Origin of the sequence: Bacillus sp. EAC (assembly GCF_002156875.1) — a bacterium.
In the GTDB taxonomy this organism is placed as follows: domain Bacteria; phylum Bacillota; class Bacilli; order Bacillales; family Bacillaceae_G; genus Gottfriedia.
In genome coordinates this window covers 1-105,148 of the sequence record NZ_NCSY01000011.1, presented here as the reverse complement: position 1 = coordinate 105,148, position 105,148 = coordinate 1, and the positions used below count along the sequence as shown (strand labels likewise).

Annotated in this window: 108 protein-coding genes, 2 other RNA genes, 1 pseudogene and 1 riboswitch; of the genes and pseudogenes, 94 read left to right on the top strand and 17 right to left on the bottom strand. The window is 32.1% G+C overall.

The annotated features are described in order from the left end of the window. Positions 1-389: 389 nt before the first annotated feature. The 10 genes from B7R65_RS21400 to B7R65_RS17725 all read left to right on the top strand — a co-directional run bounded on the left by B7R65_RS21400 (position 390) and on the right by B7R65_RS17725 (position 11,045). Positions 390-545 (top strand): hypothetical protein, encoded by a 156-nt coding sequence (locus B7R65_RS21400; RefSeq protein ID WP_179194912.1) that lies wholly within the window; start codon positions 390-392, stop codon positions 543-545. A 381-nt stretch (positions 546-926) separates the two neighbouring features. Further along, positions 927-2,186 (top strand): S-layer homology domain-containing protein, encoded by a 1,260-nt coding sequence (locus B7R65_RS17765; RefSeq protein ID WP_088044181.1) that lies wholly within the window; start codon positions 927-929, stop codon positions 2,184-2,186. A 42-nt stretch (positions 2,187-2,228) separates the two neighbouring features. After that, positions 2,229-3,869, top strand: a complete 1,641-nt coding sequence (locus B7R65_RS17760) for an ABC transporter substrate-binding protein (protein WP_088044180.1) — start codon at positions 2,229-2,231, stop codon at positions 3,867-3,869. Positions 3,870-3,964: 95 nt separating this feature from the next. Beyond that, complete coding sequence (locus B7R65_RS17755; protein WP_088044179.1) at positions 3,965-4,936, top strand: ABC transporter permease; 972 nt, start codon at positions 3,965-3,967, stop codon at positions 4,934-4,936. Between the two features lie 16 nt (positions 4,937-4,952). Beyond that, entirely contained in the window at positions 4,953-5,867 is a 915-nt protein-coding gene (gene opp4C / locus B7R65_RS17750; RefSeq protein ID WP_088044178.1) for an oligopeptide ABC transporter permease, read from the top strand. A gap of 12 nt (positions 5,868-5,879) precedes the next feature. Continuing rightward, positions 5,880-6,878: an ABC transporter ATP-binding protein gene (locus B7R65_RS17745; RefSeq protein ID WP_088044177.1), complete on the top strand. Its 999-nt coding sequence runs from the start codon at positions 5,880-5,882 to the stop codon at positions 6,876-6,878. Between the two features lie 95 nt (positions 6,879-6,973). After that, positions 6,974-7,915 carry an ABC transporter ATP-binding protein gene (locus B7R65_RS17740; RefSeq protein WP_179194913.1) on the top strand — a complete coding sequence of 314 codons (942 nt, stop codon included), beginning with the start codon at positions 6,974-6,976 and terminating at the stop codon, positions 7,913-7,915. Positions 7,916-8,003: 88 nt separating this feature from the next. Next, positions 8,004-8,714: a response regulator transcription factor gene (locus tag B7R65_RS17735; RefSeq protein ID WP_088044175.1), complete on the top strand. Its 711-nt coding sequence runs from the start codon at positions 8,004-8,006 to the stop codon at positions 8,712-8,714. Positions 8,715-9,124: 410 nt separating this feature from the next. Continuing rightward, positions 9,125-10,036: a phosphotransferase gene (locus B7R65_RS17730; RefSeq protein WP_179194911.1), complete on the top strand. Its 912-nt coding sequence runs from the start codon at positions 9,125-9,127 to the stop codon at positions 10,034-10,036. A gap of 75 nt (positions 10,037-10,111) precedes the next feature. Beyond that, positions 10,112-10,247, top strand: a riboswitch (FMN riboswitch). 225 nt (positions 10,248-10,472) lie between these two features. Then, positions 10,473-11,045, top strand: a complete 573-nt coding sequence (locus tag B7R65_RS17725; RefSeq protein WP_088044173.1) for an ECF transporter S component — start codon at positions 10,473-10,475, stop codon at positions 11,043-11,045. Between the two features lie 100 nt (positions 11,046-11,145). Here B7R65_RS17725 and B7R65_RS17720 read toward each other — a convergent pair whose 3' ends face one another. After that, a complete protein-coding gene (locus B7R65_RS17720) occupies positions 11,146-11,394 on the bottom strand; it encodes a ferredoxin (RefSeq protein ID WP_087999383.1) in 249 nt (82 codons plus the stop codon). 321 nt (positions 11,395-11,715) lie between these two features. Between B7R65_RS17720 and B7R65_RS17715 the strand changes: the two genes are divergently transcribed. From B7R65_RS17715 to rpsA, 15 genes and pseudogenes are all read left to right on the top strand, one after another. Further along, positions 11,716-12,783: a YpbB family protein gene (locus tag B7R65_RS17715; RefSeq protein WP_088044172.1), complete on the top strand. Its 1,068-nt coding sequence runs from the start codon at positions 11,716-11,718 to the stop codon at positions 12,781-12,783. Further along, on the top strand, positions 12,774-14,294 hold the full coding sequence (locus tag B7R65_RS17710) for a RecQ family ATP-dependent DNA helicase (protein ID WP_088044171.1): 1,521 nt from the start codon (positions 12,774-12,776) through the stop codon (positions 14,292-14,294). The genes B7R65_RS17715 and B7R65_RS17710 overlap by 10 nt, the downstream gene beginning before the upstream one ends. A 9-nt stretch (positions 14,295-14,303) precedes the next feature. Next, positions 14,304-14,888: a CPBP family intramembrane glutamic endopeptidase gene (locus B7R65_RS17705; protein WP_088044170.1), complete on the top strand. Its 585-nt coding sequence runs from the start codon at positions 14,304-14,306 to the stop codon at positions 14,886-14,888. Then, positions 14,885-15,505 carry a LysM peptidoglycan-binding domain-containing protein gene (locus B7R65_RS17700; RefSeq protein WP_088044169.1) on the top strand — a complete coding sequence of 207 codons (621 nt, stop codon included), beginning with the start codon at positions 14,885-14,887 and terminating at the stop codon, positions 15,503-15,505. The genes B7R65_RS17705 and B7R65_RS17700 overlap by 4 nt, the downstream gene beginning before the upstream one ends. Positions 15,506-15,920: 415 nt before the next feature. Next, positions 15,921-16,535, top strand: coding sequence for a metallophosphoesterase family protein (locus tag B7R65_RS17695; protein WP_088044168.1), 615 nt, complete (start codon positions 15,921-15,923; stop codon positions 16,533-16,535). A gap of 38 nt (positions 16,536-16,573) precedes the next feature. Beyond that, the gene (locus B7R65_RS17690) at positions 16,574-17,482 is read left to right on the top strand and encodes a MerR family transcriptional regulator (RefSeq protein WP_088044167.1); all 909 of its coding nucleotides are present in this window, start codon (positions 16,574-16,576) and stop codon (positions 17,480-17,482) included. Between the two features lie 76 nt (positions 17,483-17,558). Then, entirely contained in the window at positions 17,559-18,167 is a 609-nt protein-coding gene (locus B7R65_RS17685; protein WP_088044166.1) for a genetic competence negative regulator, read from the top strand. A 240-nt stretch (positions 18,168-18,407) separates the two neighbouring features. After that, positions 18,408-19,688 (top strand): Glu/Leu/Phe/Val family dehydrogenase, encoded by a 1,281-nt coding sequence (locus B7R65_RS17680; protein WP_088044165.1) that lies wholly within the window; start codon positions 18,408-18,410, stop codon positions 19,686-19,688. Positions 19,689-19,827: 139 nt separating this feature from the next. After that, the gene (locus B7R65_RS17675) at positions 19,828-20,811 is read left to right on the top strand and encodes a YpdA family putative bacillithiol disulfide reductase (RefSeq protein WP_088044164.1); all 984 of its coding nucleotides are present in this window, start codon (positions 19,828-19,830) and stop codon (positions 20,809-20,811) included. A 111-nt stretch (positions 20,812-20,922) separates the two neighbouring features. Beyond that, entirely contained in the window at positions 20,923-21,891 is a 969-nt protein-coding gene (locus B7R65_RS17670) for an asparaginase (RefSeq protein WP_088044163.1), read from the top strand. Positions 21,892-21,943: 52 nt separating this feature from the next. Next, entirely contained in the window at positions 21,944-22,084 is a 141-nt protein-coding gene (locus B7R65_RS21550) for a hypothetical protein (RefSeq protein ID WP_218780448.1), read from the top strand. A gap of 196 nt (positions 22,085-22,280) precedes the next feature. Further along, the gene (locus B7R65_RS17665; RefSeq protein ID WP_088044162.1) at positions 22,281-22,943 is read left to right on the top strand and encodes a flagellar brake protein; all 663 of its coding nucleotides are present in this window, start codon (positions 22,281-22,283) and stop codon (positions 22,941-22,943) included. A 70-nt stretch (positions 22,944-23,013) separates the two neighbouring features. After that, positions 23,014-23,199 carry a DUF5359 family protein gene (locus tag B7R65_RS17660; protein WP_088044161.1) on the top strand — a complete coding sequence of 62 codons (186 nt, stop codon included), beginning with the start codon at positions 23,014-23,016 and terminating at the stop codon, positions 23,197-23,199. 137 nt (positions 23,200-23,336) lie between these two features. Then, positions 23,337-24,017: a (d)CMP kinase gene (gene cmk / locus B7R65_RS17655; protein ID WP_088044160.1), complete on the top strand. Its 681-nt coding sequence runs from the start codon at positions 23,337-23,339 to the stop codon at positions 24,015-24,017. A gap of 97 nt (positions 24,018-24,114) precedes the next feature. Next, a pseudogene (rpsA, locus tag B7R65_RS17650) lies at positions 24,115-25,248 on the top strand (30S ribosomal protein S1); the annotation flags it as partial. A 114-nt stretch (positions 25,249-25,362) separates the two neighbouring features. Here rpsA and B7R65_RS17645 read toward each other — a convergent pair. Further along, a complete protein-coding gene (locus tag B7R65_RS17645) occupies positions 25,363-25,500 on the bottom strand; it encodes a YpzI family protein (RefSeq protein WP_088044158.1) in 138 nt (45 codons plus the stop codon). 127 nt (positions 25,501-25,627) lie between these two features. Here B7R65_RS17645 and B7R65_RS17640 point away from each other — a divergent pair, with 127 nt between their 5' ends. The 26 genes from B7R65_RS17640 (at position 25,628) to B7R65_RS17515 (ending at position 48,584) form a co-directional block, all read left to right on the top strand. After that, entirely contained in the window at positions 25,628-26,212 is a 585-nt protein-coding gene (locus B7R65_RS17640) for a YphA family membrane protein (protein WP_088044157.1), read from the top strand. Positions 26,213-26,333: 121 nt separating this feature from the next. Beyond that, positions 26,334-27,644 (top strand): ribosome biogenesis GTPase Der, encoded by a 1,311-nt coding sequence (gene der / locus B7R65_RS17635; RefSeq protein ID WP_088044156.1) that lies wholly within the window; start codon positions 26,334-26,336, stop codon positions 27,642-27,644. 50 nt (positions 27,645-27,694) lie between these two features. Next, a complete protein-coding gene (locus B7R65_RS17630) occupies positions 27,695-28,732 on the top strand; it encodes an NAD(P)H-dependent glycerol-3-phosphate dehydrogenase (protein ID WP_088044155.1) in 1,038 nt (345 codons plus the stop codon). Between the two features lie 122 nt (positions 28,733-28,854). Beyond that, positions 28,855-29,118 carry a stage VI sporulation protein F gene (locus tag B7R65_RS17625; protein WP_088044154.1) on the top strand — a complete coding sequence of 88 codons (264 nt, stop codon included), beginning with the start codon at positions 28,855-28,857 and terminating at the stop codon, positions 29,116-29,118. Between the two features lie 305 nt (positions 29,119-29,423). Continuing rightward, the gene (locus tag B7R65_RS17620) at positions 29,424-29,621 is read left to right on the top strand and encodes a DUF2768 domain-containing protein (protein ID WP_088044153.1); all 198 of its coding nucleotides are present in this window, start codon (positions 29,424-29,426) and stop codon (positions 29,619-29,621) included. Between the two features lie 20 nt (positions 29,622-29,641). Beyond that, positions 29,642-30,358 (top strand): hypothetical protein, encoded by a 717-nt coding sequence (locus tag B7R65_RS17615; RefSeq protein WP_088044152.1) that lies wholly within the window; start codon positions 29,642-29,644, stop codon positions 30,356-30,358. A 197-nt stretch (positions 30,359-30,555) separates the two neighbouring features. Further along, positions 30,556-32,034, top strand: coding sequence for a stage IV sporulation protein A (gene spoIVA, locus B7R65_RS17610; RefSeq protein ID WP_088044151.1), 1,479 nt, complete (start codon positions 30,556-30,558; stop codon positions 32,032-32,034). Positions 32,035-32,575: 541 nt separating this feature from the next. Further along, positions 32,576-32,848 carry an HU family DNA-binding protein gene (locus B7R65_RS17605; protein ID WP_056466694.1) on the top strand — a complete coding sequence of 91 codons (273 nt, stop codon included), beginning with the start codon at positions 32,576-32,578 and terminating at the stop codon, positions 32,846-32,848. Positions 32,849-32,986: 138 nt separating this feature from the next. Next, positions 32,987-33,559, top strand: a complete 573-nt coding sequence (gene folE, locus B7R65_RS17600) for a GTP cyclohydrolase I FolE (protein ID WP_088044150.1) — start codon at positions 32,987-32,989, stop codon at positions 33,557-33,559. 154 nt (positions 33,560-33,713) lie between these two features. After that, complete coding sequence (locus B7R65_RS17595; RefSeq protein WP_179194910.1) at positions 33,714-34,391, top strand: heptaprenyl diphosphate synthase component 1; 678 nt, start codon at positions 33,714-33,716, stop codon at positions 34,389-34,391. A gap of 34 nt (positions 34,392-34,425) precedes the next feature. Beyond that, on the top strand, positions 34,426-35,136 hold the full coding sequence (locus B7R65_RS17590; protein WP_088044148.1) for a demethylmenaquinone methyltransferase: 711 nt from the start codon (positions 34,426-34,428) through the stop codon (positions 35,134-35,136). 43 nt (positions 35,137-35,179) lie between these two features. After that, on the top strand, positions 35,180-36,142 hold the full coding sequence (hepT, locus tag B7R65_RS17585) for a heptaprenyl diphosphate synthase component II (RefSeq protein WP_088044147.1): 963 nt from the start codon (positions 35,180-35,182) through the stop codon (positions 36,140-36,142). Between the two features lie 240 nt (positions 36,143-36,382). Beyond that, the gene (ndk, locus tag B7R65_RS17580) at positions 36,383-36,829 is read left to right on the top strand and encodes a nucleoside-diphosphate kinase (protein WP_088044146.1); all 447 of its coding nucleotides are present in this window, start codon (positions 36,383-36,385) and stop codon (positions 36,827-36,829) included. 84 nt (positions 36,830-36,913) lie between these two features. Further along, a complete protein-coding gene (locus B7R65_RS17575) occupies positions 36,914-37,687 on the top strand; it encodes a CheR family methyltransferase (protein WP_088044145.1) in 774 nt (257 codons plus the stop codon). A 98-nt stretch (positions 37,688-37,785) separates the two neighbouring features. Continuing rightward, positions 37,786-38,955 carry a chorismate synthase gene (gene aroC, locus B7R65_RS17570; protein ID WP_088044144.1) on the top strand — a complete coding sequence of 390 codons (1,170 nt, stop codon included), beginning with the start codon at positions 37,786-37,788 and terminating at the stop codon, positions 38,953-38,955. Then, a complete protein-coding gene (gene aroB / locus B7R65_RS17565; protein WP_088044143.1) occupies positions 38,955-40,040 on the top strand; it encodes a 3-dehydroquinate synthase in 1,086 nt (361 codons plus the stop codon). The genes aroC and aroB overlap by 1 nt, the downstream gene beginning before the upstream one ends. 187 nt (positions 40,041-40,227) lie before the next feature. Continuing rightward, complete coding sequence (aroA, locus tag B7R65_RS17560) at positions 40,228-41,514, top strand: 3-phosphoshikimate 1-carboxyvinyltransferase (protein ID WP_088044142.1); 1,287 nt, start codon at positions 40,228-40,230, stop codon at positions 41,512-41,514. Positions 41,515-41,535: 21 nt separating this feature from the next. Beyond that, on the top strand, positions 41,536-42,795 hold the full coding sequence (locus tag B7R65_RS17555; RefSeq protein ID WP_088044141.1) for a tetratricopeptide repeat protein: 1,260 nt from the start codon (positions 41,536-41,538) through the stop codon (positions 42,793-42,795). Positions 42,796-42,849: 54 nt separating this feature from the next. Next, positions 42,850-43,386: a ReoY family proteolytic degradation factor gene (locus B7R65_RS17550; protein ID WP_088044140.1), complete on the top strand. Its 537-nt coding sequence runs from the start codon at positions 42,850-42,852 to the stop codon at positions 43,384-43,386. 280 nt (positions 43,387-43,666) lie between these two features. Continuing rightward, positions 43,667-44,116, top strand: a complete 450-nt coding sequence (locus B7R65_RS17545) for a DUF2487 family protein (protein WP_088044139.1) — start codon at positions 43,667-43,669, stop codon at positions 44,114-44,116. A 142-nt stretch (positions 44,117-44,258) separates the two neighbouring features. Beyond that, on the top strand, positions 44,259-44,759 hold the full coding sequence (locus tag B7R65_RS17540; protein WP_088044138.1) for a QcrA and Rieske domain-containing protein: 501 nt from the start codon (positions 44,259-44,261) through the stop codon (positions 44,757-44,759). A 2-nt stretch (positions 44,760-44,761) separates the two neighbouring features. After that, positions 44,762-45,436, top strand: coding sequence for a menaquinol-cytochrome c reductase cytochrome b subunit (gene qcrB, locus B7R65_RS17535; RefSeq protein WP_056466653.1), 675 nt, complete (start codon positions 44,762-44,764; stop codon positions 45,434-45,436). 62 nt (positions 45,437-45,498) lie between these two features. Further along, on the top strand, positions 45,499-46,275 hold the full coding sequence (locus B7R65_RS17530) for a menaquinol-cytochrome c reductase cytochrome b/c subunit (RefSeq protein ID WP_088044137.1): 777 nt from the start codon (positions 45,499-45,501) through the stop codon (positions 46,273-46,275). Positions 46,276-46,428: 153 nt separating this feature from the next. Next, positions 46,429-47,001, top strand: coding sequence for a DUF1405 domain-containing protein (locus B7R65_RS17525; protein ID WP_088044136.1), 573 nt, complete (start codon positions 46,429-46,431; stop codon positions 46,999-47,001). Between the two features lie 64 nt (positions 47,002-47,065). Beyond that, the gene (locus B7R65_RS17520; protein WP_088044135.1) at positions 47,066-47,848 is read left to right on the top strand and encodes a sporulation protein YpjB; all 783 of its coding nucleotides are present in this window, start codon (positions 47,066-47,068) and stop codon (positions 47,846-47,848) included. 58 nt (positions 47,849-47,906) lie between these two features. Beyond that, entirely contained in the window at positions 47,907-48,584 is a 678-nt protein-coding gene (locus tag B7R65_RS17515; protein ID WP_088044134.1) for a zinc metallopeptidase, read from the top strand. A 59-nt stretch (positions 48,585-48,643) separates the two neighbouring features. On the opposite strand, the gene B7R65_RS17510 is transcribed toward B7R65_RS17515, so the two are convergent. Beyond that, the gene (locus tag B7R65_RS17510; RefSeq protein ID WP_088044133.1) at positions 48,644-49,516 is read right to left on the bottom strand and encodes a YitT family protein; all 873 of its coding nucleotides are present in this window, start codon (positions 49,514-49,516) and stop codon (positions 48,644-48,646) included. Between the two features lie 137 nt (positions 49,517-49,653). Between B7R65_RS17510 and B7R65_RS17505 the strand changes: the two genes are divergently transcribed. From B7R65_RS17505 to B7R65_RS17420, 18 genes are all read left to right on the top strand, one after another. Then, positions 49,654-49,983: a nucleotide pyrophosphohydrolase gene (locus B7R65_RS17505; protein WP_088044132.1), complete on the top strand. Its 330-nt coding sequence runs from the start codon at positions 49,654-49,656 to the stop codon at positions 49,981-49,983. A 1-nt stretch (position 49,984) separates the two neighbouring features. After that, complete coding sequence (dapB, locus tag B7R65_RS17500; RefSeq protein ID WP_088044131.1) at positions 49,985-50,788, top strand: 4-hydroxy-tetrahydrodipicolinate reductase; 804 nt, start codon at positions 49,985-49,987, stop codon at positions 50,786-50,788. A 10-nt stretch (positions 50,789-50,798) separates the two neighbouring features. Beyond that, positions 50,799-51,164, top strand: coding sequence for a methylglyoxal synthase (mgsA, locus tag B7R65_RS17495; protein ID WP_088044130.1), 366 nt, complete (start codon positions 50,799-50,801; stop codon positions 51,162-51,164). Positions 51,165-51,185: 21 nt separating this feature from the next. Further along, positions 51,186-51,887 carry a bacillithiol biosynthesis deacetylase BshB1 gene (bshB1, locus tag B7R65_RS17490; protein ID WP_142288276.1) on the top strand — a complete coding sequence of 234 codons (702 nt, stop codon included), beginning with the start codon at positions 51,186-51,188 and terminating at the stop codon, positions 51,885-51,887. 38 nt (positions 51,888-51,925) lie between these two features. Beyond that, complete coding sequence (bshA, locus tag B7R65_RS17485; RefSeq protein WP_088044129.1) at positions 51,926-53,059, top strand: N-acetyl-alpha-D-glucosaminyl L-malate synthase BshA; 1,134 nt, start codon at positions 51,926-51,928, stop codon at positions 53,057-53,059. Beyond that, positions 53,059-54,252, top strand: a complete 1,194-nt coding sequence (locus tag B7R65_RS17480) for a CCA tRNA nucleotidyltransferase (protein ID WP_088044128.1) — start codon at positions 53,059-53,061, stop codon at positions 54,250-54,252. The genes bshA and B7R65_RS17480 overlap by 1 nt, the downstream gene beginning before the upstream one ends. Continuing rightward, positions 54,237-55,220, top strand: coding sequence for a biotin--[acetyl-CoA-carboxylase] ligase (locus B7R65_RS17475; RefSeq protein WP_088044127.1), 984 nt, complete (start codon positions 54,237-54,239; stop codon positions 55,218-55,220). The genes B7R65_RS17480 and B7R65_RS17475 overlap by 16 nt, the downstream gene beginning before the upstream one ends. Positions 55,221-55,589: 369 nt before the next feature. Continuing rightward, positions 55,590-56,432 (top strand): 3-methyl-2-oxobutanoate hydroxymethyltransferase, encoded by an 843-nt coding sequence (panB, locus tag B7R65_RS17470; protein ID WP_088044126.1) that lies wholly within the window; start codon positions 55,590-55,592, stop codon positions 56,430-56,432. After that, entirely contained in the window at positions 56,429-57,274 is an 846-nt protein-coding gene (gene panC / locus B7R65_RS17465) for a pantoate--beta-alanine ligase (RefSeq protein WP_088044125.1), read from the top strand. The genes panB and panC overlap by 4 nt, the downstream gene beginning before the upstream one ends. Positions 57,275-57,295: 21 nt before the next feature. Continuing rightward, on the top strand, positions 57,296-57,679 hold the full coding sequence (gene panD, locus B7R65_RS17460; protein WP_088044124.1) for an aspartate 1-decarboxylase: 384 nt from the start codon (positions 57,296-57,298) through the stop codon (positions 57,677-57,679). Between the two features lie 88 nt (positions 57,680-57,767). Next, entirely contained in the window at positions 57,768-60,551 is a 2,784-nt protein-coding gene (dinG, locus tag B7R65_RS17455) for an ATP-dependent DNA helicase DinG (RefSeq protein WP_088044123.1), read from the top strand. A 105-nt stretch (positions 60,552-60,656) separates the two neighbouring features. After that, the gene (locus tag B7R65_RS17450; protein WP_088044122.1) at positions 60,657-60,827 is read left to right on the top strand and encodes a YpmA family protein; all 171 of its coding nucleotides are present in this window, start codon (positions 60,657-60,659) and stop codon (positions 60,825-60,827) included. 11 nt (positions 60,828-60,838) lie between these two features. After that, a complete protein-coding gene (locus B7R65_RS17445; RefSeq protein ID WP_088044121.1) occupies positions 60,839-61,303 on the top strand; it encodes a cell wall elongation regulator TseB-like domain-containing protein in 465 nt (154 codons plus the stop codon). An 11-nt stretch (positions 61,304-61,314) separates the two neighbouring features. Then, the gene (locus B7R65_RS17440) at positions 61,315-62,502 is read left to right on the top strand and encodes a pyridoxal phosphate-dependent aminotransferase (protein WP_088044120.1); all 1,188 of its coding nucleotides are present in this window, start codon (positions 61,315-61,317) and stop codon (positions 62,500-62,502) included. Positions 62,503-62,690: 188 nt separating this feature from the next. Beyond that, a complete protein-coding gene (gene asnS, locus B7R65_RS17435; protein WP_088044119.1) occupies positions 62,691-63,983 on the top strand; it encodes an asparagine--tRNA ligase in 1,293 nt (430 codons plus the stop codon). 155 nt (positions 63,984-64,138) lie between these two features. Beyond that, on the top strand, positions 64,139-64,852 hold the full coding sequence (locus B7R65_RS17430; RefSeq protein WP_142288275.1) for a DnaD domain-containing protein: 714 nt from the start codon (positions 64,139-64,141) through the stop codon (positions 64,850-64,852). Between the two features lie 44 nt (positions 64,853-64,896). Next, a complete protein-coding gene (nth, locus tag B7R65_RS17425) occupies positions 64,897-65,547 on the top strand; it encodes an endonuclease III (protein ID WP_088044117.1) in 651 nt (216 codons plus the stop codon). Between the two features lies 1 nt (position 65,548). Continuing rightward, entirely contained in the window at positions 65,549-66,049 is a 501-nt protein-coding gene (locus tag B7R65_RS17420) for a YpoC family protein (RefSeq protein ID WP_088044116.1), read from the top strand. Positions 66,050-66,061: 12 nt separating this feature from the next. Here the strand turns inward: B7R65_RS17420 and B7R65_RS17415 are convergent, their stop codons facing one another. Both B7R65_RS17415 and recU read right to left on the bottom strand, forming a co-directional pair. After that, positions 66,062-68,677 carry a transglycosylase domain-containing protein gene (locus B7R65_RS17415; protein WP_088044115.1) on the bottom strand — a complete coding sequence of 872 codons (2,616 nt, stop codon included), beginning with the start codon at positions 68,675-68,677 and terminating at the stop codon, positions 66,062-66,064. Between the two features lie 43 nt (positions 68,678-68,720). Then, positions 68,721-69,323, bottom strand: a complete 603-nt coding sequence (gene recU / locus B7R65_RS17410) for a Holliday junction resolvase RecU (protein ID WP_088044114.1) — start codon at positions 69,321-69,323, stop codon at positions 68,721-68,723. 95 nt (positions 69,324-69,418) lie between these two features. On the opposite strand from recU, the gene B7R65_RS17405 reads away from it, so the two are divergent. Next, positions 69,419-70,426 (top strand): DUF2515 family protein, encoded by a 1,008-nt coding sequence (locus B7R65_RS17405; protein ID WP_088044113.1) that lies wholly within the window; start codon positions 69,419-69,421, stop codon positions 70,424-70,426. A gap of 467 nt (positions 70,427-70,893) precedes the next feature. Beyond that, complete coding sequence (locus tag B7R65_RS17400; RefSeq protein ID WP_088044112.1) at positions 70,894-71,145, top strand: hypothetical protein; 252 nt, start codon at positions 70,894-70,896, stop codon at positions 71,143-71,145. Positions 71,146-71,227: 82 nt separating this feature from the next. Here the strand turns inward: B7R65_RS17400 and yppF are convergent, their stop codons facing one another. After that, the gene (yppF, locus tag B7R65_RS17395; protein WP_088044111.1) at positions 71,228-71,407 is read right to left on the bottom strand and encodes a YppF family protein; all 180 of its coding nucleotides are present in this window, start codon (positions 71,405-71,407) and stop codon (positions 71,228-71,230) included. A 201-nt stretch (positions 71,408-71,608) separates the two neighbouring features. On the opposite strand from yppF, the gene B7R65_RS21930 reads away from it, so the two are divergent. After that, complete coding sequence (locus B7R65_RS21930) at positions 71,609-72,445, top strand: YppG family protein (protein ID WP_306298487.1); 837 nt, start codon at positions 71,609-71,611, stop codon at positions 72,443-72,445. 46 nt (positions 72,446-72,491) lie between these two features. On the opposite strand, the gene B7R65_RS17385 is transcribed toward B7R65_RS21930, so the two are convergent. Further along, entirely contained in the window at positions 72,492-73,220 is a 729-nt protein-coding gene (locus B7R65_RS17385) for a GntR family transcriptional regulator (protein ID WP_088044110.1), read from the bottom strand. A gap of 720 nt (positions 73,221-73,940) precedes the next feature. Here B7R65_RS17385 and B7R65_RS17380 point away from each other — a divergent pair. From B7R65_RS17380 to B7R65_RS17365, 4 genes are all read left to right on the top strand, one after another. Next, complete coding sequence (locus B7R65_RS17380; protein ID WP_088044109.1) at positions 73,941-74,510, top strand: SLOG family protein; 570 nt, start codon at positions 73,941-73,943, stop codon at positions 74,508-74,510. A 76-nt stretch (positions 74,511-74,586) separates the two neighbouring features. Then, positions 74,587-74,886: a cell division regulator GpsB gene (gpsB, locus tag B7R65_RS17375; RefSeq protein ID WP_088044108.1), complete on the top strand. Its 300-nt coding sequence runs from the start codon at positions 74,587-74,589 to the stop codon at positions 74,884-74,886. 78 nt (positions 74,887-74,964) lie between these two features. Continuing rightward, an RNA gene (rnpB, locus tag B7R65_RS17370) (RNase P RNA component class B) lies at positions 74,965-75,345 on the top strand. Between the two features lie 156 nt (positions 75,346-75,501). Further along, entirely contained in the window at positions 75,502-76,656 is a 1,155-nt protein-coding gene (locus tag B7R65_RS17365; protein ID WP_088044107.1) for a THUMP domain-containing class I SAM-dependent RNA methyltransferase, read from the top strand. A 50-nt stretch (positions 76,657-76,706) separates the two neighbouring features. Here the strand turns inward: B7R65_RS17365 and B7R65_RS17360 are convergent, their stop codons facing one another. Then, positions 76,707-76,925 carry a hypothetical protein gene (locus tag B7R65_RS17360; protein WP_088044106.1) on the bottom strand — a complete coding sequence of 73 codons (219 nt, stop codon included), beginning with the start codon at positions 76,923-76,925 and terminating at the stop codon, positions 76,707-76,709. Positions 76,926-77,098: 173 nt separating this feature from the next. On the opposite strand from B7R65_RS17360, the gene B7R65_RS17355 reads away from it, so the two are divergent. Next, the gene (locus tag B7R65_RS17355) at positions 77,099-78,037 is read left to right on the top strand and encodes a Gfo/Idh/MocA family protein (protein WP_088044105.1); all 939 of its coding nucleotides are present in this window, start codon (positions 77,099-77,101) and stop codon (positions 78,035-78,037) included. Positions 78,038-78,234: 197 nt separating this feature from the next. Beyond that, the gene (locus B7R65_RS17350) at positions 78,235-80,181 is read left to right on the top strand and encodes an ATP-dependent DNA helicase (protein ID WP_088044104.1); all 1,947 of its coding nucleotides are present in this window, start codon (positions 78,235-78,237) and stop codon (positions 80,179-80,181) included. A gap of 41 nt (positions 80,182-80,222) precedes the next feature. On the opposite strand, the gene B7R65_RS17345 is transcribed toward B7R65_RS17350, so the two are convergent. Continuing rightward, a complete protein-coding gene (locus B7R65_RS17345) occupies positions 80,223-80,843 on the bottom strand; it encodes an NAD(P)-dependent oxidoreductase (protein ID WP_088044103.1) in 621 nt (206 codons plus the stop codon). Positions 80,844-81,194: 351 nt separating this feature from the next. Here B7R65_RS17345 and B7R65_RS17340 point away from each other — a divergent pair, with 351 nt between their 5' ends. Beyond that, the gene (locus B7R65_RS17340) at positions 81,195-82,709 is read left to right on the top strand and encodes a carboxypeptidase M32 (protein ID WP_088044102.1); all 1,515 of its coding nucleotides are present in this window, start codon (positions 81,195-81,197) and stop codon (positions 82,707-82,709) included. A 528-nt stretch (positions 82,710-83,237) separates the two neighbouring features. Continuing rightward, complete coding sequence (locus B7R65_RS17335) at positions 83,238-84,047, top strand: alpha/beta hydrolase family protein (protein ID WP_179194909.1); 810 nt, start codon at positions 83,238-83,240, stop codon at positions 84,045-84,047. A gap of 289 nt (positions 84,048-84,336) precedes the next feature. Here the strand turns inward: B7R65_RS17335 and B7R65_RS17330 are convergent, their stop codons facing one another. From B7R65_RS17330 to B7R65_RS17320, 3 genes are all read right to left on the bottom strand, one after another. After that, entirely contained in the window at positions 84,337-84,864 is a 528-nt protein-coding gene (locus tag B7R65_RS17330; RefSeq protein ID WP_088044100.1) for an SRPBCC family protein, read from the bottom strand. A gap of 43 nt (positions 84,865-84,907) precedes the next feature. Then, positions 84,908-85,402: an SRPBCC family protein gene (locus tag B7R65_RS17325; RefSeq protein ID WP_256941383.1), complete on the bottom strand. Its 495-nt coding sequence runs from the start codon at positions 85,400-85,402 to the stop codon at positions 84,908-84,910. 89 nt (positions 85,403-85,491) lie between these two features. Beyond that, positions 85,492-85,803 (bottom strand): ArsR/SmtB family transcription factor, encoded by a 312-nt coding sequence (locus B7R65_RS17320; RefSeq protein ID WP_088044098.1) that lies wholly within the window; start codon positions 85,801-85,803, stop codon positions 85,492-85,494. A 928-nt stretch (positions 85,804-86,731) separates the two neighbouring features. Between B7R65_RS17320 and B7R65_RS17315 the strand changes: the two genes are divergently transcribed. From B7R65_RS17315 to ssrS, 6 genes are all read left to right on the top strand, one after another. Then, the gene (locus B7R65_RS17315; protein ID WP_088044097.1) at positions 86,732-88,258 is read left to right on the top strand and encodes a carboxypeptidase M32; all 1,527 of its coding nucleotides are present in this window, start codon (positions 86,732-86,734) and stop codon (positions 88,256-88,258) included. A gap of 317 nt (positions 88,259-88,575) precedes the next feature. Next, complete coding sequence (locus B7R65_RS17310) at positions 88,576-89,667, top strand: type III polyketide synthase (RefSeq protein WP_088044096.1); 1,092 nt, start codon at positions 88,576-88,578, stop codon at positions 89,665-89,667. Continuing rightward, on the top strand, positions 89,667-90,170 hold the full coding sequence (locus B7R65_RS17305) for an isoprenylcysteine carboxyl methyltransferase family protein (protein ID WP_088044095.1): 504 nt from the start codon (positions 89,667-89,669) through the stop codon (positions 90,168-90,170). The genes B7R65_RS17310 and B7R65_RS17305 overlap by 1 nt, the downstream gene beginning before the upstream one ends. A gap of 286 nt (positions 90,171-90,456) precedes the next feature. Further along, positions 90,457-94,053, top strand: a complete 3,597-nt coding sequence (locus B7R65_RS17300) for a dynamin family protein (protein WP_088044094.1) — start codon at positions 90,457-90,459, stop codon at positions 94,051-94,053. Between the two features lie 15 nt (positions 94,054-94,068). Beyond that, the gene (locus tag B7R65_RS17295; protein ID WP_256941382.1) at positions 94,069-94,902 is read left to right on the top strand and encodes a sulfurtransferase; all 834 of its coding nucleotides are present in this window, start codon (positions 94,069-94,071) and stop codon (positions 94,900-94,902) included. Between the two features lie 59 nt (positions 94,903-94,961). Further along, a non-coding RNA gene (gene ssrS / locus B7R65_RS17290) (6S RNA) lies at positions 94,962-95,143 on the top strand. A gap of 6 nt (positions 95,144-95,149) precedes the next feature. On the opposite strand, the gene B7R65_RS17285 is transcribed toward ssrS, so the two are convergent. Together B7R65_RS17285 and B7R65_RS17280 are read right to left on the bottom strand one after the other, a co-directional pair. Continuing rightward, positions 95,150-96,085: a DMT family transporter gene (locus B7R65_RS17285; protein ID WP_088044093.1), complete on the bottom strand. Its 936-nt coding sequence runs from the start codon at positions 96,083-96,085 to the stop codon at positions 95,150-95,152. Positions 96,086-96,100: 15 nt separating this feature from the next. Continuing rightward, positions 96,101-96,481, bottom strand: coding sequence for a reverse transcriptase-like protein (locus B7R65_RS17280; protein WP_088044092.1), 381 nt, complete (start codon positions 96,479-96,481; stop codon positions 96,101-96,103). A 182-nt stretch (positions 96,482-96,663) separates the two neighbouring features. Here B7R65_RS17280 and B7R65_RS17275 point away from each other — a divergent pair, with 182 nt between their 5' ends. Next, entirely contained in the window at positions 96,664-97,320 is a 657-nt protein-coding gene (locus tag B7R65_RS17275) for a reverse transcriptase-like protein (RefSeq protein ID WP_088044091.1), read from the top strand. A gap of 16 nt (positions 97,321-97,336) precedes the next feature. Next, complete coding sequence (locus tag B7R65_RS17270) at positions 97,337-97,513, top strand: zinc-finger domain-containing protein (RefSeq protein ID WP_088044090.1); 177 nt, start codon at positions 97,337-97,339, stop codon at positions 97,511-97,513. Between the two features lie 59 nt (positions 97,514-97,572). Here B7R65_RS17270 and B7R65_RS17265 read toward each other — a convergent pair whose 3' ends face one another. Continuing rightward, positions 97,573-97,818, bottom strand: a complete 246-nt coding sequence (locus tag B7R65_RS17265; protein WP_088044089.1) for a DUF2564 family protein — start codon at positions 97,816-97,818, stop codon at positions 97,573-97,575. A gap of 125 nt (positions 97,819-97,943) precedes the next feature. Further along, positions 97,944-98,141: a cold-shock protein CspD gene (gene cspD / locus B7R65_RS17260; protein ID WP_088044088.1), complete on the bottom strand. Its 198-nt coding sequence runs from the start codon at positions 98,139-98,141 to the stop codon at positions 97,944-97,946. A 616-nt stretch (positions 98,142-98,757) separates the two neighbouring features. Here cspD and B7R65_RS17255 point away from each other — a divergent pair. The 4 genes from B7R65_RS17255 (at position 98,758) to B7R65_RS17240 (ending at position 102,378) form a co-directional block, all read left to right on the top strand. Then, a complete protein-coding gene (locus tag B7R65_RS17255; RefSeq protein ID WP_088044087.1) occupies positions 98,758-98,982 on the top strand; it encodes a hypothetical protein in 225 nt (74 codons plus the stop codon). A 197-nt stretch (positions 98,983-99,179) separates the two neighbouring features. After that, the gene (locus tag B7R65_RS17250; RefSeq protein ID WP_088044086.1) at positions 99,180-101,354 is read left to right on the top strand and encodes a DNA topoisomerase III; all 2,175 of its coding nucleotides are present in this window, start codon (positions 99,180-99,182) and stop codon (positions 101,352-101,354) included. A 107-nt stretch (positions 101,355-101,461) separates the two neighbouring features. Further along, on the top strand, positions 101,462-101,842 hold the full coding sequence (locus B7R65_RS17245; protein WP_088044085.1) for a hypothetical protein: 381 nt from the start codon (positions 101,462-101,464) through the stop codon (positions 101,840-101,842). A gap of 167 nt (positions 101,843-102,009) precedes the next feature. After that, complete coding sequence (locus B7R65_RS17240) at positions 102,010-102,378, top strand: DUF3979 family protein (RefSeq protein ID WP_088044084.1); 369 nt, start codon at positions 102,010-102,012, stop codon at positions 102,376-102,378. Here B7R65_RS17240 and B7R65_RS17235 read toward each other — a convergent pair. After that, positions 102,375-103,424: a YkvI family membrane protein gene (locus B7R65_RS17235; protein ID WP_088044083.1), complete on the bottom strand. Its 1,050-nt coding sequence runs from the start codon at positions 103,422-103,424 to the stop codon at positions 102,375-102,377. The two genes, B7R65_RS17240 and B7R65_RS17235, sit on opposite strands and share 4 nt — an antisense overlap. Positions 103,425-103,613: 189 nt before the next feature. Here B7R65_RS17235 and B7R65_RS17230 point away from each other — a divergent pair, with 189 nt between their 5' ends. Continuing rightward, positions 103,614-104,897, top strand: coding sequence for an MDR family MFS transporter (locus B7R65_RS17230; protein WP_088044082.1), 1,284 nt, complete (start codon positions 103,614-103,616; stop codon positions 104,895-104,897). Between the two features lie 67 nt (positions 104,898-104,964). Next, a partial coding sequence (locus tag B7R65_RS17225) for a helix-turn-helix domain-containing protein (RefSeq protein WP_142288274.1) occupies positions 104,965-105,148 on the top strand: 184 nt, incomplete at its 3' end.

The window sequence follows — 105,148 nt, the reverse complement described above, 5'->3', positions numbered from 1 at the left end:
TAGTTCCAGCACCTAGCTCCTCGAGGTCATAAGCCAAAGCACAGCAAAGGTTAAAAACCAACTTTTACCGTTCTTTGTCTTACGCTTGTCGGAGCTGACACAGGTGCTTCCACTTTTGGATTTGTCTAGTTCCAGCACCTAGCTCCTCGAGGTCATAAGCCAAAGCACAGCAAAGGTTAAAAACCAACCTTTACCGTTCTTTGTCTTACGCTTGTCGGAGCTGACACAGGTGCTTCCACTTTTGGATTTGTCTAGTTCCAGCACCTAGCTCCTCGAGGTCATAAGCCAAAGCACAGCAAAGGTTAAAAACCAACCTTTACCGTTCTTTGTCTTACGCTTGTCGGAGCTGACACAGGTGCTTCCACTTTTCTATAATTAGGAGGATTTTTATGATTGATTTTCTTAGAAGATGTTTGTTAGTTGTTATTTTTGTTTTGACGATTGGTTTATTGTTTGTTGGTGGAAATAAGGAGAAATTAGAGGATGTTTTGGCAGATAAAAATGTAAAAGAGATTAAATTGATCTCAAATATGAATAATAATTAAGATTTTTTTAAATGTATACCTCTCCTTTTTATAAAAAATTGTTAGATTTTAGTAAATAAGAATTTTCATAATTACTGACTTTTGTTATATTTTCGTAAAATAATTTCATGACTTTATTCCCATATATTTCGAAAAAAATCGAAAAAATAGTTAAAATTTAGCAAAAAAACCGTTGTTTTTACAATATTTTGAATTTTGTTAAAAATATGTTAGCTTTTTGTCAGTTTCATTAAGCGTTTTTTGTGTTATAAATTTGTTAGAAATATTTGTATTTTCTAATATTTCTTTCTATTCTACGCAAGGGGGTATGTAAACTACTAATATTCAAAGCAGAAATTTCATTATGATAGCAAGCTTTTAGAGAATGGGGAGGTATTTAGAATGAAGGATTTACGCAAACTGGTTGTTTCAGGCGTAGTAGCTTCTACACTTTTGTTAGGTAGTGTGTCTACATATGCAGCATCATTTGATGATGTTACAGGCTCGGATAGTGAGATGGCGATTACTAAATTAGTATCCTTAGGTTATTTTGTAAACAAAGGCTCTGAGTTTCATCCTGAAAGTGGATTGAAAAGAGGAGAATTTGCTGACTTAGCAGGTAAATTAGTGTATCTAGGTAAATCATCTGCAAAAGTTAAAGATTCAAAGAATGCCAATGCTGGGAAACTAGTTAAAAAAGGTTACTTTAAATTAACTAAAAAAGGTGAATTTTTACCAAAGAAAAATGTAACATATGCTGAATTTGCAAAAGTTTTAGCTAGTGGATTAGGTTTTAAAACTAGCTGGTCAAACCGTCCTGTTGATTTCTTATTCTTCTTAGAACGTAAAGGTGTACTATCAATTGATACAAATCTTGATGCTGTGGTAACTAGAGAAGCTGCTGCTGTTGCAGTAGACAAGTTCTTAGCAGCAAAAGATGTATATACAGATTTAAATGGAGTAGTCGTATCTTCAAGTCCAACATCATTAACAGTTAAAAGTGATAGTGGTGTGAAAACATATAAATTATCATCTAACGCTTCATTATTCTTAGATGATCAAGCAACTGATACTGATGCGATCGGCTTAGGAACTTCAGTTGATGTTATTTTTGATAAAACTGGAAAAGTAGCTTTTGTTGATGGTGTTGGTTTAGATTCTTATGAAGGTGCTTTAGGATACAAAAACGGTAAAATTACTGTTGGTACAACTACAACATTAGATATTGACCTTAACTTTGTATTAAGTAACTTACCTACTAATCCAAGTCAAGACTTCACATTTAATGAATTTAATGGATACCAAAGTAATGGTGTTAGTTATTTCGGATCAGTTTATACAAATATCGTTACTGACCAAGTAACAACATTAAATGCATACATCACTAAAGTTACAGACAAAGCGTTTACAGTTTCATCTACAGGTACATATGTAGTTGATTTCTCTGAAAATGCACTTGCAAACTTATCGTTCACGGCTGATGATGCAGTCGTTGTTAATCTAACTAAAGATGGAAAAACGGCTGTTTCTTCAACTTCAGATTTAGTTAAAGCACAAACTGACGGATATAAATTAACTGGTTCACTTGAATTTTCTCAAGAAGGCAAAATTACAGTCGTAACTGTAACAGCAGAAAAACCAGCAGCTCCAGCAGGTAACTAAATACTATTCTAAACATTAGTCGGAAAGAGGAGGAATTAAGATATGAAGAACGTTAAAGGTAAATTCTTATCAACAGCTCTTGCTGCATCAGTTGTATTAGCTGGATTACCAGCATTACACTCAAATGCTGCGAGCTCAGTTCGTAAAGGATTCGATTCGAAAAAAGTTGGTGGTAAAGTAGTCATCTCAACATTTGCGGATGCAGTAAGTTTAACACCACTTAACTCATCAGATTCAGCTTCAATCGATATTGCAAGCATGATTTTCGATGGTTTACTTACATTAAATAAAAACGGTTCTGTTGCACCAGCACTTGCAACTAGCTGGAAAAAAAGCGGTTTAACATATACATTTACGATACGTAAAGGTGTTAAATGGCATGATGGTAAGCCATTTACTTCAGCAGATGTTAAATTCTCATATGATATGTTTATGAATCCAAAAGCAGAAAACCATTACGCTTCTTTATTTGATGCAGTTAAATCAACTAAAGCTGTTAATGCGTATACATTCCAAATCACGCTTAAAGAAAAGGACGTATTATTCTTAGAAAACACGGTTGCAGCTGCACCAATTATGCCTAAACACCAATTCCCTAAAGGTGTAGATGATTATAATAACAATAATAAAATTCATCGTCATCCAATTGGGACAGGCCCATTCAAGTTTAAAGAGTGGAAGTCAAACGAACGTATCGTTGTATCTGCTAACAAAACTTACTTTGATGGTCGTCCATATTTAAATGAGGTAATTACGAAAGTATTACCTGATGCAAACGTTGAGGCTCTTAACTTAATTAAAGGTGATGTTGACTACGTTGAATCACTTACACCTAAATTATTAGCTCAAGTTAAGAAAGATAAAGATACAAAAACAAAATCATATGACCAAGGTCGTTTTGATTTTATCGGATTCAATGAAGCAGTAAAGCCTTGGAATAACGAAAAATTCCGTGAAGCATTAGCTTACGGCTTAGATCGTAAATCAATTGTTTCTAAAATCCAATTAGGCCGTGCTTACCAAGGAAGCGGTCCAATGCATCCAAAAATTCCACAAAACAATGATAGCGTAAAAGCGTTGCCATACGATACAAAAAAAGCTGCTTCATTGTTAAAAGAAATTGGTTATGAAAAACGTGGCGATACTTTATATGATAAAGATGGAAAAGCTGTTAAATTAGAATTTGCTTACAATAATGGTAATAAAACACGTGAAGCAATCGCTTTATTAGCTCAACAAAACTGGGCTAAGTTGGGTATCAAAGTTACTCCACGTGCGTATGAATGGTCTATTTTCTTAGACAAGTATGCTGCTGGGGAATTAGATTGCTTTGCATTAGGATGGTCTGGTTACGATGCAAACGTTGACCACTATCAATTCTTCCATTCTTCTGGTATTCCGACAAAAGCAAATCCTGGATTATCTAACCGTAACCGTGTTGACGATCCAAAGATTGATAAACTTTTAGAACAATACAAACAAGAAGAAAACCGTGAGAAACGTATCAAAATTTACCAAGAATTACACAAATACATGGCAGATCACGAAATCTTAATTTGGACTTACCATCCAAAATTAACAATGGGTTATGATGAAGATCTAGGTGGAATTGAGCCATCAATTTCAAATGATAAATTCAGCATTATCGATTGGTACTGGAAAGACGCTAAAAAACGTAAGTAATAATTTAATCTAGTAAATAGATGGCCGTAAGCGTCTACTGTCGCTTTCGGCTATCTTTCTAGTAAACAAGGATGTTATTTAATAGGGGGGTAAATATGTTTCAATATATTGTTAGACGAACTCTTCAATCAATACCTTTATTGTTTATCATTACGATAATTTCTTTTGCCCTAATGACGTTAGCACCAGGTGATCCAACGGCAATGTATGAAAATCCAGAAGCTACGAATGCAAATTCAAGTGCTCAAAAAGAGCTTATACAGGAGAAATTAGGTATTAATCAACCAATCTATGTTCAATATTATAAATGGTTAAAATTATTAGTAACAGAAGGAGATCTTGGCTATTCGTTTGAAGATGGACAACCTGTTACAAAAAAAATTGTTGATAAAATTCCTGCTACACTTACTTTAATGAGTACAGCGATTGTACTTTCAATTTTAATTGCTATTCCAATCGGCGTTTACTCGGCTGTAAAACAATATTCAAAGCTCGATTACTTTTTCACTTCCTATGCATTTTTCGGTATATCGGTCCCTCAATTTTTTATCGCAATCGTTGTAATTTTAATTTTCTCAATAAAATTAGGATGGTTTCCGGTTTCTGGAATGCGAGATGTATATGAACATTTTGATTTAAAAGATCGCTTACATCACTTAGTTCTGCCAGCACTAACATTAGCATTTGGTTTAATTGCAACAAAATCTCGTTTTATGCGATCAAGTATGTTAGAGGTTATTAAACAAGATTATGTTCGTACTGCAAGAGCGAAAGGTTTATCGGAAAGAAAAGTAATTTTTAAACATGCTTTACGTAATGCATTGATTCCAATTATTACGATTGTAGCTTTACAATTACCAAATTTATTTGGTGGAGCATTGTTTATCGAGCAATTATTTGCATGGCCAGGTATGGGAAGACTTTCGATTAACGCCATCTTTATTCGTGATTATCAAGTAATTATGGGTACAACTTTAGTTGCAGCAGTATTAGTAGTAATTGCTAATTTAATCGCTGACATTTTGTACGCAATAGTTGATCCACGAATTACATTTGGTAAGAAATAGAGAGGAGTAGCAAACGATGAGTTTACCAAATCCAACAATACAACCAACAACAAATAATCAGAATATTGAAAAAGAATTAAAAATTGAAAGTAGAGCAGCTGTCATTTGGAAGCGTTATAAAAAAAATAAATTAGCGGTAATCGGCTTAATTGTTTTTGTATTAATTATTTTAATCGCAATTTTTGCACCACTTCTATCTCCACATAAACCGGAAGTTTTTGATATTTTGGATTCGAGCCTGAAACCAAGTAAAAAATATCCATTTGGAACAGATGCAATGGGCGGAGATGTAATGACTCGTGCATTTTATGGGGCTAGAATATCTTTATCAGTAGCAATTTTGGCAATGATTTGTACAGTATCAATAGGTGTTATTTATGGAGCAGTTGCAGGATTCTTTGGGGGATTAATAGATAATACGATGATGCGTATAATTGATGCAATTCAATCAATCCCAACTTTCTTCTTATTACTAATTGTTGCTTCATTAGTTGTACCTTCACTTTGGTCAACCGTTTTTGTCTTAAGTATTGTAGGTTGGACAAGCATGGCAAGGATCGTACGTGGTGAAATTTTATCATTAAAAAGACGAGATTATATTGAAGCTGCTAGAGCGACTGGAGAAACGAATAGCAGTATTATCTTCTATCATATTTTACCAAATGCAGTTGCACCAATTATTGTAATTGCTACATTAGATATTGCTGCAAATATTTTGGCAGAAGCAAATTTAAGTTTCCTTGGATTAGGGATACAACAGCCAAAACCGAGCTGGGGTAATATGTTGACTGGGGCACAGGATTTAACTTCAATTATTGACCAATCTTGGACGATTATTCCACCAGCATTCTTTATCATTGTAACTGTTTTATGTGTAAACTTTATCGGTGATGGATTACGTGATGCACTTGATCCACGCATGAAGCAATAGGAGGATTACATGATGTCGACTACAACAAAAACCGAATCAATCGTATCAGTTGAGAACTTAAAAACGTATTTTTACACAGAAGATGGTGTAGTACCAGCAATTGATGGAGTTAGCTTTGATATAAAAAAAGGTGAAACTTTAGCAATTGTAGGAGAATCGGGAAGTGGTAAAAGTGTTACATCATTATCGATCATGGGACTAATACCATCACCTCCAGGAAGAATTGAAAATGGCGATATTAAATTTCATAATGAAAGTTTGTTAACAAAGACTGAAAAAGAAATGCGTGCAATAAGAGGAAATCAAATTTCAATGATTTTCCAAGAACCGATGACTTCACTTAACCCAGTTTATAAAATCGGTGATCAAATAATTGAATCAATCATTTTACATCAAAAGTTATCAAAAAATGAAGCGAAAAAGGAAGTTATTCGCTTATTAAATCTAGTAGGAATACCTGAACCAGAGCGTAGATTAACTCAATATCCACATGAATTGAGTGGTGGTATGAGACAACGTGTAATGATAGCGATTGCATTAGCATGTAATCCAGAGGTTTTAATTGCTGATGAGCCAACGACTGCTTTAGATGTAACAATTCAAAACCAAATATTGGCATTAATGAAAAAGTTGAAACGTGAAACGAATATGTCGATTATGTTAATAACACATGATTTAGGCGTTGTTGCAGAAATGGCTGATCGTGTAGTTGTAATGTATTCAGGGCAGGTAGTCGAACAAGGTGATGTTTTTACAATTTTCGAAAACCCGAAACATCCTTATACTGAAGGATTACTAAGGTCAATGCCTACTGCAGAAAAACGTAGTGGAAAGTTATATGCAATCGAAGGGGTTGTACCAAATCCTTTGAATCTACCAAAAGGTTGTCGATTTGCACCTAGATGTGAATATGCTACAACTCTATGCAAAAATGAGATGCCGAAGATTCAACCACTAAGTGAAGATGAAGTCGTACGTTGTTGGAAATACACGGATCGTTGGGAGGCGTAATAATGGTGAATAGTTTCTTAGAAAAAACTGAAGAAATTAGCAAGAAAAATATAGAAACAGATCAAGAGATACTATTAAAAGTTGATGACATTAAAATGCACTTCCCAATTAAAGGTGGATTTCTTGGTAAAGTACAAGGACATGTTAAAGCAGTTGATGGTGTTTCATTTGACATTCATAAAGGTGAAACGTTTGGTCTTGTTGGTGAAAGTGGATGCGGTAAATCAACAACTGGACGAGTTTTATTGAGGTTACTTGAAGCGACAAGTGGGTCAGTTGAATTCGATGGTACTGATTTGTTTTCATTATCAAATCAAGAGTTGAGAGAAAAGCGACGTGATATGCAGTTAATTTTCCAAGATCCATTTTCTTCTTTAAACCCAAGGCTCAGTGTTGGAGAAACTATCGCACGAGTACTTAAAATTCATGGGATGAATGATGCAGCGGCTCGTGAGAAAAGAGTGAAAGAATTATTAGAATTAGTTGGACTGAACTCATTCTATATGAGACGATATCCTCATGAATTTAGTGGTGGACAAAGACAAAGAATTGGGATTGCCAGAGCATTAGCTTTAAATCCTAAATTAATCGTTTTAGATGAACCTGTTTCAGCTCTTGATGTTTCAATCCAATCGCAGGTTGTCAATTTATTAGAAGAATTACAAGAGAATTTTGGATTAACATATTTATTTGTATCACACGGATTAAATATTGTTCGTCATATTAGTAACCGTGTCGGTGTAATGTATTTAGGGAAAATGGTTGAATTGGCTGATGCAGATACGCTTTTTGAAAATCCAAAACATCCTTATACACAAGCGTTGATTTCTGCAAATCCTATTCCAAATCCAAGATTACGAGATACAGAAAAAATTATTCTTGAAGGTGACGTTCCAAGTCCAATTAACCCACCTAGTGGTTGCCGTTTCCATACAAGATGTCCGTACGTACAACCAAAATGCAAAGAAGTTGAACCAATTTTTACACCTACCGGAAATAATGGTCAGTATGTAGCTTGTCATTATCCGTTGAATTAAGTTAATATTAGATTAAAATAAAGCGCATAGAAAGTTATTATTTATGAAGAAGTAAGTATGGCTTTCGAATTTGACGGAGGAGTTCGAAGTGGAAAAAAGAATGTTAGTTATTCATGAAAATCATGAAATAAGCATAGAAATTATGAATTATTTCCAAGAACTGTTTACGATTCAATGTTTTTCAAGTGGTCTTCAAGGGTTAGTCAAGGCAATTGATTGGAAACCTAATATTATCATTCTTAGTTCTTCATTACAAAATGTAGATAGTGTTGAACTTTGTAGACAATTAAGAGAAAGTTTGAATACAATCCTTTTTATTTATTCATCGGATTTAACAGATCATCAAAAGATGAATTATTACTCCTCTGGCGCTGATGATATTGTTGAATTTCCAATGAATTTGGATATTCTTAATTGTAAATTACAAGTCCATCTGAAACATCATATAATCAATGAGTTTAAAGAAGAAGATAAAATTCGATTTGGAAACTTGGTCATGAATAAACTTACATACAAAATTCATTATGAAGATCGTGAACTTAGTTTTACGAGGAAAGAATTCGCAATATTGTGGCTGCTTGTTAGTAGACAGGAGATTGTTGTTACTCGTTCTGAATTAGTAAAGGTTGTTTGGAGTTATGAACATGTTGACGATGATCGAATGGTAGATACGCATTTAAATAGATTAAGAAAGAAACTAAAGCAATATGAGATGAATTTAAGCATTAAAACTGTATGGGGAATAGGATATAAGCTTCAGCATGAAAATGTTAAGCAAACACTCCAGTTTACAAATTAAGTTTGTTCATACTCAGTTCACAATAGAACTTTTCATTCATTAACCATTTACCTTAGTTTTTCGGGAATAATGGTATGATAAATGGAAAGTTCTATTTTATTTTTGATTTTTTTTAAAGGCTTTGTTAATGTCTATTGTTAATAGTTTAATAATGGAATCCTATAATGGATTGTATTTGTAAGGGTGACGTAGGAAGACAACTGAAAAATATAAGTAGATGATTGGAGAGTAAGTTGCTCGACTACTGAAGGGTTGCTGGACAGTTGAGACTCATACAAGGCGTGATTGCGCTAAAGGAGACTCATCACACGCCCAAAGAGAATTGCTCCTACTCTTTTGTGGAAATCAGCAATCATTTCTATTAGGGCCTTTAAATAGAATCAGAGCGTATAGTTAAAAGGGGAATGTTTATGTCGAATATTTGGGATCCAACAGTCGTTTTAGACAAAGAAACTGCAATCCGAATCTTACAAGATCAATTTCCGGAATTAGAAATTAAACGGATTGAAAAAATTGGCGAAGGTTTTGATAACACAGTTTTTAAACTTAATAATGAAATACTTTTAAGATTTCCTAGAAGAGAGGTCGCTGTTTCAATTTTAAAAATCGAACAAAAATTGCTCCCTTTAATTAAGAATCATATTGGGATTAAAACTACGGTACCATTCATCCATGGGAAACCTTCAGAATTATTTCCTTGGCCATTTTTAGGATATAATTTTATTTATGGCTCACCTCCTAATCGTTTAACGAAAGAAGATCGAATAAAAATGATACGGCCATTAGCTGAGTTCTTGAAAAAATTACATGCAATTCCAATTGAAAACCTTTCAGAACTGGATTTACCATCTGATGAACTTAAAAGATTAGATATTACTTATAGAAAGCCATTATTAATTAAGTATGTTAATCAAGCAATTCAATTAAAACTAATTCCATTTGAAAAACAAATGAATCAATATATCGAAAAATTAACTGAAATTAAATTAAGTAAACCATTCGTATTAGTCCATGGAGATTTACATTTTCGAAATATGATTGTTGATCAAAATAATCGTCTTGAAGGTATTATTGACTGGGGAGACGCTCATATAGGGCAACGGGAAGTCGATTTATCGATTGTATATAGCTTGATTCCAACTGATTCAAGAACAGCATTTTTTGAAATATATGGAAATGTTTCAGATGAATCAAAACAACTGGCAAAATTCAAATCGATTTATACAACTATATTGCTTTTATTATTTGCAAATGATCAAAAAGAATCCGAATTAGTTAAGTTTTGTCAGGAAAGCTTATTGAATGCATTACAGGATGAATGATTGAGAATTATTATTAGCTTTTATATTTACAAACTGTATTTAATTTAGTAACATTAAATTGTAATTTAATATTCGATCTATCTTCGGGGCGGGGTGAAATTCCCCACCGGCGGTAATTAAGTTTAACTTATGAGCCCGCGAGCCTGTTTTATGGGCAGGATCTAGTGCGATTCTAGAGCCGACAGTATAGTCTGGATGGGAGAAGATGGAGGTTCGCAAGTTCAAAAAACTTACCTTTTTGAACGCTTTTTTGGCGTGCTGAAATTTCTCCCCTATAAGAATTTATAGGGGATTTTTATTTCTTGAACTATTTGCAATTTAAATTTAGTATTCCTTATTAACTATATTAAAGTAGAAATAGAATGCAAATAGCTCCTGCTATTTAAGCGAACCTTTCATTTTTCTTGATAAGATCGGGAAAAAGGAGAGAGGTAAAATGCAACAACGTAACAAAGTAAATAAAATGGTGGTAGTAGCAATGCTTAGTAGTATTTCATATCTACTAATGATGCTAGATTTTCCAATTCCTACATTGTTCCCAGTATGGCTTCAAATTGATTTTAGTGAAGTTCCAGCTTTAATTGGAGCAATCGTATTCGGACCGTTGGCTGGAGTTAGCGTTGAGCTAATTAAAAACATACTTCATTATATAATTAATGGAAGTATGACAGGTGTACCAATTGGAGAATTTGCTAACTTTAGTGCAGGGATATTATATATTTTACCTGCATCGTATTTCTTCCGAAAATATCGTACAGTAAAAGGATTAACAATTGGCTTGATAGTAGGAACAATTGTTATGACTGGAATTTTAAGCTTATTAAATTATTTTGTCTTATTACCTGCTTATGCACATTTCATGAATTTTAGCCTACCGAATAAAGTGATTGTGACTTCGATAATGCCATTTAATGCTGTGAAGGGATTACTAATTATGATTTTATTCTTAGTACTTTTCCCGAAATTAAAGGTTTGGTTAAATCAAAGAATGAATGTTCATAACGCATAAATAGATAAAGTGTCTACTAAAAATAGTAGACACTTTTTTGTTTTAATAAATGAATTAATAGGAAATAAAAAAGCGACGAATAAATCGTCGCATTTTTTAACTATTCGAATTTTAAAGCGTCGCCATCAAATGATTCGTCAGCAACTTTGATCGAATCAGTTGGGCATCCTTCAAATGCATCCATCATGTCGTCAAGTAAAACGTCTGGAATTTCAACAATACCTTGATTATCATCTAAAGTAACGTATGCAATCCCTTCATCATCATAGTCATAGATATCTGGTGCAGCAGCGCCACATGCGCCACAAGCGATACAAGTGTCTTTATCAACGATTGTATATTTTGCCATTGTATTGACCTCCCAAATTATTCCCTGTTTTTATTACAGATACTTTTTTTGTAATGTACCTGTAAACATTTTAAAACGGTTTCCAAAACTTTTCAATATAATTGTAGCAGGTTTTGTAAAAATAGAGAACTTAAGTCCTAGTAGTATAAATAAATAATCAATTTTATCATAATAAAATGGTTCGAATATTGATACATATGATAAGCTATAAGAAATAAAACAGATACAAGATGAAAATCTAAAATTCTATCAATTCAAATATACTTACTTAAAAAATATATTACAGTATTTTAACATTATGTTTTGCTCGAGAGGTTTAGGATGAATAAATTATCAATTCTAGAAGAAATCGTTTTATATTTAATTAATCGATACAATGGAGAGCGGACCATCCAAGGATTAACCTATTTATTAAAAGGAAAACAAAGTGCACAAATCATTCAAGATAGTCATTTTTATCATGTAACCTCTTTTTTTGGTTTATTCCATTTTCTTACTCAACAGAATATGCAAGACTTAGTAAATGGTTTATTTGAAAAAGGACTTTTACAGCAACTTGAAACAAATGTTTATATTGTAAGCGAAAAAGGACAATTTTATTTAAAAAATCAAACTTTACAGTTTCAAAATTATACATACTTAAATGGATTAAAGTTTTTTGCAATCCAAAAAACATTTTGGAAAAGATTTTCGTTATTTTTTCAATCGATTGCTAATTTAAATAATCATAATAAGTATTTTAAAGCTGTTCAACAAGAACCTGAAATTCAAGATTGGGTAAAGAAAGAGCTATTAAACTTTGTTGGCACAAAAGAATCTTTGATAAATGATTATTATCAAGAAATACATAAGATGCTGAAGGGATTAAATAATGATGATGCTTCACTATTTGTAATGCGATTATCTGGTGCGAATTCATATGGAATGACATTAGAGCAAATAGCAGCTGAAATTTCACTTAGTGAAGAAGCTGTCTATCTTCAATCAATTAACGTAATGCATCACTTATTATTTATTTTATCTGAACAAAAAACAGATTATCCATTACTAAGTCGCTTTATGCAAGGTGCTAACAATGTAAATATAACAACTACATCGATCGAGACGAAACGGCTATTTCTTCAGGGGAAAACAATAGAACAAATAGCCTCAATTCGTAATCTTAAAATAAGTACAATTGAAGACCATATTGTTGAGTGTGTTTTAAGTGATGAAAAGTTTCCTATCGACCAATTCATTAATGAAGATCAATATAAAATGACTAAAGAAATGATTTTAGAATTAAACACAAGAAAATTAAAAACAATCAAAGAAGCTTTATTTAATAAAGTAACATATTTTCAAATACGTATTACTCTAGCAAGAATGGGTGATCTCAAGTGGAACTAGATAAGATATTAAAAGAAAAATTTGGTTATAACTCGTTCAGAAAAAATCAGAAAGAAATTATAAATGATCTATTGAATCAGAAAGATGTTTTGGCATTGTTGCCGACAGGGGGAGGTAAATCACTCTTATACCAATTAGCTGGGCTTTTACTACCAGGAATAGTTGTGATCGTATCACCTCTTTTGTCATTAATGGAGGATCAAGTTGAACAATTAAGAGCGTTTGGTGAAAAACGGGTAATTGCTCTTAATAGTTTTAGAAGCTTTGAGCAAAAAAGACATCTATTAAATAATTTAATTAATTATAAATTTTTATTTGTTTCTCCTGAAATGTTACAGAATCAAATTTTACTTCAAAAGCTTAGAGAAGTTAAACTCTCACTTTTTGTAGTTGATGAAGCACACTGTATATCACAATGGGGACATGATTTTAGGCCGGAATATAGAAGTCTTGGGCAGGTTAAACAGCAATTAGGGAATCCAACCGTTTTAGCATTAACAGCAACTGCTACTGAAAGCGTAAGGAATGAAATCATTGAAACATTAAAACTTAAACACGTTCAAAAAATAATTCAATCTGTTAATAGAGAAAACATTGCAATTCATATTGAACATGTTGAGTCGGAAACTGCTAAAATGAATCTATTAATTGAAAGATTGGACGGATTAAACGGACCAGGTATCATATATTGTGGAACGAGATCTACTTGCGAAAAAATTTCACGTATCGTAAGAGAAAAGTTGAATTGCCGTGTAGCTTACTACCATGGTGGAATGGAGCATGAGCAAAGAATACTAATTCAACAACAATTCATCCAAGATCAAATCGATTTAATCGTATGTACGAGTGCATTTGGGATGGGAATAAATAAACCAAATGTTAGATTTGTTATACATTATCAGTATCCATCGAATATCGAAAACTATCTTCAGGAAATAGGTAGAGCAGGTAGAGATGGGGAAAAAAGTGTGGCCATTTTATTATTTACGGAGAAAGATCATGAATTGCCTCATAAATTAATTGAAGATGAAATACTTTCTACGACTCAAGTGAACACTTTTGTGATGTATTTACAAAAAATAAACGAACAGTCAATCCAACTAACTGATAATACCATATCTACATGGAAAGCTACTTTTCAATTAAGCGATATACAGTGGCAGACACTATTAATTGAGATGATTCGTTTTTCAATTATTTTAGATAATTTTTTGTATCCCGTTAAAATGAATAGAGCGTTTGTGAAACATATGCAAGAAATGATTATTGAAAGAAAAGAATCTAAGTACATAAAACTTAAATCAATGAATGATTTTCTTGCTTCAACTACTTGTTATCGTGAAAAATACCTTTCTGTATTTGACGAAAAATTGACAAATCGTCCTCAAAATTGTTGCAATATTTGTGGTTTTTCCTTCGACCTTTATGATTCGAAAGAAGCTAAAAAACACGCTAAAACTTCTCATTCATATTCTTGGGAGGAAGATTTACGAAATAAAATGTGTCTGTGAGGTACGATAATGGAGAATGAATTGAACCGTCAAAATTTACCGATAAGTCAATTGAAAAAGAGTGTCTATGGTACGCAATTGATCATATTACTAATTGCGATTCTATGTATTGGATTCTTTTTAGGTTTCTCGCAGTTAAAAAATGAATTACTTGCATTTAATCATTTGAAGACATATATTTGGGGTTTGGTTGGAGGGATGACATTAGTCGTATTTAATATTTTATTAAACTATACCGTCCCAGAACGATTTTTAGATGATGGTGGATTTAATAAGAAGTTTTTTACATCATTAACAATATTCGAAATGACAATCCTCTGTGTTCTAATAGCTTTGTCAGAAGAATTATTTTTTAGAGGTTTTATTCAAACAAAATTCGGTATTGTTATCGCATCAATTATTTTTGCAGTAGTACATTTTCGATATGTGAAAAAACCGATATTATTAATAATTGTATTATTAGAGAGCTTTTTTCTCGGTTATTTATTTATGAAAACAAACAATTTAGTAGTTGTTTTTATAACGCATTTTATTTTAGATTATGTTTTAGGATTGTATATGAAATTAAGTCTAGAAAGTGAAGAAGAAAAATGAGTAGAAAACATCAAGAAAAGAAAACAAGAGGATTAAGTAGAAAAAGTAAAAATAAAGTCAATAGTAATCATACCAGCGCAGAATCGATTGATTTGTTAAATCTTCCACCGAGAAGTAAGTCAATTCAAATTAAAGAAGATAAAAGAAGACCTTGGTGGAAATTAAAATACCCACTATTAACAGTATTGGTATTCCTTTTTATTCTGTTACCAATAGGGTTAGTATCATTAGTTCACTATAAATACGGTGAGATTTTTACAAACAAGGCTAGTATTTTCTTGCCTTCAAATAAATTCGAAAAAGTTAAAGTTGCTTCGACAAAGGATACAGATGGTCAAAAAGATGATCTAGTAACTCAAAAACCTATTGAAAACAACCAACAGGATAATAATCAAAATACAAGTAAAAATCCAACTCAAATTTCAGATGAATCTTTTGGAATTAAAGAGATAAAGCATACTGTGAAAAACGGAGAAACACTTTTTTCGATTTCTATGAAATATTTTGGTAATCGAAATGGCGAGGAAATCATTCAAGAAGCAAATGGTTTGGAAAATATTGAAGTTGTTCCTGGTCAGGTTTTAACAATTCCGTTAGGAGAAAATTTAAATAAGTAAGTAATTGAATACATAAGAGTGGTTATTTTGATTTTTGATCGTATTTTTACTTTTTCAATTGAAATTGAAGAATTGAATTCAGTCTATTAAATCTAAATATTACGCTTGAATAATTTGAAAAAACTTATGTCCATCTTAAAATTCTGGATATAAGTTTTTTTATATTTCATATATTTTTCAATTCTTAATAGATTTTGTATAATAAATTGAAAAGTGGAAAGCGTTTGTTCGATAATTAGAGTCATAAAAATTCGATGTTTTGTCGTAATGAATAAATGGTATACTTCACATGTGATAGAGTAAGGTTTGTGTACAGGGGGGAAATAATATTTTATTTTTACTAATTTCTATAATTTTAGTTTTCTTTTTTAGTTATATAAAAATTAGAAAAACAAAGCTAGGATTCAAATATAGATTGATTGATTATGGACATGAAGATATAACTTTAGAAAAAATACAATTTATTTGGATAGCGGATATTGGTGACCTTCGTTTTACTAAAGAAGAAATTGAGAAAGTTTGTACTGATAATACAATTATTATTTTAAGTGGTTACTCAAAAAAGAAAGCAAAAAAATATAATGAAGATAATATTAAGATCCTTACATCGTTAGCTCCAGTCTATTTCGTATGGGGACCACAGGATTATAAAGGTAATTATAGAGATTTAAATGCTCTTTTATTAGATTGTAAAGTTACCATATTGGAAAATACAAATGCAAAATTTGAAACTGAAAATGGAACGAAATTTTCATTAATAGGTTTAGATGATGTAGATTCAATCCGATACAACTTAGAATATGCTTTAGAAGATTTAGAAGATCAACACTTAAATATATTAATTAGTTTCAAGGAAGTACGTGAGAGTCTGTCGACTAAATATGAAAATATTCAAGTTTATCTGTTTGGAAATAGCCAAGTTAGTAGTAAACGGAATGATCGAACGATCTATTTGGAACTGAACAGCAAATCAGGATTTTTGAAACGAAGCTTTATTTCTGTTATAAATTTTAATGTTAAGCAGAAATAAAGTTTTTAGTTTGTGTCGACATACAGGGGGAAGAAGAATTGGCCCAAATAGGAAAATATAATATTAAAGCTATATCTAATATAGTTGGAATTCTACCGGGAACATTACGAGCTTGGGAAAGAAGATACAATATCATTAGTCCAGTCAGAAATGATGCTGGACATCGATTATATACTGAAGAACATGTGTATATTTTAAAATGGCTTGTTCAGAAAGTGAATGAAGGGTTTACGATTGGACAAGCAATTAACTTATATGAAGCAAAAGAGCATAAAACTTCAAAAGATGAAGTGCTTACAGAAAATTTCCAATCAGATCATCTTGTAAATAAAATTGTTTCTTCATTATTATCTTTTGAAGAAGGCGATGCACATAACTACGTGAACGAGGCATTTAGTATATTCTCCATTGATAAAGTGTTATTTAAGATTCTAGCGAAAGTAATCATTTTAATTGGTGATAAATGGCGGAATGGTGAAATAACAAGTGCTCATGAACATTTCGCTTCTTCTTTTTTAAGAACAAGACTTGGAATGATTTATCAAAATTTACCTAATAATAAACATTTGCCTAAACTGATTGCAGTATGTGGTCCTGAAGAAAAACATGAACTTGCATTATTGATTTTTACAATTTATTTAAGAAGAATTGGTTTTCAGGTGATCTATTTAGGTGCCTCAATTGATTCAGATGATGTTGAACAAGTTATAAATGAAGTAAATCCAGCTGGTTTTATTTTGTCATGTACACTAAAAGAGCACTTAAAGAAAACAATTGATTTTGCTATTAAAATAAAAAAATTGGAGCCAAACGTGATTATTGGTATTGGTGGACATGCAGTTTCAAATTGTGAAACTCCGATTATGGATTCAATCCAAGAGTTATACGTAGGAGACCAACAAGCCAACTGGGACGAGTGGTTAAAGCAAAATTTTAATTATAAATGAATTTATTCTTTAGAATCACCAATTTTATAAAAAAACATAAACTGTAATATGGTAAATGCAGCAAGGAGGCTAGTTCATGAGGTTGGAACGGTTGAACTACAATAAAATTAAAGTTTTTCTTACAACTGATGATTTATCAGAGCGTGGGTTAACGAAAGAAGATTTATGGTATAACGCGCCAAAAGTTCAACAGCTTTTTCAAGATATGATGCATGAGGCTAGCGTCGAACTAGGTTTCGAAGTAGATGGAAAAGTATCAGTCGAAGTCTTTTCTTTACAAGCTCAAGGTATGGTCGTTATCGTGACAAAATCAGATGAAATTGAGGAAGAAGAAGAAGAATTTCAAGATGATTTTATCTCTATGGAAGTAATCCTTGATGAAAATGAACATATATTGTACGAGTTTTCTACTTTAGATGATTTGATCCTGCTTGCAGAAAAAATGATCTCCTGTCATGTTACTGGTGGAAGACTATTTTCATTTGAAAATACCTTCTATTTAAAATTTGAAGAACATGAACTTGGCAAACTTGACCGAGAAACATTTTACGCAATTTTGGCTGAGTATGGAAACCCCTCTACTAGAACAATCTATCGTATTATTGAATATGGCAAAGAACTTATTTCAGAAAAAGCGATCGGACAACTGCATTTTTATTTCGTAGAAAAAAAGGCCTCTCATTAAGTTTTGATCGAGAGGTTTTTTTTTAATTGTTAATTTTTTAATATTTATTCTATAAATCCATAAACTATCCTTTTCAAATAAAGTAAAGAGGAGTATAATGACCTTAGAAAACGCTTACAATTTCTTGTTAATATATTTTGTTTTCTATGTGTTTATAACTTTCAAAACGGGATGGAAAGTTGTATACTAATTTCAGAATGAATGAAATTTTTCATAGTTCAAATTTCTAGGGGGTTTACAATGGTTGCCGAGAAATCTACAGAGAAAAATAGCAACACTGAAGAACAATTAGATGTACTAGCGCCTACACAAGTAGTCATTAAAGAAGCGTTAGAAAAACTTGGATATTCAAATGAAATGTACGAATTATTAAAAGAACCAGTTCGTATGATGACAGTAAAAATTCCGGTTCGCATGGATGATGGACAAGTGAAAATTTTCACTGGTTACAGAGCTCAACATAATGATGCAGTTGGACCAACAAAAGGTGGTATTCGTTTCCATCCTAATGTGACAGAAAACGAAGTTAAAGCACTTTCAATTTGGATGAGCTTAAAATGTGGAATCGTTGATTTACCATATGGTGGAGGTAAAGGTGGAATCATTTGTGATCCACGTGATATGTCTTTCCGTGAATTAGAAAGACTTAGCCGAGGATATGTTCGTGCAATAAGTCAAATTGTTGGACCGACAAAAGATATTCCAGCTCCAGATGTATTTACCAATTCTCAAATTATGGCTTGGATGATGGATGAATATTCTCGTATCGATGAATTTAACTCACCAGGTTTTATTACAGGTAAACCATTAGTACTTGGTGGTTCTCACGGTCGTGAAACTGCAACTGCTAAAGGTGTTACAATTGTTATTCGTGAAGCAGCAAAACGTAGAGGTATTGACCTTGTTGGCGCACGTGTTGTAATCCAAGGATTTGGTAATGCAGGTAGCTTCTTAGCTAAATTTATGCATGATGCTGGTGCGAAGGTTATAGGTATCTCAGATGCATACGGTGCACTACACGATCCAAACGGATTAGATATTGAATATCTTCTAGATCGTCGAGATAGCTTTGGAACAATTACAAAATTGTTTAATAATACAATTTCAAATAAAGAATTATTAGAATTAGATTGCGATATTTTAGTTCCAGCTGCAATCGAAAACCAAATTACAAAAGATAATGCACATAATATAAAAGCAAGTATCGTAGTTGAAGCAGCGAATGGTCCGACTACACTTGAAGCAACTAAGATTTTAACAGAGCGCGATATTCTATTAGTTCCAGACGTATTAGCAAGTGCTGGTGGCGTTACAGTTTCTTATTTTGAATGGGTTCAAAATAATCAAGGTTACTACTGGACTGAAGAAGAAGTTGAAGATCGATTAGAAAAAGTTATGGTTCGTTCATTCAACAATATTTACGAAACAAGTGTGAATCGTAAAGTAAATATGCGTTTAGCAGCTTATATGGTTGGTGCGCGTAAAATGGCTGAGGCTAGCCGATTCAGAGGCTGGGTATAATCAATATTAATTCATAAAACAAGATGGATTTATTCTGTCTTGTTTTTTTATTTGCTTATAATTAGACAAAATAGATAATATACGTAAAATAGATAGAGTAAATACTTAACTTAGACTGAGTTTATTGGAGAGATTACAGATGGAAAAAATAGATGTACTAATTATTGGTGGAGGACCTTGTGGTATTGCAGCATATTTGTCTTTGAAACGCCAAGGTATTTCAGGATTAATTATTGAAAAGGGTAATATTGTTCATACCCTCAGTCGATTTCCAACACATCAAACCTTTTTTAGCACAAGTGAAAAACTAGAAGTTGATAATATTCCTTTTATTATTGAAGGAAGAAAGCCGAAAAAACATCAAGCACTTGCCTATTATCGTGACGTTGTAAGACGAAATAAAATAAATATACACTCTTTTGAAGAAGTAAAAAGTGTCAAAAAGAATCAATACTTTGAGGTAGAATCGATTACGATAAATGGTGAAATTAAACATTATGAAGCAAAAGCAGTAATCGTAGCTACTGGTTATTATGATCAGCCAAACTTTTTATCAATACCAGGTGAAAATCTTGAAAAGGTTTCACACTACTTTTTTGAAGGGCATAAGCATTTCAATCAAAAGGTTGTCATAATTGGTGGGAAAAACTCAAGTGTCGATGCAGCCCTTGAATTAGAAAAATGTGGTGCAGATGTGACGGTACTCTATAGAGGAAGTTCATATTCTCCAAGTATTAAACCATGGGTACTTCCGGAGTTTGAAGCACTTGTTCGATCCGAAACGATTAAAATGGCATTTAACGCTAATATTTTAGAAATAAAGGAAAAGTCTGTTGTATATGAGCAGCAAGGCAAAATGTTTGAAATAGAGAATGATTATGTCTTTGCAATGACTGGTTATCATCCAGACCACTCGTTAATCAAAAGTATGGGTGTAGGTGTAGATGATGAAACTGGTCGTCCAAAATTCAATCCAGAGACAATGGAGACAAATGTTGAAGGAATTTATATTGCAGGTGTAATTGCAGCAGGTAACAATGCAAATGAAATTTTTATTGAAAATGGACGATTTCACGGTGATTTAATTGCAAATCATTTATCAACTAAATATAATACAAACTAAACGTAGTTCTTCTACGTTTTTTTATTTCTCATTAGCGTTATTTGAAGCTAATTCTGTTTACGATAATAATTTTTAAATGATATAATTCTATGTGTGAAACGGGGTGCTGAAATGAAGAAAGTAGTTTTAATAACAACTGGTGGTACAATAGCAAGTAAACCGAATGCTCAATCAGGAAAATTAGATTCAGGAGCATTATCAGGACAAGAAATAGCAGAAATGCTTAACTTACCTAACGACATAAATATAATTGTTGATTCACTTTTCCAAGTACCAAGCATGCATATCAGCTTCAATCATTGGATTCAATTAAAAGAAAAGATTGAAGAATATTTTAATGATGAGACAGTAGATGGGGTCGTTGTTACTCACGGAACAGATACTTTAGAAGAAACTGCATACTTTTTAGATTTAACAATTGATGATGAAAGACCTGTTGTCATTACAGGATCTCAAAGATCTCCTGGCGAATTGGGTACTGATGCTTTTATCAATTTAAGACATGCGATTTACACAGCTTCTGATGAATTAACAAAAAATGTAGGAACTGTTGTCGTATTTAATGAACGTATATTTGCTGCAAAATATGTTAAAAAAGAACATGCATCAAATACACAAGGATTTAACGTATTTGGATTTGGATATTTAGGGATCATTGATAACGATAAAGTACATATCTATCAGAAACCAGTATTAAAAGATAAATATAGAATTACAAAAGAAATACCTCAAGTAGATATTATAAAGTGCTATATTGAAGCAAAAGGCTATTTAGTTAAAGCTGCAGTTGAAAATGGTGCAAAAGGAATCGTACTTGAAGGTGTCGGAAGAGGACAAGTATCACCATTTATGACTGAAGAAATTGAAAATGCAGTAAAAGATGGGATAAATGTTGTTATTACGACTAGTTCAGAGGAGGGAGAAGTTTACCCTACCTATGACTATTTCGGAAGTGCATATGATTTAGTTAATAAAGGTGTTATTTTAGGTAAAGATTATGACAGTAAAAAAGCAAGAATTAAACTCTCTGTCATGCTTGCCTCAGACAATGAGAATATTCATGATGGTTTTTCAAAATAAATAAATTGTGTTATTTAAAAGAAACGTGATTACTTGCACGTTTCTTTTTTTTATGACCGAAGAGAAGTATTTTGATGAAGAACGATCTATTGAATTATTGAGTGATTTTGATGGTTTGGAAATTAATATGACTCAACAATATAACTATTTTATTTATAATCACCTTGCGGGTTCTTCTTTTATGTATGAATAATAGTTAAATAGACCTCAGACGTTACGGTTGTATAGTAAAAATGACATTAATTTAAAAATTAAAAGATTAAAAAATTACGAAAATTCTACATATACTTACACAATATCATCCTATATACTAGAACTATACCCAATGATAATTAGACTATAAATTATGATTTGTTAATAAAATGTGAAGTGCCGTTTGGGAGGATACAATGTTAAACGTTGGAGATGTTCTAATTTTAGAAGATATTGAAGCAAAAGAATTAAAAAGATATAAATCAAAAATCGTCGAAATAAAAGATGAAGAGTTATATATTGATTATCCATTTGATGAATCTACAGGAAAAGCTTCATTTTTATTAAATAATCAAAAACTTAAAGCTTACATAGTCACAAAAGAAAATAATGTTTTTACGTTTTATACGACAATTGTTGGTCGAAAAAAAATTGAAATTCCTGTAATGATCATGTCATTTCCAGGAAATGATTCGTTGGAAAAAACTCAACGAAGAAGATTTGTTCGAGTTCCAAGTCAAGTAGACGTGGCAGTTCATCCGTTATTTGATGATTTTACTCCTTTTACATCTGTAAGTTTGGATATAAGTGCAGGAGGAATAGCAATTCTAGCTCCAATTGATAAAGAATTTAATGTTGGGAAAACAATTGTATTATGGTTGGTATTGCCTTTTGAAGGTGAATTAAATCGATATGTTAATGCAAAAGCCCATATTATTCGTGTGGATGAAAAAGTAGCGGATGGTAAGCAAAGGGTATCATTTGAATTTGATGGTTTAACACCAATTCAAAGACAAACATTAATTCAGTTTTCATTTGATCAACAATTGAAGCATAGAAGAAAAGGTATTAAAAATTAAAAAAAAACTAAATTTTGTATAAAATAAGCACAATCTTATCATAATGGTAATTAAAAAGGTTTGATTAATTATGAAAAGAATCGAACGAATACTTTTAAAATTAATTATCATTCAATTAATTTGTTTAGTTATAAGTCAATATCTTTTGTCATTTCCTAATTTGTCCGTTTATTTAACAAAAATTGAATTATACGAAGGTGTGACTCAAAAAGCAAAGGATGTCACAAGAGAAGTATTTAAAGATATTGGTAAATAAGATGAATTCAACTTATTCATATGGTAAGATTAAATAAAGCAGGATTTCCTGCTTTATTTTATTTGAAATATAACTTTTGGACATGATAAGACAGAGTTGCTATTCTAAGTAGCACTTTTTTTATGTAAGGAGGACATATGAGTAAAAAAATCAGTATTGCAATAGATGGCCCTGCTGCAGCGGGCAAAAGTACAGTAGCTAAAATCGTAGCAAAAAAATTAGGTTATCTATACATAGACACAGGTGCAATGTATCGTGCTTTGACTTATGAAGCGATTAAAAACGATATTGACGTAAATAATGAGTTTGATTTAAATGAATTGCTTTCTAACATTACCATTAAACTTATTCCTGAAGAAGGCATTCAAAAGGTATTAATAAATGAAATAGATGTAACAGAAGCAATTAGAACCCCAGAAGTAACCAGAAATGTTTCATTCGTAGCAAAACATAGTTTAATCCGCCAAAAAATGGTTGATTTACAAAGAGAATATGCTGTGAATGGTGGAGTGGTGATGGACGGGCGCGATATCGGTACGCATGTATTAGTCAATGCAGAAGTGAAGATATTCATGATTGCTTCCGTAGACGAGCGTGCTCAACGTCGACATATCGAAAACATTAATAAAGGTTTTGAAAGTAATTTAAATGATCTGAAAAAAGAAATAGCAACAAGAGATCAGATTGATTCAGAAAGAGAAGTCTCTCCTTTAAAACAAGCGGATGATGCAATTTCATTAGATTCTACCTCAAAAGGCATTGATGATGTTGTAGAAGAAATTTTGTCGATTGTAAACGAAAAAACAAATATTATTTAAAAGAATTATTTTGCACATTCCTTGACTTTTCTACCTATTTATTAGATGGTAAAAGAGGACAATACATATAAAGGTCTAATCATTTTCAAAACTTAAGGAGGAATATGATATGGTTGAAAAAGTAATGCCAGAAGTTGGGGAAATTATCTCTTGTGTAGTAGAACAAATTGAAGATAAGCAAGCAATTGTAGGTTTTGGTGGTAAAACGGATGGTATTCTTCCTATTAAAGAAATTTCAAATGTACATATTGAAAATGTAAATGAAGTACTTGAAGTTGGACAAGAAGTAGAATTAAAAGTAATTAAAGTTGAAGAAGATACAGTTGTATTTTCAAAGCGTGCAGTTGATGCAGTAAAAGCTTGGGACACTTTAGAGAAAAAGTTAGCAAATAAAGAAGTATTTGAAGTAATCATTACAGAACAAGTCAACGGTGGACTAATTGCAGATGTGGGTGTACGTGGATTTATTCCAGCTTCACTTGTATCAAAGAAATTTGTTGAAGATTTATCTGCATTTAAGGGTCAATCGTTAGAAGTTGTTGTTGAAGAAGTTGATCGAGAAAAAAATCGTGTGATTTTATCACATAAAGCAGTCGAACAATTGAATGAAGCTGAAAACAGACGTCAAGCTTATTCTTCAATCCAAGTTGGTCAAATCGTAGAGGGTAAAGTAGAACGATTAACTAATTTTGGAGCTTTTGTTAATATCGGTGGAGTTGATGGGTTAGTCCATGTTTCTCAAATGTCACATAATCGTGTTTCAAAGCCTGAAGAAGTAGTATCTGTAGGTGAAACAGTTAAAGTACAAGTATTGTCAATTGATACTGATACAAACAGAATTGCATTATCTATGAAAGCTACTCAACCAGGTCCTTGGGATAAATTAGACGCAAAATTAACAAACGGTGCAGTTGTTGAAGGTAAAGTTAAGCGATTAACAAATTTTGGAGCATTTGTTGAAGTCCAAGAAGGAATTGAAGGGTTAGTTCATGTTTCTCATATTGCAGATAAGCATATTAAAAACCCAAATGAAGTTTTATCAGTAGGTCAAGAAGTTAAAGTAAAAGTTCTTGAAGTTAATACAGCTGAAAAACGCTTATCTTTAAGTATTAAAGAAGCTCAAGAAGCTGAATTACAAGAAGATATATCTAAATATATCCAACCAAATGATTCTCAAGGATTCCAGTTAAGTGAACTTCTTGGTGACAAATTAAATAAATTTAAAAAATAAAAAAAAACCTTCAGCGATTATGCTGAAGGTTTTTTTTATGCCAAAAACGGATGAAGAGTTTTCAAGCCAATCATCAATCCGAATTTATTGATGACTAAATGGATTTTCACATTTTTAGTTGTGCCTGTTTTGTTCCCTAGCTTCTTCGGGTGTGTCTAGTCTTGTAGCACCTGAATAATGGATGCTTTGGTCGCGATCTGATTCAACTCGTCTTGATTGTTTCAATTTTTTTTCTTGTCGATCTTTACCCACAGGATTCACCTCCAAACAATTCACTTTTATAGGTTCGTTTTTATTTGAACTTCTTATTCACTTTCTTTTTATTTGATTATTTTAAGAGTAAATTGTCACATACTAGGAGAAGTAGGAGGTGTTTTGTTTGCATGGATTATTATTTATTTTATCAAGTTGGACATGTGTGTTTATTTGTCATTTAAATAAAGAAAAATTAAATCAATTGACAATACCAATCTTACTTGTTTTGATAAGTGGTTCTTATTTAACGTTTAATATCGATGCGATCAATGTTAATATTTCTTTTATCATTTTATTCGTTCTTATTAGTTATTTTTTAAGTTTATTAAACAAAAGTGTTCAAATTATACTTTTTATTAAAGGATTAATCATCGGTATGGTGTATAGTAGTATGAGTATTATTGTCATATATGATCCCGCAAGCTTTTTTATTAACATATTTTTGTCAACTTCACTTCTTGCGATCGTTCTTGCACTGTTTTTAAGTAAAAATTTCGAAGAACAAATTAAATTAATATTAATTGGTCTAATCCAAGGAGAAATTTTTAATTTTTTTACATTTAGATCGATTAAAGTTGATTATGTCATTGGAGATATCAATTGGTTAGCTATTTTATTTGCAACGATATTATTATTAATTTTAGTAAAATCTTTATCATTACGATTTGCAAAAAGGTTTGTGAAAGGTAGGAAATTAATAAACAATTAATGAGTGTTGGTCTTTTTCCACATTTTTTGTTAAAATAGATAAGTTATTTAAATAAATTATTTAAACCAAGTATATATAAGAAATTATTGGTACATAGGTATGCAAGGAAGGATGAAATTAAATGTCTAAACCGACAGTTGCAATAGTTGGACGTCCAAATGTAGGGAAATCAACTATTTTTAATAGAATAGTGGGAGAAAGGATATCAATTGTAGAAGATATCCCTGGAGTTACACGAGATCGAATTTATAGTTCTGCAGAATGGTTAAATCAAGAGTTTAGCTTAATTGATACAGGTGGTATTGATATTGGAGATGAACCATTTTTAGAACAAATCCGTCAACAAGCTGAAATAGCGATCGACGAGGCTGATGTAATTATCTTCCTAACAAACGGTCGTGAAGGTGTAACAGCAGCAGACGAGGAAGTTGCGAAAATTTTATATAAAACTAAAAAACCAATTGTTTTAGCTGTCAATAAAGTAGATAATCCTGAAATGAGAAGTGATATCTATGACTTTTATGCTTTAGGATTTGGAGAAGTTTATCCAATTTCTGGTTCTCATGGTTTGGGCCTAGGGGATTTACTTGATGAGGTAATTAATCATTTTCCAGAAAATAAAGATGATAACTATGATGAAGATACAATTAAATTTAGTTTAATTGGTCGTCCAAACGTAGGTAAATCTTCTTTAGTTAATGCATTATTAGGACAAGAACGCGTAATTGTAAGTAATGTAGCAGGTACAACTAGAGATGCAGTCGATACTCCTTATACTAAGGATGGACAAGACTATGTAATTATTGATACGGCAGGTATGAGGAAAAAAGGTAAAGTTTATGAAAGTACAGAAAAATATAGTGTACTACGAGCTTTACGCGCAATTGAAAGATCAGATGTTGTTTTAGTTGTTTTAGATGGTGAAGAAGGTATTATTGAACAAGATAAAAAGATTGCTGGTTATGCACATGAGGCCGGAAGATCTGTTGTTATTGTCGTTAATAAATGGGATGCAGTTGAAAAAGATGAGAAAACAATGAAAGAGTTTGAAGAAAATATTCGTGCTCATTTCCAATTTTTAGACTATGCACCGATTGTTTTCCTTTCAGCTAAAACAAGAAAGAGAACTCAGACATTATTACCAATGATTAATAAAGCATGCGAAAGTCATAGCTTACGTGTTCCAACAAATGTATTAAATGATGTAATTATGGATGCTATTGCAATGAATCCAACACCAACTCATAATGGACAACGTTTAAGAGTGTATTATGCAACACAAGTGGCAATTAAGCCACCTACGTTTGTTGTGTTTATAAATGATCCTGAATTACTTCACTTTAGTTACGAGCGCTTCTTAGAAAACCGTATTCGAGATGCATTTGATTTCGAGGGATCTCCGATAAGAATAATTGGACGTGCGCGTTCTTAATTCCACTTTAATCGTAATGTAGCGGAATTTTTATGAAAGTGAGTGTTAATATGAAAAAAATTGCTGTTCTAGGTGCAGGTAGCTGGGGTACCGCATTAGCTATGGTTCTATCAGATAATGGGCATTCAGTTATGTTATGGGGAAATAATTCTAATCAAATTAATGAAATTAATGAGCTTCATATTAATAAAAAATATTTACCTGAAATAGAATTACCTCATTCATTAAAAGCAACAGATAATTTAAGCGATGCAGTAAAAGATGCCCAATACATTTTACTGGTCGTGCCAACAAAAGCGATACGAGAAGTTTGTCAAAAAGTAAATAATGTTTTAACAAACGAAGTAACAATGATTCATGCAAGTAAAGGGATAGAACCTGGAACTTCTAAGCGAGTTTCTGAAATGATTACTGAAGAAATGGAATCGAAATTTTTAAGATCAGTCGTTGTTTTATCTGGTCCTAGTCACGCAGAAGAAGTTGCATTAAGACATCCAACAACTTTAACTTCAGCGTCTTCTAATATGGAAGAAGCAAGAGAAGTTCAGGATTTGTTCTCAAATGCTACTTTCCGTGTTTACACGAATGAAGATGTAATTGGTGTTGAAATCGGTGGTGCGTTAAAAAATATCATTGCATTAGCTGCTGGAATTACAGATGGTCTTGGATATGGTGATAATGCGAAAGCTGCATTAATGACTCGAGGATTGGCTGAAATTATTCGCTTAGGAAAAGCAATGGGTGCAAATCCACAAACTTTTGCTGGTTTAACAGGTATGGGTGATTTAATTGTTACTTGTACGAGTGTTCACAGTCGAAATTGGAGAGCTGGAAATCTTTTAGGAAAAGGCCAGTCTTTAGAGGAAGTTTTAAATAATATGGGGATGGTTGTTGAGGGCGTACGTACAACTAAAGCTGCTTATGAATTGGCAAAACAAGCTAAGATTGAAATGCCAATCGTGAATGAGTTATATGCAGTATTATTTGAGGATAAGAATCCAAAAGCTGCTGTAGATGCCTTAATGTCTCGTGATAAGAGACATGAAGGTGAAAGCACTTCAAATTTTATTAGTGACCTTACTGAATAAATTTGAAAAGCATTAAAAACTAAGTTTTTAATGCTTTTTCTTATATTGATTGTTTTAGGCGTTTCACCATTTCTTTCTTTTTGCATAGCATAAGATGTATAGCAAAGAAGGAGGTTTGAATAGTGACAAACAATCAAAATGGTTTCTTTGATAAAATTGAAAAGAAAGCAAATGTAAGTAAAACAGATATCTTTAAAGTTGCTGATTCAGTAAAAGATGCAAATTTCAAAGATGAGGCAACAGTTCGTAAACTTGTGCGTCAAATTGCAACAATGACTGGTCGTCAAGTTTCAAAAGAGAAAGAAGATAAGATTGTTCAAGCAATCGTCACTAATAATATGCCATTAGACTTTCAATCATTATCAAATATGTTTAAACAAAAATAATTGGGCTCATTCTTCTGCGATGTATTTAGTGCATAATGAAAATTTATGCATAATATAGAATGACTTTTACCGGTTGTAAACTGGTTGGGTTTAGTCAAAATTAGCGAAGCAAGTGCCCCAATTTGCTTCAAAGAAGGAAGAAGTAGACAGTTGCTTTTTCTTTCTTTTTTAATCAAAAAATAGACAAGTTTCAGTAAGATTTATAGAATGAAGAATGATTGAATTTAAAAACTTAAGAATTTATTTCAAATCATCATACTATTTTGGTACTATAGTAATGTTAGAAAGTACATAGGGGGATAATTATGAGCACGGCACACATAAATGAACTAATTTCATTCGCAGGAATCGGCTTAATGCTGTTATCTTTATTTTTAATTTATCTAAGTAGAAATACAATTAAAATTAAATTTTTAAAAATGGTGACAGCATTTATAGCCTATATGTCTTTAATCATTTCGGGTATTTTAATTACATATATCGTTTTAAGCTGGCCTAGCTAATTACACTTAAGGGGATTAACATGAAGAAGCTATCATTTATTATTTTAATGTGTACATTGATTAGTATCTTAAGCGGATGTTTGTATCCACAAGACCAATTGGCACAAAATCAAACGCCTTATGAAGATCAAATTCAATCAGTACAAACAGCAGTAAATAAGTTTAAAAAAGAAAATTCGGGAATTTTACCAATCAAAACGAAAGATATGTCTACTCCTATCTATTTAAAATATCCGATTGATTTTACAAGATTAATCCCTGGTTATTTAAGTGATGCACCGGGTAACTCTTTTGAAAATGGAGGCATTTATCAATACGTTTTAGTAGATGCCGAAACGAATCCAACTGTGAAATTAATTGATCTAAGAATTGCCGAAAAATTGAGAGATGTTGGATTAAGAGTCCAAGTATATCGAGAAAAACACACTTATCCACCAATTAAGAAAACCTTAAGTAAAGGTGTTTTTCTATTAAACTACAAAAAGATTGGATTTAAAGAAGAGCCTTTTGTCATTAGTCCTTATAGTCAAAAAAACTTACCAATCATTATGGGAAACGATGGAGATTTTTATGTTGATTACTCAATGGACTTATTTGAGAAAATCGATGAAGCAAAGAAATTTAAAACAGGTCAAGATATTCGTTCAATATTAGAAAAAGATTCGCCATTTGTGCCTGCATATTCACTTCCATACACGGTAAAAGACGGACAACCAGTGTTTTTAGAACAAAATTAAATAAATAAAATCATAATCCTTTGATAGAAGAATACATTTTATCGAAGGATTTTTTTATATTTATCCTTAAAAAAATGTTAAGAATTATAAAAAATCTTGTCATAACCTTCTAGGACAACATCATAGAATTATATTGTCATAGGCATACTACTTCAAGTCAATTATTCCCATGTATTGATAAATCGGGAGGGGAACACATGGAAAAGATAGATATTTTTAAGGACATTGCCGAGCGCACAGGAGGAGATATTTACTTAGGTGTAGTAGGTGCTGTTCGTACTGGTAAATCAACATTTATTAAACGTTTTATGGAAGCAGTAGTTATTCCTAATATTCAAAATGAAGCTGATCGAGCAAGAGCACACGATGAATTACCTCAAAGTGCTGCTGGAAAAACAATCATGACAACAGAACCGAAATTCGTACCTAATCAAGGTGTGAAAATTCATGTAGCTGACGGCTTAGATGTAAATATACGGTTAGTAGATTGTGTAGGATACAGCGTACCAGGAGCAAAGGGTTACGAGGATGAAAATGGTCCAAGAATGATTAGTACTCCTTGGTATGAAGAGCCTATTCCATTTAACGAAGCTGCAGAAATCGGAACTAGAAAAGTAATCCAAGAGCATTCAACAATTGGTGTTGTCGTAACAACAGATGGTTCAATTGGAGAAATTGCAAGATACGATTATATTGAAGCAGAAGAAAGAGTTGTTCAAGAGTTAAAAGAAGTTGGAAAACCTTTTATAATGGTTATTAACTCATCACAACCTTATCATCCGAATACAGAGGCGCTAAGACAGGAACTTTGCCAAAAATATGATATACCTGTAATAGCACTTAGCGTAGAAGCGATGCGCGAAGGTGATGTATTAAATGTATTGCGTGAAGCACTTTACGAGTTTCCAGTATTAGAAGTAAACGTTAATTTACCTAGTTGGGTGTTAGTGTTGAAAGAAAATCACTGGTTACGCCAAAGTTACCAAGAAGCGATCCAAGAGACTGTTAAAGATATTAAACGTCTAAGAGATGTAGATTATGTCGTTGGACAGTTTAGTGATTACGAATTTATCCAACATGCTCAACTTGCTGGAATCGATATGGGGCAAGGGGTTGCTGAAATCGATTTATCTGCACCAGATGAGCTATATGATCAAGTACTAAAAGAAGTTGTAGGTGTTGAAATTCGCGGTAAAGATCATTTATTAGAGTTGATGCAAGACTTTGCACATGCAAAACTGGAATATGATCAAGTCGCAGATGCATTAAAAATGGTAAAGCAAACTGGCTATGGGATTGCAGCTCCTTCTTTACTAGATATGAGTTTAGATGAGCCAGAAATAATTAGACACGGTTCAAGATTTGGAGTCAAATTAAAGGCTGTAGCTCCTTCAATTCATATGATTAAAGTAGATGTCGAATCTACGTTTGAACCAATTATCGGTACAGAAAAACAAAGTGAAGAGCTTGTTAAGTACTTAATGCAAGACTTCGAGGATAATCCATTATCGATTTGGAACTCAGATATCTTTGGCCGTTCCTTAAGTTCAATTGTTCGAGAAGGAATACAAGCTAAGTTATCACTAATGCCAGAAAACGCTAGATATAAGTTGAAAGAAACGTTAGAACGCATAATTAATGAAGGAAGTGGCGGCTTAATTGCGATCATCCTTTAAGGAATAACGAGTCAGATGGGAGTCAATCCATCTGATTTTTTTTGTTTAACCTATAATTTCTATACTTTGTTAAAGTTTACTGTTGATAGTTAATAGAATTAAGTTGCGAGATAAAATCCATGAAACTCCAAATTGAAATAGAAGCAAAAAAAAGACCTGAGTGAAGTAAGATTGATGAGGTTCAGCTTCGTCAAGGGGATAGACGTGGTACTTAAAGATTGCCAACAATCATGTTGTGAAAGTCTTAAAATTGAAAAATGGATTTTAATGTAAAATAGACCATTTGTAAAGTGTATTTATGCATTATTTTAAGAAAAAATTATAATCTTTACTTTGTTAAATCTACTTTTCAGAAAAATTACTATTTTTTTCGAGTAATTCCAACATTTTCTTATAAAACATATTGAAATATGCAGTAGAATCGTATAATATAAGGCATGACAAAGAAATAAATTGGAATTTGTTGTATAAATTTTCGATTTTTGGTCACTAATGAAATTAAGAATCAATTTATAATAAATTTTGGGAGGAGGTGAAAGACATGAACAAAACAGACTTAATCAATGCAGTTGCTGAAGCTGGTGAATTAACAAAAAAACAAGCTACTTTAGCAGTTGATGCTGTATTCGAATCAATTCTTGGTGCGTTACAAAACGGGGATAAAGTACAATTAATCGGCTTTGGTAACTTTGAAGTTCGTGAGCGTGCAGCTCGTAAAGGACGTAATCCACAAACTGGCGAGGAAATCGAAATCGCTGCAAGTAAAGTTCCAGCTTTCAAACCTGGTAAAGCGCTTAAGGATGCTGTAAAATAATTACATAATTTAAGCGAAATAGAAGGATGCTTATAAATGCATCCTTCTTTTTTTTGCTTCATAAAAAAGAATTATGTTAAAATAAATAAATCTGATAGAAATGATATTAGAATTTTTTTATGCATGGGGGATCAGTTTATGAAGGAAGTAAATTTAGAAAAAATTGAACAAGCAGTTCGTCAAATTCTTGAGGCAATCGGTGATGATCCAAATCGTGAAGGAATATTCGAAACACCAAAGCGAGTAGCGAAAATGTATGCTGAGGTTTTCTCAGGTATGTATCAAGATGAAAAAGAACATTTACATAAAGTTTTCGGTGAAGACCATGAAGAATTAGTACTAGTAAAAGACATTCCGTTCCATTCAATGTGTGAACATCATTTATTACCTTTTTACGGAGTGGCGCATGTAGCATATATTCCTAGAAATGGAAAAGTAACTGGTTTAAGTAAATTAGCTCGTACAGTTGAAACAGTGGCAAAACGACCTCAATTACAAGAGCGAATCACTTCTTCTGTTGTTGATGCGATAATGGAAGTTTTAGAGCCACATGGTGCTATGGTAGTAGTAGAAGCAGAGCATATGTGTATGTCAATGCGCGGAGTTCGAAAACCTGGTTCAAAAACAGTTACTACAGCGGTACGTGGTTCATTAAAGGAAGATGTCCAAGGTAGAAATGAAATTCTTTCTATGATTCATTCTAAAAATTAATCTCTACTAAAAAAGCAGGATTACCTGCTTTTTTTTGAAAATTATTCATTATAAAATAATACAAGTTGACGATGTAATAATAATCAACTTATACCATCTAAAATACTTATGGTATAATGAAACAAGCTAGTAATTAATGGAATGGATGGAAATAATGAGTAGCACTAATGAGTTGAAAAATATAGTAATTGCACAAATCTTAGAAAAGATTAAGCATCCGTATTTAAATAAACATTTGACAACACCTATTATTGATGATGTGAAAGTGTCTCTTCTCATTCAATTAATGGATGAAAATGAGTTTAGTCATGATAAAATTGTTCATTACTGTAATGCTTTGATGATTCATCAAATTGCACTAGATACCCATGAAAAGGTTTCAAATTATGAAAGCACTTCAATTGATCGAGAAAAGAAACAGTTAACAGTGTTAGAGGGAGACTTTTATAGCGGCCTTTATTATGAAGCTCTTTCAAGAACTGGTGAAATTAGTTTAATTAAAGAACTTTCATATGCAGTAAAAGAAATGAATGAACAAAAAATTAATCTAGTTCATCATCAATTTAATACTTTTGAAGAATTATTAAAATGTATTACAATTATTGAATCTACAATACTTGTACATTTTGCCAAATATATTGGTTCATCTCAATCGATCAGTGTGATTGAAAATGAATGTTTATTAACACGACTAAAAAAAGAATTTTATTTACTGAATGAAAACATAGAATCTGATTTTATTTTGCAGATGAAAAAACTTATCGGAATGAACAAAGATCATAATGAACTTAAAGATAAAGTATCAAAAACTATCTTACAATTACAAAAATAATTAGACAGAAGTAATTAGCTTAGTGGGGGTTTATATGACTCAATCAAAAGAAGAACGCGTCCATGATGTGTTTGAAAAAATATATAATAAATATGATAAAATGAACGGAATAATTAGTTTTCAACGCCACATCGCTTGGCGTAAACACACAATGCGAATAATGAATGTTCAAAAGGGTATGAAAGCTCTTGATGTTTGCTGTGGAACAGGTGAATGGACAATTGCATTAGCAGAAGCAGTTGGTAAAGAAGGAAAAGTATTTGGGTTAGATTTTAGCAAAAATATGTTATCAATAGGTGAAGCAAAAGTTCAAAATCAGCAATTAAGTCAAGTTTCATTAATCCATGGAAATGCAATGGAGTTACCATTTGAAGATAATATGTTTGATGTAGTAACGATTGGTTTTGGCTTAAGAAATGTACCTGATTATTATCAAGTATTAAAAGAAATGACAAGAGTAGTAAAACCAGGTGGGATTGTAGTATGTCTTGAAACTTCTCAACCAACAGCATTTGGAGTGAGACATGTATATAAGGCTTATTTTAAATTCATAATGCCAATATTCGGGAAAATTTTTGCTAAAAGCTTTAAAGAATACTCTTGGTTACAAGAAAGCGCAAGTACATTCCCTGGTATGAATGAATTGGCTAAGTTATTTGAAAAAGCAGGATTAGAAAAAATAAAAGTAAAACCATATACTTTTGGAGTTGCTGCAATGCATCTAGGTGTTAAACCAAAAAACTAAATTACGAACGCAATAATATGGAATGAATAAAAAGGTGAACGGCATGAAGGTTAAATGGAAGTATTCTTACTTAAAAAAAGATTTTAATGAGATTGAATATACTCTTCATCAAACGGTCAACTCATCCCAGCCCATTTTGAAAGATGCGTCTACTAAGCTACTCAAATCAGGTGGGAAACGAATAAGACCAGTATTTGTACTACTTAGTGCAAAATTTGGGGAATATGATCTTCAATCTATTAGGCATGTAGCGGCAACATTGGAAATAATACATATGGCATCACTAGTCCATGACGATGTAATTGACGAAGCTAGCTTAAGAAGAGGAAAACCAACAATAAATTCAACTTATAATAATCGGGTTGCAATGTATGCAGGTGATTTCTTATTTGCCAAAGCTTTAGAAAGTATGTCTGAAATTGAGATTCCAGAAGCACATCAAAAATTATCTCAAACTATATTAGAAATTTGTTTAGGTGAAATTGAACAAATTAAAGATAAATATAATTTTGAGCAAAATTTAAGATGTTACTTAAGACGAATAAAGAGAAAAACAGCACTATTAATTTCGGCTAGTTGTGAAATTGGTGCAATTTCGTCTGGAGCTGGTCCTGATATTCAAAAATGTTTAAGAGACTATGGTTATTATCTAGGGATGTCCTATCAAATTATGGATGATATACTCGATTTTACAGCGTCCGAGAAAGAGTTAGGTAAACCAGCTGGAAGTGACCTTATACAAGGTAATATTACATTACCTGTTTTACTTGCCATGTCTGACCCATCGCTCAAAGAGAAAATCGTTTCAGTTTATGAAGGAATTAACCCTGAAACAGTAAAACCACTAATTAATCAAATCCGTAAGAGTCAATATATTAAAGAAGCAAGAAGAATTAGTGAAGAATATCTAGAAAAATCATTAAAAAGTATTCAAGAATTACCTGATAATGAAGCCAAAGATATGTTAATTTTAATTGCAAAAAATATTGGTAATCGAAAAAATTAGAGGTAGTATTAAAATGCATTCGTATTTTGATTCTGCCTCTTTTGGCTATTTGCAGTAAAAAGTAAATTTTTTTGTAAGTATCGAATATTAGCCAATTTTTTTCACATTTAAATAGATTTTATGGAAACGATTACAATATTTGCATAATAAGAAGATTTTAAACTATTGATAATTTTATAAATTGATGTTACGATTCTACTGTATTGCTTATACATAATAGAACGAGAGAGGTATTGCATAATGGAAAGAACATATTTAATGGTTAAACCTGATGGTGTACAACGTAATTTAATTGGTGAAATCGTTTCACGTTTCGAGAAAAAAGGATTCCAATTAGTAGGCGCAAAATTAATGCAAGTTAGTAAAGAACAAGCAGAAACTCATTATGCTGAGCATAAAGAGCGTCCTTTCTTCGGAGAGTTAGTAGATTTCATTACTTCAAGCCCAGTATTTGCAATGGTTTGGGAAGGTGAAAATGTTATTGCAACTGCACGTCAAATGATGGGTGCTACTAACCCTAAAGATTCAGCTCCTGGAACTATCCGTGGAGAATTTGCTGCAACTGTTGGAAAGAACATTATTCATGGATCAGATTCACCTGCAAGTGCAGAGCGTGAAATCGGCATTTTCTTCAACGAAAATGAATTAGTTGAATACTCTAAGATTATTAAAGAGTGGATCTATTAATAATAACTTATAAGTTAAAAGCCAGCATATTTGCTGGCTTTTTTATAAAGCGCTTTAATTTGAATGAATTAGTAGGGGAATCTCATGGACGATTATATTGATTTTATAAAATTAGTAAAAAAGAAATCTGGAATTGATCTGTATTTATATAAGGAATCACAGATGAAAAGAAGATTAAAATCTTTATATGAAAAAAAGGGATATCGATCATTTGTAGACTTCTTTCATGGTATGGAAAAAGATAATGGTATGTATTTTGAATTTTTAGATCGAATGACAATAAATGTTTCAGAGTTTTTTAGAAATCCGAATCGTTGGGAAGTTTTTGAAAAAAATATTCTACCGCCTATATTAGATAATAATACAAAAGTAAAAATATGGAGTGCAGCATGCTCTACTGGTGAGGAACCATATACATTAGCAATGATATTATTAAAATATTTAAAACCTCACCAATTTCAAATTATTGCATCTGATTTAGATGAAAATGTTCTTTCAAAAGCAAAGATTGGTGTATACAATGAAAAAGCGATCAAAGATGTACCTAAAGAATTATTAGCAAAATATTTTAAACAAGAAGGATCAATTTATAAAGTAAGTGATGAATTAAAGAAACAAATTCAATTTAAAAAGCACAATTTATTGCTTGATACATATGAAAAAAATGTTGATGTAATTGTTTGTAGAAACGTTTTAATCTATTTTACAGAAGAAGCAAAAATAGATATTTATACAAACTTTTCAAAAGCCTTAAATCAAAATGGAATATTATTTGTAGGGAGTACTGAACAAATTTTCCACGCAGAAAAGTATTCATTTACGTCTGATCAAACATTTTTTTATAAAAAAACTTTATGAGAACCAAATTATGGTTCTTTTTTTATATTATTTTCAGATTATGTTGTGGTATAGTAATAACTAATAATTTTAATCTTACATAAAAAGAAGGTGTTGGCATGCGTTATTTAACTGCAGGTGAATCTCATGGTCCACAATTAACAACGATTATAGAAGGCGTTCCAGCAGGCTTACCACTATTATCAGAAGAAATTAATAATGAACTTCGTAGACGTCAAGGTGGGTATGGTCGCGGTAGAAGAATGCAAATTGAAAAGGATACTGCTCAGATAACAAGTGGTGTTCGTCATGGATTTACTTTAGGTTCTCCTATAGCTTTAGTTGTTGAAAATAAAGATTTTACTCATTGGACAAATATTATGGGTGCTGAACCTTTAGAAAATGAAGAATATGAAGGTAAAAGAAGTATTACAAAACCAAGACCTGGTCATGCTGATTTAAACGGAGCCATAAAATATGGATTTAGAGATGTTCGTAATGTACTAGAGCGCTCTTCTGCACGTGAAACAACGGTTCGTGTTGCTGCAGGTGCTGTTGCTAAGAAACTATTAAGTGAACTTGGAATTAAAATAGCTAGTCATGTCATTGAAATTGGTGGCGTAAAGTCAAATGAAGTAGCGTATAAAGATTCTGCAGATTTACATACTCGAGCTGAGAATTCAGAAGTCCGTTGTATTGATGAAGATGCAACTGAAAATATGAAAAATTTAATTGATGAAGCAAAGAAAAATGGTGATTCTTTAGGTGGAATCGTTGAAGTAGTGGTTGAGGGAATGCCTCCAGGAATCGGAAGCTATGTTCATTATGATCGCAAATTAGATTCTAAGATTGCTGGTGCGATAGTTAGTATTAATGCATTTAAAGGTGTTGAATTCGGCATAGGTTTTAAAGCAGGATCAATTCCAGGAAGTGAAGTACATGATGAAATTGCTTATACTGAAGAACTAGGATACTATCGTTTATCAAATCGTGCAGGAGGATTTGAAGGCGGTATGACGACTGGAATGCCTATTGTAGTTCGTGCGGTAATGAAGCCCATTCCAACATTGTACAAGCCGCTTAGAAGCGTTGATATCGAAACAAAAGAAACCTATGAAGCAAGTATTGAACGATCAGATAGTTGCGCTGTACCGGCTGCTTCAGTTGTTGCAGAACATATCGTAGCTTGGGAGATTGCTAAAGCTATTGTTGATCAGTTTGAATCAGATCAACTGGACCGATTAAAAAATAATATTGAAGACTACCGTCAATATGCGAGGAAATTTTAATGAATAGAATTACTGTAAAAACAAGCTCTAAGCAATACGACGTTTGTATTGGATATGGGATTTTAAGTAATTTACAGTCAATTATTGAAAACTTCTCTCCAAAAGTTTCAAAAATAGTAATCATCAGTGATGATAATGTAGCCAACTATTATTTAGAAGATGTTAAAAATCAGGTTGCTCATTTAACGAATACTGATAGTTATAACTTTCCAAACGGAGAAAGAAGTAAGAATTTTGCGATTTATGAAAAATGCTTGGAATTTTGTTTTGAAAGTAAACTAGATCGAAATAGTTTAATTATTGCATTAGGTGGAGGAGTAGTTGGAGATTTAGCTGGTTTTGTTGCTGCGACCTATATGAGAGGAATACGCTTCATTCAAATCCCAACTACATTATTGGCACATGATAGTGCAATAGGTGGCAAGGTTGCCATTAATCTACCTAAAGCAAAAAATATTGTAGGAGCATTTTATCAACCAGAATTAGTATTATACGAATTAAACTTCCTCAATACATTACCTATTGAGGAGTGGCGTTCAGGTTTTGCAGAAATCATAAAAGAAGCTCTGATTTCTTCTAAAGAAAATACCAAATGGTTAATTAATTCGATTCAATCGCTTGAAAATTTAGAGCCTAACCTTATCGAAAAATGTGTTGAAATGGGAATAAGCGTGAAAAACCAAATTGTTTCAGAAGATGAACGAGAGAATGGAGTAAGAGCCTTTCTTAATTTAGGACATACTCTTGGTCATGCAATCGAAGCTTATTTAGGCTATACGAAGACTACCCACGGAGAGGCAATTGCATTTGGAACATTATTTTCTATTTATTTAAGTGAAAAATTATTTGAAACTGATTTATCGTTTGCATTATTTTTAAGTTGGTTTAAAAAACTTGATTATCCTGTTTATCTTAATTTGGACATCCCTTCAATTATCGAATTAATGAAACAAGATAAAAAAAATGTTGAGCAAAAAATAAATTATGTATTATTAAAGGATTTTGGGGTACCGAAAATTTGTGAAGTTGAAGAAAGTGTCCTGAAAGATCAGTTAAAATGTTTTCTTACAGAAATAATTAAATAATTTTTGGGAAAATGGTGTTTTGATAATTGATAAATCAAAATATCATTTTCTTTTTCTAATAAAATGATTAATTTTTATTGTAATTATTTAGGGGAATTAGTCGAACAGATTTTCTACAAAAAAAAAGGTTTGAATTAATAAAAATGGAATGTTTATTACATATAGAAAGGTTTAAAAGGTGTCTAATATGGGAAATTCGCATTCAGCACAAAAAGTCCGTTTGGTAGGGGAAGTCACAATTCCCGGAGATAAATCGATCTCTCACAGAGCGATAATGTTTGGTTCTTTAGCAAATGGGACGACAAGAGTTACAAACTTTCTATTAGGTGAAGATTGCTTAAGTACAATTGATTGTTTTAGAAAACTTGGAGTACATATTGATGTTCAAGATGAGGAAGTAATCGTTTATGGTAAAGGTATAGAGGGGCTTACAGAGCCGAATTCAGTTCTTGATGTAGGAAATTCAGGAACAACAGCAAGGTTAATAATGGGGATATTAAGTGGCTTACCTTTCCATTCAGTACTAGTAGGCGATGAATCAATTGCTAAGAGACCAATGAAAAGAGTAAGTAACCCATTAAGATTAATGGGAGCTTTAATAGATGGACGTGAAGATGCAACATATACGCCACTTTCAATTAGAGGTGGGAAACTGAGTAGTATCTCATATCATTCACCTGTTTCAAGTGCCCAAGTAAAATCTTCTATCCTATTAGCTGGTTTATTTGCAAATGGAACTACTGTTGTAACGGAACCAGAAAAATCTCGTGACCATACTGAAAGAATGCTTAAAGCTTTTGGGTGTGATCTAAAAGTTGATGGGAATTCAGTTTCAATTACTGGAAATCAGAGTTTAAAATCGACGTCAGTTACTGTGCCAGGTGATATTAGCTCTGCAGCTTTCTTCTTGGTAGCAGGCTCGATCATTCCAAATAGTGAAATTCTACTGAAAAATGTTGGCGTAAATCCAACTCGTACAGGTATATTAACTGTTTTAGAACGGATGGGGGCTAACATTACACTTGAAAATGAAAAGATCGTTAATGGCGAACCTATCGCCGATTTACGAGTGAAATCGAGCAAGTTAAAGGCTACTACAATTGGAGGAGAAGAGATTCCAACTTGTATTGATGAATTACCTATCATTGCTTTAGCAGCAGCATTTGCTAGTGGCGAAACAATTATCAAAGACGCAGAAGAACTAAGAGTAAAAGAAACTGACCGCATACAAACAGTAGTAGAAGAACTTACAAAACTTGGTGTAAACATCGAAGCTACAAAAGATGGTATGATTATACAAGGAGAAAGTTCTTTAATAGCTTCAAATGTTAAGTCACATGGAGACCATCGAATGGGAATGATGCTATCAATTGCTGCGTTAGTAGCAGAAGGCGAAACAGAGATTGAAAATATTGAATGTATTGCTGTTTCATTTCCAAACTTTAAAGAACAATTAAATGAACTGATAAAGTAGTTTGAATTAAGAGGTGTTTTAATGAGTAGTATTTATGAAGCAGTACAGCTGATTGATAACGGCGAAACTGAAAAAGGATTAGATGTCCTAAAAAAAAGTTTACAAAGTGCAAACGATGAAGAAAAATATGAAGCTGCTATCGTTTTTCAATCATTAGGTTTAATTGATGAAGCGAAAAATATTATTGAAGACTTAGTATACTTATACGGTGATGACGAAGAGCTTAAAATAATTTACGCTGAATTATTATTAGATCTTGATTTAGAAGATGAAGCATTAGAGATTTTACTTTCAATTAAGGATGAAAGTGAAAACAGAGTACAGGCTTTACTTTTAATGGCTGATTTATATCAAGTTCAAGGTCTTGATGAAGTCGCTGAACAAAAGCTATTTGAAGCAAAAAGAATTTTACCAAATGAGCCAGTTGTTGATTTTGCACTAGGCGAATATTACTTTAGTAAGTATGACTATAAAAAAGCAATTTCGTTTTATGAAAAATTAGTAATGCTAGAAATAGAAGTTAATGGTGTTAATAAAGACTTACGACTAGCCGAATGTTTAAGTGCTGAAGGTGAGTGGGAAGAAGCAATTCCGTTTTACGAAAAAGGAATCCAACATTCAAAAGACTTCCATACATTATTGGGATACGGCATTACACTATTCCAAGCAGAGCGTTACTCAGCTTGTATTCCTGTTTTTGAGGAAGCGATTTTCTTTGATCCAGAGTATTTGGTTGCACACTTATGGTTGAGTAAAGCCTATGATATGGAAGGTCAATATCAAGAAGGATATGATATACTTCAAAAAGCATTACAAGTAGATGAGACTAATGTTGAATGTTTATTATCAGCAGCCAAGCTAGCACGTAAATTAAAAAATTTAAATACGAGTAAAAAGCATTTACAGGAAGCTTTAATTTACGACCCATCCCTAATTGAAGCAGTACAGTTATTAGTCGGTATTCTTTTTGAAGAAGAGGATTTTGATGAAATAATTGGGACAATCGAATTAGCAATTGAACATGGTGCTTCCGATCCGCATTTTAACTGGGATTTAGGAAAAGCATACTATGGAATAGAAAAATATGATTTGGCATTAAATCAATATCGTCTTGCATATAATGACTTTAACCAGGAAATTTCCTACTTAAAGGAATTCGGAGATTTATTATACGAAGAAGGTTTAGTACAAGAAGCTAAAGAGGTATACATTATGCTTAAAGATGATGAATACCTGCAAGAAGAAGTAAGGGAACGTCTTGATCGAATAAATGAATTGTAATTTTCTTTATTCAGAAATGGGGACAAATCTAATGGACAGAGGAGGGATTTAAAAATGGCAACCCCTGTATCTGTGAATGAAAAGAAAGATTTTGTAAAGTGGTTTTTAAGTAATTTTCAATTAAAACAGCGAGAATGTGTATGGATACTAAATTATTTAATGAGCCATGATTATTTAATGAAGAAGGTTCATTTTGTCGAACAGTCTAAATATTGCCCTCGTGGATTAGTGATGTCGACAAACTGCGTAAAAGAAGTCCCATTTCATTTTTATAAACAAAATGTGATGACGACCGATGCAGAAAAGTCATTTCATGATATTCGACTAAATCGAGATGAAGATATTTATATCCAATTAAATTTTAAATCTTCCTTTCAATATCCAATGTTTGTTTCAGTTTTAGAAGAGAATCCACATTTACCGAAAAACTTAAATACGAACGAAAAAGATCGTGTTATTGCTGAAAAGCTTTTAACAGATTCAATACTTAATTTCCAAAGAGATCGTTTAATGCGTTTAATTGATGAAGCGTTGGATCAACAGGATGCCAAGCGTTTCAAGGAACTAACTAATCAGTTAAAGACATTATAATGTAAGCTTATAAATAGGCTGTTTGCGACAAGATTGTTGTTTTTGAAAAGGTTTGGTTAAAGAGAATTTCTGTTGAAGAATGGATAGCAACAAATCTCCTAGAGAAATACCAACTATATTTACGAAAACAGTCAATAAATAAAAGCGAAAGTCCTCAAAGTTGAGGGCTTTTTTTCTTTCGTAAAATAGTAAAATATGGTTAAATTGAAAATAGATATTTGTTCACAAAAATTTCACATTTAAATTTTATTATCTTCAAATTAGAAAGTAGGTAGTTAACATGAAATGGACAACTAGTGACTTACAACAAGTTTTAGAGCATCAACAATATATTGATACTGTAATTGTTCCATTATGTCCTGTATCAATAAGTAAAGAAAATATCAGTTTAGCTGAACAAAGAGAAGATCTGATTATCCTTACTTCGGAAATCGAACGTACATACAAGGGACGAGTAGTGATTGCACCGGAATTTACTTATTTACTAGGTGAAGAGGCTAAAACTACCCGTTTAATGCAATGGAATCAAGAGTTTAAAGAGAGCGGAATGAAACACATTTTCTTTCTAACATGCGACTATGATTGGAAACAATTGAATTCAGAAATGGAAGAATCTTTAATTTGGTTACCAGCACTAAATATAAATAGTTTAGATGAGACAACTCAAAAAGTAATTGTTGAAAAACAATTATCACATTTAAATGCATTATTTTCTAAAATATGGGGATAAAAATAAAAACAACATTATTAAATGATTATTATTAGGATATTATTGACCTTCTAAATTTGTTATTATATTATGAAAGTGTCCTAGTTTTATTATTATAGCTGTTGTCCGTACAGGAGTACTTGTGATAGAGGGGGGAATTTTCATGAGTGAAAAGGTTTCAAGACGCCAGTTTTTAAACTATACGTTAACTGGTGTAGGCGGGTTTATGGCTGCAGGAATGCTTATGCCATTAGCACGTTTTGCTATTGATCCAGTTCTACAAAAAGAAGCAGCTGGTTCGTTTGTGCAAGTTGGATTATTAAAAGATTTAACTACTGATCCAAAACGATTTGACTTCAAAGTTAAGCAAGTCGATGGTTGGGTTAAATCTGACGCGTCTCACATTGCATGGGTGTATAAGGATTCAAAAGGAGATATTGTTGCGTTATCACCTACTTGTAAGCATTTAGGCTGTACAGTTGGTTGGAACGACAATAAAGAACATCCGAATCAATTCTTCTGTCCATGTCATGGTGGTCGCTACGAAAAGAGTGGTAAAAACATTAAAGGAACACCACCACTTGCACCACTAGATGTATATCAAGTAAAAGTAGAAAAAGATGCTTTCTATCTTGGTAAAGCGTTACCACAAGGAGGAAAATAATCGTGTTGAACAAAATTTACGACTGGGTAGATGAGCGATTAGAAATTACACCTCTGTGGAGAGATATCGCTGATCATGAAGTACCAGAGCACGTTAATCCAGCACACCATTTTTCAGCATTTGTATATTGCTTTGGTGGATTAACATTTTTCGTTACAGTAATCCAAATTTTATCTGGTATGTTTTTAACTATGTATTATGTTCCAGATATTAAAAATGCTTGGGAATCAGTTTATTACTTACAAAACAACGTTGCATACGGACAGATTGTTCGTGGTATGCATCACTGGGGTGCAAGTTTAGTTATTGTTATGATGTTCTTACATACTTTACGTGTATTCTTCCAAGGCGCATATAAAAAGCCTCGTGAGCTTAACTGGGTTGTAGGGGTTTTAATTTTCTTCGTAATGCTTGGATTAGGCTTTACAGGATATTTATTACCTTGGGATATGAAAGCATTATTTGCGACAAAAGTAGGTCTGCAAATTGCTGAACAAACACCATTTATTGGTAAGCAAGTAAAAACATTAATTGCTGGTAATCCAGAAATCATTGGTGCACAAACGTTAACTCGTTTCTTCGCAATTCATGTATTCTTCTTACCTGGTGCTTTACTTGCTCTTATGGGTGCGCATTTCTTAATCATTCGTAAGCAAGGTATTTCAGGACCACTATAAGATTTAGTTAATTGAGGCTTTAGTCAGTAGACTAATGTGTGTTGAAATAAAGGAGGGAGAACATGCATCGCGGTAAAGGAATGAAGTTTGTCGGTGACTCACGCGTACCTGCTGTTGCAGGACGTAAACCAAATATTCCAAAAGATTATTCTGAATATCCAGGGAAAACAGAAGCATTCTGGCCAAACTTTTTATTAAAAGAGTGGATGGTTGGAGCAGTTTTCTTAATTGGCTATTTAACCTTAACAATTGTACATCCTTCTCCATTAGAGAGGATTGCAGATCCAACTGATACTGGTTATACACCACTACCAGACTGGTATTTCTTGTTCTTATATCAATTCTTAAAGTATAGCTATGCTTCAGGTGACTATAACGTAATCGGTGCTTTCGTCATTCCAGGTTTAGCGTTTGGTGGTTTATTATTAGCGCCATTCCTAGATACTAGTGCTGAAAGAAGACCAATCAAACGAATCGTACCTACTGGTTTTATGCTATTAGGACTTGCTGGTGTAATTTATTTAACATGGGAAGCAGCTGCTCACCATGATTGGAAAAAAACAAAAGAGCAAGGAAAAATCCGTGCCTTTGTTGAGTTAAATAAAGAGGATCCAGCATACAAATTATTACAAAAAAATACATGTGTATCTTGTCATGGTGATAACCTTGAAGGTGGCGCAGCAGCTCCAAGTCTTCAAAACAACGGTTTAAAACCTGAGGAAATTGCACATATCGCAAGAAACGGACGTAAAGCTATGCCAGCTGGCGTATTTAAAGGTACAGATGCAGAACTTAAAGTCTTAGCTGAATTCGTTTCAAAAGCAGGTAAAACAGAATAATTAAAAGAGAGTCGATCTTTCGACTCTTTTTTTAATATCAACTTATATTGAAATACTAACATGGGAAAAATGGATGTTTACATACTAATTGTGAACTTTGTGTTATAAATAAGTTCGGATGAAAGAAATTGAAAATGGAGTGTATAATCGATTATGCTATACAGTTTGATCAGGTTACGTTCAAGTTTAATGGCTTTACTAATTATTAATATTTTAGGGACTTTTTATGGGTATTATTGGTATGGAATTCAATTAAAAGATACCCCAGGTTGGCTAAGGATTTTTGTTCCAGATAGTCCAACGGCTTCTTTGTTTTTTTGTTTTGTATTAATTTTATGGTTACTTAATAAGCGCAGTGGTCTGATTGAGGCTTTAGCATATGTCAGCTTAGTAAAATATGGCATCTGGGCAGTTTTGATGAATGCTATGGTATTATATTTAGCTAGAGGTCTTGATACGATTGCTTATATGTTAATTTTTTCACACGCAGGAATGGCTTTACAAGCAATCTTGTATGCACCAGTTTTCAAAGTGAAAAAATGGCACTTAGTTGTAGCTAGTATTTGGATTTTGCAGGATCTTATTTTCGATTATGTATTCGGAACAATGCCTCAATATTATATGTTAGTTGACTATCAAAACTGGATCGCATTCGTAACTTTTTGGTTGTCTATATTTGTTATATTAATTGCTTATTACCAATTAATTTTTAAGAAAAGAGCCTGAACTATTGGGGTTCTATTCTTGTCCTCGCTCTCATAATTATTAGTAGTTATGAGGGAGGGATTAGATGAGAAAATTAATAGTTGGGATAAGCGTTTTTTTTATTTTCTTTTCATTTAATAACCTAAAAGGTTTCGCAAAAATAGATCAAGAAACTTCTTTAATTGAAAAATCATTATCTTTAGTACAAGAAGGTGATTATATTCATGGCGCAAATCTTTTAGAACAATTTGAAACAAATTATATGGGGGATGTTAAAAAGAATAAGGATTTTACTCCTAAAGATTTGGAAACAATCTCTGTTACTTTTCAAAATGCTCTCCTCTCCTTAAAGAATGATGCGAGTGATCCGCAGGAAAAAGTTGCAGATGTACTTGGAGTTAGATTGATGGTTGATGCAAGGGAAACATCACTACAGCCGATGTGGAAGGAAATGAAACAATCTGTCATGACGCCTTTACATAATATGGACGCAGCCTATAAAAGAGGGAATTCAGAAGCATATGAAATTCAGTTAAATCAATTCTTACATCAGTTTGAAATAGTTTACCCAAGTTTACTCGTTGACCTGCCATATGATGAAGTGAAGAAGATAAATTCATTAGTAACATTTTTGGATGAATATCGAATTAATAAAGAAGAATTGCCAGCTTTTAAACAAAAATTAGATGAGACGAAAGCCGAGTTATCATTTATTTTTGAACAAGGAAATTCGATTTTTCCACCTACTTCTTTTTGGACGATATTTACAACTGGTGGGATCATAGTCGGTACATTAAGTTATGTTGGTTGGAGAAAATATAAAGGTGATCGAAGTAAGAATAAAAAAAGACGAGAGCATAATGATTGACAAAATTCTCTAATAATCTATACAATATTGTAAAATAATGCTCTTTGGAGGAATATTAATGGGTTATCTAATTTACTTTTTAATTTTGTTGATTGTACCTCTATATGCACAATTTAAAGTGAAGTCAACATTTAAGAAGTATTCAAAAGTTAGCTCTACATCTGGTTTAACAGGTGCAGAAGTTGCGAGAAAGATATTAAATGATAATGGTTTATTTAATGTTGGAGTAGAAGAAACAAGAGGATACTTATCAGATCATTATGATCCTCGAGCAAAAGTTGTTCGTTTATCATCTGAAAACTATCACGGATATTCAGTAGCGGGTACAGCGGTTGCTGCTCATGAAGTAGGGCACGCAATCCAAGATGCAAATGATTATAGTTTCTTAAGATTTCGTCATTCGTTAGTACCAGTTGCAAATTTCAGTTCTAATTTTTCATGGATTTTCATCCTAATTGGGATTTTTTCTGGCTTAACAGGAGCATTGTTATTAGGAATACTTTTATTAGCGATTGGTGTATTATTTCAAATTATTACACTTCCAGTTGAATTTAATGCCTCTAGTCGTGCGCTTAAACAAATCACAACGAATGGAATCATTAATTCAAATGAGCATGTTTATGCAAAGCGTGTATTAAATGCTGCAGCTTTAACATATGTAGCTGCTGCTGCAGTTGCAGTTGCTGAATTATTACGATTAGTATTAATTTATACTGGTATGCAAAACGATGATTAAAAAATAGCAAAATAAAAAGCGATACTGGGCATTGGCCTAGAACCGCTTTTTATTTTGCTTTAAGGATGTAATGGCACTTTGTTTTCGTCTAAAGTAAAGCCTTCTCCTAACACATCATGTACTTCAGTTACTGCAACAAAAGCATGTGGATCGATATCCTGAATGATATTCTTTAAATGAACTAATTCATTTTTTGGTACTACACAGAATAAGACATCTTTGCTCTCGCCAGTAAAAGTACCTGTTCCTTTAAGATAGGTTGCGCCACGTTCCATTTCCTTCATAATACGAGCAGCAATTAATTCATTTTTATCGGAAATGATATTTGCTCCGCGGGCAGCGTATGCACCCTCTTGCATAAAGTCAATAATTCTAGCGCCAACGAACACAGCAACCAATGTATACATTGCCTCGTAAGCTTTTAAATAAGTCAATAAAGATAGCGTAATGACAACAAAGTCAAAGATGAACATTGTTTTACCCATATTAATACCTTTGTATTTATAGGCTAATCGAGCAATGATATCTACACCACCTGTCGTTCCACCAAATCTGAAAATAATTCCTAAGCCAACTCCTATAAATACACCGGCAAATAGTGAAGCTAACATTAAATCACCATGTACATCTATAGTGAACGTGAATTTTTCAAATAATTTTAAGAAAAATGAAACGGCAACTGTTCCAATGATTGTATATAGCATAGTTACTGTTCCGAGTAATCTCCATCCAACAAAAAATAATGGAATGTTTAATGCTAGGTTAGAAATCCATACAGGGATATTTAATTCAGCTAAGAGAATTAAGTTTATACCTGTAAATCCACCTTCAGCCAAATTGTTAGGAATATTAATTGTCATAATTCCAAAAGAAAAAATTGCAGAACCTAAAATGATAAAAAAGATATTACGTAACTTCAAGTTGAAAATCATATACTTCCTCCATACTATTTAAAATCACCTTAAACTCTTATTTTTATCTTATCTTGTATTTTTTTCAAGTAAAATAATATATAATTTGTCAAAAAGTGGTCATTTCGATAAGATTTATTTGAGGAGTTGATATTAGTATGCACGAAAAAACGATGAAAGAAATGCAAAATGAAGTAGATAAATATATTGGGCAATTTAAAGAAGGGTACTTTAGTCCTTTAGCAATGATGGCTAGGTTAACTGAAGAGATGGGCGAATTAGCTAGAGAAATAAATCATACATATGGTGAGAAACCAAAGAAAAATACTGAAGAAGAAAAATTAATTGAAGAAGAACTTGGTGATGTATTATTCGTTATGATTTGTTTAGCAAATAGTTTAAATATCGATTTAGCACAGGCACATGATATGGTTATGAAGAAATTTAATACAAGAGATAAAGATCGCTGGACAAGGAAGGAAGTTTGAGATGGAGAAAATGATTCGTGTTGTTTTAGCAGGACCAAGAGGGAAAATGGGTACAGAAGCATTACAGCTTATTGAAAGAACAGAACATTTTCAATTAGTTGCTGCAATAGATTATAAATTTGGTGGAGGCTCGGTGAATCAATTTTACCCACAGTTTAAAGGAGATGCACCTGTATACGAAACGCTAGAAGAGTGTATCGAAAATGAAAACTTTGATGTGTTAGTTGATTTAACTACTCCTGAAATAGGGAAAAAGCATGCATTTTTATCATTGAAAAATGGTATTCGCCCTGTAATAGGCACTACAGGATTTACAAATGAAGAACTAGCAGAACTGAAGGAATTAGCTCTTCAAAATGGACTTGGCTGTATTATTGCACCAAATTTCGCTATAGGTGCAATCTTAATGATGAAGTTTTCTGCTATGGCTGCAAAGTATTTTAAAGACATAGAAATTATCGAATTACATCATGATCAAAAATTAGACGCTCCTTCAGGTACAGCATTGAAGACTGTACAAATGATTGGGGAGGCTCGAGAATATAAAAATCAAGGTCATCCAAATGAAGTTGAGACTGAAGATGGAGCAAGAGGAGCAGATATGAACGGTATGAGGGTTCATAGTGTTAGATTACCTGGATTGGTAGCTCATCAACAGGTTTTATTCGGTGGAGATGGCCAATTGCTAACGATTAGACATGACTCAATGAACAGAGCGTCATTTATGTCTGGTGTTAAAGTATCAATTGAAGAGGTAATGAAACTTTCTGAACTTGTATATGGCTTAGAAAATATTATGGATTGAGGTGCTAAGGGTGAAGATCGCTTTAATAGCTCATGATGAAAGAAAAGATGCCTTAGTAATTTTTGTGCAAGAAAATGAAAAGTTTTTTCAAAAACATGAACTATTTTCAACTGGAACAACTGGAACACGTGTTATGGAAAACACGGCTTTAAAGGTAAAATGTTTTCAGTCAGGACCACTTGGTGGCGACCAACAAATTGGTGCACTTGTTGCAAAAGGTGAAATGGATGCGATTTTCTTTTTTAGAGATCCATTAACTTCACAGCCACATGAACCAGATGTGAATGCTTTATTGAGATTATGTGATGTCTACCATATACCTGTAGCAACAAATAGTCAAACTGCAAAGGCTATCGTAAAATTGTTTAATGAGTAAGTATGAAGGTGAGTGAATCGTGTGGAATATTTTGATGTATTAGCGTTTGGTGCCCACCCAGATGATGTTGAAATTGGTATGGCAGGGACAATAGCTAAATTTACTAAATTAGGATACAAAGTAGCTATTTGTGATTTGACAGAAGCAGAGCTTTCATCAAATGGAGATACATCAACTCGAAGAAAAGAAGCGGAAGCTGCAGATAAGATACTAGGAGTATCAAAACGTTTTAATTTATCATTTTCGGATAGAGGGCTATACTTAAGTGAAGATTCCATTAAGCAAGTTGTTAGTTTAATTAGAATGACGAAGCCAAGTATTGTATTTTCTCCTTACGAGTTCGATCGTCATCCTGATCACGGAAATTGTACAAAAATAATTGAAGAAGCTGTCTTCTCATCAGGCATTCGGAAATTAAATGTAAATACTAGCCACGAAGCTCATAAAGTTAACCATGTATTTCAATACATGATAAACGGATTTCATCGACCGAACTTTATTGTAAATATATCGGAAACAATTCAGTTAAAAAAAGAAGCACTTGAAGCATATGAAAGTCAATTTACACCAGGAGAAACGGGTGTTAGTACACCATTAACGAATGATTATGTAGAAAGTGTCATTGCGAGAGAAAAGATGATCGGTAAGGAAGTTGGCATATCTTACGGTGAAGGATTTATGAGTAAGAAACCACTACTTCTAAATGCAGATTGGCTTTTCTAAGTTTAGTTTATAAAGAGTAGACAATTAGGAGAGATAAAATGAAGTTGAAAATTGGGATTACATGTTATCCTACAGTTGGTGGTTCTGGAGTGATTGCTACTGAGCTAGGGAAGTTGTTAGCAGAGCTTGGACATGAAATTCATTTTATTTCATCAAGTATGCCATTTCGTTTAAATAAAGTTAATCCAAATATTTATTATCACGCGGTTGAAGTAAATCAATATTCAGTATTTCAACATCCGCCTTATGACTTGGCTTTAGCAAGTAAAATGGCTGAAATTGCAAATCGTGAAAAATTAGATATATTACATGTGCATTATGCTATTCCACATGCTGTTTGTGCTTTTTTAGCAAAACAAATGATTAATCACGAAATTAAAATTGTAACGACATTACATGGAACGGATATAACTGTTCTAGGCTATGATCCGTCTTTAACAGAATTAATTAAATTTGGAATTGAAAAGTCTGATGCCGTAACAGCTGTATCAAATGATTTAATTCGTCAAACACTTGAATTAGTAAACCCTGATAAAGATATTCAAACGGTCTATAACTTTATAGATGAAAGAGTATATAAGAAGCGTAATTGCCAATCACTAAAAGCGGAATATGGAATTAAGGAACATGAGAGAGTAATTATACATATTTCAAACTTCCGTCAAGTAAAGCGGACGAAAGATGTTGTAAACGTCTTTAATTTAGTAAGACAAGAAGTACCTTCGAAATTACTACTAGTCGGTGATGGACCTGAACTTTCTGTTTTATGTAAACTTGTAAGAGAATTGGGAATTGAAAAAGATGTTTTATTTCTTGGAAAACAAGAGAATGTTGAAGAATTACTTGCAATTAGTGATGTAAAGTTATTATTATCATCAAAAGAAAGTTTTGGATTAGTTCTTCTTGAAGCAATGGCTTGTGGCGTTCCTTGTATCGGAACAAGAATAGGTGGTATTCCAGAAGTGATTGAACATGGAGAAAACGGATTTTTATGTGAATTAGGCGATATTGAACAAATTTCATATTACACACTTAATTTGTTAAAAGACGATAAACTTTATCAAAAAATTTCAAAGCGCTCAATAGAAATTGTTAATGAAAGATTTCATTCAACTCAAATTGTTTCACAATATTTAGCAATCTATAAAGAGTTATTAGGAATGAATGAATAATGGGGATATTTGAAAGAGCAAAACCAATACTTACAAAATTAATACAAAACGGTCATGAGGCATATTTTGTAGGTGGTTGTGTCAGAGACAAACTATTAAAGAGGGATATAGGTGATATTGATATAGCAACTTCTGCACTGCCAGAAGAAGTTATACGAATTTTTCCTAAAACAGTACCAACAGGACTCCAACATGGTACTGTACTTGTGATCGAAAACAATCAATCATATGAAATTACTACTTTTAGAACTGAATCGACATATCAAGATTTTCGGAGACCTTCAGAGGTGACTTATGTTAAATCGATCGAAGAGGATTTAAAAAGAAGAGATTTTACAATGAATGCAATTGCGATGACAGTAAATAATGATTTAATTGATCCGTTTAATGGTAGAAAAGACATAGCTAATGGATTAATTCGATCGGTTGGTAATGCAAAAGAAAGATTTCATGAAGACGCTCTTCGAATGATGAGAGGGATTCGTTTTGTAAGCCAACTTGGATTTCGAATGGATGAGTGTACTTTCGAAGCAATACTGTCAAATAATGCTTTAATCGAAAAGATTGCGATTGAAAGAATAAGTGTTGAATTTGAAAAGCTATTACTAGGTAAGTCTCCTAAAGATGCTCTTAATTTATTAATACAAACAGAATTAATTAATCACCTGCCAAATTTTAAAGATTGTCACCCATTTTTCAATGAGGTAATTGAACTTCCGATTGAAAAATTAAAAACGATTGAAGAATATTGGACATTAATATTATTTAAAATGCAAATTGAACATCCAGAATCAGTCCTTCGAAATTGGAAGATGTCGAATGAACGGATTAAACAAATTTTAAAGCTGCATGCACTATTACTAAAAGAAACGATCAGTTGGAGTAACTCAACTTTATACATAGTTGGATTAAAAGAAGCCATTCAATACGAAAGATTACAAACAATATTAGGTTATTCTTCTTCTAACACCCAAATCGAAGAACAATTAAAAGTTCAATTCGCCAACTTACCAATTCATTCTAAATCGGAATTATGTATATCAGGAAATGATTTATTAAGTTGGTCTAATCTTAAAGGTGGTCCTTGGTTAAAGGAAGTAATCAGTGAGATTGAAGTATTAGTTGTTGAAAACAGTTTAATAAATACTCAACTTGCTGTTAAGGAGTGGTTTACAAATTGGCTTCAAAGGTAAAAGAGCAAATCATACAATTATTTACGGAACATCAAAATGAATATCTTTCTGGGCAATATTTGAGTGACGAATTAGGAATTTCACGTACCGCAATTTGGAAATATATGAAAGAATTGCAAGAAGAAGGAATAGAAATTGAAGCAGTTAGAAAAGTTGGTTATAAAATTATTGGGAAATCAGATCGGATGACACCAACTGATATTCAACTTGGTCTTGAAACAAAAATATTTGGGCGGAAAATAGTCTATCAAGAAGAAACAAACTCAACCCAGACAATTGCGAACGAGCTTGTAATGAATGATGCTCCTGAAGGTACAATTGTATTAGCTGAACGTCAATTAAAAGGACGTGGGCGATTACAAAGGAACTGGTTAACTTCAGATGGGAAAGCTATCGCAATGAGTCTTATTCTTAGACCGTCTATTTCACCTAAAGTGGCGCCACAGTTAACACTATTAACAGCAGTTGCAATTGCTTCTGCAATCGAGAAAGTAACTGAGTTACAACCAAGTATTAAATGGCCCAATGATATCTTGATTAATAAGAAAAAGGTTTGTGGAATTTTAACCGAGATGCAAGGTGATGCAGATTGTATTCGAAGTGTCGTAATAGGAATTGGAATCAACGTAAATCAAGTTGAAGAAGATTATCCATTAGAACTTTCCGATATAGCAACTTCATTACGTATCGAAAAGGGAAAATCATTTCTGCGAGCGAATCTTATCCAAATAATTTTGGCTGAATTTGAGAAGTATTATGAACTCTTTTTAGATAAAGGATTTAAACCAATCAAAATTTTATGGGAGAGCTATGCAATCTCATTAGGTAAGCAAATAAAAGCCACTACGTTGAATGAAGTCATCATCGGGAATGCAATCGGTATTACAGACGAAGGACAGCTTTTAATTGAAGATTCAGAGGGGAAAATACATACGATTTATTCAGCGGATATTGCAATAAACAAGTGATTTTCCTATTCAGTAAAAATTCTCATTCCAACAATGGCATGGGAATTTTTATTTGTGTTTAAATTATCCAAAGATATCCAAACATAATCATTTACAATTTCTGCGAGCATGTTATACACTAATTATGTAAGGTATTGTGTAAATGCTTGAATTACCAACACTTTACGTTTAAGGATATGGATTGAAATGGGTGGTATCCTAATAGGAACTACACCAAGCTTTAAAAATTTTATTTAAAAATGTGTCTGCCTTGATCCTCAAATGGACTGGGACAGAGGAATGAGATGGTTACCAATTTTCCTTTGTTCAACGAGCAAAGGTTTTTTATTGTAGCCCCATTTCCTCTTCATTAAAAAAGGAGGAAACAAATTGAAAACAACAAAAGATTTTTTAACAATGAAGGGTAATAAGGAACCAATCACAATGATTACAGCTTATGATTACCCATCAGCCTTATTAGCAGAAGCAGGTGAGGTAGATATGATTTTGGTCGGTGACTCACTTGGTAATGTTGTACTTGGTTATGATTCAACAATCAAGGTGACGGTTGATGATATGATTCATCATTCAAAAGCGGTAAAAAGAGGTGCGAAAAATACTTTTATTGTAACGGATATGCCATTTATGTCATATCACATTTCAAAAGAAGATGCTCTAAGAAATGCATGCCGAATTATGCAAGAAGGAAATGCAAATGCAGTAAAACTAGAAGGTGCAGATGAAAATGTTTTAGAAGTGATAAAAGCTTTAACTGCAGCAGGGGTGCCAGTTGTTGCTCACTTGGGATTGACTCCGCAATCAGTAGGGGTTTTAGGAGGATATAAAGTTCAAGCAAGAGATTCAGAAAGTGCTTTAAAGTTATTTAACGATGCTAAAAAGTGTGAAGAGGCGGGAGCATTTGCAATCGTTTTGGAATGTATTCCGAAGCAAATTGGAAAAGATATATCAGCAGATTTAACTATACCGACTATTGGAATTGGAGCGGGTGTCGATACGGACGGTCAAGTGTTAGTTTATCATGACTTAGTGACCTATGGAGTGGGTAAGGTAGCTAAGTTTGTAAAACAATATGCTGATATCCAAACAACGATCGAAAATGCTATTGCTTCATATGTTCAAGAAGTAAAAGCAAGACAGTTTCCGGATGCTAGTCATTCATTCACAATGAAAGAAGAACAGTTAAAGGCTTTATACGGGGGAAGTTCACAATGAAAGTTTTTCATACCATCAAAGATCTAAGAGAAGAATTAAAGCAAAATCGAAAAAATGACAAATCGATTGGTTTTGTGCCAACAATGGGTTATCTACATGAAGGCCATGTTACTTTATTAAAAGAGGCAAGAAATCAAAATGATGTTGTCGTTTTAAGTATCTTCGTTAATCCAACTCAATTTGGACCAAATGAAGATTTTGATCGTTATCCAAGAGATTTCGAAAGAGATGAAAAAATTGCTTTAAATGCTGGTGTTGATTGCCTCTTTTATCCAACAGTTGAAGAAATGTACCCAAATGATTTAAAATCGACTATGAAAGTAACTAAACGAGTAGATGTTCTATGTGGAGAAAAAAGACCAGGTCATTTTGATGGAGTAGCACTAGTTGTTTCAAAATTGTTCAATATTGTTCAACCTGACCAGGCTTATTTTGGATTAAAAGATGCACAACAAGTTGCTGTTATAGAAGGCTTAATTGAAGATTACAATATACCTGTTAAATTAAATGCTATACCAACTGTTCGAGAAGAGGATGGCTTAGCAAAAAGTTCAAGAAATATCTATTTAACAGAAAACGAACGACAAGAAGCTCCGGCTTTATATAGAAGTTTGAAAAATGCAGTTGAACAGATTAAAAATGGAGAACTAAATGTTAAAGCTTTAAAAGAAGGAATTACTTCAGCAATTACCAAAGAAACGTCGGGTGAGATTGATTATGTTAGTATCTTTTCATACCCTCAACTTGAAACAATGGAATCTGTTAGTGGGAAAATTATCATCGCATTAGCAGTTAAATTTTCAAATGCTCGACTTATCGATAATATAATCGTTGCAATTTAATGTATACTAGGGGGAAATATCATGATTCGTACAATGATGAGAGCAAAACTGCATAGAGCAACTGTAACAGAAGCAAATTTAAATTATGTAGGTAGTATTACAATCGACGAAGATTTAATGGATGCCGTTGATGTCCTAGAAAATGAAAAAGTTCAAATTGTAAATAATAATAATGGTGCTCGACTTGAGACATATGTTATCCCTGGGAAGCGTGGCAGTGGTGTTATTTGTCTTAACGGAGCCGCAGCAAGATTAGTTCAAGAAGGAGACAAAGTTATTATTATAGCATACGGTCAAGTTGAGGAAGAAAAACTTGATCAACATACACCGAATATTGCTATATTAAATGATGCGAACGAAATTGTTGAAATGATTGGAAAAGAAATTGCAGGGACAATTAAGTAATGGAAATCCCCTCTTTAGGGGATTTTTTTGTATTGTTTAAATTGTTTTATGCAAAATATCTATATAGAGAAATTGGAGGTGGCAAAATATGAATAAATTTGTTGTCGTTGACCTAGAAACAACAGGTAACAATAATAGGGGTCAAGATCGTATTATTCAAATTGCAGCCTTTGTACTTGAAGACGGAGAAGTAATCGAACAATTTTCAAGCTTTGTAAATCCAAATATCGAAATTCCAGCTTTTATCACAGAGTTAACTGGAATTTCAAAAGATATGGTAAAGTTTGCTCCACAATTCGAGCAAATTGCAGAAGAATTCTATCCGATTTTTAAAAATGCTTATTTTGTAGCACATAATGTTCATTTTGATTTAACTTTTTTACAAAAAGAATTTGAGAGAATCGGCCTACCTAGAATCACCCCGTTAGCGATTGACACAGTGGAACTAACTAGGGTACTATTTCCTACTTTAACAAGTTATAAACTATCTGATTTAGCCAGAGTCTTTAACATACAGCATGAAAATCCGCATCAAGCTGATAGTGATGCAGAAGTTACGGCCGAATTATTAACAATTTTATTAAAAAAACTCGAAGGATTGCCTTATGCTTCCTTAAAAATTTTAGAAAAATTGAGTAAGAATTTTAAAAGTGATATTACATATTATATTTCAGATCTTATTCAAAAAAAATCTGATTTAATTGTTAATGAGAACAATGATATAGAAGAATTCAGAAGAATTGCTATTAAAAAGAGTCGTTTTAGCATGCCGCATGAAGAAGAGGATTTCGTTGAGTTTGAAGAACAACTTAAGTTTGAATTAGAAGAGAGAATGGCTGTTGAAATGCCAATCTTTATTAAAAGAGAAGAACAATTTACGTATATGAAAGATGTTTTTAATGCGTTTGAGTCAAAAAAGATTTTATTAGCTGAAGCTAACACTGGAGTAGGGAAGACTTTTGGGTATTTAATTCCTGCAGCATTTTTCTCAAAGCAACATGGTAAACAAGTTATCATTAGTACTAGTACAATCTCATTACAAAAGCAAATCATTAAAAAACACTTACATACAGTTGAGAAGGTATTACCTTTTCAATTGAAAACTGCATCAATCCAGAGTAAAAAAAATTATTTATGTTTACAAAAATATGAGTATGTCGTTAGCGAGTTTGATGATAACTACGACAGTATTTTATCAAAAGCCATGATTGCAGTTTGGTTAACTGAGACTGATAATGGAGAATTGGATGAGTTATCCTTACCCTCAGGTGGAATACACTTATGGGAAAGAGTTTGTTGTAGTGAAGAAAGTGAAAATAAAAGATCAAATCCATGGTTTCATAAATGCTTTTATCAGCGTGCAAAAAACCAATTATTACTTGCCGACCTAATCGTAACAAACCACGCGTATTTATTATCAACCCTAAAAAACAAAGATCATTTACTTAATTCAGTGAAAACCATCGTAATTGACGAAGCACACTCCCTTGAAGAGACTTCTTCTAAAACTTTTGGAATTACATTTTCATGCTTAAAATATTATCAATATTTAAGCAGATTAAGTACATCAGATAGTTCTGAATTAGTACATCGTTTATATAAAAATGATGAACTTTCACCAACAAGAGAAAAATGGTGGAAAAAGATTGATCATTTAATTAAAGAAATTAAATATGAGTCTGAAGAACTGTTTCGATTAATAAGAGATTTTATACTTTCAAAACAAAATGAATTTGATAAAGAAAATATAAGACAGTCAATTACATTAGGTGATAATATAACTTCAAGTCAAAATTGGAAAGTTATTTTAGAATGTGCAAATCGATTATTTGATACGAATAATATGTTTTTTATAGAATGTGATCAGTATTTAAAATTAACCGAGAACCAAAAGTCCACTTCTTATAAAAGGTCAATGATTTCCGAATTCAAAATGATTGTTGAACAATTAATGATTATGAAAAATGGTCTTCATGAAATATTATTCGATAGAAATGATGAGTTTATCTGCTGGATGGACACTGAGGCTAAAGGCTCGTTCCATACGACAATGCTTTATTGTGAAAAAGTAAATAATGCAGATTTAATTCAAAAATATTTAATTGAAGAACGCGATTCGATCATACTGACATCTGCAACAATGTCAATTAATGATTCATTTTCATATATAAAATCTACTCTAGGATTACATGAAGATCAATTGAAAGAAAAAATATATCCGGTTCCATCTGACTTCGGTCAGGGTATGAAAGTATATATTCCTACAGATTTAAATGGTATTAAAGAAGTTTCGCAAGAAGAGTATGCTTCTCAAACATCACAAGCAATTAGTAAAATAATTAATTCAGTAAATGGTAGAACTTTAGTTTTATTTACTGCATTTGATTTGTTGAAACAAACATATGACAACTTAATGCAGGATATAAACTCAATTAATGCTTCAGTTTTGGCACAAGGTTTTTCTCCAGGTGGAAAACAAAAGTTAATTAAACAGTTCCTTCAATCAAAACAAACAATTTTATTAGGGACTAACACTTTTTGGGAAGGAATTGACTTGCCAAATGAAGAATTAGATTGTTTAATCATTGTTCGTTTACCATTCACGAACCCTGAAAAACCTATGTTCATTGCTAAATCAAAATTATTAAAAAATGCTGGTGAAAATTCATTTTCTAGTTTAGCTTTACCGTTAGCTGTTTTTAAATTTAGACAAGGGTACGGTCGTTTGATACGAAACGAACAAGATCAAGGTTCACTTTTTGTTTTAGACAATCGGATTATAAATGCTAAATATGGAAAAGAATTTTTAAAGTTGATTCCAGAAAACAAAATCCACATAAATACACTTGAGAATTTATTAAAAGATTTTTAATTTTTTTTGAACAATTAGCATGAGAATAGTAGCAGTTACAGGTATTTCGTATGGTATAATGTCAATATTGTGATGTATTTATCTAGTCAATTTAGGAGGAGCAACATGAATACAAAGATTGAAGTATTATCGACAACTAAGATTGAATACACAAAGGATTTATATAAAATTGTTGATAGTTTAAATCGCACTTTAAAAGAAAAAGATTTAATGTTTGGACTTGCACTTGATAAAGAAAATCAAGAGAATGCAGTTTTTACAATTTATCGAACTTAAATGAGGTATATATGAAAAAATGGTTAGTCATCCTTGGATTAAGCATCATTTTCCTTGCGTTATTTTTGATTTCTACAATTCAATCTTCACTTTCTCCACTTAACAATGAAAAGTCGAAGGCCGAAGACATTGTTTTAAATGAAGGCTATCTTAAAAACGTATCCAGCTCTGATTATTATCATGGTAAAGAAAAAGCAGTCATCGTACGTGGAAAAGATAATTCAAATAAAGAGATCATTGCTTGGGTTCAAGGTGAGGATGTAATCGTAAGGAAAAAAAGCGATGGTTTATCAAAAGAGGAAATAATTCAAAAAGTTGTAAGTGAACGTGGTCCTAAAGAAATACATAAAGTAAAGCTAGGAATAGAGAACAAAATTCCATTATGGGAAGTAGTATATATAGATCAAAATGGCCGTTATAATTTTTATTATGCTGCTTTTGAAAATGGTGAGCTTTTAAAACGTTATAGTATCTAGGGGGAAACAAGATGAAATTAGCAAAAAGAGTAAGCGCACTGACACCATCTACAACACTAGCTATTACAGCAAAAGCAAAAGAAATGAAAGATAGTGGGATCGACGTAATCGGATTAGGCGCTGGTGAACCTGATTTTAATACGCCAGCACCAATCATTGAAGAGGCTTATTCTGCAATGAAAAATGGTCAAACTAAATATACACCTTCGAATGGATTACCTACACTTAGAAAAGCAATTTGTGATAAATTATTGAAGGACCAAGGATTAACTTATTCACCTGCGGAAGTCGTTGTAACAAATGGTGCAAAACATGCACTTTATACTTTATTTCAAGCTATTTTGGATTCGGGTGATGAGGTTATCATTCCAACACCTTATTGGGTGAGTTATCCAGAACAAGTTATTTTAGCAGAAGGTGTTCCTGTTTTTATAGAAGGATTTGAGCATCAACATTTTAAAGTAACTCCTGAACAAATCGAAGCAGCAATTACTGATCATACAAAGGCGATTATTATTAACTCTCCAAGTAACCCAACAGGAATGATTTATACTGAGGAAGAATTAAAAGCTATTGGTGATGTCTGTTTAAAACATGATATATTAATCATTTCAGACGAAATTTATGAAAAATTAGTGTATGATGGAGCAAAACATACTTCGATTGCTGAGTTAAGTCCTGAGATAAAAGATCAAACAATTATTATTAATGGTGTGTCTAAATCTCATTCAATGACTGGTTGGAGAATTGGTTATGCTGTTGGTAATAAAACAATTATAAATGCAATGACAAACCTTGCTAGTCATTCTACATCAAATCCTACAACTATGGCTCAAATTGCGACAATTAAAGCGTATGAGTTAGGTGATGGACCTGTTGATGAAATGAAGGTTGCATTCGAAGCTCGATTAAATAAGACCTATAATCGTTTAATCACTATACCTGGATTTAGTTGCGTAAAACCAAATGGTGCATTTTATCTTTTCCCGAATGTAGCTGAAGCGGCAAAAATTGCAGGATTTAAAAATGTTGATGAATTTGCAACAGAACTATTAGAAAAAGCTAATGTTGCTGTTATTCCTGGTTCAGGCTTTGGCTCACCAGATAATATTCGTTTATCATACGCTACATCTCAAGAACAATTAGATAAAGCTCTAGAGCGCATTGAGCAATTTATGAAAGCAAGTATCCCAAGCTAAGCAAATGCTTAGCTTTTTCTCTTTAACAAACGATATAAATTCCGATAATTTTTACAAGGGAACAAGTTAATTTAATGTTTCTGTCAATTTTTATCGGATTACGTTGATATAGAGCGCTTTGAAGGGTATAATGAATATGTTTATAGGAAAATTTTAATAATTTATACATAAGTTTTGGAGGGTTATTTTTGAAAACAACAATTTCACAAGTACATAAATATGTTGACCAAACAGTAACAATCGGTGCTTGGTTAGCTAATAAACGTTCAAGCGGTAAAATTGCATTTCTTCAACTTCGTGATGGATCAGGATTCATTCAAGGGGTTGTAGTAAAAGAAGAAGTAGGTGAAGAGCTTTTTCAAGTTGCAAAAGGATTAACACAAGAGACTTCACTTTATGTAACAGGTACTGTTCGTAAAGAAGAACGTTCTCCACTTGGATATGAGTTAAATGTTACTGGGCTTGAAGTAATTCATGAGTCAGTTGATTTTCCAATTACTCCAAAAGAACACGGAACAGAATTCTTAATGGATAATCGTCATCTTTGGTTACGTTCTCGTAGACAGCATGCTGTTATGAAAATTCGTAATGAAATTATCCGAGCAACTTATGAGTTCTTCAATGAAAATGGTTTCGTTAAAGTTGACCCACCAATCTTAACAGGAAGTGCTCCAGAAGGTACTACTGAATTATTCCATACGAAATATTTTGATGAAGATGCGTATCTATCTCAAAGTGGTCAACTTTATATGGAAGCAGCAGCGATGGCTCTTGGAAAAGTATTTTCTTTTGGTCCAACATTCCGTGCTGAAAAATCAAAAACACGTCGTCATTTAATTGAGTTCTGGATGATCGAGCCAGAAATGGCATTTATGGATCAAGAAGATAACTTAGTTGTACAAGAAAACTATGTTTCACATTTAGCACAATCTGTATTAAAAAATTGCCAATTAGAATTAAAAACTTTAGGTCGTGATGTTTCTAAACTTGAAAACATTAAAGCGCCATTCCCAAGAATTTCATATGATGATGCAATTAAGCTGTTAAATGAAAAAGGGTTTGATGACATTCAATGGGGCGATGATTTTGGAGCTCCACATGAAACTGCAATCGCAGAAACATTTGATAAACCAGTATTCATAACAAATTACCCTGCTAAAATTAAATCATTCTATATGAAGCCAGACCCAACGAACCCAGAAGTTGTATTATGTGCAGACTTAATTGCTCCTGAAGGTTATGGTGAAATCATCGGTGGTTCTCAACGTATCGATGATTATGAATTATTAGCACAACGTTGTGAAGAACATGGACTAACTTCAGATGCTTATAAATGGTATATGGAATTACGTCAATACGGTTCAGTTCCACATTCAGGCTTCGGTCTTGGATTAGAACGTACTGTAGCATGGTTATCTGGTGTTGAACACGTTCGTGAAGCAATTCCATTCCCACGTTTATTAAACAGACTGTATCCATAATTAAATCAAATATTAGGCGAGTTTTTAGCCATATAAAAGATAAACTAAAATAGAGGTATGCTACACATGCCTCTATTTATTTTTTATTTTAAGTCGCTTCGTTACTGTTTATTTCTCTTATGTAAACATGCTATACTATGCTAGAGGTGTTCGAAGTGAATAAAAATAGCATTATAAACTGGATAGAATTTGGAAACATCAGTATTCCAAATTTACTCCTTAGCAACTATTCTTCTCTAAACATAAATGAAGAACAACTTGTAATGATTCTTCAACTTTATTCTTTTCAACAACAAGGTCAATCGTTTCCAACACCATCTCAGTTATCTATGAAAATGTCCATAAATGATCAAAAATGTATGGAAGTTATTCGTGAACTTCTAAAAAAGGGCTTATTAGAAATCATTGAACAAACTGATGATCAAAACATGCGCTCTGAATCATATTCACTATCACCATTATGGTTAAAACTTATAAATTCATCTGAAGATGTACAGCAAGAAGTGGAAGAAAAACAAATGATTCCATCTATTATTGAGCAAAATGAGGAATCTATTTTTTCTGTTTTCGAGAAAGAATTTGGAAGATTACTGTCACCATTTGAAATTGAGACATTAACAATGTGGATGGATCAGGATGATCATAATGAAAAATTGATTAAAGTAGCATTAAAAGAGGCTGTAATAAGTGGAAAGTTAAACTTTCGTTATATCGATCGAATTCTTTTTGAGTGGAAAAAGAATGGAATTAAACAAGTTGACCAAGCAATGAATTATAGTAAGAATTTCAGGAAAAAAGAAACTCAAAAGAATCAACCTGAAACAAAATATACTGGATCTATTCCTTTTTATAATTGGCTTGAAAAGTAAAGCGAGGACATGCTCCTCGCTTTTTTAGTAAGGGGTGTAAAATGATGTTAAATAAACTTCAAATTAAGGAAGTATTAAGTACTATTGGGGAAATGTTCCCAGATGCACATTGTGAATTAAATCATAAAAATCCATTTGAGCTAGTCATTGCTGTGGCATTGTCCGCACAGTGTACTGACGTATTAGTAAATAAAGTGACGAAATCTTTATTTGAAAAATATCAAATACCGCAAGATTATTTAAATGTCTCATTAGAAGAATTACAGAATGATATCCGTTCAATTGGACTATTTAGAAATAAAGCAAAAAATATTCAAAAACTTAGTGAAATGATTCTTAATGATTTTGATGGGGAAGTACCTAAAACTAGGGAAGAGTTAGTTAGTTTACCAGGAGTAGGTAGAAAGACTGCAAATGTTGTCATGTCTGTAGCCTTTAATATTCCTGCTATTGCGGTGGATACACATGTTGAACGGGTTTCAAAACGTTTAGCTATTTGCCGTTGGAAGGATTCTGTTTTGGAAGTAGAAGAAACGTTAATGAATAAGGTACCCAAAGTAGAATGGGGAGTCACACATCATCGTCTAATCTTTTTTGGTCGGTATCATTGTAAAGCTCAAAGACCACAATGTGAGACTTGTCCATTACTTAGCATATGTAGAGAAGGTAAAAAACGAATGAAAGCGAAGAAGTGAGATGAATAATAAAAGCATACATGAAAAATTTTTAATTGATCCTTTTTATCCAGCAAATGGTTTTGAAAATAATGATCGCTTGAAAATAAATAATTTGCCATTTTACTATGAAAGCAACCACTTATTGTCTACTAATGAATTGAAAATTCCTCAGAATAGTGATGAGCTAATTACTGAAATGTTTAAAGACTGGAAAGAAGAAAATGAACTTCTCACGTCTTATTTTAGAGAGCGAAATCGCAAATTAGCACTTGAACCAATGGTAAGGGGACTAGCCAATCTTATAACGATCAATACATGGATAAACGATGTAATGTTAACTACTTTAGACAATTTACTAGTAGATTTAGATCAGTTAGCTATTAAACCAATAAATTTAATTGAACGAATCAGCTTTGTTTTAAAGCAACCTGATCATTATCATTCCTTTATACAATTAACTGGTCTTTATACGGAATTAGAGAAACTATATGTAAAACAAAAAATAACCTCCTCAAAATGAGGAGGTTATTTTTTATGCTGTTATTTTATTTGAATTCCATTTATTCGTACGGTAATAATTATCAAAATTAAATGAAGTAGGGTTTGTGTTAACACCTTTATTATTATCACTTGGTTTTGTTGGGTTATTTGGATCTGGTATTATTGGAAGTCCAGTTCCATCATCAGTACCTTCATCAACTCCACCATTTCCGTTGCCATTCCCATTTCCGTTGCCGTTGCCATTTCCGTTGCCATTCCCATTTCCGTTTCCGTTTCCGTTTCCGTTTCCGTTGCCGTTGCCATTCCCGTTACCGTTTCCATTGCCATTTTGATCATCAGGAGGAGTAGTAGGTTCTTGAGTAGCACTTAAATCCACAGTAACAGTTACAGGATTACTTTTACCTTCCTCACTTGTAGCAACAATCGAAATTTTTACGACATCGCCTGGTACAATTCCATTAATGCTTGTAGCTGTACCTTGGATTTTTTGAGTTTGACCTTTTTGACCATTCACATCATAGTTAACTTCGAACGATGTAGAAGGTAGTAAATCAGCAGGGTATTGCCAATTTAAAGAGATATTACTTGTTACTGGATCATAATTTGCAGTTACATTTTTAGCAGGCTCTAAAACTTTATCATGAGGAACATCGTCCATTTTTTCGCCTTTAATATATAATTCATCTCTTTCTTGTACAACAGAATCTGGTTTATGGAATTCAGAGTTTCGATCACCGGTAGCAGCAAGCATATCTCTAGCGATATATTTTGCTATTTTCGTCGAACTTGCTCCTAAATAGTGGTCTTTTTTATTTTTCTCATAACCAGTCCAAACTGAAACAGTCACATCTGGTGTGAATCCAACAAACCAGCTATCGCGAGTAGCGTTAGAAGGAAAACCATATTTCTGTTTTACTTCATCTGGATAGTTTGTAGTACCTGTTTTACCTGCCATATCAAGACCAGGTACGTTTGCGATTCCACCTGTACCGATTGAAGATTTAACAACATCACGAAGCATATCAGTAACCATATATGCTGTATAATCGCTCATTGCTTGTTTTGGTTCTGGAGTTAGTACTTTTTCAGTTTTATCTTGGTAAATAATTTTTGTTACTGCATGCGGTTTAATATAAACTCCACCGTTACCAAATGCGGCATAGGCTCCAGCCATTTGCATTGCAGATACACCAGTAAATCCACCAATTGAATATGATTCATAAAAATTATCTTTTGACGGTAAATCTAATCCTAAACCAAGACCAAACTCACGTGAGCGTTCCTTCCCAACTGCTTGGAAAGTCTTTAGAGCTGGTATATTTCTTGAATCTGCGAGTGCATAACGAATACTTAATTGCTTTTTATATCTTTTATCCCAGTTATTAATAGGAGTACCATCAGAATACGTATATGGCTCATCCACTAGTTGGTGGAAAGTAGACCATTTTAAATATTGAATTGCAGGACCATAATCTAAAACTGGCTTAATAGATGAACCAGGTTGTCTTTTTATATCTTTAGCAAAGTTAATTCCACCAGTTGTCGTATTTCTACCAGCACCAACAGCTCGAATTTCACCTGTTTTCGTATCAGTTAATACGAAACCTGTTTGGAATTCTTTACTAGGGTAGAAATCAGATCCACGATTAATAATTTCATCAGCTTTTTCTTGCGCCTTAGGATCAATTGTCGTTTCAATTGTTAAACCATCTGTATAAACATTTGCATCACCATTTTTTTCAACTTCATCAATGACAACGTCTAAAAACGCTTGATATTTTGTACGTTCAGGTTCGTGTAATTTAACCATTTCTTTCATAGGAATTGCTTTTGATTGATTGTATTTCTCTTCTGAAATATAACCATACTTCTTCATTTGACTTAAAACAATATTTCTTCTGTTTTCTGATTGTTGAGGGTGTTTTGCCGGATTAAAATTATTCGGGCTTTGTACCATACCTGCTAGTGTAGCAGCTTCAGGCAGCGTTATTTTAGAAATATCTTTACTAAAATATGTTTCACTTGCTTTAGCAACACCATAAACACCACGACCATTTAGACCATTTGAAAAGTAAACTTTATTTAAATACATTTCTAAGATTTGTTGTTTAGAATATTTTTGTTCTAATTGGAATGCTAAGTACCATTCCTGAACTTTACGTTTAATCGTTTTTTCAGGTGATAAGAATGAATTCTTAACTACTTGTTGAGTAATTGTACTACCACCTTGAGAACCGAATCCACCAGTAATATTGGCTAAAACAGCACCAAATACACGGCGAATATCGACACCTTTATGTTTAAAGAATCGCACATCTTCAGTAGCGATAAATGCATCTTCTACGACTTTAGGAATTTCATTATACGATACTTTTGTTCTTTGTTCTCTTCCCAATTCTGCAAACACATGTCCATTTTTGTCTAATACAGTTGAAGACAACGGATCTTTTAATTTTGATTCATCTAATTTTGGGGCACCACTAACTAAATAATAAAAACCACCGACTCCAAGTAGTATACAAACGACCGCAACTGTTAATATTGATAAAGTGATTTTTTTCCATAAACCTTCTCGTTTTTTGGGTGTTCCTTTTGAAGGCTTTTCCATACGTTTACGTTCTTCTCGTGAACGATATTCTTTTGCCATCTAATTTCTCCTGCCTTTCAATACGAACCTAATGAATTAATTTTTAAATTACATAAAGTTCATCAATACATTTTAAGTAAGGAACGATAATAGGATAACTTGCTTTTAGCAATGTTCCAAACTCTTGACATTCTTCTCTAGAGATTGATTTTCGTCCGCCTTCTTGTTGCCTTTGCCAAAAGGTAAGAATATCGGAAGCTTTCATAAAATAAATTTCATTATATAATGAAAATTTTAATATGACAAACGAAATCCCACCATGATTTATGACATCTTCCATATGCTTAATTTGATGTAAATGAAAATTTTGTAGTGGGAAGCTAGTTTTATTATTTGTTTCTTTTGCTTCAAAATCAATGTATTTCCCTTTGTAAATGCCATTGTAATCAGTAGTTGAAGGTTGTTTAAAATAGGCTTCTCTAATAACCGCAGCACTTCGTTTTGGATAATCAACTTTAACTATTTGTACAGGTGTTGGCTTTTTATGTATGTTAGCTATGCTGTTTGCTAAATAATACGTATTAGTAGCATTTAAATCATCTTCAAGTGACATTCCTCGATTACTATAAGTATTTCCTGATTTTGAAATCAATTCATTACTTTTTTGAATTAAATTATTTTTTCGATTAGGGTACATTATTGTCATAAAACCAACTCCACCATTAAATTACATCCATCGAATATTATAACACTAAAACAGACGTTCGTGTTAAAAACTACCAGAATGCTTGGAGTGATTAAATGACTGTAAGACACGATAGTTGGAAGGAATATATAAGGAATAGAAGAAATGGGCATTCCATTTTAAGTAATGAAAATGAGCTAATTGAATTGATACAAAATGAAACTACTCGAAATAATCGTGATAATATTTCAAGAACGATTGCATATCAAGATTATTTTTTTAGGATGAAAGATATTCATTGGTCTTTTCTAGCAAGTATGGTTTCACGAAATGCAGGATATAACATGACTGATTTAAAACAAATTAACTTTAAAAATGGTTTAAGTGAGAAACAACGAAAACAATTATTTTTAACGTATGAAAGGGCGAACTGGATAATCTTTCAAGACGCATTTCCCCAATTACTTATTTTTGAATATTCAATGATAAATAATAACCCATTATTTTATTTGCTAAAGTATTTTTCAGTATCTAGTTTTATGGAAATAGAGTGGGAGAAGTATTGGACAGATCGAGATAAAGTTAGATTAGTTTTTTCTCTCATTATTAATGAACAGAATATGATCGAGAAACCAGTCATACAAGATCCGTATTTTAAAAATGAGGTATTTGATTCATTATCTTTTAAACTTCAAGAACAATTAAAATTAAGTAGTGTAGTCTTTCCAACATTAACTGGTGAATTATATGGATTACCTATCTCACAATTCCAAGAATTAACTAAACGGATTCAAATAGGGAAACAATTATATTCAATTTTATTTAAAAAGGATCTAACTAATCATTTTATAGATTTTGCAAAGAGTAAGGTTCATACAGGAAGTAGAAGTGATTATGAAGAAATAATTGGGATTTCAAAATCGAATAATCCAAAATTAAGGGACGTATATCCTATGATTCCCCATAGAAGAAATTCCGAATTTGATTGGTATGATCAGAAAAAAATCGAATTGGAATGGTATAAATCAGAAGAATATTTAAGTGAGTACAATTACAAAGAAACCTTTTTAATAAAACAAGAAGTTATGGTTTCGCTACTAAAAATGAAGTCTTTCTTTCAATAAACTACATGATCGTATTTACTATATTATAGAAAAGGACCAGGAAGGCTTATAAAACCTTTTACTGGTCCTTTTCTAATACTTGTAGGTCCCACAGGAAGTGGGTCATGCAAAGTCAAAACAATAGGTTATGAACTTAGCATGTGTTCAAATTGACCCTACACTTTTTATGTAGCTGGGAAGTTTGGTCCATCTAATTTCGGGTTGCCTGTTTGTTGATTTTTACTTTTTTCTTGTTTTTTCTTTTTTACATTTTTGTTTTTTGCCATAAGTAACACCTCCCAATAATAACTTTCCCAAATGTTTAATGACTTACAAATAAATTTTGTCGAAAATGAAGATAGAAATATAAAAATACACTTTGTTTAGCGAAAAAGTACTAGTTTTGTCAGCAGGGAAGGAGCTTAGAATTATATGTTGAATTAGTCTGTATAAGAAAATAGTTAAAAGAAGAAGAGGGGTTGAACTGTATGGAGTTAATCCAAAGAGTAGATTTTTTTCGAGCAATTGATGAATTTTTAAATGAGGTTGAATTTATTGAACACTCTTTAGCTTTAAGAATGAATCAAAAATGTGAAGAAGAAAAAAACTCACTATTAAGTAAGATACAGTCAACTAATGTTCATCTTCACCATTTTGAAAAGAAAGTAAATGAAGCAAATGAAGGTGGGATTTTTACTTCGACACCATTATTAGGTAGAAAATTAGCGTTTAATTTATAAATGATACTTTACAATAAATAAAGCGATGCACTTTTACAAATAAGTGAAAGTGCATCGCTTTATTTTTATTTATTAGTTTTGTTCAACAAACAGGTTTATTTGCGCCAAATAGTTCAAGCTCTTTTATTAATTCTCGATAGTGTTGAATTGTTACTTCACCGTTTAGGTAATTTTGTTGTAAAAAGTCCATTAATTGATTAAGATCTGTTGGTTCAAAGCTCTTTAATGAAATAAACTTATTTTTCAATTCTAGTAGTGTCATTATTACCCCTCCAACATGAAAATTAAATAAAATACTTGTTTAACTATTTAAAATGTATCATAAATATTTAAGATTTTAATTTTTTTAAAAATTTAAACTTCCGACATATATTGACATCTATCTAGAGTAAGAGTTTTTTGTGTAACAGATTAGGCATTTACATCATATCCTTATATAAAAGAAAAAAATGGGTGTGAGAAAATGAAACATCAAATGTTTCCACCAAATCAAATAGATAACAGTTTTGACTGGTTTAGAAATCAAAATCAGTTGCATGACAATACCTTTAATTTTCATGAAAATAATCAATTTCAAAATGAAATGTCCAGGTATTATGGAAACGTCATCCAACCATTTCCACAAAATCCAACTCAGTCTCAAATTCAACCAGCACATACTATTCAGCCACCACAATCAGTTCAAATGATGGAATCATCTCCTTATGGAAATCCAACAACAACAATGGGTCAGCAAGTTGAGGGGCAATTTACGAATGGAGGCGAAGGGGGCACAATGATGTCAAATCCGTATGAGTATTATCCAGGGCAACAGATGAGTTATCAAGCCCCTCAAACAAGTCAGTTACAGAACTATCCAACGTATCTATTTAATCCTCAAACTGAAGGGATTTCTGGCTATGGACAAAACGGTGTGATGCAAAATCAAAATCCTTATTACCAAATGGGACCCACCAATCCTGGAACGCATTTAAATTATCAAGGAGCCCCTGTACAAAATTATCAAGGATATCCTGGACACCCACAGGCACAAATGATGCAAGGTGGTCAAACTGGATCAGGGCCATTCTCTGCTCCAGCCATGTTTGCTCCGAGTACACCTTATCCAACACAACCTAAGCAGTTAAATCAACAATCAAGCAACACACAAAGTTTTCAAATATCATCATTATTAAATCAGTTTAAAAATAGCTCTGGATCATATGACGTTCCTAAGATGATGTCAACAGCAGGGCAAATGATGAACACAATGAATCAAGTTGGAGGCATATTTAAACAAATCGGAGTTTTCTTTAAATAACAACTTATTATTAAAATAAAATAACAAGCCAGGAAAACCTGGCTTGTTATTCATTTCTAGATAAAGAGTGAACGAGCTTATAGCGGTCAGCTCGATAAACAGTTAATTCATGTTCAAGAACTTTACCACTTCGTAAATAAGTTGTACGATCAATTGATAATACAGGTGAGTTAATTGGAATTTCTAATAATTTTGCTTCGCTTTCAGTTGCTAATCTAGCTTGGATGGACTGATCGGCATATTGTATTGGATCCGGAATGTTTGAAATAACATAATCATAAAATGATTTTTCAAGTATACTTTTACTTAAGTTAGGTGCGATATCACATGGAACGAAAATGCTTTCAATTGACATCGGCTTGGAATCGGCTAATCGAACTCGTTTAATTCTATAAATCGAATCAGATTCATTAATTTTAAGAATACTCGCTAATGTTGGATCAGAATATGTGATTTCAAATTCAATTAACTTACTACTTGGTTTTAAACCTCTTTCAATCATTTCTTCCGTATAGCTATTTAATCTGCTAATCTTTTTTTCAACTTTTTGTCGACTAACAAATGTACCTTTTCCTTTTTGGCGATAGACAAATCCATCTTGCACTAAATTATTTAATGCCTGTCGTACTGTCATACGAGATATTTGGAATTTTTCAGAAAACTCTCTTTCTGATGGGATTAATTCATCCGCTGGATATTCCCCAGATGTAATTTTTGTTTTTATATATTCTAATAATTGATGATAGATTGGAATAGGTGAATTTTTGTTAATCATTATATACTCCTTGTATAGCTATATATTTACATTTTTGGTAAATAAACCGGTTTCAATATTCATTTTAAAGGAATATAAGCCATTCGGCAACGTTTGTATCACATCGTTAAATGTCAAAATATTTAAACTTTTATATTTGAATCATTTTATAGTTGTGAAATTTGTACAAACCTTTTAAAATTAAAAATGTTGACATTCAAGAAAAATTGAGATAATGGAGAGAGAAGGATTGAAAAACACGATACTTTTTTTATTTTTTGTCACTTTAACACTGACACTTATTATTTTTACAAGTTTTAAGCAAGCATTATATATGATTCTTGGATAAGGATTAGATATAGAAATACATCATTGTAAACTGCATCAATTGTCTTTAATCGAACAGTAGAACAAATTATATTTAAAAATATAATTGAATGAACAAAAAGAGGTATTAAAACACCTGCTTTAAAAGAATGCTTAATCCCTCAAAGAGCTTCAATTACTTGAAATAATTAGTTTGACACCCACTGAAGTTGAATTCTACTGATAAATGTTAATCATAAAATGTAAAGTTTACCTCAATAATATATTCTACATTTAATATAGCTTTTCATTTCGTAATATATTTTGCAATATAACAACTCAAACTAACTTTTATTTACAATGAAACTAACAAATCTGTCAAAAAGTAGATAGGGAGAACTAATGATAGTTCTTCCTATTTAATGTGAGGACCCTATGAAAGTATTACTTGTCTCGGGATACAAATCTTTTGAATTAGGTATATATTCAAACAAACATGATGCTGTAAATTACATAAAGAATGCAATAAAAAACAAAATAGAAACACATATTTATGAAGGTTTAGAGTGGATTATTATTTCGGGTCAAATGGGGACTGAATTATGGTCTGCTGAAGTAGTATTTGAACTTCAAAGTGAGTTTCCTGAGTTGAAACTAGGGATTTTTACACCTTATGAAGACCAAGAAAAAAATTGGAACGAAACGAATAAAACATATTATGAAGAAATCTTAATTGGAGCAGATCATGTCGATTCGATATCTAGAAAACCGTATGAATCTCCGTTACAATTAAAAGCTAGAAATGAATTTTTGATCAGTAAAAGTAATGGTTGTATTTTACTTTATGATACAGAAAAAGAGGGCTCTCCAAAATTTTTATATGAGCTTGCGTTAAAAAAACAGGAACAAACTAGCTATTCCATCGAATTAATTACATTTGATGATTTACAAGTGATTGCTGAGGAATCATTTGAGAATGACAAGGAAGATTATAGGGAATTATAGAATAGATAATTGACAATTTATAAAGTCTTTGGAACAATAGAAGGTAAATATTTCTAAATGTTTTGGGGTGACACACATGGAATCAATAAAAATTAAACTAAGTATTAAAGATATCCTAAACAAAGAGTTTAAAGTATCTATGCGCGGGTATAATCAAGAAGAAGTGGATCAATACTTAGATACCATTATTAAGGATTATGAATCGTTTCAAAATCAAATAGTAGCCCTACAACAAGAAAATGCAAAGTTTAAAAAATTATTAGAAGATCAAAATCAAAAAAGTACAGTTTCACCTTTTAATAATACGAATACTGATATTCTAAAAAGATTATCTAATTTGGAAAAACAAGTATTTGGTAGTAAACTATTCGAATAATTTTAATTAGAATTATATTTTAAGAAAGCATTGCAAACTAAAGTAGAATTTACTATACTAATTAATGTTCGTTTCATTATGTTCGGGTAATCGCTGCAACGCATGACGTTGTTGAGGAAAGTCCATGCTCGCACAGACCTGAGATGGCTGTAGTGTTCGTGCCTATCGAAGTCATAAGATAGGGTAGCTGTCAAAAGCTAACGGCAGGGAACGGGCCTAAGTCCTTTGGATATGGCTCTACTACCTTTAAAGTGCCACAGTGACGTAGTCCTCGAAGAAATGAGAGGAGTGGAACGCGGTAAACCCCACGAGCGAGAAACCCAAATTATGGTAGGGGAATCCTTTCGAAGGAATTGAACTAAGAAAGGGACAGATTATTCTGTAGATAGATGATTACCACCTTTTGTACGAGGCTTATAGCCGTTTGTAGTACGTAGGAACAGAACATGGCTTACAGAACATATGAAATGATGAAACTGTTAAAAACTCTCTATTCATTGGAGAGTTTTTTGTAATTTTGACGAAATTTGTTAATAATGAAATTAAGAAATGAATTTAAGTATGAAAATAATAAGGAAAAGTACATTCTTTTTTAGAATGAGATAGGTGGAAAAATTGTCAAAATACACATTGATTGCAACTGCTGCTATGGGGATCGAAGCATTAGTTGCTAGAGAAGTTAAAAGCTTAGGGTTTGAAGACGTTCAAGTTGAAAACAGTCGAGTATTATTTAAAGCTGATGAAGATGGAATTGTAAAAGCTAATTTATGGTTAAGAACAGCCGATCGAGTAAAACTTCGAGTAGGTGAATTTAAAGCAACTTCATTTGATGAATTATTTGAAAAAACAAAAGCTTTGCCATGGCATAAATTTATTCCAAGAAATGGTCAATTTCCTGTTACTGGTAAATCTCAAAAATCTAAATTATTTTCTGTATCAGATTGTCAGGCGATTGTAAAAAAAGCGATTGTTGATAAATTAAAAACGATTCAAAATGTTCAAGGTATGTTAGTTGAAGATGGTCCATTATTCCGTGTAGAAGTTTCAATTTTAAAAGATATTGTTACATTAACGATTGATACAACTGGTCGTGAAGGATTACATAAAAGGGGCTACCGTGTAGAACAAGGTGAAGCACCTTTAAAAGAAACACTAGCAGCTTCATTAATACTACTTACTAATTGGAATGCCGATTTACCATTTGTTGATCCATTTTGTGGATCTGGTACAATACCTATCGAAGCAGCGTTAATTGGTCAAAATATAGCTCCAGGTTCGTTTAGAAGTTTTGCATCTGAAGAATGGCATTGGATTGGTAAAAAACGTTGGGATGAAGCAAGACAAGAAGCTGAGGATTTAGCTAATTATGATCAAAAATTAGAAATTATCGGTTCTGATATTGATCACCGTATGATTCATGTTTCCAAAGCGAATGCAGATGAAATTGGATTATCAGACTCAATATCATTTAAACAAATGCAGGTAAAAGATTTTACGACAAGGCTTGATTATGGTTATGTTGTAACGAACCCTCCTTATGGAGAACGATTAAATGATCGACCGTATGTTGAAAAATTATATACTGATATGGGTAGCGTATTTACGAAACTAGATACTTGGTCGACGTATGTTTTAACAAGCCATGAAGGGTTTGAACAATTTTACGGTAAACCTGCAACGAAAAAACGAAAATTATTTAACGGATTTATTAAAACGGACTATTATCAATATTTTGGGAAGCGTCCGCCGAGAAATACTGAAGAGAATTGATTTGAAAAAGGTACTAATTAGACATTTAATTAGTACTTTTTTAATTAATTTTATAAATTTATAGCAGGAACAATTCTAAATCCATGATTCTTTTCGAGTAGATTTGCTACATGCCAATTTGTTTCAGCTCTACTTTTATATTGTGTAACCATGTCATGAAACTCTTCTTTTGAAAAATTTTTCTCGTGTTGTAATAAATAAAGATCTCTTACAACACTTAAGTCATCGTTCGTGTCAAAATTAGATTGAATAAGTGAATACAAATACATGCTAATCCTCTCCCGAATAATTATTAGTGTGGTTAATACATGTTTATTAGTTTTCCCAATTTCATTGAGTTAATATTTAATTTTCATTTGTATTTGTGAGGGTTTAATATATTGGACTATTAGTTTATTTGTTAAAATGTCAGTAAGGAAAAATTATGTAAAGGGAGATATTCATGAAGAAACCTCGTATTGGTATGGTCGGATTAGGTAATATAGCTCAAAAAGCTTATTTACCTATACTTTCGAAAGAAACAAACTGGAGCTTTGAAGGAGCTTTTTCTCCAAGTAAAGATAAACGTAAAGCGATATGCTCACAATATCGAATTCCGGATTTTGATAGTATCGAAAAACTTGCGGATCATTGTGATGCAGTATTTGTTCATAGTGCTACTAGTACACATTATGAAGTTGTATCTTTACTGTTATCATTAGGGAAAGATGTATATGTTGATAAACCACTAGCATCAAGTGTTACAGAAGCAGAGAAATTAGTTGAGTTAAGTATTCGAAAAAGTCGAAAATTAATGGTTGGGTTTAACCGTCGATTTAGTCCAATGTATATTCAAGCTAAGGAAAATGCAAAAAATATTGCGTCTATAAGATTTGAAAAGCATCGAACGAATAGCATAGGTCCACAATCATTTGAATTTACGATGTTAGATGATTATTTACATCTAGTTGATACGGTTAGATGGTTAGCAAATGGAGAATTAAGTACTGTTTATGGCAAATTAAAAATTAATAATGATAATTCACTTATGTATGCAAGCCATGTATATGAATCGTCTAACGGTTTCACATTGAATACAGAGATGCATCGAAAAGCGGGAACGAATCTGGAAAAATTAGAATTGATTACAGATGGATCAATAATTAGAGTAAAGAATATGAATTCAATGGAAATTGAAGCTAATGACAATGTTATTAAATCATTTCCAGGATCATGGGAGTCTACATTAAAGCAAAGAGGTTTCGAAGATTGTGTACATCATTTTATAAATTGCATTCATAGTGATGAAAAACCGACCGTTGACGGTGAGGAGGCTTTGAAATCACAATTGATTGTTGAAAAGCAATTAAAGGAAGGTCTAATTCAGGAAATAAAAGAATAGTATGAAGTGCGATTTAGTGAGATGGAATTGAAAAAATGAAGTAGTCACTTTCCTATCTATTGTACTTTCTTAGATTTTTTTGTATGATAGCGTTTAGAGACTATAATTAAACTTCATATGTGAACGATATATTTCGTAATTTTAAAGTTCTCAAGAGAGGACTTTTTCTTTTTAATTTTTTATTTTTGGGGGTAGCAATGAATCAATCATCAAAATTGCCTTTTGAGGTAGGAAAACAAGATCAATTCATAGACAAGCTTGGGGAGTGGATTGGTGACGTATTTTATGATCTATTACCAGAAGCAGGCTTTGAGTTAAGAGACGAACAAATTTTTATGGCATATCAAGTTGAACGTGCTTTTAAAGAAAAGAAGGTTATCTTTGCTGAAGCAGGTGTAGGCACAGGGAAAACATTTGTCTATTTATTGTATTGCTTATGTTATGCACGATATACAGGTAAGCCTGCAATAATCGCTTGTGCAGACGAATCATTAATTGAACAACTTGTTAAGAAAAACGGAGACATTGAAAAATTATCGAACGCATTGAATTTATCGATTGATGTTCGTTTAGCTAAATCTACTACAAATTATTTGTGTTTAAAAAAATTAGATCAACAACGTACAGAAGATACTACATCAGATCAAGTGTTAGCTGTTTATGAAAACTTACCGAGTTTCGTTCATGATTATGGCACACTGCAAAAATTTACACCATATGGTGATCGTAGAGAATATAAAGAATTGACTGATGAAGAATGGGATACCATTTCTTATGACTATTTCCAAGATTGTTCAACTTGTGATCAAAGACATCGATGTGGTCAAACACTATCTAGGGAACATTACCGTAAAGCAACCGATTTAATTGTATGTTCCCAAGAATTTTATATGGAACATATTTGGACAGTAGATTCACGAAAACGAGAAGGTCAATTACCATTATTACCTAATCCTAGTTGTGTGGTATTTGATGAAGGACATTTATTGGAATTTGCTTCTCAAAAGTCTTTAACTTATCGATTAAAGCATGAAACGTTAAATACATTTTTATCGTTCTTAATGCAGTCTGGTACACGCGAAAGTTTTCAACAATTACTTGAAGATACATTAGAAACATACGATCAGTTCTTTCATGAAATGGATAATAACAGTGAAGAGGTTGCAGGTTCTAAGCGTTTTAAATTAAACATGAATGAAAGATTATTAAACTTAGCAAAACGCTTAAGAGCTCAAATTAGTAATATTGGAGACGAATTAGTCTTTGAGAGTGAAATGTATACAATCGATGAATACCAACTGAATATTGTTGATGAACATTTAGATGATATTGAGCGCTGTCTACATTTATTTATTAATGAGTCTTCTGCAATTCAGTGGATTGAATATAACCAAAATGCACTAACATTAGTACTTATGCCAAAAGCAGTAAATGAACTTTTACAAGAAAAAGTATTTAATCAAAAAATGCCGATTATTTTTTCATCTGCTACTCTTTCACAAAACAGTTCTTTTGATTATATTGCGAATAGTTTAGGTATTAATGATTATTTATCATTTTCAGTAAATTCACCATTTGATTATGAAGAACAAATGAAAATAGATATGATTAAATATGATAAAAATGAAATTGATAAAAAGAATCAGAAGATCATTTTAGAATTAAAAGAAAATAAAGGTAGTTCTTTAATTTTATTTAATTCAACACAAGAGATGAATCGTTTTAAACAGCAAGTTGAAGTAGAAGAATTACAATTTAATTTATATTTCGAAGGTGAAGAAGAAATTAGTTCACTTGTTCAAAAATTCCAAGATGATATAAATGCTTCTTTATGTGCTGTACATCTTTGGGAAGGACTAGATATTCAAAGGGAATCTTTAAGCCAAGTTATTATACACTCTTTACCATTTCCTCCGAATGATCCAGTATTCCAATCAAAGAGACAACATGCAATGAACCCTTATAATGATATTGATGAACCATATATGTTATTAAGACTGCGACAAGGGATTGGGCGTCTGATCAGAACTCATGAAGACAAAGGAAAAATCATCTTATTTATTGAAAATGAATTAAGAAAAGAAACATTTGAAAAAGTTGTAAATAGTTTACCGGTAGAACCATTTAAAAAAGCTAGCATATAATTGCTAGCTTTTTTGTATTCTCATTTGATTAAATCTAGAAATTAGTAACTTAAACCGACTCTTGTTTGATAAAACTTATTGTCAAAAAAAGCTTGGTATGTGAAGTAGGCTGTATCACCTGTCGAGATACTTTTTCCATCAATTGGTAAAAAGTCTATTTCAGTCCGATATTGTTTTGTGATCGGGCCATCTGGTAAATAGGTTGGACATACAATTGTCCAGTTTAACAGGCTAGATTCTAAGAGGGTAAATGCTTTTTCGTGATCAGCTGCAGCTGCTGTTGATTTTCGTTTTGATTCTGTACTTACATATCTTAAAATAGTAGGTTCCACTCGTGATTGTAATATTCCAGCTGTACCAACTGTAACAATTCGCTTAATTTTGTTCGCTTCAAGTAGAGGAATTAATAATTTCATTGTTTGTGATAAAGTATTTTTACCATCTGTATTTAGTGCTGAGATTACGCCGTCAACATCCCTTAATGATTCTTCTAAATCAGAAATGCTTAATGTATTACCTTTTATAACGCATAGATTTGGATGCTTGACAGTTAATTTAAGTTCATCTCTTACTAAAACAGTAACTCTGTGTTCGTTTTTTAATAATAACTCTAGTAAATGAGATCCAACTCTTCCAGTAGCACCTAATAATAATATTTTCATAACATCACCTTAACGTATTGTACAATATGATTAAGTCAAATGTCTTTGAAAAAGGCTGATGCTTCAGTAAACTTTGTTGCTATTAAAAAAGTAATTCGTCGGTTTACACTACATGAAGCTGGCTTTCCGAGTGAAATGTGATGAGTATCTTCAGCTTGCCCTTTAAGGTCTCTTCTGTACCGCTACTCTAGCATGTGTCTTGCTATCCGATACAATCATCTTCTTTATTTACAAGTTTGAATTTTAAAAAACAATCTTTTAGAAAAGAGCTATGAAATAAAATAAAAAAGTAATTAAACAAAATATGGTAAAATATAGATGCTATCCAATTTATAGAAAAGAGGTAGAAAAATGGGGATTCATTTAGTACAAGAAGAATTTATTGATTATTTAAAGAAGATAGAAAATTATAATGAAGCAATTAATGTAATGTATTGGGATTTAAGAACTGGGGCACCAAAAAATGGAGCAGAGCAGCGTTCTAATGTCATTAGTCAATTATCATCAGATGTATTTGAAATGACTACTTCTACTAAAATGGAAAACTATCTTGTTCTTCTAGAAAAGGAAATAGGTAATGGAACATTAACTGAAATAGTTGAGAAATCTGTAAAAGAGTGCAGAGAAGTATATGATTTAAACTGCAAAATTCCTAAGAAAGAATATGCAGAATATGTTAAGTTATGTTCACTAAGCGAAAATGCTTGGGAAGAAGCAAAAGATGCTGGTGACTTTAGTAAATTTCAACCGTTTTTAGAAAAAATTGTTGAAACAAAGAAACGATTTATTGAATATTGGGGATATACAGATAAAAAATACGATACATTATTAAACTTTTATGAACCTGGAATGACGACTAAGAAACTAGATGAAGTTTTTGGTAATGTAAGGGAGAGACTTGTTCCACTTGTTGCAAAAATCTCAAACTCAGCTATTAATCTTCAAAGGGAAGAATTATTTAAACCAATTTCTAAAGAAATTCAAAAAAATGTAAGTGAAGATGTGCTTCGTAAATTAGGCTATAATTTTGATTCTGGTAGACTAGATGAAACTGTACATCCTTTCCAAATTACATTAAATCCAGGTGATGTACGTGTAACTACGAAGTATATTGAAAATAATTTTATGAGTGCTTTGTTTGGCACAATTCATGAGTGTGGTCATGCATCATATGAGCAAAATATATCTGCAAGTTTAATTGGTACTCCTTTATGTCAAGGTGCTTCAATGGGAATACATGAATCACAATCTTTATTTTTTGAAAATATGATTGGAAGAAGCCTAGAATTTTGGTCAACGCAATATGAGGAATTAAAATCGAAAACAGGGGACTTCTTTACTGATTTAACTGTAGAAGAATTTTATCGCGCAATAAATCATAGTGAACCATCATTAATTCGAATCGAAGCAGATGAATGCACATATCCGTTACATATCATGGTACGTTATGAAATAGAAAAAGAACTGTTTGATGGGGATTTACAAGTGAAAGACTTACCGACAGTTTGGAATGAGAAAATGGAGAAATATTTAGGTGTTATTCCATCAAATAATAGTGAAGGGGTACTTCAAGACGTTCATTGGTCTGGTGGCGATTTTGGCTATTTCCCTTCATATGCTTTAGGTGCAATGTACGCTGCACAATTCAAGCATGCAATGAAAAAAGAACTTCCAAAATATAATGAATTATTGAAGAGCGGAGAACTTCATCAAATTGTAAATTGGTTAACGAAAAATATCCATCAATATGGTAAATTGAGAAAACCAAATGAATTATTAGTTGATATCACTGGTGAAGAATTAAATGTAAAATACTTTATTGATTATTTAGAAGAGAAGTATTCTAAACTTTATAAATTAGGTTGATATCCTATGATTCAGGCTTTGTTGAAAACAATAAGTTTTGAACAAATAGCTATTTTTACAGTATTAGCGGTGCTATTCAGCATCGCTTTTTTTTGTATACAGAATTCGTGTATTTGATCCTAGAAGCATTTAATGAAGAGGTTACAATTGGGAAATTTGATAAATAGGATGAAGAAAAATAATGAAATTTTCAGATGATGGGACTGACTTAATAAAATCTTTTGATGGCCACAGATTGAAAGTATATGATTGTCCTGCAATGATATTTGATGATTGTCTATTGTGGCACTGGAAATGTAAAAACTGGTGAATTGATTTAAGAAACACAGGCTGGGGATTTACTCTAACTGAGTCTATATAAGTTTTGAAAATTCAGATTTTTATAGTAAAATAAATTGAAATCTATTAAGATCATTGGAGGAGTTTGCTGAAAAAATATGAGTTTTTATAGAAATAAATAATACAACTTTTTTTCAAACTAGTAGCAAGTAAAACCACAGTCAAATGAATATAAACGGGGGCACTAAATTGGAAAATCGTAAACGAATAAATCCAAGTATTCTAAGGTTATTAAAAATTCCGAGTGGGAATGATGTCATTGTAGGACGAATGTATCTTGCAGAAGGGGAAGGGCCACATGGAACAGTCCTTCTATTACACGGATTTCCAGGGGGGATGTTGAATCTCGATCTAGCTTCTGAACTTCAACAAGAAGGTTGGAATGTACTAGTCATGAATTACCGCGGAGCATGGGGGAGTCAAGGAACTTTTTCATTTAGCAATTCAATCGAAGATGTTCTCTCAGCACTTAAGTATCTCAAAGAAAGTGAAGTGGCGAAGGAAAATCGGATTGATACGAAGCGTATTGGATTAATTGGACATAGCTTTGGTGGCTTCTTAGCCTTGAAAGTTGCCTCAATGGAACCATCTATTCATTCTGTTGCATCTCTTTCTGGAGCTAATTTTGGTTTATTTGCCCAAATGGTGGAACAAGATCCTTCCTTTGAAGCGCAAATAAGAGAGGTGTTAAAAGAAGGTGCATTTTTCCTAAAAGGTGCTTCGGCCGAATCAATTATGGAAGAAGTACTTTTCAATCAAATAGAGTGGAATACTTTCTTATACGCACCTCTACTTCTCAAACGTAACATCCTTCTAACAGCGGCAGATTTTGATGAAGAAATACCAAAAGTGTATTTTCACGACCCACTTGTCGATATTCTGGAAAAGGCAGGAGCAAATCATCTTCAAACGAAAGTTTTTGAAACTGATCATAACTATCTTAATCATAGGAAAGAGCTTGCTCAAACGCTACATAACTGGTTAGATGAAGTACTTTAAACGTACAATTTTAAAGTGGTAAATAGTGAAATCGATAATGGACAAAATATTGGTTTAGAATATAGTGAAACGACACGAGCATTACCACGTCGAACAAACGATCTCGATTAATTTGAAGAGTTCATCTATATAGTATGGATCGTTTTAAAGTTAAACTTAATCTTAAATTCTCCATCCATATACAAAAAAATACACCATTGAGGAAACTATAGACACTTTCCAATGGTGTATTTTTTAAATTATTTAATAAAAAGATTGAAGATAAAGGTATTACTTTTTAAAAACGATATTAAAGAGAAGAATTTTTTGCTAAATATTCTTCAAGCTGTTCGAATGTTCCAGCAAATCCTTGTTTCATTGAATCGTAACCTGCTTCGAATGTTTTAATTTCTTCCTCAGTAGCATTTACTGGATAACCTTTTAACGTAATTTTGGTTTTACCATCAGATTCTTTTTCAAAAGTTAATGTATTGCTGACTTCTAATGGCCAAGTCTCACTAAATGGAGCTCGAACGATTTCGCCAGCTTCATTTGAGAAAGAGTTTACGAATTCAATTTTTTCAAAATCCTTGATTTCTCCGTAAATAAATAATCCCCACATTTCAAAACCTTCAGAAGATTTCATACTATAGTGAAATTTTCCTCCTGGTTGGAAATCTAATTTAGTCACATTCATTGTAAATCCTTTTGGTCCCCACCAATTAGTAAGATGTTCAGCTTGAGACCACACTTTATATACTAACTCAAGGGGTGCATCTAACACTCTTGTTATTACTAATGCATTTTCTTCAATTTTAAACGTATTTTTTTCAGTCATTGTAGGTTCCTCCAAAATGTTTATCTATTTTATAAATACTTAATTAATTCTTTACATTATCGTCTAAGAATTCAGCCAGTCGACTTAATGTTTGTTTGCCACCTTCGATTGCCCCGTATTCTTCAACTACTTTATTTCGCTCTTCAACAGTAGGGAATAGTGAACACATTGTAAGAAGTGTTTTTCCGTTTTGTTCACTAAATGTAACTGTTACATGAAATTGACCAGAATCGTTTTGTTCACCTGAACCATGTTTATAAACAAGACGTTCCGGCTTAACAACTTCAAGATAATCTATTTTATTTGGATAATCGGTGCCATCAGGTCCGTGCATTATAAAAGTCCAGGTACCACCAGGTCTAACATCCCTTAGATGAGTTGTAATTGTAAATCCATTTGGACCCCACCAATTTCCAATATGTTCTGAATCCGTCCATGCATTAAATACTAATTCTGGTGGAGCATCAAATACACGTGTTATGACAATTTGTCGATCTTCAAGTGTTGAACTTAGGTTTGTTTTTAAGTTATTACTCACCATTTACCTCCGAAATATTTTTATGAAACTTACAAAACTCCTTTCTGTAAGATGAAAATTCACATGCGAGTAATTTTGCTACGTATAAATCATTTTCCTTGCAATTTCTTAAGATAATCTTCCAATTGATCAAATCTCTCTTCCCAAACGTGACGAAATGATTCAATCCATGAATCCATCTCTTTAAGCGGTTCGGGTCTAAGTTTATAGATTCTGCGATTTGCAATTGGTTGAACCTCGACAAGCCCAGCTTCACTTAGAACGCGGAGATGTTTCGAAACTTGTGGTTGTTTAAGTCCAAGACTTTCAGCTATTTCTCCAACTGACAAAGGACCATCACGTAAGAGTTCGACAATCTGTAATCGGTTGGGTTCTGCTAGTGCAATCAAAGTCGAATTCATAAATTGAATATACCTGAAAAGGAATATTCCTGTCAAGGAATATTAGAGAATAATAAAAAAGGTGAGTTTGCTTAATCAAAAAGGTGAGATTGATTTGATCTAGAGGGGGATTTATGAGGGAAATTACTCGAATTAGTATGTACTCTTCAAATCGAAAATATCCTAACCTCCAATGTTGGGGTCTGACCAAGGTGCTTCCACTTTTCGGATTGTCTAGTTCCAGGCGTTAGCAGCTCGAGGTCATAAGCCAAAAAGCAGCAAAGGTTAAAAAGCAACCTTTACTGCTTTTCGTCTTATGCTTGTCGCTACTGAACAAACGCCTTCCACTTTTCGGATTGTCTAGTTCCAGGCGTTAGCAGCTCGAGGTCATAAGCCAAAAAGCAGCAAAGGTTAAAAAGCAACCTTTACTGCTTTTCGTCTTATGCTTGTCGCTGCTGAACAAACGCCTTCCACTTTTCGAGTTGTCTAGTTCCAGGCGTTAGCAGCTCGAGGTCATAAGCCAAAAAGCAGTAAAGGTTAAAAAGCAACCTTTACTGCTTTTCGTCTTATGCTTGTCGCTGCTGAACAAACGCCTTCCACTTTTCGGATTGTCTAGTTCCAGCACCTAGCCCCTCGAGGTCATAAGCTCAAGGATTAGTAAGGTGAAAAGCAACCTTTCTAATCCTTGCTCTTATGCTTGTCGGGGCTGAGCAAGGAGCTTCCACTTTTCGATTTGTCTAGTTCCAGCACCTAGCCCCTCGAGGTCTTAAGCTCAAGGATTAGTAAGGTAAAAAGCAACCTTTCTAATCCTTGCTCTTATGCTTGTCGGGTCTGACCGAGGTGCTTCCACTTTTCATTTTTGTCGAGAAATAGTTCTGTTGGGTTATTTGATTTGTGTTACTATTTACTTGACTGAATAGTTTGAAAATAATGAAGGCGGGTGTTTTTGATGAGTTTGAAAGAGTATGAAGCTTCGTTTTTGGATTATGTTGGGAAAATGCTTAACATTGAAGAGGCAATAAGTTTAATGTACTGGGATCTTCGAACAGGTGCACCTAAAAACTCGGTTAGACAACGTTCAAATGTTATTAGTCAGTTATCGTCAGAGGTTTTTAAGATGAGCACATCTAAAGAAATGGAGCATTATTTAATTACTTTAGAGGAAGCGATTCAAGGGAGTCTTTGTAGTTTAGAAATAGAGAAGACCGTAAAAATGTTAAGAAAAGAGTTTGACCGGAATACAAAAATTCCTGTTGAGGAATATGAGGAATTTGTTAAATGCCAAGCAGAGTCGGAAAGAGTTTGGGCAGAAGCGAAGAACGAAAATAATTTTGCTAAATTCGAGCCTTATTTATCGAAGATTATTGAGTTTAAGCGTAAGTTTGTTGAGTACTTAGGATATAGTGAGTCAAAATATGATACATATTTAGATCAATATGAACCAGGAATGACTGTAAATAAACTTGATGAAGTTTTTGCGAATGTTCGTGAGAAATTAGTTCCTATTGTTAAAGCTATTTCAAACAGTGGAAAAAACTTTGAAAAAGAAGAAATGAAAGCCTTTGTTTCAAAACAGAAGCAAAAAGAGATCTGTGAGCGGTTATTAGTAAAACTTGGTTATAATTTTGACTCGGGAAGATTAGACGAAACGCCACATCCATTTGCGACAAATATTAACTTAGGTGATGTACGAGTAACAACAAAGTATCACGAAAATAATTTTGAGAAAGCCATATTTAGTACAATTCATGAATGTGGTCATGCACTATATGAACAGAACATTTCAAAAGAATTAGAAGGTCTACCGATCGCCAGAGGAACTTCGCTTGGAATTCATGAATCACAATCACTTTTATATGAAAAAATGATTGGTCAAAGTTTTGAGTTCTGGAAAAATAATTATCCTGATTTACAAAGACAAGTTGATGGAATTTTGGACAGTGTAAGTTTAGAGGAATTTTATCATGCAGTTAACCATAGTAAACCTTCTTATATAAGAATTGAGGCAGATGAATTAACTTATCCTTTACATGTTATGTTACGTTATGAAATTGAAAAAGACTTACTGGATGGAAAAATTCAAGTAAAAGAATTACCTTCAATTTGGAATCAAAAAATGGAAGAATATCTTGGGATAACACCACCATCAGATCGTGAAGGAGTATTACAGGATGTACATTGGTCGATGGGGCTTTTTGGATACTTTCCAACATACGCATTAGGTGCAATGTATGCAGCTCAAATTAAAGCAACGATCGAAAAAGATTTGCCTAATGTTAATGAGTTAATTGAAACAAATGATTTCGTTACAATTCTAGAATGGTTAAAGATTAATATTCATCAATACGGGGCGACAAAGGGACCACAAGAAATATTAGTTGATGTGACGGGTGAAGAATTAAATGTTCAATACTATATTGATTATTTGGAGACTAAATATACACAAATGTATGACTTGAAAGAAGTAAATAAATAATAGTCTCCACTCTAAGGTGATTTAAAAGGCGAAATTAGAGCATATTGACGATCTATTCGAAGGTCGTCTTAAGACGAGTAGTCGACCTTCATTTGAATTAACTTGGAAATAATTGCGAATGTTTCATAGCTAGATTTAGGATATACTAAATTTGCACAACAAAAAGAAAAAACTCCTTTAAAACGTTTAGACAATTCAAGTGTTTCATTCAATTGATGAATGGGAACTGGGATTGTCCTTTTTTGTTTGACCAAATTGTAATTTGAATAATTTTGATTCATTTTACGAAAGGTAAGATAATGAAGGAGTGGAAAATTATGCCTTTAATACTATCGGTAGGAAAAGCAGTTCCTACATGTAAAATAAATCAAGAAAATATCGTACCATTTGTAAGGGAATTGTTTTTAAAGAAGTATCCATCGATTGATCGACTCTTATCTGTATTTCAAAATGGAGAAATAAAGTGCAGATATCTTTCAAAGGAACTAACTTGGTATAGTGAGGAACATAGTTTAGAAGAAAAAAATCAAACATATATAGAGACCGCAATTCAATTATCAGTTGAAGCGATAAAGAACTGTGTTTCTAATCTGGAATTTTTATCCTCAGAGATTAATTATGATGAAATAGATGGTATTATATTCGTTTCCTCAACAGGTATTTCAACGCCGACAATTGATGCACATATTGCTAATATTTTACCTTTAAAAACATCTATTAAAAGAATTCCAATTTGGGGACTTGGTTGTGCAGGTGGAGCAAGTGGAATTTCTAGAGCATTTGATTATTGTAAAGCTCATCCAGAATCTAATATCTTACTTGTAGCAGTGGAACTTTGTAGCTTAACATTTCAAAAAGAAGATTTATCAAAAAGTAATATCATTGGGACTTCATTATTCGCTGATGGTGCTGCTGCTGTTTTAGTAATTGGCGACGAAAGTGAATTAAAAGCCAGAACCATTCATGTCGCTTTACCCAATATCTTACAAACAAATTCAACACTCATGCCAAACTCATTGGATGTAATGGGATGGGATGTAAAAAATGAGGGTCTTTTCGTTATTTTTTCAAGGGATATCCCATCCATCGTAAAAAACTGGTTACAGCCAGTCGTTTCTTCTTTCTTACAATCGAATAACTTAGCGATTGATGGTTTAAATCACTTTATTGCACATCCTGGCGGGAAAAAGGTACTAGATGCTTATATAGATTCGCTTAATATTGATCCAGAAAAAACTTCTGTATCTTTAGACATTCTAAAGAATTATGGAAATATGTCTTCTTGTACTGTCTTATTTGTACTGGAAGAGTTTATGAAAATAGGAAAGAAAAATGAAACTGGATTACTTTGCGCTTTAGGACCAGGATTTAGTTCAGAAATGTCACTATTAAAGTGGGTTGAGTGTTAATGTTAAAATTGATATTTTTATTTATTATCGTACAGAGATTATTTGAATTAAAAATTGCAAAAAACAATGAAAAAAAGTTAAAGATGCGAGGTGCAATTGAACTAGGACAAGCCCACTATAAATATTTTATTATCTTGCACAGTACTTTTTTTATTTCAATAGTAGTTGAAAATTATTTTATTGAATATGTTAAATTAAGTTTTTTCACCTTTTTATTTAGTCTGTTTTTAATTTTACAACTTGCGCGAGTTTGGGTCATTTCAACATTAGGTGAGAGATGGAATACGAAGATAATTGTTTTACCAAATGAAAAATTAATTAACAAAGGACTATATAAATACATAAAGCATCCAAATTATTTAATCGTAACGTTAGAATTAATTATCATACCAATTATGTTTCACGCGTATATTACTACAGTAATCTTTTCAATTAGTAATCTAATCCTTTTAAAAGTAAGGATCCGAGAAGAAAATAAAGCGCTTTTACAGTCAATCGAATAATTGTTGACAATGATTCAGCAAAACTGATATTATTAATCTAGAATGAAAATCATTATCAACTTCGAAAGGTTGTGCGTCAATGGTTCTTGGATTTGTGTCTGCTACAATACTTTTATATTTTGTATTAACTAAATATGTACTTAAACAAGTTCAAAACTAGGTGATGTTACCTAGTTTTTTTATTTATAATTGATTTGCCTATACATTCTTCTTCCAAATTAATATATATGGGGATAAAATAATTTTAGGGATTTATTTGAGTTTGAAATGAAATGGGGAAATCACGTTGCAAAACACTAAGATTAACAGAGGAGATTTATTAAATAAGGTTTCTTCAGGAATCACTTTACTTTCTGCACAGGAAAATTCAAAAGAATTATTTCAATTAAAAAAATTAGCTTATAAAATTCAAAATCATGAAAGTTATTTTGTATTTTGTGGGCATTTTTCTGCAGGAAAATCTTCTCTTTTGAATGATTTATTACATGTTGAAAAGCTACCAACTAGTCCGATTCCAACAAGTGCAAATGTCGTGAAATTAAAAAATGGAGCAAATAATTTATTACTTACTTTAAAGAATGGTGAAATGTATCAGTTGGAAGATGATATTGAAGGCGGAGAATTAAAAAAACTTGCTCAAGATAGCGCATCTATCATTGAAATTGAATGGTGGCAAGATATGTTTAAAATTCCAAAAGGTGTAGTTTTAATTGATACACCTGGAATTGATTCGACTGATATGGATCATTTAGAAGCGACTAATTCAGTAATTCATTTAGCGGATTGTATTTTCTATTTAATGGATTATCAGCATGTCCATTCAAAAACCAATATCGATTTTATAAATGGGTTAATGGAGAAAAACAATAAAGTCTGTTTAATGATTACTTGTATTGATAAACATGATGAAACTGAATTAACATTTGAAGAGTTTAAAGAAGGTGTAGTTAGCAATTTAAAGAAACAGGGCTTAGAAAAATTACCTGTTTTTTACTTATCGACGAAAGTTAAAAATGCTAATCATAATGAACTGAACCAATTTATGCAATACTTAGATGGTTTATATAAAACTCGTGAAGAGCAACAAATCGAAAATGATTATACTAGCTTCTTAAATATTATGGGTGAACAAATTGTAAACTTTGAGAATGAAAAAACAGAACTAGATTCCGATTTTTCACAGTTTAAAAATGAATTCAGTGAAGTAACTGATGAAATGGAAAAACTTCAGGATGGGATAACTACGTTTGAAAATAATTGTTCTCAATCGACGCAACTTATATTAAATAATTCAAACATTACACCATTTGAAATGAGAAATTTAGCTTCAGTTTATTTAGAAACAGAGAAGGCATTACAAAATAAAGGCTTTTTCCAATCTCGAAAAAAACTAGAGATAGCATCAGATGAGGCTAAACAACAATTTATTAAAAATGTACATGAGTTAACTATAAAACAAATCGAATATTTCATTAAAGAAGCTGCAACGAAATCGTTTAAAGAAGTCGAAAACAATAAAATTGATTTAAGCCAATTTGAAAATATCCTAGAGCCTAAACTTAGTGAAAGTGATCTTTGTCCAAAGCCTGCTCAATTAGTGAATACTAGTGGAAACTACTTATTACAGTATACAAAAGAAGTAAGTGATGGAATAAAGTCAATTTATCGCAAATCAATCATTGAATTTATTCAATCGGTTTCAAAAGAAATGAAACTTCAAAACGAGAAACAAAATAGTGTGTTAGAAATTAGAAAGAAAGAACTTTCTGAAAAGATAAATGAATTTGATCGAATTGATTTCAAAAATCATCAACTTGATCAAATGATATCTGAAATGAAAAATATTATTGAAAATAAACAGGATGAAGTGCTTGTTTACTCTCCAATTGTACCAATTTCTATTTCAGTTAATGAATTAATGGAAAGGAATATTCTTTCAAACGAAATTCAAACAGAAGAAAAATCATTTGAAGACGTCGAAAGTCAAAAACTAGATGTAAAAAAATATTCGAATGAGGAAATTAATTCAAAATATGAGATCGCAGATAATTTGTTAAAGAATTTATCAAATAATAAATTTGTGAAAAATAAAATTCATAGTCTGTTAGAAAAACGAGAGCAAATTAAATCAAATGAGTATACCATTGCTTTATTCGGAGCGTTTAGTTCAGGAAAAACATCGTATATTAATACATTACTTGGGGAACGTGTTTTACCTGTTTCACCTCACCCAACCACTGCTGCGATTTGCAAAATTAAAAAGTCTACAATCGATTCTGGTAATAAAAAGGCAGATGTAACTTATAAGTCTGAATTAGTTTTACAAGAAGAGTTTCTTGATTTTTTCAAAAAATGGGGCGTAGAAACTAACGATCATTGGTTTAGTACACTTCAAACTGTCACAAAAAAACAGAAGGATAAAATTCCTGCTGATGCTTGGATCTATGCAGATAGTGTATGTATGAACTATTTACAAATGAAAGAAATATTGGGTACGACCCAACAATATGATTTAGAAGAATATGTACGCGTAATCAGTGAAGAGAATCGAGCTTGTTTTGTTAAAGAAAGTACGGTTTATTATGATTGTGAGATTACACAAAGTGGGATTGTTTTAGTTGATACTCCGGGGGGAAATAGTATCCACTCGAGACATACTGAACTGGCATTTGATTATTTAAAGAAGGCTGATTTAATCTTGTATGTTGCTCATTACCAACATGCATTTACGCGTCAAGATGAATCATTCTTAATTCAAATTGGCCGTATGAGAGAGAGTTTTGACAGCGATAAAGTTTATTTTGTATTGAATGCTTCTGATTTGGCGAAGGATAGTGCTGAAATTTCAATTGTACAAAACTTCTTTATTAATCAATTAACTAAATTAGGTGTAAGATTTCCATCGGTATTTGCAATATCAAGTATGCTTCAAATGAAAGGATATCAACAAACATCTATTAGCGAAGAACTTAAACTGAATTACCAAAGACTAAATGAAAAGATTAAGAATTTCTTTCAATTTGAAATTGCAAATGAAGTCTTTAAAACGTTTGTTAATGATTTATTAATGTTAGAAAAAATATTACTTGATACGATTAAACGATTTGATCGCTTAAAACTAGAAAAAGACCAATTTTTATCTGAACTTGAAAAGATAAAAGTCGATGTAAATAATACCTTGCAAGCTGCTATGCCAAGTTCGTTACCTAGGTCGTTCATGAAAGAAAGTGAGCAATTAATTTTCTTTATTGAAAAAAGAATTGAATTGCGAATGAGAGACTTGTTCCCGTACTTTTTTAACCCAAGTATTTTTAATAATTCAACTAAGAATAGTAAACAAATTTTCAATACAAAAATACGAGAATTCATGTATGAAATACTAGAAGAAATTTTAAAGGAATTAAGAGTAACTGGTTTTCGTTTAGAAAAGTTTTTAATGAGTGAAATTCTAAATGCTGAAAATAGAATAATAGATGAATTACAGACTATTCAAACGGAATTTACGATTCAAAAAACGAATGTAAGTGAAATCATTTCTGTAGAACTACTTAATCCTGATCAATACATTGATGTGAATACATTTGAAAATTTAAAATCGCATTATAAAAATCCAAAAAGCTTTTTTGTAGAAAACAAAAAAGAGTTGATGTTAGATGAATGTATTGAACAATTAAGAACACCTTTAAAATCATATTTATCAAGTATCGAAAAATTATTTGCAGAACACTATCAAATTCAATTTACGAATACAATGTCTACAATTTTAAATCATTTCAATAAGCAAATTGAAAATGATGTACATCAAACAATTGAGGCAACTTCAAACTTAGATGAACAGATTGTTGATGATATAACGCTAATACAGTTTAAAAAATTAAGCTAAAGGTGGACATTATCAGTGAAATATATAATCGATTCTACTCTTGCAAATACTTTACAATGGAATAAAAATGTCATTTTTTTAGATTGCCGTTTTCAATTAGCTAATCCAAGCTATGGTTTTGAGGCTTATCTTCAAAATCACATTCCACTTTCTAGATATGTTGATTTGAATAAGGATTTATCAAGTGAAGTAAAACAGCATGGAGGAAGGCATCCATTACCCGATTTGGAGGAATTTGGTCAATTATTAGGTAAACTAGGTATCGATCAAAATACCATTGTAATTTGTTATGATGATGGCACGAATGAAAATGCCGCTAGATGTTGGTTTTTATGTAAACTAGTAGGCCAAAAATTTACATTTGTACTAAATGGTGGCTATACAAAATGGGTAGAAAGCGGTTTTGAAATAACTTCTGAAATTGTGGATATTGTACCGAAAAAATTTGTAGTGAATAGTAACAATCAAATTGTTAGTTCGATGTTAGAAGTGAAATCGAATAGTCAAAGTGAAAAGGTAAATATCGTCGATTCGAGAGAACTTATTCGATTTAAAGGTGAACATGAACCAATTGATAAAGTGGCTGGTCATATTCCAGGTGCGAAACATTCATTTTGGAAAGATGTATTAAATGAAAATGGTGATTTTAAATCTAAGGAAGAATTAGAAATCCTATTTGCACACTTAAGTAAAGAGAAGGAAACGATTGTATATTGTGGTTCTGGTGTAACAGGTTGTGTTAATTATTTAGGCTTAATCGAGGCTGGATATCGGAATGTAAAGTTATATGCAGGTAGTTTTAGTGATTGGATTTCATATGATGAAAATGATGTGAATAAGATAAATTAATCTGTTGCAAAATAAAAAAGGATAGTATAGAATAAGGATACAAATTAAGAAACAAAAGAAAAACCCTGCTGTGTGCGTTGTCAGTTTATGTCTTAAACCAATGAGAGTAGACAGGAAGCCCGATATTTAAGTAACAACATCGTGCCTATTATAGGAGGATGAAAGTTACTTGTGAGGACATCCACCTTAGAGTTTCGGTTTACTTAGACATAAAAGGAATAACGGCATTTGCGGGAAAAAAAACCATTCACATTTTGTGAATGGTTTTTTCTTCGATTTGATTTAGCTTTTTAGTTTTCTTTCTTTTTAATTGAGTCATAATAATTGATCCTAAGATTAAGATACACCCAATAATACCGATTTCTGACAGCCTTTCACCACCATAATAATATCCTATTATTGCAGCAAAAACAGGTTCGGTTGCTAAAATTATACCTACTTCTATTGCACTGATTGTTCTTTGTGCAAACATTTGAATAAAGAATGCTACAGCAGTACAGAAGATTGCTGTGAAAAGAATTGAAAAAATAAAGGATTTATTAGTCCAAAGTTCTTTATGAAAAATAACTTGCCAATCTTCAAATATTAAAGCAAATGTCCATGATGCTAGTCCAACAAAGGCAATTTGGATTGTTGCTAATTTTAGAGAATTATATCGAGGCGAATGAATGGTTGAATAAATAATGTGTAATGCAAATGCAATTGCACTAAAGAAAGTTAAAAAATCTCCAAAATCTAAAGTTGAACTAGTGGAAACTGTTAATAATAATAAACCTAATAGAGCAATAATAGCACTTATACTGTTATGAATAGTGGGCTTTTTATTGTATTTGAAAAATAAGAGTAATGGGACGATTACGACACTTAAAGCAGCTATAAAACCTGATTTAGAAACTGTTGTGAAATGTAGTCCGAACGTCTGAAATAAGTTACCAAGAAATAAAAACAATCCAATGATGATACCTGGGGATATATATCCTGACTTTTCATGGAATCGACGATCTTTTTTCCGATCTAATAATGTTTGTACACAGAATAGTACGATAGCAGCTACAATAAAACGTAATGCATTAAATGTAAATGGTTGTACAATATTTAGTGATTCTTTAACAATGAATAATGAAGTACCCCAAACAAAGGAAATAATTAAAAGAGAAGAAAAAGCGATTAGTTTATTTTTCATATCGTACAGTCCTTTTTATTTAATGGCCTTACGAGCAAGTTCATCAGCAACCTTGTTTAAGTTTGATGGAATCCATTTAATAAAGAATAAGTCTAGTTGATTTATTAGTTTAAGTGATTTCTCTAATAAAGGTATAAACAATTCATTTTTTGAATATTTCTTATCAATACTTTGTTCAACAATTTTAGAATCTGTTCGGAATGATACAGTTGTAAAATTATTTTCTATACAATAGTCTAATGCTACGATTAAGGCGTGAAATTCAGCCTCGTGATTAGACATTGAATCTAATGGAATACTTAAGAAAACTGGGTCTTTAATGCCTTTAATGAAAACACCAGCACCTGATGGACCTGGATTTCCTTTGGAAGCACCATCAATGTAGACTTCAATCATAGTTAACCTCCATAGTGTTATATACACCATTTTAGTATATATTCAAAAAAATGAAAACTTAAAACAAAGAATGTAAAAAAGATGGTTCAAATTATCTAAATACACAGTATTCTCTTCTGAATTAAGCTGTTATTATGCAAACAATAATTAGTAAACATTCTATAGAAAGAAAGGTGACTAGAATGAAATTAAAGATAATCTGGAAGTATCAAACGAAGAAAAAGTATAAAATAACATTAGAAACAGATTTATTAGAAGTAAAAGAAGCATTGATGCTAGCTGAAGATTTTGAAAGTACAGGCCGAACAAGAGAAATTGTATTTATAGATGAATATGAGACTGAATGGACAAAAAAACAAGTCTTAAAATATTTAAAAGAACTTGAAGAAGAACCCCATAATATCATACTATTATTTGACGGTGGATTTGATGTAGCTTCTTTCACTTCAGGTATTGGTGTTTGCTTATATTTTAATCAAAATGGAAAATCATATAGAAAACGATCTAATGAGAAACTAGATGGATTATCTTCTAATAATGAAGCTGAATTCGCAGCATTAGAGTTTGCAATTTTATTGCTAGAAGAGATGAATGTTAAAGGACAAAGAATTACAGTTAGAGGAGATTCTCAAGTTGTTATAAATCAATTACAAGGAGATTGGCCTTGTTTTGAGGAACAACATCAGAAATATATTAATCGAATTGAAAAAAAGATAAAGGAATCTCATATTAGTTTGAATTTAGAGCTAATTAAAAGAACCGAAAATAAAGAGGCCCATAATCTTGCAACTCAGGCTCTCAAAGGAAATAAAATAGAAAGTATAATTGAAGTCACTTGAAGAGGTGGATTGTTAAATGGAACGTAAATTAATATTGGAAGAAATAGATAATTTAATTAAAAACTACTGTGATGGTTGTTTTGTCTATAAACATTTTAGAAAGGATCATAGTCAAAAATTCGCACAATCATTTTGCATAAATAAATGTACTGTCGGTGAAAAAATTAAAGATATGGGTAAGCAATTAATATAAAAAGAAGGTACTAATGGCAGTACCTTCTTTTTATGTAACTAATTATTCAGTTTGAGTGTTTAATGAAGAGCTTCATTAAGCTGTTGTTCAACTTGAGCTAAATATTCCTCTTGTTTAACTAGAAATTCCTCATCTAAATCTGTTGCAAGAGCTTTCATTTTCTCAAGTTGAGCTCTAGCTTGTGTAATAGCATCTGTCGCATCAGAGAGTTGATGCTGATCCATACTCATTGTCGCTGTTCCTACCATTTTTTGTGCAGCTTTTACTTTCATTTCAACTTGTTCAAAATTATTAAAATTCGACATATAAACCCTCCTTATTTCACTTCGTAGTATTCCCAATTACGAACGAAAAATGAAAGAGATTCTAACTTTTTTAAAATTAAACATAAAAAAGGACTGTATAACAGTCCTTTATGTAGTCAGTGTTATTATATCTTTACTACGTTAGCAGCTTGAGGTCCACGGTTGCCTTCAACAACATCGAATGAAACTTCTTGGCCTTCTTCTAATGATTTAAAGCCATCATTTTGAATAGCTGAGAAATGTACGAATACATCGTCTCCACCTTCGATTTCAATAAAACCGAAGCCTTTTTCGTTATTAAACCATTTAACTTTACCTTGCATATTTCTTATCCTCCTAAAACAATGCACATATTGCGCGAAAGAATTTTCATTTATTTAGTTTATACTAATAAATGTTGAAATTAATATACAACTATTAATAATAGAAGTCAAGTAAGCGCTTTAAAGCAGAATTTCCATACAGTTAACATGATTTTGTCAAACTTATAAATACAATTAAACATTATTGTGAAGTAATTCACAATTAATATAGTTTTAATGATATAATCGAGATATAGTAGTTGCTGATCTAAATTTAGGGAGCACTACTATTTTAGAAAAACGCTCTGGTAATATTTATTGTTGATATGAAACAAAATGCATTGTAATGAAAAATTTAACAGGAATTGAAGCAAAGAGTGATTTATGAGATTTGATTGGAGTGGAAGGTGCGAGATTCTAATGAGAGTAGCTATAAGGGTGAGACTCCTCAGTGGTCAAAAAGGTAGGCATGCCTAATACTACGCCGTCCTGTTTAAAGCTTTCATGACCCACATCGTGTGGGCTAAGGAGGCTCAACTCACTCCCCACTAAAAAGAGAGTATTCTCTAACGGAAAGCAACATTATTTTTAACAGAGCCTAGATTAAAAAGAAAAATAGAGAGACGGAGAGATGAAGATGTTAAATTGTGAATGGGTTGAATTTCAAATTGAGAATGAGCTTATCACACAAGACCGCTTCGAAGAAATGATGAATGATACGTATCAAGCAATGATGCTAGATGAAAATAACTTCCCGCAATATATTTGGACTGCAAATTTTGTTATAATTGTTACTAAGCGTTTTAAAGTCTTAGAAGAGATTGAATTTAAACAAATCCCAAGAAATCCTGCTTGTCAATAGTTCCTCGAAATGCACTAATTAGGTGACTTTTAGGAAGTTAAAAAGATAAAATTTAAATTATTATTGCCTTGAACTTAATAATCTAGTTCAAGGTTTTTTGTTTTTTTGTATATGATTTTAATAAATACGTTATATAATATTTAAATGAGTTTAAAAGAAAATAATTGTTAAAAAATGAAAGTAATGTGGGGAATAGAATGAAATTAATAATAGCGGAGAAGCCCGATCAGGGATTAAAACTTGCAGCACCATTCCAATTTCAAAAGAAGAAGGGTTATTTAATCATTCAACCTAATGAATATTTTCCAAAAGGTGCTTTTTTAACATGGGCAATTGGGCATTTATGTGAACTTTTATCTCCAGAAGAATATGATGAAAAATGGAAAAGGTGGTCACTAACCACATTGCCTATCATTCCAAATCGATTCCAACACAAAGTTACAAAAGGAAAAATGGATCAGTTTTCAATTATTAAAAATTTAGTCCATCACGATGATGTAAACGAAATTATTATTGCAGGAGATTGTGAACGTGAGGGTGAACATATCGTAAGGTTAATTTTAAATCTTGCAGGAAATCGAAAACCGATGAAGAGACTTTGGATTTCTTCTTTAACAGAAAACGCAGTAAGAAAGGGTTTTGATCAACTTCTGGACGAAAATGAAACTAAAAACTTGTTTTTTGAAGCATACAGTCGAGCGTGTGCTGATTGGTTAGTAGGAATGAATGCTTCACGAGTGTATTCTTTACATCTTCAAAAAAAGGGAATTCAAGATGTATTTTCACTTGGACGAGTCCAAACACCAACATTGGCCTTAATCGTAAAAAGGGAATTAGAAATCGAAAAATTTAAGTCTGATCCCTATTGGGAAGTATTTGCTACATTTCAATTTGGGAAGCAGAAATTTTTTGGAAAATGGCATAAGGAGTCTGATTCAAAAATCTCGTCAAAAGAATTAGCAGAAAAAATTGCTGAGTTTTGCGTAGATAAGAATGCTAAAATATCTGAAATTGAGCAAGAGCGAAAAGAATTTCAGCCTCCGTTTTTATATAATTTATCAGCTCTTCAAGCAGATGCGAATGCAAAATATAAATTCTCTCCTCAAAAAACGTTGGAGATTGCGCAAAAACTCTATGTAAAAGGAAATATTTCTTATCCGAGATCAGATTCTAGCTTTATTACTAAAGAAGAGGCTAAGATGTTACCTGATATACTAAAGAAAATTGAGAAAATAGAGCAATTTGCGAATTTCTTTCCTTTACCAAATCAGTCTATTTTAAATAATAGTCGATATGTAAATGAGAAAAAAGTTACAGATCATTATGCCATCATTCCGACTGAACAAGTACCTTCAATGAATAGGATGAATGATGAAGAACAAAAAATTTATGAATTAATTGTTAATCGATTAATTAGTGCACATTATGAAAGTGCAATCTTTGATTATACAACTATTCATACAATTGTCGAAAATCGGGCTACATTCATTTCAAAAGGAAAAACATTGGTTCAAGAAGGTTGGAGAAAAGTTATCTTTGAAAAGACAAAAGAAAAGAAAGAAAAGAATAATGATGAACAAATATTACCTGTCGTTAACACTGGTGATGAAGGGGCAGTCAAAAAAGTGGAAGTTAAAGAAAAGAAAACTCAACCACCGAAGAGATATACAGAAGGCCAATTAATCACTTTAATGAAATCAGCGGGTAAACATATAGAAGATCCAGAACTGACTAAAATATTAAATAAAACAGAGGGACTGGGAACAGAGGCCACAAGAGCAGGAATTATAGGGACATTAAAAAATAGAAAATATATTGATGTGAAGAAAAATCAAGTTTTTGCAACGGATAAAGGAAAACTAATTATTTATGCACTCGGGGAGAATATTTTAACATCTCCTGAAATGACAGCTAAGTGGGAACAAAGATTAAGTGAAATAGGCGATGGGAAAGCAAGTAGTTTAGATTTTATGGATCAAGCAAAAAAATTAACTGAAAAAATAATTTCAGATGCATTTCAAAATGAAGCACAATGGAATTTTTCGGACTACCGTATTGAGGAAATGAAAAGCTCTAAATTTGGAAGTAAAAAGACTACAAGTAGTGTAGGGAAATGTATCAAATGTCAGGGGAAAATCATAGACAAGGGTTCATTTTATGGTTGTGAAAATTTTCAAAAGACGAAATGTAGTTTAACAATTTCTAAAAAGATCCTAGGGAAAACTCTTTCAAAAGCTATAATTAAACAACTATTAAGTGGAGAAGTTAGTGAAGTTATTAATGGTTTTAGTAAAGATGGTAAAGAGTTTGACGCTTCGTTAAAGTTTACAGAAGAAGGTAAAATCATATTTGTTCATTCGATTAAGAATTGATGTGAAGACATAAAAAAGAATTAAGAATTTCAAAGAATGTATATTTCATTAGTGCCAACTATTGGGTATTGCATATACTAATCTACAAGCTTAATAGGGGGATTATGGTGAAGGAGTTCTATGGTAATGAGCAAGTTTATTTAACAGGTGGAATTGTTCCTTCCGTTTATTCAATAAGTATTGATTGTGAAAAAAGAATTGTGCATATTCTTGATTTAGATCGAATTGGTACTCGGCCAGTATTTGTTTCATTTTCAGAGGATTTTGCTGAACAAATCTTTGAACAGTTGAATTATCCATTTGTTGGTATTTATTCGGATTATGAATTTATTATTTATTCAACAGAAGGCGTAATTACAAAATGGAATAATAATGTATTAGTGCCACTCACTCATTTGGACCAATGTAAACAAGAATTCGTAAATATTATGAAAGAACGTAGAAAAGTTTGGCCAAAATACAAAGCTTTATATAAAAAGACTGATTAAAAAGATATAGGGTTACTTTTAGAAAAAAAGTTAACCCTATTTCTATTGTATTTTTTTCATATATCTCAATTGATTAGGTATTTCTAATCCCTTAACGCTTATCCCTTTATATTAAACCTTTATTCATGTTAAACTAACATCAAAATCTACAACTAGTTGGTGATAAAATGATTTGTTTTTTAGAAAATACCTTTCAAATAAAGCTTTTTAAAAATGAAGAAGGTAGCTACCCTATCATCGTTACAGAAGATGGAATTTTTAGTGAGTTGAAAATGGATAATAAACCAGGTACATATGTACAATTTGTACTAAATGAGTATGATGAATTGAAAATTGATTGGTATATTGATGGAATAAATCGATTTAGTGTGAAAAGTGTACAAGTTCATCAAATGGTATTAATTAATGATGAAGACGAATGTTCGATTCAATTTGTACTAGAGCGCTGGCAAAGTAGAATGTTTAAAATTGAATGGAAACCAAATTTGCATCTTGAATTCGGATTATATTATGAACTTTGTGAAGACTGTGATTAAGTTGATTTTTTAGGTTTGAGTAGAGTAAGGATGATAAAGAAACTGATCCATCCGATTAGCGGATATAAGAAAGTCAATAAAGGAGCGTATCCAATCACGCTTATAATAAGACAACAAACAAGTAAGACAATAACTAGCAGATTGTTATTTAATTTGATTACTGATTGTATTTGTCGTGACATTCCATATATGTTTCCAACTAGAGTTGTGAAAATTTCTGCTAAAATAACCATTAGGAAAAAGTAATAGAAGAGTGGATGAACCTGTTTTATGACCTCAACCATTGGAATTTCATAATGTTGGAAATTAATCACAGTTGATACATTTAAGTGAATTAAAAATAATATAATCCCTAAAATAAGTCCACCTAAAAGTCCACCGTATATAATAGAAGATTTTTCTTTACATTCAGAACCAATCGGAACTAATACAGCTTGTGCCAATGCCATATTTAAACATACATATGTAATTGGTTTAGTGAAAATCGTGTAATTTATTCCTTTGAAGGATGGTAGAATGTTATTTACAGCTATGTCATGAAATGTAAATGGAAGATGTGAATTGATAAAGACTGCAACGATAAAGGCACACATTATTGGGACAACCGTATTGTTTAAACTGAATAAACCACTTGTCCCTTTGCGTAAAACCAAAAAAGTTAATAAAATAAACAGTAAAGATCCAATAATTGAATTGAATTGTAAATAATTTTTAAATACTGCACCAGCACCTGAAAGCATGACAGACGTAACCCCTAATAAAACAAAAAATAATAATCCATTAATGATATTTCCCCCAAGTTCTCCAAATAACAAAGTATTGAATTGTTGTGCGGACTTAAGGTTATATGTATGTGCAATCATCATGATTTTTGTCCCAAACCAGCAAAATAATATTGTGGCGAATACGATGCCAATAGCCCCATAAACTCCATTAATTGAAAAGAACTCGACGATCTCTTTCCCTGTTGCAAAACCTGCCCCAATGACAGTTCCTACATATGTAAATGCTATGTTTCGAACATCTTTATTAAAGTTAATTTTCATAGGAAGTCCTCCTGAAAGTAGTACTAAATTGTATGATAGATTTTAACAAATTAGACATGCAGTCAAAATTAACTTTCTAAAACGAAAAATATTTGCTAAGTATGAATAATCGTATCGCTTAATTAATAGGTGATTTACCGCCATTTTTAATTATGTTAAAGTGAGAGAGGGGAAGGGGGATCTAACAGCATGAATATACTCAAATGGAATTTTAATATGAAAGTAAGGCTCGTAGCTGAATTTTTCTTTGGCTTATTTTTTTGGATGTATTTGCCGTTTTTGGCAATATATTTTGCAGAGGAATTGGGAAAAGTGACAGCAGGAGTATTACTTATGTGTTCGCAATCAGTAGGTGTATTTGCTAGTTTACTAGGGGGGTATTTAGCAGATACTTACGGAAGAAAACGAATGATGGTAATTGCTGCGTTTATTCAAGCAGGTGGTATGATTTTACTTACAATTGCTAATTCTCCATTTTTAACCTCACCATGGCTAACTTTTATCGGTTTTGCAATTATTAGTGTTACAGGAATGCTATATTCTCCAGCAAGTTCAGCTATGGTAGCTGATACTGTTAAAGATGAGAACGAGAGAAATTTGGTTTTCGCTGTTTTTTACACAATGATAAATGTAAATGTCGTTATAGGTCCGATCATTGGAGGAGTATTATTTTTTAAAGCTAGATTTGAATTATTCTTAGTATCATCTTTTATTTTTGTATTGGTTTCTTTCATGATTTTATTTTTAATAAAGGAAACATTACCAGAAGGTAGTAAGAATGAAAAAGAAACGTCTGTAGCAAAGGTTTTAATAAGCCAAATTAAAAATTATCGGGTCATCTTCACTGATAAAATATTCTTCTTATTTGTTGCTGCAGGGATATTAATTTCGCAGACTTTTACACAATTAGATTTATTACTTGCAGTTTATATAAAAGAAAGTATACCTGCTCAAACGTTATTTTCAATTGGGGATTTTTCCTTGAAAACAAATAGCGAGACATTATTTAGCTGGACGATTGCTGAAAATGGACTAATAGTAGCTATTCTTACAGTGTTTATTACGAAATTTGTAAATAAATTTAACGAACGTTTATTATTTTTCGTTTCATCTATTTGCTATGCATTTTCAATGTTATTGTTTGGATTTACTTTGTCGGCATATGTAATATTCATCGCGATGGCAATATTTACACTTGGTGAAATATTAGTTGTAGGCGTTCAAAATGCATTTATTGCAAAAATCGCTCCTGAAAATCAAAGAGGACAATATTTTGCTGCAGCTGGACTAAGATGGTCAATAGGAAGGACTTTGGCTCCGTTAACAATCCCTATTGCTGGATTAATTGGGTATGAATGGACATTTATTATCATTTCATTATTAGCACTAAGTGGAGCTTATTTATTTGAAATAATGTTTAAAGAAATGAAATTCAAATCTGAAAATAAACAAAATGAAATGAAAGTAGTATAGAAAAAGGACCCAAATTGAACTGCACCCCAATTGTTAGACACAACTAACAATTGGAGGTGCATTTTTTGTGACCAAAATTTCACTAGATCAAAAATTAATAGCTATTCATAAATATCTTGATGGTCATGGTTCATATGATTCTATCGGTAAATCTATTGGTGTACGAAAAAGAATCGTACAAACTTGGGTAGCTTTCTATAATGAATATGGCGTAGATAGTTTAACTTCTACATATACAAACTATTCGATAG

What these genes read in the sequence shown, in the direction of transcription:
- B7R65_RS17670 (WP_088044163.1), top strand. Translation starts at nt 20,923, where the DNA reads ATGAAGAAAGTAGTTTTAATAACAACTGGTGGTACAATAGCAAGTAAA.
- B7R65_RS17575 (WP_088044145.1), top strand. Translation starts at nt 36,914, where the DNA reads ATGGACGATTATATTGATTTTATAAAATTAGTAAAAAAGAAATCTGGA.
- B7R65_RS17700 (WP_088044169.1), top strand. Translation starts at nt 14,885, where the DNA reads ATGAGTAGAAAACATCAAGAAAAGAAAACAAGAGGATTAAGTAGAAAA.
- B7R65_RS17250 (WP_088044086.1), top strand. Translation starts at nt 99,180, where the DNA reads ATGAAATTAATAATAGCGGAGAAGCCCGATCAGGGATTAAAACTTGCA.
- B7R65_RS17715 (WP_088044172.1), top strand. Translation starts at nt 11,716, where the DNA reads ATGAATAAATTATCAATTCTAGAAGAAATCGTTTTATATTTAATTAAT.
- B7R65_RS17420 (WP_088044116.1), top strand. Translation starts at nt 65,549, where the DNA reads ATGAATAATAAAAGCATACATGAAAAATTTTTAATTGATCCTTTTTAT.
- B7R65_RS17440 (WP_088044120.1), top strand. Translation starts at nt 61,315, where the DNA reads ATGAAATTAGCAAAAAGAGTAAGCGCACTGACACCATCTACAACACTA.
- B7R65_RS17705 (WP_088044170.1), top strand. Translation starts at nt 14,304, where the DNA reads ATGGAGAATGAATTGAACCGTCAAAATTTACCGATAAGTCAATTGAAA.
- B7R65_RS17340 (WP_088044102.1), top strand. Translation starts at nt 81,195, where the DNA reads ATGGGGATTCATTTAGTACAAGAAGAATTTATTGATTATTTAAAGAAG.
- B7R65_RS17675 (WP_088044164.1), top strand. Translation starts at nt 19,828, where the DNA reads ATGGAAAAAATAGATGTACTAATTATTGGTGGAGGACCTTGTGGTATT.
- B7R65_RS17520 (WP_088044135.1), top strand. Translation starts at nt 47,066, where the DNA reads ATGAGAAAATTAATAGTTGGGATAAGCGTTTTTTTTATTTTCTTTTCA.
- B7R65_RS17355 (WP_088044105.1), top strand. Translation starts at nt 77,099, where the DNA reads ATGAAGAAACCTCGTATTGGTATGGTCGGATTAGGTAATATAGCTCAA.
- B7R65_RS17330 (WP_088044100.1), bottom strand. Translation starts at nt 84,864, where the DNA reads ATGACTGAAAAAAATACGTTTAAAATTGAAGAAAATGCATTAGTAATA.
- B7R65_RS17230 (WP_088044082.1), top strand. Translation starts at nt 103,614, where the DNA reads ATGAATATACTCAAATGGAATTTTAATATGAAAGTAAGGCTCGTAGCT.
- B7R65_RS17685 (WP_088044166.1), top strand. Translation starts at nt 17,559, where the DNA reads ATGAGGTTGGAACGGTTGAACTACAATAAAATTAAAGTTTTTCTTACA.
- B7R65_RS17605 (WP_056466694.1), top strand. Translation starts at nt 32,576, where the DNA reads ATGAACAAAACAGACTTAATCAATGCAGTTGCTGAAGCTGGTGAATTA.
- der (WP_088044156.1), top strand. Translation starts at nt 26,334, where the DNA reads ATGTCTAAACCGACAGTTGCAATAGTTGGACGTCCAAATGTAGGGAAA.
- B7R65_RS17315 (WP_088044097.1), top strand. Translation starts at nt 86,732, where the DNA reads ATGAGTTTGAAAGAGTATGAAGCTTCGTTTTTGGATTATGTTGGGAAA.
- yppF (WP_088044111.1), bottom strand. Translation starts at nt 71,407, where the DNA reads ATGACACTACTAGAATTGAAAAATAAGTTTATTTCATTAAAGAGCTTT.
- B7R65_RS17265 (WP_088044089.1), bottom strand. Translation starts at nt 97,818, where the DNA reads ATGTCGAATTTTAATAATTTTGAACAAGTTGAAATGAAAGTAAAAGCT.
- B7R65_RS17740 (WP_179194913.1), top strand. Translation starts at nt 6,974, where the DNA reads ATGCACTTCCCAATTAAAGGTGGATTTCTTGGTAAAGTACAAGGACAT.
- B7R65_RS17590 (WP_088044148.1), top strand. Translation starts at nt 34,426, where the DNA reads ATGACTCAATCAAAAGAAGAACGCGTCCATGATGTGTTTGAAAAAATA.
- cmk (WP_088044160.1), top strand. Translation starts at nt 23,337, where the DNA reads ATGAGTAAAAAAATCAGTATTGCAATAGATGGCCCTGCTGCAGCGGGC.
- cspD (WP_088044088.1), bottom strand. Translation starts at nt 98,141, where the DNA reads ATGCAAGGTAAAGTTAAATGGTTTAATAACGAAAAAGGCTTCGGTTTT.
- gpsB (WP_088044108.1), top strand. Translation starts at nt 74,587, where the DNA reads ATGGAATCAATAAAAATTAAACTAAGTATTAAAGATATCCTAAACAAA.
- aroB (WP_088044143.1), top strand. Translation starts at nt 38,955, where the DNA reads ATGAATAGAATTACTGTAAAAACAAGCTCTAAGCAATACGACGTTTGT.
- B7R65_RS17320 (WP_088044098.1), bottom strand. Translation starts at nt 85,803, where the DNA reads ATGAATTCGACTTTGATTGCACTAGCAGAACCCAACCGATTACAGATT.
- B7R65_RS17660 (WP_088044161.1), top strand. Translation starts at nt 23,014, where the DNA reads ATGAAAAGAATCGAACGAATACTTTTAAAATTAATTATCATTCAATTA.
- B7R65_RS17755 (WP_088044179.1), top strand. Translation starts at nt 3,965, where the DNA reads ATGTTTCAATATATTGTTAGACGAACTCTTCAATCAATACCTTTATTG.
- B7R65_RS17515 (WP_088044134.1), top strand. Translation starts at nt 47,907, where the DNA reads ATGGGTTATCTAATTTACTTTTTAATTTTGTTGATTGTACCTCTATAT.
- B7R65_RS17505 (WP_088044132.1), top strand. Translation starts at nt 49,654, where the DNA reads ATGCACGAAAAAACGATGAAAGAAATGCAAAATGAAGTAGATAAATAT.
- ndk (WP_088044146.1), top strand. Translation starts at nt 36,383, where the DNA reads ATGGAAAGAACATATTTAATGGTTAAACCTGATGGTGTACAACGTAAT.
- B7R65_RS17510 (WP_088044133.1), bottom strand. Translation starts at nt 49,516, where the DNA reads ATGATTTTCAACTTGAAGTTACGTAATATCTTTTTTATCATTTTAGGT.
- B7R65_RS17285 (WP_088044093.1), bottom strand. Translation starts at nt 96,085, where the DNA reads ATGAAAAATAAACTAATCGCTTTTTCTTCTCTTTTAATTATTTCCTTT.
- B7R65_RS17525 (WP_088044136.1), top strand. Translation starts at nt 46,429, where the DNA reads ATGCTATACAGTTTGATCAGGTTACGTTCAAGTTTAATGGCTTTACTA.
- B7R65_RS17620 (WP_088044153.1), top strand. Translation starts at nt 29,424, where the DNA reads ATGAGCACGGCACACATAAATGAACTAATTTCATTCGCAGGAATCGGC.
- B7R65_RS17270 (WP_088044090.1), top strand. Translation starts at nt 97,337, where the DNA reads ATGGAACGTAAATTAATATTGGAAGAAATAGATAATTTAATTAAAAAC.
- aroC (WP_088044144.1), top strand. Translation starts at nt 37,786, where the DNA reads ATGCGTTATTTAACTGCAGGTGAATCTCATGGTCCACAATTAACAACG.
- B7R65_RS17305 (WP_088044095.1), top strand. Translation starts at nt 89,667, where the DNA reads ATGTTAAAATTGATATTTTTATTTATTATCGTACAGAGATTATTTGAA.
- panD (WP_088044124.1), top strand. Translation starts at nt 57,296, where the DNA reads ATGATTCGTACAATGATGAGAGCAAAACTGCATAGAGCAACTGTAACA.
- B7R65_RS17385 (WP_088044110.1), bottom strand. Translation starts at nt 73,220, where the DNA reads ATGATTAACAAAAATTCACCTATTCCAATCTATCATCAATTATTAGAA.
- hepT (WP_088044147.1), top strand. Translation starts at nt 35,180, where the DNA reads ATGAAGGTTAAATGGAAGTATTCTTACTTAAAAAAAGATTTTAATGAG.
- B7R65_RS17345 (WP_088044103.1), bottom strand. Translation starts at nt 80,843, where the DNA reads ATGAAAATATTATTATTAGGTGCTACTGGAAGAGTTGGATCTCATTTA.
- B7R65_RS17545 (WP_088044139.1), top strand. Translation starts at nt 43,667, where the DNA reads ATGAAATGGACAACTAGTGACTTACAACAAGTTTTAGAGCATCAACAA.
- B7R65_RS17310 (WP_088044096.1), top strand. Translation starts at nt 88,576, where the DNA reads ATGCCTTTAATACTATCGGTAGGAAAAGCAGTTCCTACATGTAAAATA.
- B7R65_RS21400 (WP_179194912.1), top strand. Translation starts at nt 390, where the DNA reads ATGATTGATTTTCTTAGAAGATGTTTGTTAGTTGTTATTTTTGTTTTG.
- B7R65_RS17630 (WP_088044155.1), top strand. Translation starts at nt 27,695, where the DNA reads ATGAAAAAAATTGCTGTTCTAGGTGCAGGTAGCTGGGGTACCGCATTA.
- B7R65_RS17765 (WP_088044181.1), top strand. Translation starts at nt 927, where the DNA reads ATGAAGGATTTACGCAAACTGGTTGTTTCAGGCGTAGTAGCTTCTACA.
- bshA (WP_088044129.1), top strand. Translation starts at nt 51,926, where the DNA reads ATGAAGTTGAAAATTGGGATTACATGTTATCCTACAGTTGGTGGTTCT.
- B7R65_RS17405 (WP_088044113.1), top strand. Translation starts at nt 69,419, where the DNA reads ATGACTGTAAGACACGATAGTTGGAAGGAATATATAAGGAATAGAAGA.
- B7R65_RS17595 (WP_179194910.1), top strand. Translation starts at nt 33,714, where the DNA reads ATGAGTAGCACTAATGAGTTGAAAAATATAGTAATTGCACAAATCTTA.
- B7R65_RS17550 (WP_088044140.1), top strand. Translation starts at nt 42,850, where the DNA reads ATGGCAACCCCTGTATCTGTGAATGAAAAGAAAGATTTTGTAAAGTGG.
- spoIVA (WP_088044151.1), top strand. Translation starts at nt 30,556, where the DNA reads ATGGAAAAGATAGATATTTTTAAGGACATTGCCGAGCGCACAGGAGGA.
- aroA (WP_088044142.1), top strand. Translation starts at nt 40,228, where the DNA reads ATGGGAAATTCGCATTCAGCACAAAAAGTCCGTTTGGTAGGGGAAGTC.
- B7R65_RS21550 (WP_218780448.1), top strand. Translation starts at nt 21,944, where the DNA reads ATGACCGAAGAGAAGTATTTTGATGAAGAACGATCTATTGAATTATTG.
- B7R65_RS21930 (WP_306298487.1), top strand. Translation starts at nt 71,609, where the DNA reads ATGAAACATCAAATGTTTCCACCAAATCAAATAGATAACAGTTTTGAC.
- opp4C (WP_088044178.1), top strand. Translation starts at nt 4,953, where the DNA reads ATGAGTTTACCAAATCCAACAATACAACCAACAACAAATAATCAGAAT.
- B7R65_RS17415 (WP_088044115.1), bottom strand. Translation starts at nt 68,677, where the DNA reads ATGGCAAAAGAATATCGTTCACGAGAAGAACGTAAACGTATGGAAAAG.
- B7R65_RS17350 (WP_088044104.1), top strand. Translation starts at nt 78,235, where the DNA reads ATGAATCAATCATCAAAATTGCCTTTTGAGGTAGGAAAACAAGATCAA.
- dinG (WP_088044123.1), top strand. Translation starts at nt 57,768, where the DNA reads ATGAATAAATTTGTTGTCGTTGACCTAGAAACAACAGGTAACAATAAT.
- panC (WP_088044125.1), top strand. Translation starts at nt 56,429, where the DNA reads ATGAAAGTTTTTCATACCATCAAAGATCTAAGAGAAGAATTAAAGCAA.
- B7R65_RS17380 (WP_088044109.1), top strand. Translation starts at nt 73,941, where the DNA reads ATGAAAGTATTACTTGTCTCGGGATACAAATCTTTTGAATTAGGTATA.
- B7R65_RS17360 (WP_088044106.1), bottom strand. Translation starts at nt 76,925, where the DNA reads ATGTATTTGTATTCACTTATTCAATCTAATTTTGACACGAACGATGAC.
- B7R65_RS17725 (WP_088044173.1), top strand. Translation starts at nt 10,473, where the DNA reads ATGCAACAACGTAACAAAGTAAATAAAATGGTGGTAGTAGCAATGCTT.
- B7R65_RS17445 (WP_088044121.1), top strand. Translation starts at nt 60,839, where the DNA reads ATGAAAAAATGGTTAGTCATCCTTGGATTAAGCATCATTTTCCTTGCG.
- nth (WP_088044117.1), top strand. Translation starts at nt 64,897, where the DNA reads ATGTTAAATAAACTTCAAATTAAGGAAGTATTAAGTACTATTGGGGAA.
- B7R65_RS17480 (WP_088044128.1), top strand. Translation starts at nt 53,059, where the DNA reads ATGGGGATATTTGAAAGAGCAAAACCAATACTTACAAAATTAATACAA.
- B7R65_RS17615 (WP_088044152.1), top strand. Translation starts at nt 29,642, where the DNA reads ATGAAGAAGCTATCATTTATTATTTTAATGTGTACATTGATTAGTATC.
- B7R65_RS17530 (WP_088044137.1), top strand. Translation starts at nt 45,499, where the DNA reads ATGCATCGCGGTAAAGGAATGAAGTTTGTCGGTGACTCACGCGTACCT.
- recU (WP_088044114.1), bottom strand. Translation starts at nt 69,323, where the DNA reads ATGACAATAATGTACCCTAATCGAAAAAATAATTTAATTCAAAAAAGT.
- B7R65_RS17235 (WP_088044083.1), bottom strand. Translation starts at nt 103,424, where the DNA reads ATGAAAATTAACTTTAATAAAGATGTTCGAAACATAGCATTTACATAT.
- B7R65_RS17745 (WP_088044177.1), top strand. Translation starts at nt 5,880, where the DNA reads ATGTCGACTACAACAAAAACCGAATCAATCGTATCAGTTGAGAACTTA.
- folE (WP_088044150.1), top strand. Translation starts at nt 32,987, where the DNA reads ATGAAGGAAGTAAATTTAGAAAAAATTGAACAAGCAGTTCGTCAAATT.
- dapB (WP_088044131.1), top strand. Translation starts at nt 49,985, where the DNA reads ATGGAGAAAATGATTCGTGTTGTTTTAGCAGGACCAAGAGGGAAAATG.
- B7R65_RS17720 (WP_087999383.1), bottom strand. Translation starts at nt 11,394, where the DNA reads ATGGCAAAATATACAATCGTTGATAAAGACACTTGTATCGCTTGTGGC.
- B7R65_RS17540 (WP_088044138.1), top strand. Translation starts at nt 44,259, where the DNA reads ATGAGTGAAAAGGTTTCAAGACGCCAGTTTTTAAACTATACGTTAACT.
- B7R65_RS17730 (WP_179194911.1), top strand. Translation starts at nt 9,125, where the DNA reads ATGTCGAATATTTGGGATCCAACAGTCGTTTTAGACAAAGAAACTGCA.
- B7R65_RS17680 (WP_088044165.1), top strand. Translation starts at nt 18,408, where the DNA reads ATGGTTGCCGAGAAATCTACAGAGAAAAATAGCAACACTGAAGAACAA.
- B7R65_RS17665 (WP_088044162.1), top strand. Translation starts at nt 22,281, where the DNA reads ATGTTAAACGTTGGAGATGTTCTAATTTTAGAAGATATTGAAGCAAAA.
- B7R65_RS17450 (WP_088044122.1), top strand. Translation starts at nt 60,657, where the DNA reads ATGAATACAAAGATTGAAGTATTATCGACAACTAAGATTGAATACACA.
- B7R65_RS17555 (WP_088044141.1), top strand. Translation starts at nt 41,536, where the DNA reads ATGAGTAGTATTTATGAAGCAGTACAGCTGATTGATAACGGCGAAACT.
- B7R65_RS17275 (WP_088044091.1), top strand. Translation starts at nt 96,664, where the DNA reads ATGAAATTAAAGATAATCTGGAAGTATCAAACGAAGAAAAAGTATAAA.
- B7R65_RS17400 (WP_088044112.1), top strand. Translation starts at nt 70,894, where the DNA reads ATGGAGTTAATCCAAAGAGTAGATTTTTTTCGAGCAATTGATGAATTT.
- B7R65_RS17240 (WP_088044084.1), top strand. Translation starts at nt 102,010, where the DNA reads ATGATTTGTTTTTTAGAAAATACCTTTCAAATAAAGCTTTTTAAAAAT.
- B7R65_RS17255 (WP_088044087.1), top strand. Translation starts at nt 98,758, where the DNA reads ATGTTAAATTGTGAATGGGTTGAATTTCAAATTGAGAATGAGCTTATC.
- B7R65_RS17760 (WP_088044180.1), top strand. Translation starts at nt 2,229, where the DNA reads ATGAAGAACGTTAAAGGTAAATTCTTATCAACAGCTCTTGCTGCATCA.
- B7R65_RS17280 (WP_088044092.1), bottom strand. Translation starts at nt 96,481, where the DNA reads ATGATTGAAGTCTACATTGATGGTGCTTCCAAAGGAAATCCAGGTCCA.